100 protein-coding genes, 2 tRNA genes and 1 riboswitch are annotated in these 115,343 nt (G+C 72.6%); of the genes, 59 read left to right on the top strand and 43 right to left on the bottom strand.

Translation table 11 applies throughout. The annotated features are described in order from the left end of the window. Nucleotides 1–29 precede the first annotated feature (29 nt). The 5 genes from sigE (at nt 30) to ACGF5U_RS08500 (ending at nt 5,308) form a co-directional block, all read left to right on the top strand. Entirely contained in the window at nt 30–824 is a 795-nt protein-coding gene (gene sigE / locus ACGF5U_RS08520; RefSeq protein WP_392712488.1) for an RNA polymerase sigma factor SigE, read from the top strand. Beyond that, a complete protein-coding gene (locus ACGF5U_RS08515; protein WP_392712490.1) occupies nt 821–1,903 on the top strand; it encodes an anti-sigma factor family protein in 1,083 nt (360 codons plus the stop codon). The genes sigE and ACGF5U_RS08515 overlap by 4 nt, the downstream gene beginning before the upstream one ends. 133 nt (nt 1,904–2,036) lie before the next feature. Next, nucleotides 2,037–3,791 carry a trypsin-like peptidase domain-containing protein gene (locus ACGF5U_RS08510; protein WP_392712491.1) on the top strand — a complete coding sequence of 585 codons (1,755 nt, stop codon included), beginning with the start codon at nt 2,037–2,039 and terminating at the stop codon, nt 3,789–3,791. A gap of 178 nt (nt 3,792–3,969) precedes the next feature. After that, the gene (locus tag ACGF5U_RS08505; RefSeq protein ID WP_392712492.1) at nt 3,970–4,434 is read left to right on the top strand and encodes a sec-independent translocase; all 465 of its coding nucleotides are present in this window, start codon (nt 3,970–3,972) and stop codon (nt 4,432–4,434) included. Between the two features lie 208 nt (nt 4,435–4,642). Continuing rightward, on the top strand, nt 4,643–5,308 hold the full coding sequence (locus tag ACGF5U_RS08500) for a hypothetical protein (RefSeq protein WP_392712493.1): 666 nt from the start codon (nt 4,643–4,645) through the stop codon (nt 5,306–5,308). A 161-nt stretch (nt 5,309–5,469) separates the two neighbouring features. Here the strand turns inward: ACGF5U_RS08500 and ACGF5U_RS08495 are convergent, their stop codons facing one another. From ACGF5U_RS08495 to ACGF5U_RS08485, 3 genes are read right to left on the bottom strand one after another with little or no spacing between them, the layout of a single operon-like run. Next, on the bottom strand, nt 5,470–6,603 hold the full coding sequence (locus ACGF5U_RS08495; protein ID WP_392712495.1) for an Mrp/NBP35 family ATP-binding protein: 1,134 nt from the start codon (nt 6,601–6,603) through the stop codon (nt 5,470–5,472). 43 nt (nt 6,604–6,646) lie between these two features. Further along, on the bottom strand, nt 6,647–7,255 hold the full coding sequence (locus ACGF5U_RS08490; protein WP_392712497.1) for a DUF1003 domain-containing protein: 609 nt from the start codon (nt 7,253–7,255) through the stop codon (nt 6,647–6,649). Next, complete coding sequence (locus tag ACGF5U_RS08485) at nt 7,245–8,525, bottom strand: magnesium transporter MgtE N-terminal domain-containing protein (protein ID WP_392712499.1); 1,281 nt, start codon at nt 8,523–8,525, stop codon at nt 7,245–7,247. The genes ACGF5U_RS08490 and ACGF5U_RS08485 overlap by 11 nt, the downstream gene beginning before the upstream one ends. 174 nt (nt 8,526–8,699) lie before the next feature. On the opposite strand from ACGF5U_RS08485, the gene ACGF5U_RS08480 reads away from it, so the two are divergent. Continuing rightward, nucleotides 8,700–9,464 (top strand): hypothetical protein, encoded by a 765-nt coding sequence (locus ACGF5U_RS08480; RefSeq protein ID WP_392712501.1) that lies wholly within the window; start codon nt 8,700–8,702, stop codon nt 9,462–9,464. 58 nt (nt 9,465–9,522) lie between these two features. On the opposite strand, the gene ACGF5U_RS08475 is transcribed toward ACGF5U_RS08480, so the two are convergent. Continuing rightward, the gene (locus ACGF5U_RS08475; protein WP_392712503.1) at nt 9,523–10,044 is read right to left on the bottom strand and encodes a hypothetical protein; all 522 of its coding nucleotides are present in this window, start codon (nt 10,042–10,044) and stop codon (nt 9,523–9,525) included. Between the two features lie 70 nt (nt 10,045–10,114). Beyond that, on the bottom strand, nt 10,115–11,239 hold the full coding sequence (locus ACGF5U_RS08470) for a magnesium and cobalt transport protein CorA (RefSeq protein ID WP_392712505.1): 1,125 nt from the start codon (nt 11,237–11,239) through the stop codon (nt 10,115–10,117). A 519-nt stretch (nt 11,240–11,758) separates the two neighbouring features. Here ACGF5U_RS08470 and ACGF5U_RS08465 point away from each other — a divergent pair. The 4 genes from ACGF5U_RS08465 (at nt 11,759) to ACGF5U_RS08450 (ending at nt 15,028) form a co-directional block, all read left to right on the top strand. After that, nucleotides 11,759–12,355: a suppressor of fused domain protein gene (locus tag ACGF5U_RS08465; protein ID WP_392712507.1), complete on the top strand. Its 597-nt coding sequence runs from the start codon at nt 11,759–11,761 to the stop codon at nt 12,353–12,355. Nucleotides 12,356–12,513: 158 nt separating this feature from the next. Beyond that, nucleotides 12,514–13,152, top strand: coding sequence for a DUF6758 family protein (locus tag ACGF5U_RS08460; RefSeq protein ID WP_392712509.1), 639 nt, complete (start codon nt 12,514–12,516; stop codon nt 13,150–13,152). A 255-nt stretch (nt 13,153–13,407) separates the two neighbouring features. Next, nucleotides 13,408–14,268, top strand: coding sequence for a PHP domain-containing protein (locus ACGF5U_RS08455; RefSeq protein WP_392712511.1), 861 nt, complete (start codon nt 13,408–13,410; stop codon nt 14,266–14,268). 154 nt (nt 14,269–14,422) lie between these two features. Further along, nucleotides 14,423–15,028: a MarC family protein gene (locus tag ACGF5U_RS08450; RefSeq protein ID WP_392712513.1), complete on the top strand. Its 606-nt coding sequence runs from the start codon at nt 14,423–14,425 to the stop codon at nt 15,026–15,028. Nucleotides 15,029–15,305: 277 nt separating this feature from the next. Here ACGF5U_RS08450 and ACGF5U_RS08445 read toward each other — a convergent pair whose 3' ends face one another. Further along, nucleotides 15,306–15,458, bottom strand: a complete 153-nt coding sequence (locus tag ACGF5U_RS08445; protein WP_392712515.1) for a hypothetical protein — start codon at nt 15,456–15,458, stop codon at nt 15,306–15,308. A 202-nt stretch (nt 15,459–15,660) separates the two neighbouring features. Here ACGF5U_RS08445 and ACGF5U_RS08440 point away from each other — a divergent pair, with 202 nt between their 5' ends. Next, nucleotides 15,661–16,581, top strand: coding sequence for an NYN domain-containing protein (locus tag ACGF5U_RS08440; RefSeq protein ID WP_392712517.1), 921 nt, complete (start codon nt 15,661–15,663; stop codon nt 16,579–16,581). Here the strand turns inward: ACGF5U_RS08440 and ACGF5U_RS08435 are convergent. Both ACGF5U_RS08435 and ACGF5U_RS08430 read right to left on the bottom strand, forming a co-directional pair. Beyond that, nucleotides 16,566–17,489 (bottom strand): alpha/beta fold hydrolase, encoded by a 924-nt coding sequence (locus ACGF5U_RS08435; protein WP_392712519.1) that lies wholly within the window; start codon nt 17,487–17,489, stop codon nt 16,566–16,568. The genes ACGF5U_RS08440 and ACGF5U_RS08435 overlap by 16 nt on opposite strands. Before the next feature lie 94 nt (nt 17,490–17,583). Continuing rightward, complete coding sequence (locus tag ACGF5U_RS08430; protein WP_392712521.1) at nt 17,584–19,755, bottom strand: DEAD/DEAH box helicase; 2,172 nt, start codon at nt 19,753–19,755, stop codon at nt 17,584–17,586. Between the two features lie 468 nt (nt 19,756–20,223). On the opposite strand from ACGF5U_RS08430, the gene ACGF5U_RS08425 reads away from it, so the two are divergent. Beyond that, on the top strand, nt 20,224–20,967 hold the full coding sequence (locus ACGF5U_RS08425; RefSeq protein ID WP_392712523.1) for a ferritin-like fold-containing protein: 744 nt from the start codon (nt 20,224–20,226) through the stop codon (nt 20,965–20,967). Between the two features lie 82 nt (nt 20,968–21,049). Here the strand turns inward: ACGF5U_RS08425 and ACGF5U_RS08420 are convergent, their stop codons facing one another. From ACGF5U_RS08420 to ACGF5U_RS08405, 4 genes are all read right to left on the bottom strand, one after another. Continuing rightward, complete coding sequence (locus tag ACGF5U_RS08420; protein WP_392712525.1) at nt 21,050–21,319, bottom strand: hypothetical protein; 270 nt, start codon at nt 21,317–21,319, stop codon at nt 21,050–21,052. 311 nt (nt 21,320–21,630) lie between these two features. Further along, nucleotides 21,631–21,858, bottom strand: coding sequence for a DUF3107 domain-containing protein (locus tag ACGF5U_RS08415; protein WP_392712527.1), 228 nt, complete (start codon nt 21,856–21,858; stop codon nt 21,631–21,633). A 178-nt stretch (nt 21,859–22,036) separates the two neighbouring features. Beyond that, the gene (locus ACGF5U_RS08410) at nt 22,037–22,678 is read right to left on the bottom strand and encodes a TetR/AcrR family transcriptional regulator (protein ID WP_392712529.1); all 642 of its coding nucleotides are present in this window, start codon (nt 22,676–22,678) and stop codon (nt 22,037–22,039) included. A gap of 520 nt (nt 22,679–23,198) precedes the next feature. Continuing rightward, nucleotides 23,199–23,441 carry a hypothetical protein gene (locus ACGF5U_RS08405; protein ID WP_392712531.1) on the bottom strand — a complete coding sequence of 81 codons (243 nt, stop codon included), beginning with the start codon at nt 23,439–23,441 and terminating at the stop codon, nt 23,199–23,201. A 142-nt stretch (nt 23,442–23,583) separates the two neighbouring features. Here ACGF5U_RS08405 and ACGF5U_RS08400 point away from each other — a divergent pair, with 142 nt between their 5' ends. The 7 genes from ACGF5U_RS08400 (at nt 23,584) to moeZ (ending at nt 32,605) form a co-directional block, all read left to right on the top strand. Next, nucleotides 23,584–24,603, top strand: a complete 1,020-nt coding sequence (locus tag ACGF5U_RS08400; RefSeq protein ID WP_392712533.1) for an alpha/beta fold hydrolase — start codon at nt 23,584–23,586, stop codon at nt 24,601–24,603. A gap of 8 nt (nt 24,604–24,611) precedes the next feature. Continuing rightward, nucleotides 24,612–26,159: a DUF3152 domain-containing protein gene (locus tag ACGF5U_RS08395; RefSeq protein ID WP_392712535.1), complete on the top strand. Its 1,548-nt coding sequence runs from the start codon at nt 24,612–24,614 to the stop codon at nt 26,157–26,159. A 206-nt stretch (nt 26,160–26,365) separates the two neighbouring features. Further along, nucleotides 26,366–28,216, top strand: coding sequence for a DUF3492 domain-containing protein (locus ACGF5U_RS08390; RefSeq protein WP_392712537.1), 1,851 nt, complete (start codon nt 26,366–26,368; stop codon nt 28,214–28,216). Next, on the top strand, nt 28,209–29,510 hold the full coding sequence (locus ACGF5U_RS08385) for a hypothetical protein (RefSeq protein ID WP_392712539.1): 1,302 nt from the start codon (nt 28,209–28,211) through the stop codon (nt 29,508–29,510). The genes ACGF5U_RS08390 and ACGF5U_RS08385 overlap by 8 nt, the downstream gene beginning before the upstream one ends. 131 nt (nt 29,511–29,641) lie before the next feature. Then, entirely contained in the window at nt 29,642–30,601 is a 960-nt protein-coding gene (locus ACGF5U_RS08380) for an NAD-dependent epimerase/dehydratase family protein (protein WP_392712541.1), read from the top strand. After that, nucleotides 30,589–31,341: a spherulation-specific family 4 protein gene (locus ACGF5U_RS08375; protein WP_392712543.1), complete on the top strand. Its 753-nt coding sequence runs from the start codon at nt 30,589–30,591 to the stop codon at nt 31,339–31,341. Before ACGF5U_RS08380 ends, ACGF5U_RS08375 begins: the two co-directional genes overlap by 13 nt. Before the next feature lie 85 nt (nt 31,342–31,426). Further along, a complete protein-coding gene (moeZ, locus tag ACGF5U_RS08370; protein WP_392712545.1) occupies nt 31,427–32,605 on the top strand; it encodes an adenylyltransferase/sulfurtransferase MoeZ in 1,179 nt (392 codons plus the stop codon). 94 nt (nt 32,606–32,699) lie between these two features. Here the strand turns inward: moeZ and ACGF5U_RS08365 are convergent, their stop codons facing one another. The 6 genes from ACGF5U_RS08365 to ACGF5U_RS08340 form a co-directional block, all read right to left on the bottom strand. Further along, a complete protein-coding gene (locus ACGF5U_RS08365) occupies nt 32,700–34,313 on the bottom strand; it encodes an alpha/beta hydrolase (RefSeq protein ID WP_392712547.1) in 1,614 nt (537 codons plus the stop codon). A 100-nt stretch (nt 34,314–34,413) separates the two neighbouring features. Next, nucleotides 34,414–36,051, bottom strand: coding sequence for an alpha/beta hydrolase (locus tag ACGF5U_RS08360; RefSeq protein ID WP_392712549.1), 1,638 nt, complete (start codon nt 36,049–36,051; stop codon nt 34,414–34,416). 230 nt (nt 36,052–36,281) lie between these two features. Then, nucleotides 36,282–38,267: an ABC transporter permease gene (locus ACGF5U_RS08355; RefSeq protein WP_392712665.1), complete on the bottom strand. Its 1,986-nt coding sequence runs from the start codon at nt 38,265–38,267 to the stop codon at nt 36,282–36,284. Nucleotides 38,268–38,371: 104 nt separating this feature from the next. Further along, entirely contained in the window at nt 38,372–39,145 is a 774-nt protein-coding gene (gene modA, locus ACGF5U_RS08350) for a molybdate ABC transporter substrate-binding protein (RefSeq protein WP_392712551.1), read from the bottom strand. Nucleotides 39,146–39,311: 166 nt separating this feature from the next. Further along, nucleotides 39,312–39,707: a molybdopterin-binding protein gene (locus ACGF5U_RS08345; RefSeq protein ID WP_392712553.1), complete on the bottom strand. Its 396-nt coding sequence runs from the start codon at nt 39,705–39,707 to the stop codon at nt 39,312–39,314. Nucleotides 39,708–39,842: 135 nt separating this feature from the next. Further along, nucleotides 39,843–42,737: a lysylphosphatidylglycerol synthase domain-containing protein gene (locus tag ACGF5U_RS08340; protein ID WP_392712555.1), complete on the bottom strand. Its 2,895-nt coding sequence runs from the start codon at nt 42,735–42,737 to the stop codon at nt 39,843–39,845. 134 nt (nt 42,738–42,871) lie between these two features. Here ACGF5U_RS08340 and ACGF5U_RS08335 point away from each other — a divergent pair, with 134 nt between their 5' ends. From ACGF5U_RS08335 to nudC, 5 genes are all read left to right on the top strand, one after another. Then, complete coding sequence (locus ACGF5U_RS08335) at nt 42,872–43,267, top strand: MGMT family protein (RefSeq protein WP_392712557.1); 396 nt, start codon at nt 42,872–42,874, stop codon at nt 43,265–43,267. 167 nt (nt 43,268–43,434) lie between these two features. Next, nucleotides 43,435–47,088 (top strand): UvrD-helicase domain-containing protein, encoded by a 3,654-nt coding sequence (locus ACGF5U_RS08330; protein WP_392712559.1) that lies wholly within the window; start codon nt 43,435–43,437, stop codon nt 47,086–47,088. A gap of 354 nt (nt 47,089–47,442) precedes the next feature. Then, complete coding sequence (locus ACGF5U_RS08325) at nt 47,443–51,048, top strand: UvrD-helicase domain-containing protein (protein ID WP_392712561.1); 3,606 nt, start codon at nt 47,443–47,445, stop codon at nt 51,046–51,048. A 10-nt stretch (nt 51,049–51,058) separates the two neighbouring features. Continuing rightward, complete coding sequence (locus ACGF5U_RS08320) at nt 51,059–52,465, top strand: dipeptidase (protein ID WP_392712563.1); 1,407 nt, start codon at nt 51,059–51,061, stop codon at nt 52,463–52,465. A 55-nt stretch (nt 52,466–52,520) separates the two neighbouring features. Then, entirely contained in the window at nt 52,521–53,468 is a 948-nt protein-coding gene (gene nudC / locus ACGF5U_RS08315; RefSeq protein ID WP_392818347.1) for an NAD(+) diphosphatase, read from the top strand. A gap of 168 nt (nt 53,469–53,636) precedes the next feature. On the opposite strand, the gene ACGF5U_RS08310 is transcribed toward nudC, so the two are convergent. Beyond that, entirely contained in the window at nt 53,637–53,894 is a 258-nt protein-coding gene (locus ACGF5U_RS08310) for a mycoredoxin (RefSeq protein ID WP_392712566.1), read from the bottom strand. Nucleotides 53,895–54,046: 152 nt separating this feature from the next. Between ACGF5U_RS08310 and ACGF5U_RS08305 the strand changes: the two genes are divergently transcribed. From ACGF5U_RS08305 to ACGF5U_RS08285, 5 genes are all read left to right on the top strand, one after another. Next, nucleotides 54,047–56,233, top strand: coding sequence for an ATP-dependent DNA helicase UvrD2 (locus ACGF5U_RS08305; protein WP_392712568.1), 2,187 nt, complete (start codon nt 54,047–54,049; stop codon nt 56,231–56,233). Between the two features lie 168 nt (nt 56,234–56,401). Next, nucleotides 56,402–56,743: a hypothetical protein gene (locus ACGF5U_RS08300; protein ID WP_392712570.1), complete on the top strand. Its 342-nt coding sequence runs from the start codon at nt 56,402–56,404 to the stop codon at nt 56,741–56,743. A gap of 169 nt (nt 56,744–56,912) precedes the next feature. Beyond that, nucleotides 56,913–57,281: a WhiB family transcriptional regulator gene (locus ACGF5U_RS08295; protein ID WP_392712572.1), complete on the top strand. Its 369-nt coding sequence runs from the start codon at nt 56,913–56,915 to the stop codon at nt 57,279–57,281. Next, nucleotides 57,278–57,604 (top strand): hypothetical protein, encoded by a 327-nt coding sequence (locus tag ACGF5U_RS08290; RefSeq protein WP_392712574.1) that lies wholly within the window; start codon nt 57,278–57,280, stop codon nt 57,602–57,604. The genes ACGF5U_RS08295 and ACGF5U_RS08290 overlap by 4 nt, the downstream gene beginning before the upstream one ends. Nucleotides 57,605–57,728: 124 nt before the next feature. After that, nucleotides 57,729–57,926: a hypothetical protein gene (locus tag ACGF5U_RS08285; RefSeq protein WP_392712576.1), complete on the top strand. Its 198-nt coding sequence runs from the start codon at nt 57,729–57,731 to the stop codon at nt 57,924–57,926. A 121-nt stretch (nt 57,927–58,047) separates the two neighbouring features. Here ACGF5U_RS08285 and ACGF5U_RS08280 read toward each other — a convergent pair whose 3' ends face one another. Together ACGF5U_RS08280 and ACGF5U_RS08275 are read right to left on the bottom strand one after the other, a co-directional pair. Beyond that, complete coding sequence (locus ACGF5U_RS08280) at nt 58,048–59,418, bottom strand: ABC1 kinase family protein (protein ID WP_392712578.1); 1,371 nt, start codon at nt 59,416–59,418, stop codon at nt 58,048–58,050. Nucleotides 59,419–59,482: 64 nt separating this feature from the next. Next, entirely contained in the window at nt 59,483–60,622 is a 1,140-nt protein-coding gene (locus ACGF5U_RS08275) for a ThiF family adenylyltransferase (protein WP_392712579.1), read from the bottom strand. Nucleotides 60,623–60,890: 268 nt separating this feature from the next. Here ACGF5U_RS08275 and ACGF5U_RS08270 point away from each other — a divergent pair, with 268 nt between their 5' ends. From ACGF5U_RS08270 to ACGF5U_RS08255, 4 genes are all read left to right on the top strand, one after another. Beyond that, nucleotides 60,891–61,481: a M48 family metallopeptidase gene (locus ACGF5U_RS08270; protein ID WP_392712581.1), complete on the top strand. Its 591-nt coding sequence runs from the start codon at nt 60,891–60,893 to the stop codon at nt 61,479–61,481. Between the two features lie 108 nt (nt 61,482–61,589). Continuing rightward, a complete protein-coding gene (locus tag ACGF5U_RS08265; RefSeq protein WP_392712583.1) occupies nt 61,590–63,299 on the top strand; it encodes a TerD family protein in 1,710 nt (569 codons plus the stop codon). A 14-nt stretch (nt 63,300–63,313) separates the two neighbouring features. Further along, nucleotides 63,314–63,994, top strand: coding sequence for an AIM24 family protein (locus ACGF5U_RS08260; RefSeq protein ID WP_392712584.1), 681 nt, complete (start codon nt 63,314–63,316; stop codon nt 63,992–63,994). A 19-nt stretch (nt 63,995–64,013) separates the two neighbouring features. Beyond that, nucleotides 64,014–64,769 carry an AIM24 family protein gene (locus ACGF5U_RS08255; protein ID WP_392712585.1) on the top strand — a complete coding sequence of 252 codons (756 nt, stop codon included), beginning with the start codon at nt 64,014–64,016 and terminating at the stop codon, nt 64,767–64,769. 191 nt (nt 64,770–64,960) lie between these two features. Here ACGF5U_RS08255 and ACGF5U_RS08250 read toward each other — a convergent pair whose 3' ends face one another. After that, nucleotides 64,961–65,485, bottom strand: a complete 525-nt coding sequence (locus ACGF5U_RS08250; protein WP_392712586.1) for an NUDIX hydrolase — start codon at nt 65,483–65,485, stop codon at nt 64,961–64,963. Next, on the bottom strand, nt 65,482–66,873 hold the full coding sequence (locus ACGF5U_RS08245; protein ID WP_392712587.1) for a zinc-dependent metalloprotease: 1,392 nt from the start codon (nt 66,871–66,873) through the stop codon (nt 65,482–65,484). The genes ACGF5U_RS08250 and ACGF5U_RS08245 overlap by 4 nt, the downstream gene beginning before the upstream one ends. 189 nt (nt 66,874–67,062) lie before the next feature. Here ACGF5U_RS08245 and ACGF5U_RS08240 point away from each other — a divergent pair, with 189 nt between their 5' ends. The 4 genes from ACGF5U_RS08240 (at nt 67,063) to ACGF5U_RS08225 (ending at nt 70,425) form a co-directional block, all read left to right on the top strand. Further along, entirely contained in the window at nt 67,063–68,172 is a 1,110-nt protein-coding gene (locus tag ACGF5U_RS08240) for an SDR family oxidoreductase (protein ID WP_392712589.1), read from the top strand. 126 nt (nt 68,173–68,298) lie between these two features. Then, entirely contained in the window at nt 68,299–68,757 is a 459-nt protein-coding gene (locus ACGF5U_RS08235) for a molybdenum cofactor biosynthesis protein MoaE (RefSeq protein ID WP_392712590.1), read from the top strand. 288 nt (nt 68,758–69,045) lie between these two features. Beyond that, nucleotides 69,046–69,216, top strand: coding sequence for a hypothetical protein (locus ACGF5U_RS08230; RefSeq protein WP_392712592.1), 171 nt, complete (start codon nt 69,046–69,048; stop codon nt 69,214–69,216). Between the two features lie 120 nt (nt 69,217–69,336). Then, a complete protein-coding gene (locus ACGF5U_RS08225) occupies nt 69,337–70,425 on the top strand; it encodes a PDZ domain-containing protein (RefSeq protein ID WP_392712594.1) in 1,089 nt (362 codons plus the stop codon). Nucleotides 70,426–70,768: 343 nt separating this feature from the next. On the opposite strand, the gene ACGF5U_RS08220 is transcribed toward ACGF5U_RS08225, so the two are convergent. Continuing rightward, nucleotides 70,769–71,335, bottom strand: a complete 567-nt coding sequence (locus tag ACGF5U_RS08220; protein ID WP_392712596.1) for a PPA1309 family protein — start codon at nt 71,333–71,335, stop codon at nt 70,769–70,771. Between the two features lie 206 nt (nt 71,336–71,541). Between ACGF5U_RS08220 and ACGF5U_RS08215 the strand changes: the two genes are divergently transcribed. The 4 genes from ACGF5U_RS08215 to ACGF5U_RS08200 all read left to right on the top strand — a co-directional run bounded on the left by ACGF5U_RS08215 (nt 71,542) and on the right by ACGF5U_RS08200 (nt 77,229). Further along, entirely contained in the window at nt 71,542–74,529 is a 2,988-nt protein-coding gene (locus ACGF5U_RS08215) for a UPF0182 family protein (RefSeq protein ID WP_392712597.1), read from the top strand. A 203-nt stretch (nt 74,530–74,732) separates the two neighbouring features. After that, nucleotides 74,733–74,806 (top strand) — tRNA-Met (locus tag ACGF5U_RS08210). 206 nt (nt 74,807–75,012) lie between these two features. Further along, nucleotides 75,013–77,106 (top strand): sel1 repeat family protein, encoded by a 2,094-nt coding sequence (locus ACGF5U_RS08205; RefSeq protein WP_392712598.1) that lies wholly within the window; start codon nt 75,013–75,015, stop codon nt 77,104–77,106. A 49-nt stretch (nt 77,107–77,155) separates the two neighbouring features. Beyond that, nucleotides 77,156–77,229, top strand: a tRNA-Met gene (locus ACGF5U_RS08200). Between the two features lie 217 nt (nt 77,230–77,446). On the opposite strand, the gene ACGF5U_RS08195 is transcribed toward ACGF5U_RS08200, so the two are convergent. Continuing rightward, complete coding sequence (locus ACGF5U_RS08195; RefSeq protein WP_392712599.1) at nt 77,447–77,866, bottom strand: Fur family transcriptional regulator; 420 nt, start codon at nt 77,864–77,866, stop codon at nt 77,447–77,449. Nucleotides 77,867–78,008: 142 nt separating this feature from the next. Between ACGF5U_RS08195 and ACGF5U_RS08190 the strand changes: the two genes are divergently transcribed. Then, nucleotides 78,009–79,460 (top strand): catalase, encoded by a 1,452-nt coding sequence (locus ACGF5U_RS08190; protein ID WP_392712600.1) that lies wholly within the window; start codon nt 78,009–78,011, stop codon nt 79,458–79,460. Nucleotides 79,461–79,539: 79 nt separating this feature from the next. On the opposite strand, the gene ACGF5U_RS08185 is transcribed toward ACGF5U_RS08190, so the two are convergent. Together ACGF5U_RS08185 and hisN are read right to left on the bottom strand one after the other, a co-directional pair. Beyond that, nucleotides 79,540–79,941 (bottom strand): cyclic nucleotide-binding/CBS domain-containing protein, encoded by a 402-nt coding sequence (locus tag ACGF5U_RS08185; RefSeq protein WP_392712601.1) that lies wholly within the window; start codon nt 79,939–79,941, stop codon nt 79,540–79,542. A gap of 251 nt (nt 79,942–80,192) precedes the next feature. Then, a complete protein-coding gene (gene hisN / locus ACGF5U_RS08180) occupies nt 80,193–80,987 on the bottom strand; it encodes a histidinol-phosphatase (RefSeq protein ID WP_392712602.1) in 795 nt (264 codons plus the stop codon). Nucleotides 80,988–81,093: 106 nt separating this feature from the next. On the opposite strand from hisN, the gene ACGF5U_RS08175 reads away from it, so the two are divergent. Further along, the gene (locus tag ACGF5U_RS08175) at nt 81,094–81,954 is read left to right on the top strand and encodes a TetR/AcrR family transcriptional regulator (protein WP_392712604.1); all 861 of its coding nucleotides are present in this window, start codon (nt 81,094–81,096) and stop codon (nt 81,952–81,954) included. On the opposite strand, the gene ACGF5U_RS08170 is transcribed toward ACGF5U_RS08175, so the two are convergent. The 4 genes from ACGF5U_RS08170 to ACGF5U_RS08155 form a co-directional block, all read right to left on the bottom strand. Further along, on the bottom strand, nt 81,920–82,243 hold the full coding sequence (locus ACGF5U_RS08170; RefSeq protein WP_392712606.1) for a DMT family transporter: 324 nt from the start codon (nt 82,241–82,243) through the stop codon (nt 81,920–81,922). The two genes, ACGF5U_RS08175 and ACGF5U_RS08170, sit on opposite strands and share 35 nt — an antisense overlap. A gap of 111 nt (nt 82,244–82,354) precedes the next feature. Further along, nucleotides 82,355–83,365, bottom strand: coding sequence for a ribosome small subunit-dependent GTPase A (gene rsgA / locus ACGF5U_RS08165; protein WP_392712608.1), 1,011 nt, complete (start codon nt 83,363–83,365; stop codon nt 82,355–82,357). Nucleotides 83,366–83,369: 4 nt separating this feature from the next. Then, nucleotides 83,370–84,725 carry a 3-phosphoshikimate 1-carboxyvinyltransferase gene (aroA, locus tag ACGF5U_RS08160; protein WP_392712609.1) on the bottom strand — a complete coding sequence of 452 codons (1,356 nt, stop codon included), beginning with the start codon at nt 84,723–84,725 and terminating at the stop codon, nt 83,370–83,372. 28 nt (nt 84,726–84,753) lie between these two features. Further along, nucleotides 84,754–85,455, bottom strand: a complete 702-nt coding sequence (locus ACGF5U_RS08155) for a M50 family metallopeptidase (RefSeq protein ID WP_392712611.1) — start codon at nt 85,453–85,455, stop codon at nt 84,754–84,756. A gap of 50 nt (nt 85,456–85,505) precedes the next feature. On the opposite strand from ACGF5U_RS08155, the gene ACGF5U_RS08150 reads away from it, so the two are divergent. From ACGF5U_RS08150 to def, 8 genes are all read left to right on the top strand, one after another. Further along, the gene (locus tag ACGF5U_RS08150; RefSeq protein WP_392712667.1) at nt 85,506–86,321 is read left to right on the top strand and encodes an SOS response-associated peptidase; all 816 of its coding nucleotides are present in this window, start codon (nt 85,506–85,508) and stop codon (nt 86,319–86,321) included. 102 nt (nt 86,322–86,423) lie between these two features. Then, the gene (locus ACGF5U_RS08145) at nt 86,424–87,062 is read left to right on the top strand and encodes an alpha/beta family hydrolase (RefSeq protein ID WP_392712613.1); all 639 of its coding nucleotides are present in this window, start codon (nt 86,424–86,426) and stop codon (nt 87,060–87,062) included. Nucleotides 87,063–87,374: 312 nt separating this feature from the next. Continuing rightward, nucleotides 87,375–88,031, top strand: coding sequence for a sigma-70 family RNA polymerase sigma factor (locus ACGF5U_RS08140; protein WP_392712669.1), 657 nt, complete (start codon nt 87,375–87,377; stop codon nt 88,029–88,031). Further along, entirely contained in the window at nt 88,028–88,330 is a 303-nt protein-coding gene (rsrA, locus tag ACGF5U_RS08135) for a mycothiol system anti-sigma-R factor (RefSeq protein ID WP_392712614.1), read from the top strand. Before ACGF5U_RS08140 ends, rsrA begins: the two co-directional genes overlap by 4 nt. Nucleotides 88,331–88,599: 269 nt before the next feature. Beyond that, nucleotides 88,600–90,156 (top strand): HD-GYP domain-containing protein, encoded by a 1,557-nt coding sequence (locus ACGF5U_RS08130; RefSeq protein ID WP_392712616.1) that lies wholly within the window; start codon nt 88,600–88,602, stop codon nt 90,154–90,156. Continuing rightward, nucleotides 90,153–91,403 carry an HD-GYP domain-containing protein gene (locus tag ACGF5U_RS08125; RefSeq protein ID WP_392712617.1) on the top strand — a complete coding sequence of 417 codons (1,251 nt, stop codon included), beginning with the start codon at nt 90,153–90,155 and terminating at the stop codon, nt 91,401–91,403. The genes ACGF5U_RS08130 and ACGF5U_RS08125 overlap by 4 nt, the downstream gene beginning before the upstream one ends. Nucleotides 91,404–91,500: 97 nt before the next feature. Then, on the top strand, nt 91,501–92,481 hold the full coding sequence (locus ACGF5U_RS08120; protein ID WP_392712671.1) for a tetratricopeptide repeat protein: 981 nt from the start codon (nt 91,501–91,503) through the stop codon (nt 92,479–92,481). An 86-nt stretch (nt 92,482–92,567) separates the two neighbouring features. Beyond that, nucleotides 92,568–93,218 carry a peptide deformylase gene (gene def / locus ACGF5U_RS08115; RefSeq protein ID WP_392712618.1) on the top strand — a complete coding sequence of 217 codons (651 nt, stop codon included), beginning with the start codon at nt 92,568–92,570 and terminating at the stop codon, nt 93,216–93,218. Here def and ACGF5U_RS08110 read toward each other — a convergent pair. The 6 genes from ACGF5U_RS08110 to ACGF5U_RS08085 form a co-directional block, all read right to left on the bottom strand. Next, complete coding sequence (locus ACGF5U_RS08110; protein WP_392818364.1) at nt 93,194–93,505, bottom strand: DUF2809 domain-containing protein; 312 nt, start codon at nt 93,503–93,505, stop codon at nt 93,194–93,196. The genes def and ACGF5U_RS08110 overlap by 25 nt on opposite strands. Before the next feature lie 92 nt (nt 93,506–93,597). Next, nucleotides 93,598–94,620: a ribonucleotide-diphosphate reductase subunit beta gene (locus tag ACGF5U_RS08105; RefSeq protein WP_392712620.1), complete on the bottom strand. Its 1,023-nt coding sequence runs from the start codon at nt 94,618–94,620 to the stop codon at nt 93,598–93,600. Then, nucleotides 94,620–96,977 carry a ribonucleoside-diphosphate reductase subunit alpha gene (locus ACGF5U_RS08100; RefSeq protein ID WP_392712621.1) on the bottom strand — a complete coding sequence of 786 codons (2,358 nt, stop codon included), beginning with the start codon at nt 96,975–96,977 and terminating at the stop codon, nt 94,620–94,622. The genes ACGF5U_RS08105 and ACGF5U_RS08100 overlap by 1 nt, the downstream gene beginning before the upstream one ends. Nucleotides 96,978–97,136: 159 nt before the next feature. Next, nucleotides 97,137–97,214, bottom strand: a riboswitch (cobalamin riboswitch). A 172-nt stretch (nt 97,215–97,386) separates the two neighbouring features. Further along, complete coding sequence (mctP, locus tag ACGF5U_RS08095) at nt 97,387–99,012, bottom strand: monocarboxylate uptake permease MctP (RefSeq protein WP_392711269.1); 1,626 nt, start codon at nt 99,010–99,012, stop codon at nt 97,387–97,389. After that, nucleotides 99,009–99,272: a DUF3311 domain-containing protein gene (locus ACGF5U_RS08090; RefSeq protein ID WP_392711268.1), complete on the bottom strand. Its 264-nt coding sequence runs from the start codon at nt 99,270–99,272 to the stop codon at nt 99,009–99,011. Before ACGF5U_RS08090 ends, mctP begins: the two co-directional genes overlap by 4 nt. Nucleotides 99,273–99,623: 351 nt before the next feature. Beyond that, complete coding sequence (locus ACGF5U_RS08085; RefSeq protein WP_392711316.1) at nt 99,624–100,388, bottom strand: GntR family transcriptional regulator; 765 nt, start codon at nt 100,386–100,388, stop codon at nt 99,624–99,626. A 294-nt stretch (nt 100,389–100,682) separates the two neighbouring features. Between ACGF5U_RS08085 and ACGF5U_RS08080 the strand changes: the two genes are divergently transcribed. From ACGF5U_RS08080 to ACGF5U_RS08065, 4 genes are all read left to right on the top strand, one after another. Next, the gene (locus tag ACGF5U_RS08080) at nt 100,683–101,966 is read left to right on the top strand and encodes an extracellular solute-binding protein (protein WP_392711267.1); all 1,284 of its coding nucleotides are present in this window, start codon (nt 100,683–100,685) and stop codon (nt 101,964–101,966) included. Nucleotides 101,967–102,173: 207 nt separating this feature from the next. Next, nucleotides 102,174–103,199, top strand: coding sequence for a carbohydrate ABC transporter permease (locus ACGF5U_RS08075; RefSeq protein ID WP_392711266.1), 1,026 nt, complete (start codon nt 102,174–102,176; stop codon nt 103,197–103,199). A 68-nt stretch (nt 103,200–103,267) separates the two neighbouring features. Next, nucleotides 103,268–104,101, top strand: a complete 834-nt coding sequence (locus ACGF5U_RS08070) for a carbohydrate ABC transporter permease (protein WP_392711314.1) — start codon at nt 103,268–103,270, stop codon at nt 104,099–104,101. A gap of 8 nt (nt 104,102–104,109) precedes the next feature. Beyond that, nucleotides 104,110–105,633: a glycoside hydrolase family 3 protein gene (locus tag ACGF5U_RS08065; protein ID WP_392711265.1), complete on the top strand. Its 1,524-nt coding sequence runs from the start codon at nt 104,110–104,112 to the stop codon at nt 105,631–105,633. Between the two features lie 61 nt (nt 105,634–105,694). Here ACGF5U_RS08065 and nagB read toward each other — a convergent pair whose 3' ends face one another. Continuing rightward, entirely contained in the window at nt 105,695–106,480 is a 786-nt protein-coding gene (nagB, locus tag ACGF5U_RS08060; RefSeq protein WP_392711264.1) for a glucosamine-6-phosphate deaminase, read from the bottom strand. A gap of 340 nt (nt 106,481–106,820) precedes the next feature. Here nagB and ACGF5U_RS08055 point away from each other — a divergent pair, with 340 nt between their 5' ends. Next, the gene (locus ACGF5U_RS08055; protein WP_392711263.1) at nt 106,821–107,867 is read left to right on the top strand and encodes an SIS domain-containing protein; all 1,047 of its coding nucleotides are present in this window, start codon (nt 106,821–106,823) and stop codon (nt 107,865–107,867) included. 4 nt (nt 107,868–107,871) lie between these two features. Here the strand turns inward: ACGF5U_RS08055 and ACGF5U_RS08050 are convergent, their stop codons facing one another. After that, entirely contained in the window at nt 107,872–108,621 is a 750-nt protein-coding gene (locus ACGF5U_RS08050) for an SDR family oxidoreductase (protein WP_392711261.1), read from the bottom strand. Nucleotides 108,622–108,698: 77 nt separating this feature from the next. Between ACGF5U_RS08050 and ACGF5U_RS08045 the strand changes: the two genes are divergently transcribed. Next, nucleotides 108,699–109,289: a TetR/AcrR family transcriptional regulator gene (locus ACGF5U_RS08045; protein ID WP_392711259.1), complete on the top strand. Its 591-nt coding sequence runs from the start codon at nt 108,699–108,701 to the stop codon at nt 109,287–109,289. Between the two features lie 481 nt (nt 109,290–109,770). After that, entirely contained in the window at nt 109,771–111,240 is a 1,470-nt protein-coding gene (locus tag ACGF5U_RS08040) for a sensor histidine kinase (protein ID WP_392711312.1), read from the top strand. Nucleotides 111,241–111,430: 190 nt separating this feature from the next. On the opposite strand, the gene ACGF5U_RS08035 is transcribed toward ACGF5U_RS08040, so the two are convergent. Further along, nucleotides 111,431–111,688, bottom strand: a complete 258-nt coding sequence (locus tag ACGF5U_RS08035; RefSeq protein ID WP_003953983.1) for a WhiB family transcriptional regulator — start codon at nt 111,686–111,688, stop codon at nt 111,431–111,433. A gap of 317 nt (nt 111,689–112,005) precedes the next feature. Beyond that, the gene (locus ACGF5U_RS08030; RefSeq protein WP_392711257.1) at nt 112,006–112,974 is read right to left on the bottom strand and encodes a diacylglycerol/lipid kinase family protein; all 969 of its coding nucleotides are present in this window, start codon (nt 112,972–112,974) and stop codon (nt 112,006–112,008) included. 80 nt (nt 112,975–113,054) lie between these two features. Between ACGF5U_RS08030 and ACGF5U_RS08025 the strand changes: the two genes are divergently transcribed. Next, nucleotides 113,055–113,471, top strand: coding sequence for a hypothetical protein (locus ACGF5U_RS08025; protein WP_392711255.1), 417 nt, complete (start codon nt 113,055–113,057; stop codon nt 113,469–113,471). A 435-nt stretch (nt 113,472–113,906) separates the two neighbouring features. Here the strand turns inward: ACGF5U_RS08025 and ACGF5U_RS08020 are convergent, their stop codons facing one another. Together ACGF5U_RS08020 and ACGF5U_RS08015 are read right to left on the bottom strand one after the other, a co-directional pair. Further along, nucleotides 113,907–114,866: an RNA polymerase sigma factor SigF gene (locus tag ACGF5U_RS08020; RefSeq protein WP_392711254.1), complete on the bottom strand. Its 960-nt coding sequence runs from the start codon at nt 114,864–114,866 to the stop codon at nt 113,907–113,909. Beyond that, a complete protein-coding gene (locus tag ACGF5U_RS08015; RefSeq protein ID WP_018845530.1) occupies nt 114,863–115,276 on the bottom strand; it encodes an anti-sigma regulatory factor in 414 nt (137 codons plus the stop codon). Before ACGF5U_RS08015 ends, ACGF5U_RS08020 begins: the two co-directional genes overlap by 4 nt. Between the last annotated feature and the right edge of the window lie 67 nt (nt 115,277–115,343).

The raw sequence follows: 115,343 nt of genomic DNA, 5'->3' as shown, positions 1-115,343 counted from the left end.
CTTATCCGGAGCTAACGGGCGAGGTGGCTATGGTAGGGGCTCCACTGGACACCACCAGAGCCGACAGGGGAGGTGCGGCTGCGCCTGTGGATCGGGGAGGAGTGCTGCGGCGCTTTCTCAGGTCGGCGGGTGAGCCGAAATCCGTGACCGACATCGCTGACACCCGTGCCGCCGACACCGCACCCACCACCGCGACCTTCGCATCGGATGCGGAATCGCAGGCCTGGGCTCCGCCCTCGTGGGAGGAGATCGTCAGCACACACAGTGGCCGGGTCTACCGTCTCGCCTACCGTCTGACCGGTAACCAGCACGACGCCGAGGACCTGACCCAGGAGGTCTTCGTCCGGGTCTTCCGCTCCCTGTCGACGTACACGCCCGGTACGTTCGAGGGCTGGCTGCACCGGATCACCACGAACCTCTTCCTCGACATGGTGCGCCGCAAGCAGCGCATCCGGTTCGACGCGCTCGGCGACGACGCCGCGGAGCGGCTGCCCAGCCGTGAGCCGTCCCCGCAGCAGGTCTTCCACGACACCCACTTCGACGCGGACGTCCAGCAGGCGCTGGACACCCTCGCGCCCGAGTTCCGCGCCGCCGTCGTGCTCTGCGACATCGAGGGCCTGTCGTACGAGGAGATCGCCGCGACCCTCGGCGTCAAGCTCGGCACCGTGCGCAGCCGTATCCACCGCGGGCGGTCCCATCTGCGCAAGGCGCTCAAGCACCGTTCCCCCGAGGCACGGGCCGGACAGCGCCCGGTCGAAGAGCGGAGCGCGGCCGCCGATCAGCGCACGTTCGTCGCCGTGGGCGGGGAGGGCGGACCCGCGTGAGTGGCACCAGTCCGACCCCCGCGGAACAGCATCTGGGGGACCGGCTCGCCGCCCTGGTGGACGGTGAGCTCGGCCACGATGCCCGGGAGCGGGTCCTCGCCCATCTCGCCACCTGCGCCAAGTGCAAGGCCGAAGCCGACGCCCAGCGCCGGGTGAAGAGCGTGTTCGCCCAGTCCGCCCCGCCGCCCCCCTCCGAGGGGCTGCTCGCACGCCTCCAGGGGTTGCCCGGGGGTCCTTCGAGGGACGGCGACGGCGACGGCCTCTTCGGATCGGGTTCCGGCTTCGGATCCGGGTCCGGCCTGGGATCCGGGTCCGGCCTGGGCGCCGGACGGTTCACCGACGGCGTCTTCGGAGTGAGGACGGACGGCTTCGGCTACGTGCCCGCCGACGGCCCGCACGGCACGCGCGGCGGCGGTCCGCTGTTCCCCGGCGGCCCGGGGTCCGGCTTCCGGATCCACGAGCCCGCACCGCACGGCACGCCGCCCCGAGGCCCCGCCCGCCGGGACGCCGGACCCTACGGCGACCACCGCCACGAGGTGGGCCGCCCCGACGGGGACCGCTCGCCGTGGCGCGGCCGCAGATTCGCGTTCGCCGCGGCGAGCGCCGTGTCGTTCGCCGCCATCGCCCTCGGAGGCGCCCTGCCGACGACGGCCACGATGGACACCAGGGGAGAGGGCTCCGGCAACAACGTCACACCGGTGCGGGCGCCCGGCCAGGCGTCCGCCGGTACCGGCGACACCAACCGCCGGCGCGGCGGCACCGCCACCGGGGCGCAGACCGCCGGGGCGGCCACCGGTTCTCCCGAGCGGCCCGCGGCCACCCTGCCCGGTGTGCCCGTCCAGGCCCGGCAGCCCGCGCCGCCGATGCTCTCGGCCACGCCCCTGACGGGGGTGAACGGCCTGGGGCTGTTCACCAGGGGCGGACTCCACGGCACCGGCGTCCCGGCGCACAGCCCGCTGATACGCCCCGTGGGCCTCGGCCAGGCCATCCACCTCGCCGACGCCGGAGGACCCGCCACGGGGCCGGTGGCCGCCACACCGAGCCGGCCGCCGCGGCGACCCGCGCCCCCGACTCCGTAGCGACCGGCGCGGGCGCGCCGCGCACAACCGGACGCCGGCCGGCGACCCCCCTGCGCTCCGGCCGGCGGACCTGGTTGAATCCATCCGCATACGCGCCTTGAGGCGGCGCCGACCGGTAAGCAGCGGGGAGAGCATGGACGACGGTAAGCCCACCGGGTCGAAGCCGAAGTGGTGGAGCCGGCCCGCACGGCCGGACGCGGTCAGCGACGACACCACGGCCGTCATGTCCGTGCAGGAAACGGGCGCCGAGGGCCCCGTGCGGCCGCAGCCGCTGCACGAGCCGGACGAGTACGGCACCCCGCCGTACGGTGAGCCCGGCCCGTGGGCGCCCGCCCCGCCCGTACAGCGTCCGGTGGCCGCTCAGCCGGCTCCCGGGGCCCCGGCCGCCCAGGAGCCCGGCGCGCCCGCGCCGTCGCCGCAGCCGCCCGCGTACGGCACTCCGCACGTCCCGCAGACCGTCCCGCCCGCCCACCAGGCCACCCCGCAGCACCAGGCGGCCCCGGCGGCCACCTCGCAGCAGGCGGCGCACTCGGAGCAGCGGCCGCCGCACCCGCATCCGCGGCCTGAGCACCACCAGCCCCACCCGCACCCGCAGCAGCCCGAGCCGTACCCGGCGCACCCGCAGGCCCAGCCGCAGGCGCACCCGGAGCCACGGCAGCCCGCGGCCTCGCCGTGGCTCACCTACGACCCCTGGGCCGGCCCCGGCGCGCGGCAGCCGCTCACCCACCCCGGGCACCCCGGCGGTGGGTACGGCGATCCCCCGGGCGGTCCCCGCCGCAAGGAGCGGCGCGGTGCGGTGCTCGTCGGCGCCCTGGCGTTCGCGCTGGTCACCGGCGTACTCGGGGGTGGTGTCGGCGCCTACATCGAGCGGCACGGCGGTCTCACCACCGTGGAGCTGCCGCAGGCCGCCAAGGAGAACGGCGACCGCGCCCCGGACAGTGTCGCGGGGATCGCCGCGAGCGCCCTGCCCAGCGTCGTCACGCTCCATGTCAGCGGCGGCGGGGAACAGGGCACCGGCACCGGCTTCGTCCTCGACACCCAGGGCCACATCCTCACCAACCACCATGTGGTCGACGCGGCCGGGCGCTCGGGCGACATCACCGTCACGTTCAGCGGCGGCGAGACCGCCCGGGCGAAGCTCGTCGGCTCCGACAGCGGCTACGACCTCGCCGTCGTCCGGGTCACCGGCGTCTCCAACCTGACCCCGCTGCCGCTCGGCAACTCGGACAACGTCCGTGTCGGCGACCCGGTCGTGGCCATCGGCGCCCCGTTCGACCTCCAGAACACGGTCACGGCGGGCATCATCAGCGCCAAGGAGCGCCCCATCACGGCGGGCGGCGAGAAGGGCGACGGCAGCGACATCAGCTATGTCGACGCCCTCCAGACGGACGCGCCGATAAACCCCGGCAATTCGGGCGGTCCGCTGGTCGACTCCAAGGCCCGGGTCATCGGCATCAACAGCGCCATCCGCGCCGCCGACAACGGCGCCGGGCTCGACGGCGGGCAGTCGGGTTCCATCGGGCTCGGCTTCGCCATCCCCATCAACCAGGGCAAGCGCGTCGCCGAGGAGCTCATCAACACCGGCCGGGCGACGCACCCGGTCATCGGCGTCAGCCTCGACATGAAGTTCAGCGGCGACGGCGCCCGGGTCGGCGACAAGGCGCAGGACGGCGGCCCGGCCGTCACACCGAACGGCCCGGCCGCCACCGCCGGGATCCGGCCCGGCGACGTCATCACCAGGGTCGACGGCCACCGGGTGCACAGCGGTGAGGAGCTGATCGTGAAGATCCGCGCCCACCGGCCCGGCGACCGGCTGCGGCTGACGGTGGAACGCGACGGCAAGGAGCAGCTCAAGACGCTGACGCTCGGTTCGTCGACCGACGGCTGAGCGCCGCGCCGGCGGCCGTGCGCCGCGCCGACGCCTGAGCGCCCGCCGACGGCGGGAAACGGCACCTTCCGGTCGTCCGCGCGTCACCGGCAGGTATCACCCCGACAGTTCGGACGGGTACCGTGGAACGGGCCCCGGACCCTGGGAACCGGACAGGACCCCGAGAAGGAGCAGCAAGGTGTTTAGTGACATAGGCGCACTGGAGCTGGTGGTGCTGGTGATCCTTGCCGTGCTCATCTTCGGCCCCGACAAGCTGCCGAAGGTCATTCAGGACGCGAGCCGCTTCATCCGCAGGGTCAGGGCGTTCTCGGAGAGCGCGAAGCAGGACATCCGCAGCGAACTGGGCCCGGAGTTCAAGGACTTCGAGTTCGAGGACCTGAACCCGAAGACCTTCATCCGCAAGCAGCTCGCGGAGAACGACGAGCTCAAGGAGCTGAAGGAGCTGCGGAGCAGCTTCGACCTCAAGAAGGAGATCAACGAGGTCGCGGACGCGGTCAACGGCCGCGAGCCGGACGCCTCGGCCGCTCCGGCCGCCGCCGTGCCCACGGCGGGCAGCGGTTCGTCCGGCACCCCGGACCTGCTGAAGAAGCAGGACAGGCCGGCCTCGGTCGAGCGTCCGCCGTTCGACGCCGACGCCACCTGATCGACCCCGCGCCGCCCGTGCGACGCGGGGTCGCGGTGCGCCCCGGCGGGCGCTTCGCCGAACACCGTCGCGGGCGGCTGAACATCCGCCCGATCACCTGTTGATCATTCGGCCCACACGCCTCCTGAGCACCGGACTTACAGAAGAGCCGGTGCCGGGTGGCTATTCTCTCCATCTGTCCGAACGGATCGAGGAGGCGGCCGGGCAGATGGAGACGACGAGTCGGGTGGGGGCGCAGAGCGCTCCCGGCCCCACAGCCACACCGGAAGGGGTGCCCGCGGCCCGGCGCACTGTCGACGGCTATCTGCGGGCGTCCTTCCCCTGGTACGGGCTGGACGAGGCGTTCACGGGTCCGCGCTGGCTGATGCAGGTCGGCACGGCGGCCGACGGCACCGTCCAGCACGGTTCGACCGGTCACGGCGACGAGCCGTCGATACGGCCCGACGGCGCGGGCGCGGACCGCATCCGCTTCACGGCCGTGGTCACGGTGGCCGCGAGTCCGGTGCGCCGCACGGGCGACGGTACGGGCGTGCTGGACGCCACCTCGGTGTCGTCGGCCGCCTGGCTGGCCGGCTCAGGCCTCCTGGCGTACACATGGCCGGCCCAGCTGGACCACACCCTGCGCAACGAGTGGCTGGACCAGCAGACGGAGACCGCGTTCGAACTCGCCGACGATCTGGACGGACCGGCCTGGTCGACGCTGTCGCTGCCGGTCGACGGGGTGCCCAGGCCGTTCCACTACCGCGAGTCCGAGTTCGGCTGGGTGCTGGCCGGCACGACCCCAGGCGGGGTGCACCTCGGCGCGTACGGGCGGGGGATGAGCGCGTACGGGCTGGGCTTCTCCGTGGTCACGGACCTGTCCGCGTACACGTAGACCGCCGTCCCGCTGTGGGCACACGTCCTGCGGACGGTGGGCACAGCGGGACCCCGCCCGCCGGGCACCGCCCCCGCTCGAACGGCGCCCGCGCGTCCCGAAAGGCCACGACCCGCAAGCCGGGTCCCGAAGACCAGGACCCGCAGGCCGGGACCGGCAGGCTAGAACTTGTTCCTGGGCGTGATCCCCAGGCTCATGCCGGAGAGCCCGCGCTGACGGCCGCCGAGCTTGCCCGCGATCGAGCGCAGCGCCGCACCCGCCGGGGACTCCGGGTCGGTCAGGACGACGGGCTTGCCCTCGTCGCCGCCCTCGCGCAGCCGTACGTCGATCGGGATGGAGCCGAGCACCGGAACCGTGGCGCCCGTCGTGCGCGTCAGGCCGTCGGCGACCCGCTGGCCGCCGCCCGTGCCGAACACGTCGACCATCTCGTCGCAGTGGGGGCACGGCAGCCCCGCCATGTTCTCGACGACACCGACGATCTTCTGGTGCGTCTGGACGGCGATCGAGCCGGCACGCTCGGCGACCTCGGCCGCCGCCTGCTGCGGCGTCGTGACGACGAGGATCTCCGCGTTCGGCACGAGCTGCGCGACCGAGATCGCGATGTCGCCGGTGCCCGGGGGCAGGTCCATCAGCAGCACGTCCAGGTCGCCCCAGTACACATCGGCGAGGAACTGCTGGAGCGCGCGGTGCAGCATCGGGCCGCGCCACACCACCGGCGTGTTGCCCGGCGTGAACATGCCGATGGAGATGACCTTCACGCCGTTCGCCGACGGCGGCATGATCATGTTCTCGACCTGGGTCGGATGTCCGTCGGCGCCCAGCATGCGCGGCACGCTGTGGCCGTAGATGTCGGCGTCCACGACACCGACCTTCAGCCCGTCGGCGGCCATCGCGGCGGCCAGGTTCACGGTCACCGACGACTTGCCGACGCCGCCCTTGCCGGACGCCACCGCGTACACCCGGGTCAGCGAGCCCGGCTTGGCGAAGGGCACCTCGCGCTCGGCGGTCGTGCCGCGCAGCGCGGCGGCCAGCTCCTTGCGCTGCTCGTCGCTCATCACGTCGAGCGTGACCTCGACACCGGTGACGCCGTCGACCCGGGCGACCGCCTCGCGGACGTTCTTGGTGATCGTCTCGCGCATGGGGCAGCCGGACACCGTCAGGTAGACGGTGACGGCCACCACGCCGTCCGCGCCGATCTCGACCGATTTCACCATGCCGAGTTCGGTGATCGGTCGGTTGATCTCGGGGTCGTTCACCGTCGCCAGTGCTTCGCGCACCGCGTCTTCCGTCGTCATACGCACGATGGTACGGCGCCGACCAGTGCCCCCGGAAAGCCCGTCAGCGGTCGCCTTCGTCACTCCGCGCCGACCCGGAGGGCGGGAATACCGCGCCCCGCTCCGCCAGCTCCCGGGCGAGGTCCTCCAGCTCGGAGCGGATCCAGTCGCGCGTGGCGACCTCGCCGAGGCCCATGCGCAGCGCGGCGATCTCCCGGGTCAGGTACTCGGTGTCGGCGATCGACCGCTCGTTCTGCGCCCGGTCCTGCTCCAGGTTGACCCGGTCCCGGTCGTCCTGCCGGTTCTGCGCGAGCAGGATCAGCGGGGCCGCGTAGGAGGCCTGCAGGGACAGCATCAGCGTCAGGAAGATGAACGGGAACGGGTCGAAGCGCAGCGCGTCCGGCGCGGTGGTGTTCCAGATCAGCCAGGTGATGATGAACACCGTCATCCAGACGATGAACCGGCCCGTGCCGAGGAACCGGGCGATCCGCTCGGACATCCGTCCGAACGCCTCCGGGTCGTACTCGGGCAGCAGCCTGGGCCGCCGCACCCGCGGCTGGTCCAGCGGCTGGTCGAGCCGGGTACGGGGAGCGACCCGCTCCCGCGCGGCGGCCCGCTCGCGCTGAGCCGCCCGCTCGCGCGCCCCCCACTCCGGCATGCGTTCAGGAGCCATGCGCGGCCCCCCGCTTCACGTCGGACTCGAAATCGGTCTCGCGCCAGTCCTCGGGCAGCAGGTGGTCCAGCACGTCGTCCACGGTGACCGCCCCCAGCAGCGAACCGCTCTCGTCCACGACCGGCGCCGCGACCAGGTTGTACGCGGCGAGATGGCTGGTCACCGCGCGCAGCGGGGTGTCCGGGGCGAGCGGCTCCAGATCGCTGTCGACCACCGCCGAGATCAGGGTGAACGGCGGGTCGCGCAGCAGCCGCTGGAAGTGCACCGTGCCCAGGAACTTGCCGGTCGGCGTCTCGTCGGGCGGCCGGCACACGTACACCTGGGCGGCGAGCGCCGGGGACAGGTCCTGCTGCCGTACGCGGGCCAGCGCGTCCGCGACCGTCGCGTCGGGGCGCAGCACGATCGGCTCGGTGGTCATCAGACCGCCGGCGGTCCGCTCCTCGTACGACATCAGCCGCCGTACGTCGGCGGCGTCGTCCGGCCGCATCAGCCGCAGCAGCCGCTCCTTCTCCTCGTCGGGCAGCTCGTTCAGCAGGTCGGCGGCGTCGTCCGGGTCCATCGCCTCCAGCACGTCGGCGGCCCGCTCCGCCTTCAGTTTGCCGAGGATCTCGATCTGGTCGTCCTCGGGCAGCTCCTCCAGCACATCGGCGAGCCGGTCGTCGTGGAGGGCGGCCGCGACCTCGGCACGGCGTTTCGGCGTCAGATGGTGCAGCGCGTTCGCCAGGTCGGCGGGGCGCATCCGCTCGAACGTCGCGACCAGGCTCTCCGCGCCCTGGCCCTCCTCCTCCAGCGAGAACCCGGTCACCGCCGACCACTCGACGGTCAGCGTCTCGCCCCTGCGGCGCAGGGCGCCGCCCCCGCCCCGGCGGACGAACACCTTGTCGATCTCCCAGTCACGGCGGGCCGGGAGCTGCTGGATGGCGACGTCCAGGACGGTGACCTCCTCGCCCCCGTCGACCAGCCGGACGCGCCGGTCGAGGAGCTCGCCGAGGACGAGCCGCTCGGTGGGGCGCTGCTCGAAGCGGCGTACGTTCAGCACCCCGGTCGTGATCACCTGGCCGGACTCGACACCGGTCACGCGGGTCATGGGCAGGAAGATCCGGCGGCGGCTGAGGACCTCGACGACCAGGCCGAGCAGCCGGGGCGGGCGGCGGCCGACGCGCAGCATGGCGACGAGATCGCGCACGCGTCCCACCTGGTCGCCGCTGGGGTCGAAGACGGGGACACCGGCGAGGTGCGACACGAAGATCCGGGGGGCGCCTGCCGCCATGCCGTGCGCCTCCTCCATATCCGGAAGGGACAGGTATTTCCGGTTCAGGCTAGCCCGTCCCGGTCCGGGCCGCCCAGGTGGGGCGTCCGTACGGCTCCCTGCGGACCTGCCTGGTCGGCACGGGTACGCTGCGGTCTGCCAACCCCCCACGGTGATACGAGAGGCAGTGCGCAGGTGACCGCTCTCCCCCCGGCCATGCGTGCCCGCCGGGCCGCCCTTCCCGTCGCGTTCTGCGTGGGACTGACCGCGATCCTGGCCGGCTGCGCCGAGGATCCGGACGAGGGGACGAACGGGGTGGGCAAGCTGTCCGCCACGGAGATCGAGGGCCGGGCCCGTACGGCGGCGGGCGCCGCGAAGGCCGTACGCCTGGCGGGCACCCTGGTCAGCAAGGGCGGCACGTACAAGCTGAACATGCGCCTCAAGGACACGGGCGCGGCCGGCTCGGTCACCACGAAGAACACCACCTTCGAGCTGCTGCGCATCGACGACGCGCTGTACCTCAAGGCGGACGCGGCCTTCTGGCGGCACGCCGAGGACTCCCGCGAGAACGGGCCGCGAGCCGACAGCGAGGCCGCCGACAAGCTGGACGACAAGTACGTCAAGGTGCCGCAGGACGACCCCTCGTACAAGCAGCTGCGCGGCTTCACCCAGATGAAAGTCCTGCTCGGCGGGCTGCTCGAACTGCACGGCGAGGTCGTCAAGGGCGACCGCGACAAGATCGGCGGCATGCGTACGATCAAGGTCGCCGGTGGCCAGCAGGGCGAGGGCGGCACGCTCGACGTGTCCCTGGAGGGCACCCCGTACCCGCTCCAGTTCGCACGGGGCGGGGGCGGCGGGGTGGTGCTCCTGTCCGACTGGGACAAGGACTTCCCGCTGGAGGCCCCCGCGGCGGGCGAGACCGTCGACTACGGCCGCCAGCTGCCCCGTACGAGCGACTGAGCCCGACCCGTCACCTCCCCGTCACGCGTACGGGGCCGCTCCGCCGGGCCGGCGGCCGTCAGGCCCTCTTGCGGCGCTTGAGCAGCAGCCGGGGCAGCGCCGCCGGGATCGGGTGGCGGGTCGTCGCCGGGGTCGCCGGAGGCACCGCCGCGAGCGAGCCGTCCGGCAGGTCGGTCGTCGCCTCGCGCGGCGCCAGCCGCAGCACCCGGCACTCGCGGGCCCACCGCTCCGTCATGGTCTCGGCGTCCGGGGCGTTCAGCCGCTTGCCCTTCAGCTCGGCGGCCGCCGCCTCCCACTCCTCCGAGCCGGGCGCCAGTTCGCCGACCGTCGCGGTCCAGGCGACCACCCGGCCGCCCTTGTCCTTGCTGCGCACGGTGATCTCGGCGACCGCCCCGTCGGCGAGACCGGCCGGCAGCGGCTGCTCCCCCGGCCCGTCGCCGACGACGTGCGCGGCGCCCTCGTGCCATACGTGCCACAGGGCCCGCGCCGGGGCGGAGGCGTCGCCGCGCACCCAGATGAGGCTGGACTTCTTGGTGGCCTCCTCGGTGAGGGCGAGGGGGAGCAGCGCGTCGTGTGTCATGGCCGCAGCTTAACCAGGCCGGTCGGCCCGCGGCCGCCGCGCCGGTCGGGGCACCGGCCGCGGCGCCGGTTCAGAGCCAGCCGTTCCGCTTGAGCGTCCGGTGGATGACGAGACAGACACCGATGATGCCGGTCAGCACCATCGGGTAGCCGTACTTCCACTGGAGCTCCGGCATGTGCTCGAAGTTCATGCCGTACACCCCGCAGACCGCCGTCGGCACGGCGATGATCGCCGCCCAGGAGGTGATCTTGCGCATGTCCTCGTTCTGTGTGACCGTCGCCTGCGCCAGATTGGCCTGCAGGATCGAGTTCAGCAGTTCGTCGAAGCCGACGACCTGCTCCTGTACCCGCGCCAGGTGGTCGGCGACATCCCGGAAGTACTTCTGGATGTCCGGGTCGACCAGCCGCATCGGCCGCTCGCTGAGCAGCTGCATCGGCCGCAGCAGCGGCATGACCGCCCGCTTGAACTCCAGCACCTCACGCTTCAGCTGGTAGATCCGGCCCGTGTCGGTGCCGCGCGTGCCGCCCTTCGCCGGGGGCGAGAACACATCGATCTCGATCTGGTCGATGTCGATCTCCACCGCGTCGGCGACCGCGATATAGCCGTCCACCACATGGTCGGCGATCGCGTGCAGGACGGAGGACGGCCCCTTGACCAGCAGCTCGGGATCGGCCTCCAGCCGGTGGCGCAGATTGCGCAGCGAACCCTGCCCGCCGTGCCGGACGGTGATGACGAAGTCCCGGCCGGTGAAGCACATCACCTCACCGGTCTCGACGACCTCGCTGGTCGCGGTGAGCTCGGCGTGCTCGACGTAGTGGATCGTCTTGAAGACGGTGAAGAGCGTGTCGTCGTACCGCTCCAGCTTCGGCCGCTGGTGCGCGTGCACCGCGTCCTCCACGGCCAGCGGGTGCAGACCGAACTCGGCCGCGATACCGGCGAATTCGGCCTCCGTCGGCTCGTGCAGCCCGATCCAGGCGAAGCCGCCGCCCTCCCGGACCTGCCGCATCGCCTCCCGGGGGGTGAGGGACGCCGTCTCCTTCACCCGGCTGCCGTCGCGGTAGACGGCGCAGTCCACGACGGCGCTCGACGCCGACGGGTCGCGGGTCGCGTCGTAGGAGTTGTACGCGTTGTAGGGCGTGCTGTGCTTGCGCAGGCTCGGCCGGACCGCCGCACGCAGGTCACGAATCATCGACAAGGCAGGCTCCTTCACGGAGGGCCGTCGCCGGCGAGGCGTGGAACTGCCCGGAATGGGGACGTTGCGTTGCGTACGTCCGCAAAGCGGGCGGCACCGCATCTCACGATGACGGCGTTCGCTACAGACAGGCAAAGACGCGGTGCTCTTCCGTCGTGCGCGGCGCCGTTGAGCCGGCGGTGCCATGAGCATCACTGATCAGGGCAGCGGTCCGGTACGGGAACGCCTCGATCCCTGGGGACCGCCGGGACCGGGAAACAGCGGGGCCGCGGAGAACGCGGCGGACCGACTCGGTCAGGCGGAGAGGGAAAGGCGTGAAGCGGAAGAGCGGTTGGTACTGCACGATCGACTTCGATCCACCGCAGCCCCACCTCCTCCGGCCGGTCCCCCGTGGGGGATGACGTGTCGTCGGGACCTGAGAGCGATGCCAGGCACGCTGCCCCGACCAGCGGCCCACACTATCAGCCGACTGAGGGTCAATCTTTTTCTTTGCCCGTTCGATACGCGCTTTATGCTCACCGCATGGGAGAAGTTCTTGCTCTGGTCGAAGCGCGGTTGCGTACGGCGCTCGGCGAGCCCGACGCGCGCGCCGCGGTGACGTTCCTCGGTACCGACCGCGTCGAGGTGCTGCGCTTCACGGACGGCGACCCGGACGGTCCCCTCGTGCGGTACGCGACGCTGGGCATGTCCGCACAGCCGATGAACGACCCCACGGCCGCCCTCGCGGATCCGGTGAAGGGCCCGCGCGCGGAGCTGGTGCTCTCGGTGCGGGCCGGGGTCGCCGACACCGACAAGGTGCTGCGTCCGCTCGCCGTGCTCGCCGCCTCGCCCCAGGTGGAGGGCGTGGTCGTCGCCCCGGGGGCGTCGCTGGACGTGGGTGAACCCCTCTGGCCCGGCGCGCCGTTCACCTCGGTGCTCGTCGCCGAGTCCGGCGGCCTGGTGGCGGATGTGGAGCTGGACGCGCCCATGGACCCGGTGCGGTTCCTGCCGCTGCTGCCCATGACGCCGAACGAGGCCGCGTGGAAGCGGGTGCACGGCGCACAGGCGCTGGAGGAGCGGTGGCTGGCGAACGGCACGGATCTGCGCGATCCGCTGCGCGGCCCGGTGCGCCTGGACTGACGGGGGAAGCCTGGCATGGCCGGGCGGTCCATACCGTGGGCATATCCCACTAAAGCCTCTAATAGTTGACATTTGGATCTTCTCTGGTCCGAGACGCGGCACACCGGACGGGTGATCGTCCTTGACGCGACGACGACAGGGGAGGACCGTTGAACGCTATGAGGGGCGAACCCAGTTGCCCGAAGTGCGGAGGCCGGGTCCGGGCGCCCGGTCTCTTCGCCGACTACTGGCAGTGCGATGCGCATGGCTCGGTCTTCCCGCTGCAGCCCGTCATCCCGCCGAGCGTCGAAGCCCTGGGTGTCGTCGTGCATCGCGCGCAGGTCCCCGTCTGGATGCCCTGGCCCCTGCCCATCGGCTGGCTCTTCACCGGCGTCGCCTACGCGGGCGACGACCGCAGCGGCGGCCGCGCCACCGTCGTCGCCTGCTCGGGCCCCGGCCCGCTCGGCGGCATGGGGGAGCTGCTGCTGATCGCCGAGGAACTGGGCGTCGGCCTCGGCGCGCGGTACGCGGGGATCGACGGCCCCGACCCCGGCCCGCACATGTGCGTGGACAAGCCGCCGCAGGCCAAGGTGCTGGCCGCCGGGCGGCCCACACCGCTGTGGCACGTCAGTGACGCCCCCCACGATCGCGCGGTGTTCGCGGGCGAGGCGCGCGGGCTGTGGCTCTGGGCGATCGTCTGGCCCGAGCAGTCCGGGCTGCTGATGTACGACGAGCTGGTGCTGACGGACCTGCGGGAGGCGGGCGCCGAAGTGGAGCTGCTGCCCTGCGGCGCCCTCACCCCGCGCCTGCTCTCCTGACGCGCACACCCGAGGCCGTGCCCGGTGGCGGCGCCCGGGAGGGGCGCCGGTGGCGGCACCGGGCGGCGGTATCCGGCGGCCGAGCCCGGCGGCGGTGGCCGCGCTCGCGCGGGCGGGCGACCCGCGGATCGACGTTATCCTTGGGTGTCCCCAGCTGTACCAGGCTGTCCCAGCTGCCCTCAGCCGTCCCGGCTGTCCGCAGCCGTCCGCAGCCGTCCCGGCTGTCCCCGTCCGTCCCGAGCCCCGGAGGCACGCGTGCGCATCGACCTGCACACCCACTCCACGGCGTCGGACGGTACGGACACCCCGGCCGAGCTCGTCAGGGGCGCCGCCGCCGCGGGACTCGACGTCGTCGCCCTGACCGACCACGACACCACGCGCGGCCACGCCGAGGCGGCGGCGGCGCTCCCCGAGGGCCTCACCCTCGTCACCGGAGCCGAGCTGTCCTGCCGTATCGACGGCGTCGGCGTCCACATGCTGGCCTACCTCTTCGACGCCGACGAACCCGAGCTGGCGGGCGAACGCGATCTGGTGCGCGACGACCGCGTCCCGCGTGCCCACGCCATGGTCGGCAAGCTCCGGGAGCTCGGCGTGCCGATCACCTGGGAGCGCGTCGCGGTCATCGCCGGGGACGGATCGGTCGGCCGCCCGCACATCGCCGAGGCACTCGTCGAGCTGGGCGTCGTGCCCGATGTCTCCGGTGCCTTCACGCCCCAGTGGCTGGCCGACGGCGGCCGGGCGTACGTCGAGAAGCACGAACTCGACCCGTTCAAGGCGATCCGCCTCGTCAAGGCGGCCGGCGGCGTCACGGTCTTCGCGCACCCCGGCGCCGCCAAGCGCGGCCGCACCGTGCCCGACGCCGTGATCGCCGACCTCGCCGCGTACGGCCTCGACGGGATCGAGGTCGACCACATGGACCACGACGAGCCGACGCGGGCCAGGCTGCGCGGGCTCGCGCGTGAACTGGGCCTGCTGACCACCGGCTCCAGCGACTACCACGGCAGCCGCAAGACCTGCCGGCTCGGCGAGTACACCACCGACCCCGAGATCTACGGCGAGATCACCCGGCGCGCGACCGGCGCGTTCCCGGTTCCCGGTACGGGCGGACGTCCCTGACGGGCCTTCCCGGCCGACCTGGCGGGCGCGCCGCGCGCGTCCGCGCACCGCTCCACCCCGTTCCGTCCCGTACGCCCCGCCGGCGTAGGGGACGCCCTGTACGGAGTCCGTTCCGTACGACTTCCCGCACCACCTCTGCGCAAGGCCCTTCACTGTGTTCGACGCCGCCGTCTTCGGCTCACTCTTCCTGACCCTTTTTGTCATCATGGATCCCCCGGGGGTCACCCCGATCTTCCTCGCCCTGACCTCCGGGCGGCCCGTCAAGGTCCAGCGCCGGATGGCCTGGCAGGCGGTCGCCGTCGCCTTCGGTGTGATCACCGTCTTCGGGATCCTCGGCCAGCAGATCCTGGCCTACCTCCATGTCTCCGTACCGTCGCTGATGATCGCGGGCGGGCTGCTCCTGCTGCTCATCGCGCTCGACCTGCTGACCGGCAAGACCGACGAGCCGAAGCAGACCAAGGACGTCAACGTCGCGCTCGTACCGCTCGGCATGCCGCTGCTCGCCGGGCCGGGTGCGATCGTCTCGGTGATCCTGGCCGTGCAGCACGCGGACGGCCTCGGAGAGCAGGTGTCGGTGTGGGGCGCGATCGCCGCCATGCACGTGGTGCTGTGGCTGACGATGCGCAACTCGCTGCTGATCATCCGGGTGATCAAGGACGGCGGCGTCGTGCTGGTCACGCGGCTGGCCGGGATGATGCTGTCGGCGATCGCCGTGCAGCAGATCATCAACGGAGTGATGCAGACGATCCAGGCCGCGTGAGCGCTCGGCTCCCGGCCGGCCGCTCCCGCCCGGACCGCTCCCGCCCGGAATGCTTCCAACCCGGGCCGCTTCCGCCCCGACCGCTTCCAACCCGGGCCGCTTCCGCCCGGACCGCTTCCGCACGCCGTACTCCGGGCGCGCGGGCGGTGGGCGCCGCACGCACTGCGCCCCCGTACCGATTCCGTCTGCGAAGTCGGTGCGGGGGCGCGGTGTGTCGTCGTCGCCGTCGTCCGCGCGGTGTGCGCGGCGGCGTGCGGTGCCCGGCGTGCCGTCGGCGTTACGAGGCCGTGGTGGCGGCCGGGCGGATGTAGATGCGCTGGCCGATCGAGGCGGCCTGCTGCACGATCCGGTTGACGGAGGCGGCGTCCACGACGGTACTGTCCACGGCGGTGCCGTCGACGTCGTCCAGACGCATGATCTCGAAGCGCATGGCTTCTCCCTTCGTCGAGGTGATCCTCCTGATGGAGAACGTGGTGTCTGTACGAGTGCAACGAACTTGTCCTCGCAAACATTCCCTACGCTAAGGAAATTTTTCGAGTGTCTAACTACTGGCCGGTAGTGCGCTCCGGCGCGGCCCTCCGGCATGGCGCCGTCGCGGACGGCGCCGGACAATGTCGGACAGTGAGGCCGGTATGAACGACGCGGAGAACACCTCGACCGAGCGCACGCTCGCCGAACTCGGCAACCGCCTGGAGCGCACCAATGAACTCCTGACGCGGATGCTGGCCGAGGTCGCCAAGACGCCCTCGACGCACGCCATCTTCGTGGACGCCGGTTACGTGCATGCTTCGGCCGGATTGCTGGTCGCGGGCACCGAGGACCGGCGCTCCTTCGATCTCGACGCGGAAGGGCTGATCGACGCCTTCATCGACACCGCCCGGACGATCTTCGCCGACAGCCGCCTGCTGCGCGTCTACTGGTACGACGGCGCCCGGCGCCGCATCCACACCCCCGAGCAGCAGGTGATCGCCGAACTGCCCGACGTCAAGGTCAGGCTCGGCAACCTCAACGCCAACAACCAGCAGAAGGGCGTCGATTCGCTCATCCGCACCGACCTGGAGTCCCTCGCCCGCCACCGGGCCATCAGCGACGCCGCGCTCGTCGGCGGGGACGAGGACCTGGTGTCGGCGGTCGAAGCCGCACAGGGGTACGGCGCACGGGTCCACCTCTGGGGCATCGAGGCGGCCGATGGCGCCAACCAGGCCGAGCCGCTGCTGTGGGAGGTCGACAGCCGGCGCACCTTCGACCTGGACTTCTGCCGGCCCTACGTCACACGGCGGCCCGTCACGACCTACGAGAACGAGGCCGAGCCGCCGCCGTCGCGGGACGAGGTGCGCTTCCTCGGCGCCCGGATCGCCGAGACCTGGCTCACCGAGCGGGGCGCCGCCGCGATGGCCGAGCTCCTGCCCGGCCACCCCTACCTGCCAGGCCCCGTGGACCAGGACCTGCTGATGGAGGCGGAACGGCTGCTGAGCCGGTCCCTGCGCGGCCACGCCGTACTGCGGCGCGCGCTGCGGGACGGCTTCTGGCAGCAGCTTCAGTCGCGGTTCTGACCCGGGTCGCCGCCCCCGGCCGCTTCCGCCGGGTGCCGGTCCCAGAACGCCGCCACGGCGGCCGACGTCTCCTCCGGGCGGTCCGTGTTCGGCGAGTGCTCGGCCCCCTCCACGACCGTACGGTGCGCCCCGAGGCGCGCGGCCATCGAGTCCAGCAGCGGTACGGGCCAGGTGTCGTCCCGGGCGCCGGAGACGACGTGGAACGGCAGCGGCGGGCGCAGCGCGGCCAGTTCGGCCACCCGGTCCGGTTCGGTGGAGAGCTGCCGTCCCGTCGCGATGAGCTGCGCCGGGTTGTTGCGCAGCCAGCGTCGGCGGAGGTCCTCGCGGTCGGCGGTTCCCCGGCCGCCCTGGGTGTCGTCGGCGTCCTCGGGCGGGTCCAGCGCGCGCATCGCCTCCCACAGGTGGCCCATGTCCATGACGGCGAGCGCGTCGCCGAGCATCTTGATCTTCCTGCGCTGTTCGGGTGCCACCTCGGCGGGCCCCGACGACATCAGGGTCAGCGTGGCGAACGGCGCCGGGTCCGTCAGCACGGCGGCACGGGCGATCTGCCCGCCCAGCGAGTGCCCGAGGACGTGGATCGGGCCGCCGGCGGTCAGGGCTGCCGCCTGCGCCAGCACATCCCGCGCCAACTCCGTCTGGGCGTACGCCTGCTGGTCGGGCGGCCCCTGGGTCTCGTACTGGCCCCGGCCATCGACCGCGACGACCCGGTAGCCCGCGTCGGCGAGCGGTTCCAGCATCGCGATGAAGTCCTCCTTGCTGCCGGTGTACCCGGGCAGGAGGAGCGCGGTGCCCTTCGGCGCCCGGCCGTCGGCCGGTGCCGCGTCGAGTACGGCGAACTCGCCTCGGGCGGTCCGGAGGGCATAGGCGCGGGCGCTGGCGGGCGGGACGAACGTGGGGGGCCGGCTCATGGCACGAGGCTAGCGGGACGGTGGCCCGGGACGGCGACGGCCCCGCCCCCCGGAGAGGGGCGGGGCCGTCGTGACGGTGGTGACGACCCGCGGGTCAGCCCTCGGGCTGGGCCACGGCCTTCTTCGTCGTCCGGCGACGCCGGGGCTTGGCCTCGACGGCCTCGACGGCGTCCATGACCTGGGTGGCCGTGGGGGCCTCGGTGGTGGCGGCGGCCTTGGGGGCGGCTGCCTTGCGCGTACGGCGGCGGGGCTTGGCCTCGGCGGCTTCGACGGAGTCGGCGACCTCGACGGGCGCGTCGGTGGGCGCCTCGACGGGCGTCGCGTCGGCGGTGGCCTTGCGCGTCGCGGCCTTGCGCGTGCGCTTCGGCTTGGCCTCGGTCACGCCTTCGGCGGTGTCCACGGCGTCTGTCGCCTGCGCCGCATCGGCCGCCTTGGGAGCGGCGGCCTTACGGGTGCGCCGACGCGGCTTGGCCTCGGCTTCGGTCACCGCCTCGGTCGCCGCCTCCGCCACGGGTGCCGTCACGGCCTCGGTCTCCGCCGGTGCCTCCGACGTCGCCTGGGACGGGATGGCCTTCCGGGTGCGCCGGCGGGGCTTGGTGACCTCGACGGCCTCGGCGCCTTCGACGGCGTCCATGACCTGGGTGGCCGTGGGGGCCTCGGTGGCGGCGGCGGCCTTGGGGGCGGCTGCCTTGCGCGTACGGCGGCGGGGCTTGGCCTCGACGGCCTCGACGGCCTCGACTGCCTCGGCGGTCTGGGCCGGTGCCTCGACGGCCTGCGGCTCGGCCACCGGGATCGCGGGGGCGGCCTCGGTCACCGCGCCGCCCGACGCGCCCGCGCGGGTGCGGCGACGGCGGCGGGGCGTACGGCGCTCGGCCGACCGGTCGTCATCGCCCGGGGGCGTGACCTCCAGGCCGGAACCGGCCGTTTCGGTGCCGTCCGCCGGAGTCGCGGCGGACGGGTCGAGGGGCGTGCCGCCCCGGGTGCGGCGACGCTGACGCGGCGTACGGGTGCGCGCGGGGCGCTCCTCCGTCTGCGCCGGGCGCTCGGCACGGCGTCCGCGCCCTCCGCGACCGCCGGGCTCGCCCAGGTCCTCCAGCTCCTCCGCGCCCAGACCCGCACGGGTCCGCTCGGCGCGGGGAAGGACGCCCTTGGTGCCGGCCGGGATGTCCAGCTCCTCGAAGAGGTGCGGGGACGTCGAGTAGGTCTCCACCGGGTCGTGGAAGTCCAGTTCGAGGGCCTTGTTGATCAGCTGCCAGCGCGGGATGTCGTCCCAGTCCACCAGAGTGACCGCGGTGCCCTTCGCACCCGCGCGGCCGGTGCGGCCGACGCGGTGGAGGAACGTCTTCTCGTCCTCGGGGGACTGGTAGTTGATGACGTGCGTGACGCCCTCGACGTCGATGCCGCGCGCGGCGACGTCGGTGCAGACCAGCACGTCGACCTTGCCGTTGCGGAACGCGCGCAGCGCCTGCTCACGGGCGCCCTGACCGAGGTCGCCGTGGACGGCGCCGGAGGCGAAGCCGCGCCGCTCCAGCTGCTCGGCGATGTCGGCCGCCGTGCGCTTCGTACGGCAGAAGATCATCGCGAGCCCGCGGCCGTTGGCCTGCAGGATGCGGGAGACCAGCTCCGGCTTGTCCATGGAGTGCGCGCGGTAGACGCGCTGCTTGATGTTGGCGACGGTCGCGCCCTCGTCGTCCGGCGCGGTGGCGCGGATGTGCGTGGGCTGGGACATGTAGCGGCGGGCCAGACCGATCACGGCGCCCGGCATGGTCGCCGAGAACAGCATCGTCTGGCGCTTCGCCGGAAGCATGTTGATGATCTTCTCGACGTCGGGCAGGAAGCCCAGGTCGAGCATCTCGTCGGCCTCGTCCAGGACGAGGGCCCTGACGTGGGACAGGTCCAGCTTCTTCTGGCCCGCCAGGTCGAGGAGCCTGCCCGGGGTGCCGACGATCACGTCGACACCCTTCTTCAGGGCCTCGACCTGCGGTTCGTAGGCGCGGCCGCCGTAGATCGCGAGAACGCGGACGTTACGCACCTTGCCGGCGGTGAGCAGGTCGTTGGTGACCTGCGTGCACAGCTCGCGGGTGGGGACGACGACCAGGGCCTGCGGGGCGTCGGTGAGCTGCTCGGGCTTCGCCCGGCCCGCCTCGACGTCCGCGGGGACGGTGACGCGCTCCAGCAGCGGCAGACCGAAGCCGAGCGTCTTGCCGGTGCCGGTCTTGGCCTGCCCGATGACGTCGGTGCCGGAGAGCGCGACCGGAAGGGTCATCTCCTGGATGGGGAACGGTGACGTGATGCCGACGGCTTCGAGTGCTTCGGCGGTCTCGGGAAGGATCCCGAGCTCTCGGAAAGTCGTAGTCAGGGTGCTGCCTCTTCTGTGAGACGCGGCACGAGGCGAACGCTGGGGGTCTCACCGCGCCTGGAACCGAAGGCCGCGGATCGCGGTCGGGTGGCGCGGGACCACTGCCGTCGCTCGAGCGTCGTACCGCTGAGGGCCCCTCATGTGCGTGGGCGCACGGAGGGCTGTCGGGTCGGAGCCGATCGGGCCACCGACCGGGCATCCTCATTCATGAGACGGCCCACCGAGCAGGTACGAACGAGTTCGCATACTCGACAGGCGCAATATCACTGTACCCCGGATTCGCGCATGTGTGTCGGGGCAATTCATAAGGAGGGGGAGGTCACACTGGATGACCAGGGCCTTCCGGGGACCGGCGAGCGGGCTATTGTGCGCTGCATGGAGACGCCTGACAACGCCACTGCCGCCGAAGAAACGACCGGTGCCACCGGGATCGCCGCCCTCGACTGGGCCGGTGCCTCCGCCGAGCCGCAGTACCGCGCGGCGGTCGTCGACCTGCTCGGTGCCCTCGCCTACGGGGAGCTGGCGGCCTTCGAGCGGCTCGCCGAGGACGCCAAGCTCGCGCCGACGCTGGCCGACAAGGCGGAGCTGGCGAAGATGGCGTCCGCCGAGTTCCACCACTTCGAGCGGCTGCGCGACCGGCTGGCGGCGATCGACACGGAGCCGACCGCCGCGATGGAGCCCTTCGCGAAGGCGCTGGACGACTTCCACCGCCAGACGGCGCCGTCCGACTGGCTGGAGGGCCTCGTCAAGGCGTACGTCGGCGACTCGATCGCCAGCGACTTCTACCGTGAGGTCGCGGTACGGCTCGACTCGGACACGCGCGCGCTGGTGCTGGCCGTCCTCGACGACACCGGCCACGGCAACTTCGCCGTCGAGAAGGTCAGGGCCGCCATCGAGGCCGACCCGAGGGTCGGCGGCCGCCTCGCGCTGTGGGCGCGCAGGCTGATGGGCGAGGCCCTGTCGCAGGCCCAGCGGGTCGTAGCGGAGCGGGACGCCCTGTCGACGATGCTGGTGGGCGGCGTGGCGGACGGCTTCGACCTCGCGGCCGTCGGCGAGATGTTCTCCCGGATCACCAAGGCGCACACCAAGCGGATGGCGGCGCTGGGCCTCGCGGCCTAGATGTACTGCCCGGTGAGGTCGGGGACGCCGGCCTGAGCCAGGCGTTCACCTCGCCCGGTTCCGTGGCGAGCGGCGGCGTGGATCACGCCGCCGCTGATCGGCGCAGGCGGCGGCCCGGCGGGCGGATCAGCAGGGACAGCAGTACGGCACAGACGGCGACGGCGCCGATCAGCGTTCCGAGCGCGAGCCCGGGACCGAGCGCGGCGTGGGTGATCAGGGCGCCGAACAGCGCGGCGAGCGCGCCGGTGATCAGCACCGTGCGACGGGGCGGAAGCCGGTCCCCCAGCCGGTGCACGGCTGCCCAGGACAGTGCGAGTCCGAGCACGACGGAGCCGAGAGCTTCCAGGAACACTGCGGATCACCTCGCGGACGGCGCGACGGGCATATCGGTCGTAGCCCGTACTACCCCCGGGGCGCGCCGGGCAACCCTCCTCGCACCCGCACGCCCCAACCCGCCCGGACCGCGCGTACCACCGGCCGCCGCAGACCCGGCGGGACCCGTCCGGTACGCGGGGGACCCGGCGGTACACGGAGGGGCGGCGCGTCGGGGAGACACGTCCAGGGGACGGAGAACCACCCGGGGAACGGAAGAAGGCCCGGCGGGCTACCCGCCGGGCCTTCTCCGACTGCGTGGATCTTCCTGAGCGTGATCCTCGGGTCCGCTCAGAGCGGGCCGAAGCCCACCCGGCGTGCCGTCGGCTCGCCGATCTCCACATACGCGAGCCGGTCGGCCGGGATCAGGACCTTGCGGCCCTTCTCGTCCGTGAGGCTGAGCAGCTGCGCCTTGCCGGCCAGCGCGTCGGACACCATGCGCTCGACCTCCTCGGCGGACTGCCCGCTCTCCAGAACGATCTCCCGGGGCGCGTGCTGCACGCCGATCTTGACCTCCACGGCTATGTCCCTCCGAACGGTCAGCGTTGCGCGGTCAGCCGCGCCGTACGCAGCACACATTAGCCCGGAGAGAGCACATGCCATGGCCGGGCCGTGCACGCCAGGAGCGAACACCGCCGCCGCCGGAGCCGGAACCGGCCCTACCGGCCCGGCGTCCCCGCCGGCCGCCCCCAGTGGCTCACTGGCCGTCGGTGCCGTGCAGCGGGAAGCCGGCGATGCCGCGCCACGCCAGCGACGTCAGCAGCTCCACCGCCTTGTCGCGGGGGATCGGGGACTCACTCGACAGCCAGTACCGCGCGACCACCTGGGAGACGCCGCCCAGGCCGACGGCCAGCAGCATCGACTCGTCCTTGGACAGCCCGGTGTCCTCGGCGATCACGTCCGAGATGGCCTCGGCGCACTGGAGCGAGACCCGCTCGACGCGCTCGCGCACGGCGGGCTCGTTCGTCAGGTCGGACTCGAAGACCAGACGGAAAGCGCCGCCCTCGTCCTCCACGTACGCGAAGTAGGCGTCCATGGTCGCCGCCACGCGGAGCTTGTTGTCCGTGGTCGAGCCCAGGGCCGTACGGACGGCCTGGAGCAGCGATTCACAGTGCTGGTCCAGCAGGGCCAGGTACAGCTCCAGCTTGCCGGGGAAGTGCTGGTACAGAACGGGCTTGCTGACGCCGGCGCGCTCGGCGATGTCGTCCATCGCGGCCGAGTGGTACCCCTGGGCGACGAAGACCTCCTGGGCCGCGCCCAGGAGCTGGTTGCGTCGGGCTCGGCGCGGCAGGCGTGTGCCCCTTGGGCGCGCCGCCTCTGTCTGCTCGATGGCTGTCACGCCGCCTCCCAAAATCGATCCATGTGCGCTGTGCGCCGCGCCCGCCATCGTACTTTTGGGTAACCCTGCTGTGCGCGGTGCGAGCGCAGAATTTCACGTATCGGACGCCCGTGGTAGCGGGAAATTCAATATTGAACTAGAGGAAACCGACCAAAACGACCAACGGGGCGCCGTCCCGAGGTGCGGGTGGCCCGAACTGCGGGTCCCCGGGCGCGAGTCCCGAGGTACGGGTGGCCCGAAGTGCGGGCCTGCAGGTCCGCGCCCGCAGGGCCGGGCCTCGAAGTCCGTGGGGCCGGACGTGCGGGTCCCGGGGTGCGGGACGCGGCCCTCCGTGCCAGCCGACGCCGACCGGATCGGACCGCCCTGGGCGGGCGGACGCGGCGGACGGGGTGGACGGGGCGGGGCGGGGCGGGGCGGGCGAGCGGCGTACGGAGTGGTCGGCAGGTCGGTCGGGTCGGCGGGTCGGCCGGTCGGGTCGGCCGGGTCGGTCGATCGGTCGTCAGGAGCGGTCGATCGGTCGTCAGGAGCGGTAGTCGTCCTCGTCCAGCGTGACCACGCGGGCCTGCTCGGCGATGTCGGCGTCGTTCGCCGCTTCCCTATTGGTCCCGGTCAGCGGGTCGTCGGCGCGCTGCTGCAGCTCCGTGTGCTGCTCGGCCGCGTCTGCCTCCGGCGTCTCCTCGTCGATGCCGATCGCGACCGCTTCGGCGCCGGTCTCCTCGTCCAGTTCCGTCAGGTTCTCCGGGTCGGTCGGGTCGACGGTCATGGGCTCCCTTTCATGGGCGGTGGCGGGGGCCTGGGCGAAATGCCCTCTCTATAGAGCGTATGAGGTACCCCTTGGCGGCGCTATGCGATCCTGTGACCGCGAACACATCAATCGAGGCGTGATCGTCTCGTAACATTGCCGCATGTCTTCGACCGAGCTGCCCGCGTCCCCCACCGCCGCCGGTGCGGCGGCGCGGGTGAGAGCCGTCCGGGTCGCCGACGGCGAACGGCTGCGCACAGTGGCGCTACCCGGCCTCACGCTGAACATCCGCTACCGCCCCTCGACGGACGCTTCCGGAGAGGCGCCCGGCACGGGTGGCGGGGCGGGGGCCGGAGCGGGGACGGCTACCGGGCGGTCGCCCGCGCTGTACGTGCACGGGCTCGGCGGCTCCTCGCAGAACTGGTCGGCGCTCATGCCGCTCCTGGAGGACCTCCTGGACGGCGAGGCCGTCGACCTGCCCGGCTTCGGGGACTCCCCGCCGCCGGACGACGGCAACTACTCCGTGACCGGACACGCCCGGGCGGTCATCCGCCTGCTGGACGCCTCCGGCCGCGGGCCGGTCCACCTGATCGGCAACTCGCTGGGCGGCTCCGTCGCCACCCGGGTCGCCGCGGTCCGGCCCGACCTCGTCCGTACGCTGACGCTCGTGTCGCCCGCGCTGCCCGAGCTCCGCGCGCAGCGCGGCGCCTGGCCCACCGCGATGCTCGCGGTGCCGGGCGTCGCCTCCCTCTTCGCCCGGCTGACCAGGGACTGGACACCGGAACAGCGGGTGCGGGGCGTCCTCTCCCTCTGTTACGGCGACCCCGGCCGGGTCACCGACGAGGGGCTGCTGGCCGCGGTGGAGGAGATGGAGCGGCGGTTGCAGCTGCCGTACTTCTGGGACGCCATGGCCCGCTCGGCGCGCGGCCTCGTGGACGCCTATACGCTGGGCGGCCAGCACGGGCTGTGGCGGCAGGCGGAGCGGGTGCTCGCGCCGACGCTGCTCGTGTACGGCGCACGGGACCAGCTCGTCTCGTACCGTATGGCGCGCAGGGCCGCGGCCTCGTTCCGCGACTCCCGGCTGCTGACGCTCCCGGAGGCCGGGCACGTGGCCATGATGGAGTATCCCGAGGCGGTCGCCCGGGCCGTACGGGACATGCTCGACGACAACGGCGGGAGCTGATCCGGGGCGTGGGACGACACAGCCGCAAGGGCCCGGCACCGGCGCCGATCCCCGCACCCGCCGCTCCGGCCGGTTCGGGGCGGCGGCGCAGGTCCTCCGAGGCGCCGCCGGAACACCGGCAGCAGCAGCCGCCCTACCCGTCGCCGCCACGGCAGTGGTCGCAGTCGCAGCCGCAGGTGCCTCAGCCGTCGCCGTCGCCCTCGTCCCAGCCCCGGCAGCGGGTCACCTACGAGCCGTTCCCGCCCGAGCAGGTGCACCAGGCCGCCGGGACGCCCCCGTACGGCACGCCCCAGTACCACCCCCCGTACGGCACACCGGTCCGCGGCGGCCACCCCGAACCCGAGCGGTACGGTGACTGGCGCGGGGCGCCGGACCAGGCCCCGCCCGGCCCCGGCACGCAGGCGCGCATCGCCCAGGCGCCCGCCCGCCGGGCGGCACCGCCGCCCACCGCGTACCCGGCCCCGGAAGCATCCGGAGCACCGGAAGCATCCGGAGCACCCGGAGCACCGGGAGGATCGGGAGCACCGGGAGCCTCTGTCGCACCCGGCGTCGCGGGGCGTCCCGGCGCCTCGGGACCCCCTATACCGGGCCCCCGCCGCGAGTTCCTGGACGCCTTCGACGCGGCGTCGGCGCGCATGGCGCCCCCGCCCGGCGGCGGGGAGGGTCCTCCGGAGCGCGACGGGGACGAGGAGCGGGGCGACGCTCCCGGCGCGGCGGGCGCGACCGGCCGTACCGGCAAGGGCCGCACCCTCACCGGTATCGCGGCCGCCGCCGTCACCACCGTCCTCGCCGTCGTCGTCGCCGGACAGGTGGCCGAGCGCGGCGACAGCGGGCCCGCGGCGCAGTCCGCCGGCGAGTCGGGCGCCCGGGACTCCGGCGACGCCGCGTCCCGCTCCGACCGGCGTGTCCTGCCCTCCCGGGCGGCGCCCCCGCCCGCCGCGCCCCAAGCCCCGCCGAGCTACGCGCAGCTGATGGCGCGACAGTTCCCGCTGGACCCGAAGCTGAAGGGGTCCGGCGAGTTCGAGGCCGTGCCGGGCCTCGACAAGGCGCCCGGCAAGGGCCGCAAGGTCCGCTACCGCATCGACGTCGAGAAGGGGCTCGGGCTCGACACGGCGCTCTTCGCCGACGCCGTCCAGCAGACCCTGAACGACGACCGCGGCTGGGCGCACGGCGGCGCCATGACCTTCGAGCGGATCTCCAGCGGCGACCCGGAGTTCGTGATCACCCTGGCCAGCCCCGGCACGACCGGGGTCTGGTGCGCGAAGTCCGGCCTGGACACGACGGTCGACAACGTCTCCTGCGACTCGGCCTCCACCGAACGCGTGATGATCAACGCGTACCGGTGGGCACAGGGCGCCGAGACGTTCGGTCCGAAGGCGATGACCGCGTACCGCCAGATGCTGATCAACCATGAGGTCGGCCACCGGCTCGGCCACAACCATGTGACGTGCCGTACGCCGGGCGCGCTCGCGCCGGTCATGCAGCAGCAGACCAAGTCCCTCGACATCGACGGCATCAAGTGCCGCCCCAACCCCTGGGTGTATCCCGGCGGTTGAGCTGGCCGCAGCCTCACACAGCGTAACCGAATAGGCCTGTAGCGCGACGGAACGCGACCAGTACGGGAAAGTTACGTGCATTCACCCCTTCCGGTGGCGCGATGGACAACCGTCCGTCGCGCCACCCGCATATCCGCTTACGTTCTTCCCGCCGCGAGTCGCCGGACCAACGGCGGCCGCGCACAAGGGAGATCGGGGGTGTACTCGTGCGGATCGGACTGCTCACGGAAGGTGGCTACCCGTATGCGTCGGGTGAGTTCAGGCTCTGGTGCGACCGGCTCGTGCGCGGGCTCGCGCAGCACGAGTTCGACGTCTTCGCGCTGAGCCGCAGCGCCCGGCAGGAGGACGGCGGCAGGCTTCGGCTCCCACCGCAGGTGGTACGCGTGCGGACCGCCCCGCTGTGGGCGCCCGGTGACGCGTTCGGCGACGGCCGGACGTACGGCCGCCGTGACCGCAAGCGCTTCACCACGCACTTCACACAGCTCATGGCGGCCGTCCGCAGCGACACTGCCGGCACTGCCGACGCTGCCGACGCTGCCGAATCAACGGGGGCGGCGCGGTTCGCCGAAGGGCTGTACGGGCTGGCCGAACTCGCCCGCGAACGCGGCGGCCTGACCGGCGCCCTCCGCTCCGAGAGCGCCGTACGCGTCCTCGAAGCCGCCTGCCACACACCTGGCGCACGCCGGGGCGTACAAGGCGCAGGCGTCCCCGACTACCTTGGCTTCGCCGACCGGCTCGAACGCTGCCTGCGCCCGCTCTCACTCGACTGGTACGGCGCGGAGGACGGCCTGGGCGCCGTCGACCTCTGCCACGCCGCATCGGGAGGCGCCGCGGCGCTGCCCGGGCTGCTGGCTAAACGCTTCTTCGGGGTTCCGCTGCTGGTCACCGAGTACGGCGTCCAACTGCGCGCGCACTACCTCGCGGCCGGTGGCACCCCTCTGAGCGGGCCGGTACGCGCCCTGCTCGCCGCGTTCCACGGCTGCCTCGCCACCGAGGTCTACCGCCAGGCCGCCGTCATCACGCCCGGCAACACCCACGCCCGGCGCTGGCAGGAGCGGTGCGGCGCCGACCGCGCCAAGCTGCGCACGGTCTACCCCGGCATGGAGGCTGAACGGTTCGCCAAGGTCGGTGAGGCGGGCGACGAGGGCCGGGGCCAGAGCGGCGACCCGCACAGCCTCGTCTGGGTCGGCCGTGTCGAACCCGCGAAGGACCTCGTCGGACTCCTGCACGCCTTCGCCGAGGTACGCAGGGCCGAGCCCGCCGCCCGGCTGCGGATCGTCGCCGCCCCCGTCCAGGATGCGGAGGCCGCCGCGTACCTCGGGCACTGCCGGGCCCTCGCGGCCCAGCTCTTCCCTGACGAGGCAGCCGACGCGCACGCCGTCGGGGACAACCCCGTCTCCTTCGAGGAGATCGGCGGCCCCGAGGCACCCGACCTCGCCGACGCCTACGCGGCGGGCGCGGTCGTCGTCCTCTCCAGCGTCGTGGAGGGGTTCCCGGTCAGCCTGGTCGAGGCCATGTTCTGCGCCCGTGCCACGGTCTCCACGGACGTCGGCGCGGTCGTCGAGGTCATCGGGGGCACCGGCCTCGTCGTGCCCCCGCGCAATCCGCGGGCGCTCGCCGACGCGTGCGTCGCCCTGTTGCACGACCCGGAGCGTCGCGCACGGCTGGGCGCCGCCGCCCGCGCCCGTGCGCTCGAACTCTTCACCGTCGAGCAGAATCTCGCCGCGTTCCGGGGCATCTACCTGGAACTGATGTCGCTCGCGCCGGTACGGCGCGACACCGAGGCCGTGGGCGCGTACGGGGAGCCGCTGCCGTTCGCCCACCCCGCCGAGGCGTACGTCCCGGGCCACTGGACCGCCGTCCGGCGACGCCCGGCCGTTCCGGCCCCCGCCGCGACCCCGGCGCCCGCGACCCGGGCCGCCGCGCCCGCCTGCGCTCCCGCCGCGCCCGCGACATGGGCGTCCTCCGCCCGGACCAGGACGGCGGCCAGGCCCGTGGTCGTGGGGCTGCCGGTCGGGGCGTCCGCCGGCCCGGGAAAGGGGGACGGCGATGTCTGACGCGCTCACGACGCCGCCCGAAGACGCGGCGGACGCCGGTACCGCCACCTGTCCGGGCGCCTTCACCGGTCCCGCTCCCGCCACCGGTCCCGCTCCCGCCACCGGTCCCGCTCCCGCCACCGGTCCGGCCTCCGCCACCGGTCCGGCCCCCGCTTCCGGTCCCGGTTCCGTGCGGAAGCCGGCCGTCCGGCGCGGGCCCGCCGACCCGGTCAAGGCGCTGCTGCACCGCCACCGCGAGCTGTGCGAACGCGCCGTCGACCCCCTGGAGATCGCCGCGGGCCTGGAGGCGCACGGCGTCACCGACCGCACCGCCGCCCGCTTCCGGCACCGCGACGTCTTCTCACTCGCCGAAGAGCTGTACGCGCGCGTGCCCCACACCGGAGCCGCGCCCACGGCCGTGGCGGAAGCGGCGGCCGCGGGGACCGGCCCGGTGCCGACCGGACAGGCGTCGGCAGGGCGGGCGCCGACCGGGTGGGTGGCGGTCGCGCTCGTGCCCGGCGCCGTCTGCGCCGTCACGGTCGCCGGCCTGTCGGTCGCCGGGGGGCCCGCGCGGTTCGCCGTGGGCGCGGTCGGCGCCGTGGCGCTCGGCGTCGCGCTCCGGCTCTGCCTGCGCGGCGGTCCGCTGCGCACCACCGGCCGCACGAAACCCGGCACGCGCGTGTGGGTCGCGCTGCTCGTCGCGTACGCCGTGTACGGGAACGGCCTGCTCGACCAGGTCCTGCGCGGCGGCCCGGACGCAGGCCCGGCCCCCGAGCTCGGCCCGCTGCTCGGGCTCGCGTTCGCCGTCGCACCCGCCGCCTGGTGCGCGCACCTGTTCGGGACCCGGGCCAGGCGGCGGCTCGCGGACAGCGGGAGCCTGGAGGAGTTCGCGGCCCGGACCCGGCCCCTGCTGCTCGGCACCGTCGCCCTCCACACGGCGGCCGTCGCCGTGCTGCTGGCGCTCGCCGACCTCCCGTCCGGCCCCGGCGGACCGCGGGCCGGGGTCGTCGTACCGGCCACCGCGCTGGGCGCCCTGCTGTTCCTGGCCCGGCTGCTCACCGTGCACGGCCGCGCCCGAGCGGCCTCGGCGGCCCTGCTGGCCGCCTGCGCGGCGGAGGCGTTCGCCGTCGCGTCGGTTTTCGCCGGGCGGCTGCCGGGCTTCGACGCGCTGGCCGCGCCCGTGCACGCCGCCGTCACGGCGTGGGGGCACAGCGCCGTACCGGCCCTCGCGTGCGGGGCGGCCGCGGCGGCCCTGCTCGTCCACGCCATGACCGTACTCACCCGGGCGTCCGCGCACGCCGCCGCCCAGCCGTGACGCCCCCACGAACCCCAGCGACACCCAGCTGACGTCACGAACCCCGACGACCTCAGCGATCCCCTCAAGGAGACAGAAGACATGACCCCCCATTCCCTCGCCACGGCCGTCCGGCACGAAGGGGCCGCGCGATGAGGGTGCTGCTGCTCGGTGCCACAGGGTTCATCGGCCGTTTCGTCGCCGACCGGCTGCTCGCCGACCCGGCCGTGCACCTGACCGCCCTCGGGCGCCGCGACGACTCCGACGTGCGGTTCGACCTCGCCAGCGGCAGTCCCGGCGCGCTCACCCGGTTCCTGGACGCCGTCCACCCCGGTGTCGTCATCAACTGCGCGGGCGCCACCCGTGGCGGGGCCCGCGACCTCACCCGGCACAACACGGTCGCCGTCGCCACCGTCTGCGAGGCGCTGCGGCGCAGCGGCTGCGGGGCGCGCCTGGTCCAGCTGGGCTGCGCGTCCGAATACGGTCCATCGCAGCCGGGCTCGTCGACGGCCGAGGACGCCGTACCCCGCCCCGGCGGCCCCTACGGCGTGTCCAAGCTGGCCGCCACCGAGCTGGTACTCGGCTCCGGCCTGGACGCGGTCGTCCTGCGTGTCTTCTCGCCGGTCGGCCCCGGCACCCCGGCCGGTTCACCGCTCGGCCGGCTCGCCGAGGCGATGCGCCGCGCCATGCAGTCGGGCGACGGCGAGCTGAAGCTCGGCGGCCTGGGCGTGCAGCGCGACTTCGTGGACGTACGGGATGTCGCGCGGGCCGTGCACGCCGCGTCCCTGTCGGCGGCGCAGGGGGTCGTCAACATCGGTACGGGCCGCGCGGTACGGCTCCGTGACGCGGCCGCCGTGCTCTCCAGGGTCGCCGGGTACTCCGGCGCGCTGCACGAGCTGGACGCTCCGGCCGTACGCCCGGTGATCGGTGCCCAGCGCGGTGAGTCGCTGCCCGACCACCTGGTCGCGGCGCCGCACCCGTACCCCGACGGCTGCGGGAGCTGGCAGCAGGCCGATGTGCGGACCGCGCGCGACCGGCTCGGCTGGCGGCCCCGGATCAATCTCGAGGAGTCCCTCGCCGACATCTGGATGGAGGCGGCATGCCGCATCTGACCCGGCCGGACCAGGATCTGTCCGCCGCCGGTGCCGAACAGCTCGGCTTCGGCGTCCCCGGCTACGCCCACCCGCTGGTCGCGCCGGCCGAGTGGGCCGAACTGACCCGGCCGGGCACGCCCGTGCACTGGGCCGTCCTCAACGTGGCGGACGGCCCCGGGACGCGGCCCGACCCGCACTGCCTGGAAGCGGCCGGGAAGCTGCGCCGCGCAGGCGTCCGGGTGCTGGGCCACCTCGATCTGGCGCACGGTTCGCGGCCGTTCGCCGAGGTGGTCGCCGACGCCGACCGCTACCTCGACTGGTACCGGGTGGACGGCTACCTGCTGGACCGCTGTCCCAGGGACCGGGCGGACCTGCCCGCCGTGCGGCGGGTCACGGCGACGCTGGAGGAGCTCCTCGACCACGCGGACGGCGGGCACCTGGTGCTGGGGCACGGGGCGCACCCGTATCCCGGCTACGCCGAGATCGCCGACCAGCTGGTGACCTTCTGCGGGCCGTGGACCGATTACCGCTGGTCACAGGTGGCGGAGTGGACCGCCGACCATCCGCCCGAGCGGTTCGTGCACCTCGTCCACGGGGTGCCGCGCACCCATCTGGAGGAGGCGACACGGATCGCCCGCTGGCAGGGGGCCGGGACGATCTTCTTCACCGACCGGACCGGACAGAACAACCCATTCGAGGCGCTGCCCGGCTACTGGGACGAAATCGTCTCGCAGATCGGACCGGGTGTCTCGGAATGAGAAGGGCCGTGGCAGTGTTACGGGAAGTATCGTCCCCGCCCGCGCGGGGGTAGTCCCGTACTAACATACGACCAACGGAGACCCCGTGTCGCTGCCACCCCTGGTCGAGCCGGCTGCCGAGCTCACCGTAGACGAGGTCCGCAGGTACTCCCGCCACCTGATCATTCCCGACGTCGGGATGGACGGGCAGAAGCGGCTGAAGAACGCCAAGGTGCTGTGCGTGGGCGCCGGCGGCCTCGGGTCGCCCGCCCTGATGTACCTGGCCGCGGCGGGTGTGGGCACGCTGGGCATCGTGGAGTTCGACGAGGTCGACGAGTCGAACCTGCAGCGCCAGATCATCCACAGCCAGTCCGACATCGGCCGGTCCAAGGCGGAGTCCGCCCGGGACAGCGTCCTCGGCATCAACCCGTACGTGAACGTGGTCCTTCACGAGGAGCGGCTCGAGGCCGACAACGTGATGGACATCTTCAGCCAGTACGACCTGATCGTGGACGGCACGGACAACTTCGCCACGCGCTACCTCGTCAACGACGCGTGCGTGCTGCTGAACAAGCCGTACGTCTGGGGCTCGATCTACCGCTTCGACGGTCAGGCGTCCGTCTTCTGGTCCGAGCACGGCCCCTGCTACCGCTGCCTCTACCCGGAGCCCCCGCCGCCGGGCATGGTCCCCTCCTGCGCCGAGGGCGGCGTCCTGGGCGTGCTCTGCGCGTCCATCGGCTCCATCCAGGTCACCGAGGCGATCAAGGTCCTGGCCGGCGTGGGCGACCCGCTGGTCGGCCGGCTGATGATCTACGACGCCCTGGAGATGCAGTACCGCCAGGTCAAGGTCCGCAAGGACCCGAACTGCGCGGTGTGCGGCGAGAACCCGACCGTCACCGAGCTCATCGACTACGAGGCGTTCTGCGGCGTCGTGTCCGAGGAGGCGCAGGAGGCGGCCGCCGGCTCGACCATCACTCCGAAGCAGCTCAAGGAGTGGATCGACGACGGCGAGAACATCGACATCATCGACGTCCGCGAGGTCAACGAGTACGAGATCGTCTCGATCCCCGGCGCCCGGCTGATCCCGAAGAACGAGTTCCTGATGGGCAACGCCCTGCAGGACCTGCCGCAGGACAAGAAGATCGTCTTGCATTGCAAGACGGGTGTCCGCAGTGCGGAAGTCCTCGCGGTGCTGAAGTCCGCGGGCTTCTCGGACGCGGTCCACGTCGGCGGTGGCGTCATCGGCTGGGTCAACCAGATCGAACCGGAGAAGCCGGTCTACTAGTTCCGGTCGGAAGACGAAGGGGCCTGCCCACCTCGTGTGGGCCGGCCCCTTCGCACGTCGGCCGTGCGCCGTCCGTGCCTACGAGCGTCCGTACCTACGAGCAGGTCATGCCGTCCGACGGGACCTTGCCCTCCAGCAGGTAGCCGTCGACCGCCCGCGTCACGCACGCCGACGAGCCGTAGGCGCCATGGCCCTCGCCCTTGTTGGTGATGAGGACGCCGACGCCGTCGCCGAGCCCGTCCGCCATCTTCGGCGCGCCTTCGTACGGGGTCGCGGGGTCACCGGTGGTGCCCACCACCAGGATCGGTCCCGCGCCCGGCGCGCTGACGTCCTGGGTGACGGCCTCGCCCTTCACCGGCCAGTTGCCGCACCAGCCCGCCAGGTCCCAGGCCAGGAACTCGCCGAACACCGGCGATATCCGCCGGAACTCCGGCAGCAGCCCCTTCGCGTCGGCGAGCGTCGGCCGCTCGCTGGTGTCCGCGCACGAGATCGCCCGCTGGGAGTGGCCCTGCGTGCCGTAGCGCCCGCTCTCGTCGCGGTCGTTGTACGAGTCGGCGAGCCCGAGCAGTTCGTCCCCGGTGCCGCTCTCGGCCTCCTCCAGCGCGCTCGTCAGATACGGCCAGCTGCTCTCGGAGTACAGCGGCAGCACGATGCCCGTGAGGGCCAGGCTCTGCGTCAGTTTCCGCCCGCTGCTGGTCGGCAGCGGCTTCCGGTCGAGCCGCTCCAGCAGCCGGGCCACACGCGCGGTGCCCGCCTCCGGGCTCTCGCCGGTGCTCGTGAAGTAGTTGTTCAGGGCCCGCTGGAAGCCGGTCGTCTGGTGGCGGGCGTGCGCCTTCGCGTCGGCCGTCGGGTCGACCACCGCGTCCAGGACGGTCTTGCCGACGTTCTTCGGGAACAGGTGCGCGTAGGTGCTGCCCAGTTGCGTGCCGTACGAGTAGCCGAAGTAGTTGAGCTTGTCGTCGCCGAGCACATGCCGGACGAGGTCCAGGTCCCGCGCGGTGTTCGTCGTGGTGACATGGGGGAGCACCTTGCCGGACCGGCGGGCGCAGCCGGCGCCGAAGTCCGTGGCGTCCTTCAGATAGGCGGCCTCCTCGGCCGCCGTGTCCGGCGTGAGGTCGACCCGCGCCTCGGCCCGCTCCTGCTCGCCGTCGTCCCGGCACACCACGCCGGCGCTCTCCGCGACCCCGCGCGGATCGAAGCCCACCAGGTCGTACCGCTGGTTGATCGCCCGGTACTCGTCGGCCGACGGAGGCAGCGTCTGCACACCGGACGCGCCGGGACCGCCGAAGTTGAACAGCAGGGAGCCGATCCTGCGGTCCCGGTCGCGGGCCTCCTTGCGGATCAGGGCGATCGGGATCGTCTCCCCGTCCGGCTTCGCGTAGTCCAGCGGGACGTCGACGGTCGCGCACCGCCACTGCGAGCCCGGCTGCTCCCCGCCCTCGGGCGCCCGGCACGAACGCCAGTCCGGCTTCTGGCCCGTGAGCGACGCGGGCAGGGCCGGCAGGCCCGCGGAACGGCCGGCCCCCGGGTCCGCGTTCTTCCCGCCGGAACCGCTCGTGGGCCCGCCCGACGCCCCGTCGGCCACGCTGTCGCAGCCCGTGACCACTCCGGTCAGCAGCACCGCCGCCGCGGCCAGAGCCCCGGCCCGTATCTGGCCCGCCCGTACCCGACCGGTCCGTGCCCCATCCGCCCGTACCCGCATGGACATCCGTCCCACCCCAGCCCTTCCCCCGACCGCTTGATCGAATGCCATCGTAGGCGGACCCACCGACAGTCCCGTCCCCGGACGGCGACGACTGCGACGCGAGTCACGGACAGACGGTTCCGGCGGCCGGCGCCCTGCCGTCCAGCAGGTACGCGTTCACCACCCGCTGCACGCAGGCGTCGCCGCTGTTGTACGCGCCGTGGCCCTCGCCCTTGTACGTCACCTCGATGCCGACCCCCTTCCCGAGCGCCGCCGCCATCGCCTTGGCGCCCTCGTACGGGGTCGCCGGGTCGCCGGTGTTGCCGATGACGAGGATCGGCGCCGCACCGGGGGCGCTGACGTCGGGGTGCTCCCACGTGCCCGGCACCGGCCACTCGGAGCAGCCCAGCAGGCCCCAGCCGAGGAAGTCGCCGAACACGGGCGACGCCTCCCGGAACTCGGGGAGTCTCTCCTTCGTCCGCTCCAGCGTGTACCGGTCCTTGTCGTCCACGCAGTTGATGGCGGCGTTGGCGGCCTGGAGGTTGCTGTAGCGGCCCTGCGCGTCACGGCCGTTCATGGAGTCCGCCAGGGCCAGCAGCAGGGCGCCCTGCCCGCCGTCCGCCTCGTCGAGGCCCTGCTCCAGATACGGCCAGTACTCCTTCGAGTACAGCGCCTGGGCGATGCCGTTCATGGCCTGCGACTGGGTGAGCCGGCGCTCCCCGATACCGGCGATCGGCTTCCTGTCCAGCCGCTCCAGCAGGTCCCTGACGAAGCCCTCGATCTCCTGCGGTGTGCTGCCCGGCAGCACGCAGGCGTCGCCCCGGTCGACACAGTCCTCCGCGAAGTGGCGTAGCGCCAGCTGGAACCCCTTGGCCTGCCCCAGCGCGCCTTCCGCACTGTCGCGGGTCGGGTCGACCACGGCGTCGAAGACCGCGCGGCCGACCTTCTCGGGGAACAGGTGCGCGTAGACGCCACCCAGTTCGGTGCCGTAGGAGATGCCGAAGTAGTGCAGCTTGTCGTCGCCGAGCACCTGGCGCATCAGGTCCATGTCCCGGGCGGCGTTGACCGTGCCGACGTGCGGCAGTTCGGCGCCCGACCGCTCCTCGCACGCGTCGGCGTACTTCTTCACGGCGTCCTGGAGCCTCTTCTCCTCCGCCGTGTCGTCGGGCGTCGAGTCCATGGCGTAGAAGGCGTCGAGCTCACGGTCGTCCATGCACTCGACACCGACGCTGCGGCCGACCCCGCGCGGGTCGAAGCTCACCAGGTCGTAGCGGGCGCGGAGCTTCTCGTAGTCAGGGGCGAAGGCGGGCAGACCGGTGAGCCCCGAGCCGCCGGGACCACCGAAGTTGAAGATGAGCGAGCCGATCCTGTCCGACTGGTCGCGGGCCCTGGCACGGATCAGGGCCAGTTCGATGGTGTCCCCGCCCGGGTCGCCGTAGTCGAGCGGGGCGTCCATGAACGAGCACTCCCACTTCGCCCCGCCCGGCAGCGGGGACGGCGCGGTGCCACCGCCCTGCTCGGCGGAGGGCGCGGGGCACGCCGTCCACTCCAGCTTCTGCGTGGCGAAGTCCCGCGCCGCGTCACCGTCCGGGCCGTCGCCCTCGCCGTTCCCGCACCCCGCGGTGAGCAGCAGGGCCGCGGTCGTCACCGTCACGGCGGCGGCACGGCCGGTGGCGCGGGTGCCGGCGCGGGTGCTGGCACGGCCGGTGGCGCGGGTGCTGGCACGGGCGGCGGTTCGCCAGGTGGCGCGGGGGGTCGGCATGCGTCCATGCTGCGCCCGCCACCGCGCGGGCGCCCGCGACGAACGGCCATGCGGGTGGCCGGCGAGTGGTGCCGGGCCGGAGCCGTGGCGGATCCGGCCCGTAGGCCAGTCGGGCGGTTGGGCGGTTGGACGGGCGTGGAGTCGGACGGTCGGGCGGTCGGGCGGGCGTGGAGTCGGACGGTCGGGCGGTCGGGCGGTCGGGCGGTGGGAGGGATGCGCCGGTCGGGCGGTCAGAGGGGTACGACGGTGATCTCCGTCGCCTTCACGCTCGCCCAGACCTCCGCGCCCTCCGCCAGGCCGAGTTCCGCCGCGGCGGCCGGGGTCACCTCGGCGACCACGTCCAGTGCGGCCGGGGCGCCCGACACGAGCACGCGGAGCCTGGCGCCCTGCGCGGTCAGTTCCCGGACAGTGCCCCGCCACACGTTGCGCGGGCTGCCCGACGGACGGCTCCGGTGCAGCGACACGGCCTCGGGCGGGACCACCGCCAGCGCGGGTGCGCCGTCGGCGGGCGCCGGGTCGGCGGCCGTCACCAGCCGGGCACCGCCCTCCAGGTCCAGGCCGCCCTCCCGCGCGGTGCCCGGCCAGGCGTTGCGGCCCAGCATCCGCGCCACCCACGGGGAGCGCGGGTGCCGGGATACCTCGGCGGGCGGGGCGTACTGGACGAGGCGGCCGTCCTCCAGGACGAGCACCCGGTCGGCCAGCGACACCGCCTCGACGGGGTCGTGCGTCACCATCAGGCACACGCCCGGGAACCCGGCCAGGTGGCCGCGCAGCGCGTGCCGAACCCGCGCCCTGGCCGTCTGGTCCAGCGCGGCCAGCGGTTCGTCGAGGAGCAGCAGCCGTGGCCGCGCGGCCAGCGCCCGTGCCAGCGCCACCCGCTGGGCCTGCCCGCCGGACAGCTCGCCCGGCCTGCGGTGGGCGAGATGGCCGACACCGAGCCGGTCCAGCCGGTTCTGCGCCTCCACGCGCGCGTGGGCCCGGGAAACGCCCTGGGCGCGCAGCCCGTACGCGGTATTGGCCAGCGCGGACAGATGAGGGAAGAGGGCGCCGTCCTGCGGCACCCAGGCGATGCCGCGCCGGTGCGGCGGCAGCGCCGCGAGTTCGCTGCCGCCCAGCCGCAGGGAGGTCGCCGTGGCGCGGGGGGTCAGGCCCAGCAGCGCCCGTAGCAGGGTGGTCTTGCCCGCGCCGTTCGGCCCGACGACGGCGACGGTCGTACCGGCGGGCACGTCCAGGTCGAGCGCGGTCGCCCCGGACACCCCGGCGGTCAGCGGCCACAGGTCCCCGCCGTGTCCGCCGCCGTGTCCGTCGGCGCGTCCGCCACCGCGTCCGCCGCCGTTCACCGGGGCCGGTCCGCGCCCGGGGACTCGACCCCCGGTGTCCTGCCCCGGCGCCCGGTCGTCGGTGTCGTGGCCGGGTTCCGGGTCCCGTCCCGTGTCCGGTACCGCGCCGGGCTGCCGTACGGTCGCCGCCCCGCCCAGCCAGCGGCCGCGCAGGGCCGCCAGCACCGTCGTCGCGACCACGAGCAGCAGCAGGGACACCGCCACCGCGCCGTCGGGGTCGTTCTGCAGCAGCAGGTACACCTGGAGCGGCAGCGTCTGCGTCGTGCCGGGCAGATTGCCCGCGAACGTGATCGTCGCCCCGAACTCGCCCAGGGCCCGCGCCCAGCACAGCGCGGCGCCCGCCACCAGACCCGGGCTCACCATCGGCACGGTGACGGTGAAGAACGCGCGCAGCGGGGTGGCGCCCAGGGACGCGGCCGTCTCCTCGTACCGGGGGTGCAGTCCGGCCAGCGCACCCTCCAGGCTGATCACCAGGAACGGCATCGACACGAACGCCGCCGCGACGACGGCACCCGCCGTCGAGAACGGCAGCGTCACACCGAACCAGTCCGCCAGCACCCCGCCCAGCAGCCCGCGCCGCCCGAACCCCTGGAGCAGCGCCACGCCCGCGACGGTCGGCGGCAGCACCATCGGCAGCATCACCAGACACCGCACGAGGGCCTTCCCCCGGAACGGCACCCTGGCCAGCACCCACGCCAGCGGCACGCCCAGGAGCAGCGAGAGGAGCAGCGCCCACACGGACACCACGAGGGACAGCCCGAGCGCCTCGCGCACCTCGGGGGCGGTCAGCCGCTCAGGCAGCGTCGCCCAGGGGGCGTGCACCAGTACCCCGGCGAGCGGCAGCAGCAGGAACACCACGGCGACCAGCGCGGGCAGCACGAGCGCGATCGGCCCACGTGCGCCTGCCCGTGCGCCTGTACGCCCCCAGCCTCGCGTACGTCGTTCCGCGCCCTTGGGCTCGCGGCCCCGCGCAAGGGACGTCATGGCGTGCCGAACCCGGCCGCGCGGAGCAGCTCGCGGGCCTCGTCCGAGCCGAGCCACTTCACGAACCCGGCCGCCGCCCCGGCATGGGCGGACGAGTCGAGGGTCGCCGCAGGATAGGACGCGACGGCGTTCTGCGCGTCCGGCACCGCCACCGCGTCCACGGTGTCCCGCGCGGCCGCCGCGTCGGTGGCGTACACGAGTCCGGCGTCGGCCTCGCCGATTTCCACCTTGCTGAGCACCGCGCGGACGCTGGGTTCCTGGGAGACCGGCCGTACGCGCACGCCGGCCGCGTCGAGGATCTTCTGGCTGTACCGGCCCGCCGGAACCTCGGGTGCGGCCAGCACCACCTTCAGACCGCTCTCGGACAGGTCCTTCAGGCCGGTGATTCCGGCGGGATTGCCCTCGGCGGTGGCGATGGTGAGACGGTTCGTGGCGATGACGACGGGGTCGCCCGTCCGGTCGGCGAGGCCCTCCATGGTCGCGGTGTCCGCGGTGACGAGCGCGTCGGCGGGCACCCCCTGGCGTACCTGGGAGGCCAGTTCCTGGGAGCCGGCGAAGGAGAAGCGGATCGCGGTGCCGGGGTGGGACTTCTCGTACGCGGCCCCGGCCTGTTCGAAGACGTCGGTGAGCGAGGCGGCGGCCAGCACGGTCAGCCGCACCTCATCGCCGCCCCGGCCCGACCCCGGGGGGCTGCCACACGCGGTCAGCGGCATCAGGAGGGCGGCGGCGATCACGGTGCCGCCGAGCCGTCGTCCTGTGCTGCGTCGCATGAGTTCTCCCGGGAGTGCGGACACGTTCGGCCGCTCGGTGGTACGGCCGATTCCTTCGGTCGTTCGGTCGTTCGGCCGATTCTTCGGTCGTCCGTCGTCCGTCGTCCGTCGTCCGTCGTCCGGTCGTCCGGCCGAACGGTCGGTGACTCGCGCGGTCGGCGACCGATCAGACGCGGTCGATATGGACATTGGTCGACTTCACGCGGGCCACCGCCTCCATGCCGACCTCCAGGCCGAGCTCCTCGACGGCCTCACGGGTGAGGAGCGAGACGAGCCGGTGCGGACCTGCCTGGATCTCCACCTGCGCGGCGACATCGCCGAGCTTCACCGCCGTGATGATCCCGGCGAAGGCGTTGCGCGCCGAGGTGTACGGGACGTCGCCCTGCTCGTCGGGCTGCTGGGCCAGCTCGACCGCGAAGGACGCCAGCGCGGGCCCGTCGACCAGCCGCCTGCCCGTCCCGTCCCTGCGGGTGGGCAGCCGCCCGGCGTCGGCCCAGCGGCGGACGGTGTCGGCGCTGACGCCGAGGAGCCGCGCCGCCTGCTGAGTGGTGTAGGACCGCATGTGCGGCAATGTAGGCGCGTCAGGTCCGCAAAGGCAAGCGCATGTGGGCGATCCGCCCGGCATCCGCGACCTGCCTCGTACGAAGGGACGAGCCCCGCCGTCCCGGTCCCTGCCGCAGAGAGGACCAGGCCCGCCCTACAGCGCGCCCTTGCGGGTGAGGAAGTTGAACGAGAACCACCCCGGCAGCACCGGCAGCCACAGCGTCAGCAGCCGGTACAGCAGCACGGCGGGTGTCGCCACCTCCAGCGGGAGCCCCACCGCCACGAGGCCGAACGTCAGCGCACCCTCCACCGCGCCGACACCGCCGGGTGTGGGCGCGGCCGAGCCGAGGGCGTTGCCCGCGAGGAACACCACCGCGAGACTCGCGTAGCTGAGCTGCTGGTTGCCGTCGTCGAACGCCCGGATCGACGCGTCGAGGCACAGCACGAACGTGGCGGTCAGCAGCAGCATCCCGCCGATCCCGGTCGCCAGTTTCACCGGCCGCTGGAGGACGTCCAGCATGCGCGGCACCACGCCCGCGAAGAGCGAGCGCAGCCGCGTCGACACGAACTTGCGCAGGGCCGGGATCGCCGTGACGACCAGCACCAGGACCGCCACCGTCAACAGGCCGGCGATGACCGTCCTGGACGGGGTGAAGTCCTGCGACTTCTCCGTCCCCGTGAGATAGCCGAACGCGAACAGCAGCAGGATGTGCGCGCCGAGCCCGAACAGCTGCGACGCGCCGACGCTCGCCACTGCCAGCCCGGGACGTACGCCCGAACGCTGCAGGAACCGCGTGTTGAGCGCCACACCGCCGACCGCCGCGGGCGCGACGATCTTGACGAACGACCCGGCCACCTGCGCCGCCACCGTCCGCAGGAACGGCACCCGCTCCGGGACGAAGCCCAGCAGGCTCATCGCCGCCGCCACATAGCTCAGTGCCGACAGCAGCACGGCCGCCGCGACCCAGCCCCAGTCCGCCTGGCTGATCGTCGACAGCGGCGTACGGGCGATCTGCGACAGCAGGAAGTACGCGGCGATGGCGCCGGCGATGAGACTGATCAGCGTGCGCGGTCTGATCCGCTCCAGCCGGACCGGCTCGACCGGCGCCTGTGGCCTTATCAGCAGCACCTGCCGACGGATCTGCGCGAGCAGGTCCTCCTCGCGGGCCTCGTCCAGCGCCTCCTCGATCGCCCGCTTCTCGGCCTGCTTCTCCGCCCGTACCGCCTTGCGGTCGGCCTTGCGGTCCACCGCGACGGCCTCGGCCTCGCCGGCGTCCTCCAGCCGCGCCCGCTTGGTGGCCTCGGACGCGGCGAGCACCGCGTCGCGCTCCCGCTGCGACCGCTCACGCGCCAGCTTCCGGAGCGTCGCGCGCGTGGAGCGGCTCAGCGCGATGGGCTGGAGCAGCGGCAGGCAGTCCGCGACCGTGTCGGGACCGAGCACCTCGACGGCGGCGGCCACCGCGCGCTCCGCGCCGACCCGCAGACCCAGGGTGGTGAGCAGCTGCGCGATGTCCATCCGCAGGACCAGCTCACCGGCGGCGATCTCACCGCCCCGCAGATCGGTGACGATCACCTTGCCGGAACGATCCACCAGGAGGGCGTCGCCCGTCAGCCTCCGGTGCGCGATGCGCCGCGACTGGAGGGCCCGCACCTGCTGCCAGGCACCCCGCACGACGTCGTCGGTGATCTCACCGTCGGCCAGCGCGTCGAGGGACCTGCCGCCCAGATGCTCGTACACCAGCATGACGGCGTCCGGGCCGAGCTCGGACGTGGCGATCAGCTTGGGCGCGTTGGCGCCGGCGGCGATCGCGGCGTACGCGAGCAGCGCCTCCTGCTCCAGGGCCTGGCGCAACGACTGGATGGACCGGCGCGTGGTGAAGCCGCGCAGCGTCAGCCGGCGCCACACCCGGTAGAAGAACCCCTGCGCCTGCTGCTCCCGGTCCACCACGGTCACATCGAGGGGGGAGCCCTCCTCCAGGGTGACCAGATAGCGGCGTCCGCGCTCGCCCTCGGCGGCGTCCGGCACGTCCTCGGCGCGCATCGCCGTCACCGGCCTGAAGCCGACGTGGCGCAGCCCGGCCAGCAGCGTCTGACCGGTGGGCCGGACGTTCGGCGACCCGACCGTGTACAGCGTTCCGTACGCGACGGTCCAGCCGATCAGCACGGTCAGGATGATCGAGAACGGCGTGGTGTAACCCGCCACCAGCATCGTGAACGCGTCGAGCAGGAGCACCACCCACAGCACGACGCGCCAGCGCGGCCTGCGGGCCATGCCCACGGCCGACATGTACGCGATGACGGGCGCCAGGTAGCCGTGCACCGGGTCCGTCAGCCCGCCCCCGCTCTGCGGCTGCGTCAGCGCGTCCTGGATGGTCCCGGGCGCCGCCCTGGCGACCCACAGGTCCGTGGCGAGGGTCACCCCGTGCGCCAGTACGGCGGCGAGTACGCCGTCCGCGATCCGCAGGCCGTCCCGTTTGATCAGCCGCTCGATCGCGAACGCGACGGGCACGAGGAGCACCGCGATGCTGGACACCAGACCGGCGACCTTGACGAACACGTCCGGGGCCTGGCCGGTGCCCTTGCTGATGTCCTGTTCGAGACCGGACGTCGTGCCGTGGGCGAAGGCCGCGATGGCGATGACGACGGCGATCGCGAGGATGCCGATCAGCAGCCGCATCAGGTCGGACGGCCGGTGCACGCGCGCGGGGAGCAGCGGTTCGTCACCGGAGACGCTGTCGTGCGCCTCCGGGTCGACGGACCGGGCCGCGGGATCGCCGAAGACACCGTCGGCCGGGATGCCTGCCGGGTCGTGGGACGTGCCGTGGGCCGGGGCGTCGGCGGGGTTGTCGGCCGGGGCGTGGAACAGGTCGTCGGACGCTCGGCCGGACGGGCCGTCGGACGTCCGGTCGGCCGGGTCGTGGGACGGGTCGCCGGACGCTCGGTCGGCCGGGTCGTGGGACGGGTCGTCCGCGTGCTCGGGGGGCGTCACCGGCCGTGCTTCCGGGCGTGCCCCGGTGCCAGGAGTGCCCGCCACGTCAGTCGGCCGCACGTCCTGCCCCTCCGCCTTCTCTGTGTCTTCTTGATCTCGTATCACCAGTCACCGCCCGGAAGATGGTGGCACGAGCGGGCGGCACCGCAGGGCATCAGGGTGCGTGGCACGTGGTGTCGGTGGTGTGGTGCAGGATGGACCGGGTGACTGCTGACGAGTTTCCCGAGGGTCTGCCCGATGGGCTCCCCGGCAGCCTCCCGGAGTACGCCGAGCGGGTGCTGGAGGTCGCCGAGCTGATCCCGCCGGGTCGGGTGATGACGTACGGGGACGTCGCCGAATGGCTCGGCGACGGCGGACCCCGCCAGGTCGGCCGGGTCATGGCGCTCTACGGCGGCGCCGTACCGTGGTGGCGCGTGGTCCGCGCCGACGGCAGGCTCCTGCCCGGCCACGAGTTGCGGGCCATGGACCACTACCGCGCGGAGGGCACCCCGCTGCGCGAGGCCGGGCGCGGCGCCGACGACCACGTGCCGCGCCTCGACATGAGGCGGGCCCGGTGGGACGGCGGGGCGCACACGATGGCTCACAATTGACAGCTTCCGCCATCCGGCGGCGCGGTGGACACTCCGGGGACCGTACGGAGTACGGGGCCGGCTCACGGCATCCTGTCCGTCGCGGGCGTGCACCGGCGTAGCGTCGTCGGGGCGCGGCACACCCCGCTCCCTCACCACCAGCACACCCACCAGGACCGGCGATCCACGTGAGTTCCTCCTCCACCACCCGGCGTACGCCGTACCACGAACAGGTACGGCCGGGGGTCCCGGGCGCCTACCGACTGGTGCGTACCCCGCCGGTTCCGGTCGATCCCCCTCTGCTGGACGCAGCGCAACGCGCGGTGGTTGACCACCCGGGCGGCCCCCTCCTGGTGCTGGCCGGGCCGGGCACCGGCAAGACGACGACGCTGGTCGAAGCGGTCGCGGCACGGATCGCGCGCGGCACCGACCCGGAACGGATCCTCGTCCTCACCTTCAGCCGCAAGGCCGCCGTGGAACTCCGCGACCGGATGACGGCACGCCTGCACGGCGAACGGAGCCCGCAGGCCACCACCTTCCACTCCTTCTGCTACGCGCTCATCCGCGCCCACCAGGACGCCGACCTGTTCGCCGAACCGCTGCGCCTGCTCTCCGGACCCGAGCAGGACGTCGCCGTCCGCGAGCTGCTCGCCGGGCAGCTGGACCTGGAACGCCAGGGCCTGGCCCGGATCCGCTGGCCCGACGAACTGCGGGCCTGCCTGACCACACGCGGCTTCGCCGACGAGGTACGCGCGGTGCTCGCCCGCTCGCGCGAGCTCGGCCTCGGCCCGCGCGCCCTGGGCGCCTTCGCCGAGCGCACCGGCCGCCGCGACTGGTCGGCGGCGGCCGGATTCCTCGCCGAGTACCTGGACGTCCTCGACATGCAGGGCGTCCTCGACTACGCGGAGCTGGTCCACCGGGCCGTCCTGCTCGCCTCCCGGCCGGAGGTCGCCGCACGGCTCACCGAGGGGTACGACGCCGTGTTCGTCGACGAGTACCAGGACACCGACCCGGCGCAGGTCCGGCTGCTGCGGGCGCTGGCCGGACACGGCAGGACCCTGTACGCGTTCGGCGATCCCGACCAGTCGATCTACACGTTCCGGGGCGCCGACGTGAACGGCATCCTCGACTTCCCCGAGACGTTCCGCACGACCGGCGGCGCACCGGCTCCGGTGGCCGTGCTGACCACCTCCCGCCGCTCGTCCGCCGCGCTGCTGTCCGCCACGCGGCTGCTCACCGCCCGGATGCCGCTGACGCGCCTGCCCGCCGCCAAGGTGCGGGCCCACCGGGACCTGGCCGCCGTACGGGACGGCGGGCGCGTCGAGACGTACACCTTCCCGACCGCCTCCACGGAGCTCGACAACATCGCGGACATCCTGCGCCGTGCCCACCTGGAGGAGGGCGTTCCCTGGCACGACATGGCGGTCCTGGTACGCGCGGGCGGCCGCACCCTGCCGAGCGTGCGCCGCGCCCTGACGGCGGCGGGCGTCCCCGTGGAGGTGGACGGCGCCGACGTCGCGCTGCGCCACGAGCCGGCCGTGGCGCCACTGCTGACGGCCCTGCGCGCCACGGCTACGGCCGCGCTCCCGCAGCCCGTGCCGGACACCGCCGATGACGCCGACGTCACCGGTGACGCCCCCGCGGCCGGGGCCGCCGCCGACGGGGCCCACGCCGCCGGTGACGCCCACGCGGCCGACGCCGCCGACGCGGCCCGGGACACCACTGAGCTCACCCCCGGCTCCGAGCCGGACGCCGCCCGCGACCCCGACACGGCAGCAACCGGCCCCGAGCCCGACCCCGACCACGGCCCCGAGCCCGACCACGGCCCCGAGCCCGACCACAGCCCTGGCCCCGACCCCGAATCCGAGCCCGACCCCGAATCCGAGCCCGACCCCGAATCCGAGCCCGACCACGGCGCTGACCCCGACCTCGAGCCCGACTACGGCCCCGAGCCCGACCACGGCGCGTCGTGGCTCGACACCGAGACCGCGCTGACGCTCCTCACCTCGCCCCTCGGCGGGATGGACGCCGCCGACCTGCGGCGCCTGGGGCGTGCCCTGCGCGACGAGGAGCGGGCGGGCGGCAATCCGTTCCCGGCACCCTCCGACGTCCTGCTCGCCCGTGCGCTGGCCGAGCCCGAGCGGCTCGCCGTGCACGACCCGTCCCACGCGCGCGGGGCGCAGCGCCTGGGCGCGCTGCTCCGCGACACCCGCCGCCTCCTGGAGCGCGGCGGCACCGCGGAGGAGGCCCTCTGGCTCCTCTGGGACGGCACCCCCTGGCCCGGCCGTCTGCAGCGCGCGGCGCTGCGGGGCGGCGCCGGCGGCCGCAACGCGGACCGGGACCTGGACGCCGTGTGCGCCCTGTTCGAGACGGCAGCCCGTGCGGAGGAGCGCACCGGCGGGCGCGGCGCGCTCAACTTCCTCGAAGAGCTCGAAGCCCAGGACATCGCCGCCGACACCCTGTCCCGGCGGGCGGTCCGCGCGGACGCCGTCCGCGTCATGACCGCGCACCGCTCCAAGGGCCTCGAATGGGGCCTCGTCGTGGTCGCCGGCGTACAGGAGGGCCTCTGGCCCGATCTGCGGCGCCGCGGCTCCCTCCTGGAAGCGGACCGCATCGGCGGCGACGGGATCGCGGAACCGCTGACACCCGGCGCCCTCCTCGCCGAGGAGCGCCGCCTGTTCTACGTGGCGGCCACCCGGGCTCGCGACCGGCTCGTCGTCACGGCGGTCAAGGCGCCCGCCGACGACGGCGACCAGCCGTCCCGCTTCCTCACCGAGCTGGGCGTCGAACCGAAGGACGTCACCGGCAGGCCCCGCCGCCCCCTCGCGGTCTCCGCGCTGGTCGCCGAGTTGCGGGCGACGACCGTCGACCCCGACGCGTCCCCGGCGCTGCGCGACGCCGCGGCCCGCCGGCTCGCCCGGCTCGCCGCGCTCACCGACGACGAGGGCCAGCCCCTCGTCCCCGCCGCCCACCCGTACCGCTGGTGGGGCCTGTACGACGCGACGCACTCCACCGTGCCCCTCCGCGACCGGGACCGGCCGGTGGCGCTGTCCGGCAGCGCCCTGGACCAGCTGGCCAACACCTGCGCGCTCCAGTGGTTCCTCGGCCGTGAGGTCAAGGCGGACGCCCCCGCCACCGCCGCCCAGGGGTTCGGCAACGTCGTGCACGTCCTCGCCGACGAGGTCGCGTCCGGCCGTACCCCCGCAGACCTCGCCGTGCTCATGGAACGCCTCGACTCGGTGTGGGAGGCGCTCGCGTTCGACGCCCCCTGGAAGTCCGCGCAGGAGAAGGAGCACGCGCGCGTGGCGCTGGAGCGGTTCCTGCGCTGGCACGTGATGGACCGCGGCGGCCGCGCGCCCGCCGCCACCGAGCACGACTTCGACGTCACCCTGGAGGCGGGCGACTACGAGGTGCGGATCCGGGGTTCCATGGACCGCGTCGAGCAGGACGAGCAGGGCCGCGCCTACGTGGTCGACTTCAAGACCGGCAAGCAGACCCCCACCAAGGAGGAGGTCGCCCACCACCCGCAGCTCGCCGTCTACCAGCTCGCCGTACGGGAGGGCGCCGTCGACGACGTCTTCGGCGGCGTCCGCCCGGAACCCGGTGGAGCCGAACTCGTGCACCTGCGCCAGGCCGCCCCCAAGAAGGAGGGCGGCGACGCCCATCCGCGCGTGCAGGCGCAGGAGCCCCTGGAGGGGGAGTGGGTCGGCGACCTCCTGGTGACGGCCGCCGGCCGCGTCCTGGACGAACGGTTCACCCCGAGCACCGGACAGCACTGCGAGAACTGCGCCTTCCGCGCCTCGTGCAGCGCCCGCCCCGAAGGCCGCCACATCGTGGAGTGAACCGGGGGGGGGAACGAACCGGGCGGTGACGCGGGGATCGAACGGGCGGTGCATCACGTGGAGTGGACCGGCCGCGTGGAACGGACCTGCCGCGCGGAGTGGACCGGCCGCGTGGAACGGACCTGCCGCGCGGAGTGGACCGGCGGTGGCCGCGAGCCGCCCACACACCGGCGGTGGCCGCGAGCCGCCCACACACCGGCGGTGAGCCGCCCACACACCGGCCGCGAGCCGCCCACACCGGCCGCGCACCCAGGTCGGCCGAGCCGCCGACGCCGACCGGGAGCCGCACCCGGGTCGGCCGGGAGCCGCCCAGCTCGGCCGGGGCTGTCAGTGGCCCCGGTTAGCCTTCTCCAGGTGACCGCACGCATCACCGACCCCGAGCAGCTCAAGGAGCTCCTCGGCATCCCGTTCACCCCGGAGCAGACGGCCTGCATCACCGCGCCGCCCGCCCCGCAGGTCATCGTGGCCGGAGCCGGCTCGGGCAAGACCACGGTGATGGCCGCCCGGGTGGTCTGGCTGGTCGGTACGGGGCAGGTCGCACCCGAACAGGTCCTCGGGCTCACCTTCACCAACAAGGCGGCGGGCGAACTCGCCGAACGGGTCCGTACCGCCCTCGTCCGCGCCGGTGTCACCGACCCCGACGTCATCGACCCCGACAACCCGCCGGGCGAGCCGCGCATCTCCACGTACCACGCCTTCGCCGGACAGCTCCTCACCGACCACGGCCTGCGCATCGGCCTGGAGCCGACCGCACGGCTCCTCGCCGACGCCACCCGCTACCAGCTCGCCGCGCGCGTCCTCCGCGAGGCCCCGGGACCGTACCCGGCGCTCACCAAGTCGTTCCCGACCCTCGTCAGAGACCTCCTCGCCCTCGACGCCGAGCTCGCCGAGCACCTCGTGGCCCCCGCCGACCTCCGCGCGTACGACACCGGACTGCTCGCCGCCCTGGAGACCGTCCGGCTCGGCAACGCCGACCTGCGGAAGATCCCCGAGGCGGCCGCCGCCCGCCGTGAGCTGCTGGACCTGGTCGTCCGCTACCGGTCCGCCAAACGCGACCGGGACCTGCTCGACTTCGGCGACCAGATCGCCCTGTCCGCCGAGCTCGCGCTCACCCGGCCCGAGGTCGGCACGATCCTGCGCGACGAGTTCCGCGTCGTCCTCCTCGACGAGTACCAGGACACCTCCGTCGCACAGCGGCTGCTGCTCGCCGGGCTCTTCGGGCAGGGCAGCGGGCACCCCGTCACCGCCGTCGGGGACCCCTGCCAGGCCATCTACGGCTGGCGCGGCGCGTCCGTCGCCAACCTGGACGACTTCCCCGAACACTTCCCGTACGCCGACGGGCGCCCCGCCTCCCGCTTCGCGCTCAGCGAGAACCGGCGCAGCGGCGGCCGCCTCCTCGACCTCGCCAACGGCCTCGCCGCGCCGCTGCGCGCCATGCACGCGGGCGTGGAGGCCCTGCGCCCCGCGCCGGGCGCCGAGCGCGACGGCATGGTGCGCGTCGCGCTGCTGCCCACCCAGGCCGAGGAGATCGACTGGCTCGCGGACTCCCTCGCCCACCTCGTCCGCACCGGCAAGGAGCCGGGTGAGATCGCCGTCCTGTGCCGTACGGCGTCCGACTTCCCCGCGATCCAGGCCGCCCTGGTCGCCCGTGACGTGCCGGTCGAGGTCGTCGGCCTGTCCGGGCTGCTGCACCTCCCGGAGGTCGCCGACCTGGTCGCGGTCTGCGAGGTCCTCCAGGACCCGGGGGCCAACGCCTCCCTCGTCCGGCTGCTCACCGGGCCGCGCTGGCGGATCGGCGCCCGGGACCTCGCCCTGCTGGGCCGGCGCGCCCGCCTCCTGGTGCACCGCTCGCGGGACGACGCGGACGCGGACGCGGACCAGCGGCTGGCCGCCGCCGTGGAGGGTGTCGACCCGGCCGAGATCGTCTCGCTCGCCGACGCCCTGGACACGTTCCTCGACACGGGCGGCACCCCGCGCGCGGGCGGTGCCCCCGGCGGCGGCACCAAGGACGACGGGCTGCCGTTCTCGGCCGAGGCACGCGTACGGTTCGCGCGTCTCGCGGCCGAACTGCGCGACCTGCGCCGCTCCCTCGCCGACCCCCTCATGGACGTACTCCACCGCGTCCTCGCCACCACCGGCCTGGAGGTGGAGCTGTCCGCGTCGCCGCAGGCCCTGGCCGCCCGGCGCCGCGAGACCCTGTCGCACTTCCTCGACATAGCCGCCGGATTCGCCTCCCTCGACGGGGAGGCGACCCTCCTCGCCTTCCTCGGCTTCCTCCGCACGGCCGCCCAGTACGAGAAGGGCCTCGACAACGCGCTGCCCGGCGGCGAGAACACCGTCAAGGTGCTCACCGCGCACAAGTCCAAGGGCCTGGAGTGGGACGTCGTCGCCGTGCCCGGCCTGGTGGCCTCGCAGTTCCCCAGCACCCGGTCCCGCGAGGCGTGGACCGCCCAGCCCCAGGTGCTGCCGCACGCCCTGCGCGGCGACGCCGCCACCCTGCCGGCCGTCGACACCTGGGACGCCAGGTCCCTGAAGGCGTTCAAGGACGCCATGAAGGACCACCAGCACACCGAGGAGCTCCGCCTCGGATACGTGACGTTCACCCGCCCGCGCTCCCTGCTGCTCGGGTCCGCCCACTGGTGGGGGCCCACCCAGAAGCGCCGCCGGGGACCGTCCCCGTTCCTCCAGGCGCTGTACGACCACTGCGCGGCGGGACACGGCGAGATCGAGGCATGGGCCGACGAACCCGAGGAGGACGCGGAGAACCCGGCCCTCCTGGCGGCCGCCTCGGACCAGGCGTGGCCGCTGCCCCTGGACGCCACGTCGCTGGCCCGCCGCCGCGCGGCGGCCGACACGGTCCTCGCCTACCTGGAGTCCCCGCCGGAGCCCGCGGGCGGGCACGGTGACGGGGCGGGCGAGCGGGACGACGCCCCATGGCCCGACGACGCCCCGCAGGCCGGGCAGGACCGGGACCCCGCGCGCGACCCGCACGACCCGCGCGACCCGCACGGCCCGGACGACCTGGCCGGTTTCTGGCCCGACGACGAGCCGGACGCCCCGTGGCCCGACGACGAACCGGACGCCCCGTGGCCGGGCGAGGAGGACGCGCCCTGGCACGAGGACAGCCCCGAGAAGCCGCCGCCCGCCCACGACCCGGGCGCCCACCCCGTACCCCACCAGCGGCGGGCCGCCCCCGCGCCGGTCCCCGGTGCTCCGCGTCCCCGGCAGGGCGGTCTCACGCCCGAGGAGGCCAGGGCCGTCACCTCCTGGGACCGCGACCTGGAGGCCCTCACGGGCGAACTGCTCAGGGCCAGGGCCACCACCCGGGACGTGCCGCTGCCGGTGTCGCTGTCCGCGTCGCAGCTGCTGCGTCTCGCCGCCGACCCCGACGGCTTCGCACAGGAGCTGGCCCGCCCCATGCCCCGGCCGCCGCAGCCCGCCGCACGGCGCGGGACCCGGTTCCACGCGTGGGTGGAGGCACGGTTCGAGGACGTGCCGCTGCCGATGCTCGGCCCCGACGAGCTGCCCGGGGGCGAGGTGTTCGCCGACGAACCGGAGATCGCCGACGAGCGGGACCTCGCCGCGCTCAAGGAGGCATTCGAGAACACCCCGTACGCCCACCGCACGCCCCACCGCGTCGAGGCGCCCTTCGAGCTCGTGCTGGCCGGCCGGGTGGTCCGCGGCCGGATCGACGCCGTCTACCGGGACCCGGACACCGGCGCGTACGAGATCGTCGACTGGAAGACCAGCCGTTCGCGCACCGCCGATCCGTTGCAGCTCGCGGTCTACCGGCTCGCCTGGGCCGAACAGCACGGGCTGCCGCCCGACGCGGTCACGGCCGCGTTCGTCTACGTACGCACGGGTGACGTCGTCCGCCCGGAGCCGCTGCCCGGCAGGGCCGAGCTCGAAAGCGTCCTGCTCGGTGAGACGGCAGACGAGACGACCCTCGGCGCCGGATAGGCTCAAGAGTATGAGCGAGACCCCGGACAGCGCCGTCCACACCGTACGTACGTACATAGCCCGGCACCGTGCAGCCTTCCTCGACGATCTCGTGGAGTGGCTGCGCATCCCGTCCGTGTCGGCGCAGCCGGAACACGCCCCGGACGTGCGGCGCAGCGCCGACTGGCTCGCCGCGGCGCTGAAGGGCACGGGTTTCCCGGTCACGGAGGTCTGGGAGACCGAAGGCGCACCGGCGGTGTTCGCCCACTGGCCGTCCGACGATCCGGACGCGCCGACGGTCCTGGTCTACGGCCACCACGACGTACAGCCCGCGGCCCGCGATGACGGCTGGGACACCGAGCCCTTCGAGCCGGTGATCCGGGGAAACCGCCTCCACGCGCGGGGCGCCGCGGACGACAAGGGGCAGGTGTTCTTCCACACACTCGGCGTCCGCGCCCACCTCGCCCTCTCCGGCCGTGAGACGCCCGCCGTCAACCTGAAGCTTCTCGTCGAGGGTGAAGAAGAGTCCGGCTCGCCGCACTTCCGGGAGCTGGTGGAACGCCACCGGGACCGGCTCGCCGCCGACGCCGTGATCGTCTCCGACACCGGCATGTGGTCCGAGACGACCCCCACCGTCTGCACCGGCATGCGCGGGGTCGCCGACTGCGAGATCGAACTGTACGGCCCCGACCAGGACATCCACTCGGGTTCCTTCGGCGGCGCCGTGCCGAACCCGGCGACGGTCGCAGGCCGCCTGGTCGCGGCCCTGCACGACGAGCACGAGCGCGTGACGATCCCCGGCTTCTACGACGGCGTCACGGAGCTGACCGGCGCCGAGCGCGCCCTCATCGCCGAGCTGCCCTTCGACGAGGCGGCCTGGCTGGCCACCGCCAAGTCCCGAAGCACCCTCGGGGAGGCCGGCTACTCCACCCTGGAGCGGGTCTGGGCCCGCCCCACCGCCGAGGTCAACGGCATCGGCGGCGGCTACCAGGGACCCGGGGGCAAGACGATCGTCCCCGCGTCCGCCCAGCTGAAGCTGTCCTTCCGGCTGGTCGCGGGACAGGAACCGGACAAGATCGAGTCGGCCGTACGGGACTGGGTCGCCGCCCGCGTCCCGGCCGGCATCCGCCACGAGATCACCTTCGGCGCGCCGACCCGGCCCTGTCTGACCCCGCTCGACCACCCGGCCCTCCAGGCCGTCGCCCGCTCCATGAGCCGCGCCTTCGACGGCGCGAAGATCCGCTTCACACGCGAGGGCGGGTCGGGACCGGCGGCCGACCTCCAGGACGTCCTGGCCGCACCCGTGCTGTTCCTCGGTGTCTCCGTACCGTCCGACGGCTGGCACGCGCCGAACGAGAAGGTCGAACTGGATCTGCTGCTCAAGGGCGTGGAGACCACCGCCCACCTGTGGGGCGAACTGTCCGCCGCACTCCGTTGAAGACGCTGAAGAGACGCTGAGAGACACCCATGACCCGGGGGAGTTGGAAGCACCAGTGAGCACCATCGGCAACGAGGTCGGCTACCGCCCGATCAGCCTCACCGTCCCGAGCGGTATCGACCGCGCGGCGCACCACCGTCTCGACGAGGCGTGGCTGGCGGCCGCGTGGAGCCACCCGACGACGCGTGTCTTCGTGGTCTCCGGCGGTCAGGTCCTGATCGACGACACGCCGGACGGGCGCACCGAGCTCGTCATGACGCCGGCGTTCGAGGCACCCGTCACCGAGACGCACCGCTACTTCCTCGGTACGGACGCGGACGGCGTGAGCTACTTCGCGCTCCAGAAGGACGCCCTGCCGGGCCGTATGGACCAGTCCGCCCGCCCGGCCGGTCTGCGGGAGGCGGGGCTGCTGCTGTCGCCGCGCGACGCGGGCCTGATGGTCCACGCGGTGGCCCTGGAGAACTGGCAGCGGCTCCACCGCTTCTGCTCCCGCTGCGGCGAACGCACGGTGATCGCGGCCGCGGGGCACATCCGCCGCTGCCCGGCGTGCGGCGCCGAGCACTACCCGCGCACCGACCCCGCGGTGATCATGCTGGTCACGGACGAGGACGACCGGGTACTCCTGGGCCGCCAGGTGCACTGGCCGGAGGGCCGCTTCTCGACGCTCGCCGGTTTCGTGGAGCCGGGCGAGTCGATCGAGCAGGCGGTGATCCGCGAGGTCTTCGAGGAGGCCGGTGTCACGGTCGGCGAGGTCGAGTACATCGCCAGCCAGCCGTGGCCCTTCCCGTCGAGCCTGATGCTGGGCTTCATGGCCCGCGCCACCTCGTCGGAGATCAACGTCGACGGCGACGAGATCGAGGAGGCCCGCTGGTTCTCCCGCGAGGACCTGCGCTCGGCCTTCGAGTCCGGCGAGGTGCTCCCGCCGTTCGGCATCTCGATCGCGGCGCACCTGATCGAGCTCTGGTACGGAAAGCCGCTGCCCAAGCCCGGCACAGCGGCCTGAGAAGGGCCGGCACCACCGGATCTGCCCGAACAACCGGATCGTCCCGAACAACCGGATCATCCGGAACAAGCGGATCGGCCGAAAAGCCGGAACAGCCGGAACAGCCGGAACAGCCGGAACGCCCCCTCGCGCCGATGAGGCGTAAGGGGGCGTTCCGGTCGTCGGGCCTCAGCTGGCCAGGGCCTGCTGCACCTGGGCCAGGCTGGGGTTCGTCATAACGACGTTCTCCCCGCCGGCGTGCGGCGTGACCAGCACGGTCGGGACGGTCTGGTTGCCGTTGTTGGCCTTCTCGACGAACGCGGCCGACTCGGGGTCCTGCTCGATGTTGATCTCGGTGTACGCGATGCCCTCGCGGTCCAGCTGGCTCTTCAGCCGGCGGCAGTAACCGCACCACGTGGTGCTGTACATCGTGACAGTGCCCTGCATCGTCTCGCGCTCCTCGGATTTCCGTCGGGGGTGCCTTCTCGCACCAGCAGAACGTACGTGACGGCCCCGCCATTCCCGTATAAGTACGACCGGCGGCCCCGCCCTGTGGACAGCCGCCGCAGCCGCCCCGGGCGACCTGGCAGCATGGCAGGGTGACAGCAGCAACGCACTCCACTCTCTTCCCGCAGGTCCCCGAGACCGTCGACGCGGTGCTCGACGGGCTCGACCCCGAGCAGCGCGAGGTGGCGACGGCCCTCAGCGGGCCGGTGTGCGTACTGGCCGGCGCCGGCACGGGCAAGACCCGTGCGATCACCCACCGCATCGCGTACGGAGTGAGGTCCGGCATCCTCCAGCCGAGCAGTGTGCTCGCCGTCACCTTCACCAACCGGGCCGCCGGCGAGATGCGCGGACGGCTCAGGCAGCTCGGCGCGAGCGGTGTCCAGGCCAGGACGTTCCACTCCGCGGCCCTGCGGCAGCTCCAGTTCTTCTGGCCGAAAGCCGTCGGTGGCGAGCTGCCCCGGCTGCTGGAGCGCAAGGTCCAGCTGGTCGCCGACGCGGCGGCCCGCTGCCGGCTCCGCCTCGACCGCACCGAGCTGCGGGACACCACCAGCGAGATCGAATGGGCGAAGGTCACCCAGACCGTGCCCGCCGACTACCCCGCCGCCGTCGCCAAGGCCCAGCGCGACGCCCCCCGAGACCCCGCCGAAATCGGCCAGATCTACTCCATGTACGAGCAGCTCAAGCGGGACCGCGGCCATATCGATTTCGAGGACGTGCTGCTCCTCACCGTCGGCATCCTCCAGGACCGGCACGACATCGCGGAGCAGATCCGCCGCCAGTACCAGCACTTCGTCGTGGACGAGTACCAGGACGTCTCCCCGCTCCAGCAGCGTCTGCTGGACCTGTGGCTCGGCGACCGGGACACCCTGTGCGTCGTCGGCGACGCCAGCCAGACGATCTACTCGTTCACCGGTGCCACCCCCGACCACCTGCTGAACTTCCGCACCCGCCATCCGCACGCGACCGTGGTGAAGCTCGTCCGCGACTACCGGTCCACCCCCCAGGTCGTCCACCTCGCCAACGGCCTGCTGAATCAAGCCACGGGCCGGGCGGCCGAACACCGTCTGGCGCTGATCTCCCAGCGCGAGCCCGGCCCTGAGCCCGTCTTCACCGAGTACGGGGACGAACCCACCGAGGCCGAGGGCACCGCCCGCCGTATCCGCGAACTGATCGCCTCCGGCGTCCCGGCCGGCGAGATCGCCGTGCTCTACCGGATCAACGCCCAGTCGGAGGTCTACGAACAGGCCCTCGCCGACGCCGGCGTCCCCTACCAGCTGCGCGGCGCCGAGCGCTTCTTCGAGCGCCAGGAGGTACGGGAGGCCGGCGCGGCCCTGCGCAGCGCAGCCCGCTTCGGCGGCAACGACGCGCTCCTGGACGACGTCGTCGACCTGCCGTCCCAGGTGCGGGCCGTACTGTCCACCAAGGGCTGGACGACCGAGCCCCCCGCGGGATCCGGAGCGGTCCGGGACCGCTGGGAGTCCCTCGCAGCGCTGGTCCGTCTCGCCGAGGACTTCGCCCGCGCCAAGCCCGGCGCGACCCTCGCCGACCTGATCGCCGAGCTGGACGAGCGGGCCGCCGCCCAGCACGCGCCGACCGTCCAGGGCGTCACCCTGGCCTCGCTCCACGCCGCGAAGGGCCTGGAATGGGACGCGGTGTTCCTGGTCGGCCTCACCGATGGCATGGTGCCGATCACCTACGCCAAGACCGACGAGCAGATCGAGGAGGAGCGGCGCCTGCTCTACGTCGGCGTGACCCGCGCCCGGCGCCACCTGTCCCTGTCCTGGGCACTGTCCCGGGCGCCGGGCGGCCGGGCCTCGCGGCGCCCCACCCGGTTCCTCGGCGGCCTGCGGCCCGGTTCCGCCCCGCGCGGCACCCGGGCATCCGGCGGCGCCGGCGGTGTCGAGCGCGGCGGCGGCCCCGCCCCGGAGCGGGCCCGGCGCCGCAGGGGCCCCGTCCGGTGCCGGGTGTGCGGCACGACCCTCACCGCCGCCGGTGAGATGAAACTGATGCGCTGCGAGGACTGCCCCTCCGGCATGGACGGGGCCCTGTACGAGCGGCTGCTCGCCTGGCGCGCCGACCGCGCCCGTTCGCTGGGCCAGCCCGACTACTGCGTGTTCACCGAGAAGACACTCATGGCGATCGCCGAGACGGTGCCGGCCACGGACGGCGAGCTCGCCTCCATCGCGGGGGTCGGCATCCGCAAGCTGAACCGCTTCGGCGCCGATGTCCTCGCCATCTGCGCAGGTCAGGACGGTGCGGACGCCGCAGACGAGGACTGATCGAAACTCGTCGGAAAAATAGTTTGCGCCCGCCCCAGTAGTCCCCATAGGTTCTTAACCACGAACAGCGGCTTCATGGAAGCCCTGTCCTCGTGCTGTACTTATCCGAATACGCGCGGGACCGGTTCCGACCGGTTCCCCCCGAGACGCCGAGAGGAGGCGATTCCAGTGATCAGCATCAACACCAGCTTCGTCAGCACCGCCAAAATGACCGATCGCTCGGTCGTCTCCGCCTGCACTCGCGGCCTCGGCATCTCCGGTTCGGCGTTCATCGGCTCCGGCATTCCCGGTTTCGCGGCCGTGCGTCCGGCGTCCCTCCTGGCGGCTCTCCCCGCCCTGGAGCGCAATGAGCGGCCGGCCAAGGCACTGGAAGCGGGAGTAGCAGCGGCAGAGGCCCAGGCCTATGCCTTTGCGGCGACCGGTGCCGAAACCAAGACGAAGACGCAGCAGCACCAGCACCACACGATGTGGGCCTTCCGCGGGCTCGAACCCTGGAGTGATCCAGCCTGATCCACGATCAGGCCGGCGCCTTCAGGGCCGCGGAACCCCACCCGGGATCCGCGGCCCTTCTGTTTTGCCCGAACGGGCGGAACGGAGCGAAGGGGCCTCGGGACAAGCAGAACCCGGTACCAGCCCACCGGCCAACAGGCCGGACCGACAAGACGAGGAAAAACACACCGTGCAACTCGAAGCGCACGCCCCGTCCGTACCGCCCTCCGAAACGATCCCCCCGCCCGGCCTCACGAAGGACCCCGAGTTGACCGCCCTCACCGCGCTGACCGCGCTCGACGACGCCATCGAGAACCTCGGCGTACCCGTCCCCTGCCGCTCCTACGACCCGGAGGTCTTCTTCGCCGAGTCGCCGGCCGACGTCGAGTACGCCAAGTCCCTCTGCCGCACCTGCCCGCTCATGGCCGCCTGCCTCGAAGGCGCCAAGGAGCGGCGCGAGCCGTGGGGCGTCTGGGGCGGTGAGCTCTTCGTCCAGGGTGTGGTCGTCGCCCGCAAGCGGCCCCGTGGTCGCCCGCGCAAGAACCCGGTCATGGCATGAACGCCGCCGGAACCATCGACCGTCCCCTCACGCACGATCCCAAGAAGCAGGCCCCGATGACCTCTTCCCCGAGCGAGCTCTCCGGCTCCGCCATCCCAGCTTTCACCACCACCGTCGGCGCGAACACCGCGCGTCAGAACAGGACCCGCGAAATGCAACTCATCCCAGAAGCCCTGGCCCGTGCGCATATGCACGAGCGACTGCGACAGGCCGACGCCGAGCGCGCGGGCCTGCGCCTGGTCGCGGCACGGCGTATGCAGCGGCGCGCCGAGCGCGCCTCGATGCGTGCCCGCCGTGCGCTGGCCATGGCCGTCATGCAGTGATGCCGCAGGGCGGTGCCCAGCACTGAACCCACCTGGCGAACAGCCGCGGGGGCCGGTCCGAACGGACCGGCCCCCGCGGTGCGTTGTGCGCGGCAACCGGGCCCGCCGGAGTTATCGTCTCGAGGTGAACGAGCGGACTTCCGACCCCGAGCGGCCGGGATCACAGCGTGTCGTGTGCTCCGGCTGCGGCAAGACGGCCGACGACCTCCCGGTGACCTGGACCTGTTCCGTGGAGAACGGCCAACGGCACTACTTCTGCGACGACTGTGCCCGCGCCCACATCAGGTCCATCGAGAGCAGACTCGACTCCGCCTGGTGGTGACGGCCGGCACCCGGCGATGACGGGCCGACCGCGTCCCACCCCACCGAGTCCCCCGACCGCGTCCCCCCCCGACTGCGCCCCCGACCGGGTCGCACCTGACCGCGTGCCAGCCGACCGTGTGTCATGCCGGCGCGTCCACCGCTTCCGGTTCCGCGTCGATGTCCTCATCCGGCAGGAACCCCGGCAGCCACGCTTCGAGCTCATCCCTCAGCCGCACCGTGCAGTTCAGCTGGCACAGCACTCCGATGGTGCTCAGTGTCACCCGGTGTATCAGCAGATACGACGGCGGCAGATTGAGCCGCTTGCCCAACTGGTACGCGGGGGAGCGGGGGTCCCCGATCCTCGCGGCCTGCGTACGGATCCAGCCCCGGGTGAACGTGAACGCGTCGACCTGCGCCGGCTCGATGATCGGCAGCAGATACTCCAGCACCGCGTCCGGGTCCAGGTCGATGCTGTCCTTGACGAACCCCTCGTCGCGGAGCAGCTCGTACACGGTCTCCGCCTCACCCTCCAGGGTCATCCGCAGACAGGTGCCGATGGTCTCCGGAAGGCCACCCGGAAGCCGGTCCACGGTGCCGAAGTCCAGCACACCCAGCCGGGCCGGTGCCCCGTCCTCGCCCGGCAGCAGCCGGAAGTTCCCCGGGTGCGGATCCGCGTGCAGCAGCCCCGTCCGCGCCGGCCCCGAGAACAGGAACCGCGCCAGCAGCTGCCCCGCCTGGTCGCGCTCCTCCTGCGTACCGTCCGCGATGACGTCCGCCAGCGGTATCCCGTCGATCCACTCGGTCACCAGCACCTGCTCGGACTGGTGCACCACATCCGGCACGACCACATCGGGGTCGTCGGCGAACTCCGCAGCGTGCTCCCGCTGCGAACGGGCCTCCAGACCGTAGTCCAGCTCCTCCGTGACCCGGTCGCGGAGCTCGGTGATCAGCGGCTTGACGTCCATGCCGGGGATGAGCGGGCCGAGCAGCCGGGCGAACCGGCTCAGCTGGGCCAGGTCCGACAGCAGCGCTTCACCCGCCCCCGGGTACTGCACCTTCACCGCGACCTCGCGCCCGTCGTGCCACACCGCACGATGGACCTGCCCGATCGACGCCGCCGCGGCGGGCTTCTCCTCGAACTCCAGGAACGACTGCCGCCAGTCCTCGCCCAGCCGTTCCTCCAGCACCGCGTGCACCGTACGGGTCGGCATCGGCGGCGCCGCTTCCTGCAGTCTGGTCAGCGCCGCCCGGTACGGCCCGGCCACCTCCTCGGGCAGGGCCGACTCGAAGACGGACAGCGCCTGCCCGAACTTCATCGCGCCGCCCTTCAACTCGCCGAGCACCTTGAACAGCTGCTCCGCCGTGCGCTGCTGGAGCTCACGTGCGACGATCTCGGCCGACTTGCCACCGATCCGTTTGCCGAGCCCCCAGGTCGCCCGCCCCGCGAAGCCCAGGGGCAACGCGGCCAACTTGGCGGTGCGGGTTACCGCCTTTCGGGGAAGATCCGACATGCGCCCCTCCAAATCCCAGCCTGCCGTGCCGCGTTCGTCCTCGGCCTGACTCCGGTGACGGCGGTTACCCGGCCATTGTGTCCTGCCCCGTTCCGACGCCGGAGGCGCGCTCCCCCTCGGTGCCGCCCGCGGCCCCGCACGGGCAGTCCCCATGGGGTGAGATCCGCTCGACCGACCAGTCCAGCAGCGGCAACGCCGCCTCCGACCGCGCGCCCGTGCTGGCCGGGAGATCCCCGTCCAGGAACGCCAGCGCGTGTGCGGCCGCCGCACCCGCCACCGCCGACGCGAGCCCCACGTCACAGGCGGGTACCGGATCGCGTCTGCCCGAGCGCCACTGCGCCAGCATCCGCGGCCACGCCGGGTCCCGGTCCGTCCGGCCCAGCTCCAGGCAGCGTGCGCACGCCGTACCCCCGGGCAGCACCAGCGGGCCGACCAGCCCCGTCGCCTCGACCACCCCCGCGTACAGGTGCGGCGTCCCCGTGGCCACCCAGCCGTCGGCGGTCACCGGATCCGGGGCGTACGCCGCGAGCCCGTCACGCGGAGCCACCACGACCAGCGAGAGCCCCGGCTCCCGGCCGCCCGGCACCGTCCCGGCCCGGGGCGGGCGACCGCCGGGCGCCGAGCGGTTCACCAGCTGCCGGGCCGCCGTGTCCCGCCGCTCACCGACCGCCTCCGGGGGCAGCCCGCCCGGTGCCACGTCCCACGGCTCCACGCAGCCGCCGTCCAACACCTCCACCCGGCCGATCCCCGCCGCCGACAGCAGCGCCGCGACGCTCGCGCCCACCCGGCCCGCACCCCGCACCTGCACCCGCATGCCGCCGCGCGCCGTCAGACGCCGTATCGCACCGCCCGGCTCGCGATGCACCACCGAGAGCGACGCCAGGTCGGCGCGCAGCCGGTCCAGCGCGCCGTCCGGTCTCCGTGACGGGGCGGCCGGCGGGTCGCCGGCCGCCCTGTCGTCCAGCAGCCCCGCGTCCGCCAGCCGCGCCAGCAGCGCCTCCAGCCGGCCGTCCGGGAGGCCGAGCGCCCGTGCCTCCTCGCGCAGCAGCGCCAGCCCCCGCGTTCCGTCCACCAGGGACAGCAGGCTGCCCGTCGTGGTGTCCACCGGGCCGACGACCACCGCGTGCGCCGGTGTCGCCCCGAACTGGACGTACTGCAGATTCCGCCAGGCGCGCCGCAGCGCCGGCTTCACCGTCGGATGCATATCCCGCCCCCGTGCTCTCGATCCCCGTCGCGATCCCGCCCCGTCGCGTTCTCGCCCCGCGCGCCGATCTCGACCGTTCCGCTCACCGATCTCGGCCGTCCCGCTCGTGCTCTTTCACCGTCAGAATGCGGTGCGCGGGCGATTCGCGCGGAAAGTTGTCCACAGGGCCGGGGTATTAGTCGTTCAAATGGTGCAGGCTGTGGACGGATGCTGCGCGAACCCTCCCGGAGGCGGGACTTCCCCCGTGGACAGCGGGTAACGTCGAAGCGTGCCCGCCGACCCACAGCGCAGCCCGACCACCAGTCCGATCCGTGGCGCCCAGACCCCCCGCGGACCAGGGACGACCGCGGTCGAGGTGCGCAGGAGTTCACGGCGCAGCAGGACGGTCTCGGCCTACCGCGAGGGCGACCGGACCATCGTCCTGATCCCCGCCCGGATGTCCGAGGCGGAGGAGCGGCGCTGGGTCGACGTCATGCTCGACAAGCTCGCCGCCCAGGAGAGCAAGCGCCTCATCGGCGACTCCGAGCTGGCCGAGCGCGCCGAGCGCCTCTCCGCCCAGTACCTGGAAGGACGGGCGACACCGACATCGGTGCGCTGGGTCACCAACCAGAACACCCGGTGGGGCTCCTGCACGCCCATGGAGGGCAGCATCCGGCTGTCGCACCGGTTGCAGGGCATGCCCGAATACGTCGTCGACTACGTACTGCTGCATGAACTGGCGCACCTTCTGGTGCCCGGTCACGGGCCGAGGTTCTGGCGTCTGCTGGAGGCGTATCCGCGCACGGAGCGGGCGCGCGGGTATCTGGAGGGTGTCGTCGCGGCCGACCGGCTGCCGCACCTGCCGGTCGCCGAGGGGTGAAATTCACCGATCGTGTACCGACTCCGTACCGACTTGGTCGGTTGTCGTCGGCAGCCGTTAGCCTGGCGCGACGCAATCACATGTCGGGATGGGGGACGGTCGTTACGCATGCCCAGGGAATTCCAGCGTGGCCACAAGGCCAAGATCAGTGATCTGACTCCCGGGACGGATCTGTACGTCGGTGTGCAGATCGCGGCTCCCGGGTTGAGCTTCGACATCAGCTGTTTCGGCCTCGACGCCGAAGAGCGGCTCTCCGACGACCGGTATTTCATCTTCTTCAACCAGCCGAAGTCCCCCGAGGAGTCCATCCAGCTGCTCGGCGCGCAGGCCGGGGACACGGAGTCGTTCCGCGTCACCCTCGACCGCGTCCCGGCCAACATCCACAAGCTCTCCTTCACCGCGACGATCGACGGTGCCGGGCAGATGTCCCACGTGGGCCCCGGGTACATCCGTATCGTCGCGGGCGGTGAGGAGGTAGCCCGGTACGCCTTCGACGGTTCGGAGTTCAGCACCGAGCGCGCGGTGATGCTCGGTGACTTCTACCTCAAGGACGTCTGGCGGTTCGCCGCCGTCGGCCAGGGCTTCGACGGCGGACTGGAGGCGCTGCTCAGGAACTTCGGCGGCGAGGTCCTCGAGGAGGAGCAGCCCGCGCAGCCCGCGCCCTCCGCCGCGGCGCCCGCTCCCGCGTTCGCACCGCCGCCCGCCCAGGCCGCCCCGGCCGCCCCCGCGGCACCGGCGCCCGCGTTCGGCGCGCCCACGGTGCCGCAGCAGCCCCAGCCGGCCCCCGCGTTCGGAGCCCCCACGGCCCCTACGCCGGCCCCCACGACCCCCGCGCCGGCCCCCATGGCCCCCGCGCCGGCTCCTGCTCCGGCGCCCGCCCCCGTACAGCAGCCGATGCACGCGGCGCCCACCATGGCCGCCCCGATGGCCCCGGCGGCGCCCACCCCGCCCGTGGCGCCCACCCCGCCGCAGCCGTCGCCGTACGGTCAGCAGCCGGGGTACGGCCAGGTGCCCGGACAGACACCGCCGTACGGGCAGCCTGCCCCGGCCCCCTACGGCCAGCCGCAGTTCGGTCAGCAGCCGCCCCAGGGCATGCCCTACGGAGGGATGCCGCCCGCCGGAACGCCGCACGGCGCGCCCCATGGCGCCCCCCAGGGGCCGGGTCTGGCCGCCGCCCTCCAGAAGTACCGCGAGGCGCCCACCGGGCAGCGCTGGACCTCGCAGAACCCGCAGCTCATGCGTGTCGACCTCGCCATGGGAGAGGTGCCGGTCCTGGCCCGCCAGGGCAGCATGGTGATGTACCAGGGCAAGGTCGAGTTCGGCTACAAGGGCGCCGGCTTCGCGGGCCGGATCGTCGGCAACGCGACCGGCCAGGAGATGCAGCTCATGCGCTGCACCGGCCGGGGCCAGGTCTTCCTGGCCGAGAACGGCGCTCAGCTCCACCCGATCGAGCTGCAGGGCGACGGCATCTGCGTATCCGCCGAGAACGTCCTCGCCTTCGACGAGTCGCTGCACCACGAGGTGCGGCGCATCGAGGGCCACGGCATCCCGGGAGGCGCGCTGTTCACGATGCTGTTCCAGGGCACCGGAACGGTCGTCGTGAAGACCCAGGGCGTGCCGGTCGTCCTGCCCGTCACACCGACCACGTTCGCCGACTGCAACGCCGTCGTCGCCTGGTCGGCCGCGTCCCAGGTGATCCTGTCCAGCCAGGTCAGGCTGCGCCGCAACGCCTACCCGGGCCACAGCGGAGAGACCGTCAACCTCCAGTTCCGGGGAGCCCCCGGCAACTTCATCGTCGTCCAGCCGTACGAGGTCTGAGGGAGCCCGAAGACATGAACCAGCAACTCGCGGGCTTCGCCCCGACCCCGGCCGCCGCCCGGATGGAGAACCACGGCTCGGCCATGCTCAAGGTGGCGATGGCCTCAGGCCAGGACCTCTTCGCCCGCACCGGCTCGGTCGTCGCGTACGAGGGCTTCATCCAGTACGAGCCCAACCCGCCGGCCGTGCGCCAGATCGCCTCCCAGTGGGTGACGGGCGAGGGCGCGCCCCTGATGAAGTGCTCCGGCGACGGACTGCTCTACCTCGCCGACTACGGCGCCGATGTCGTCGTCGTCAACCTGAACAACGACGCGCTGTCCGTCAACGGCACCAATGTGCTGGCCTTCGACGCCCACCTCCAGTGGGGTGTCGAACGGGTCAAGGGCCTCGCCAAGTTCGCCGGGCAGGGCCTGTGGAACGTCCAGATCGCGGGCACCGGCTGGGTCGCCCTCACCTCGCGCGGGACCCCGATCGTGGTCGACTGCGGGCGCGGTGACGACGAGACGTACGTCGACCCCGACGCGCTCGTCGCCTGGTCGCCGTCGCTGAAGGTGAAGGGCAAGCGCAGCTTCAAGGCGTCCTCCCTCATCGGGCGGGGCAGCGGAGAGGCCTACCAGATGGCCTTCTCGGGCCAGGGCATCGTCGTCGTACAGCCGAGCGAGGACAGTACCGACCGCCTGCGGGTCCGGAACTGAGGGGGAGCGAGAACACACCATGCAGAGCCCGCTTTTCAGCTACACGGAACAGCAGAGCCAGGAGCGGTACGTCGTCCAGAACCCGCAGCTCCTGCGGGTCGCCCTCACCGGCCACGACGACGTCCTCGCCCGCAAGGGCGCCATGGTCGCCTACCAGGGCCTGATCGACTTCGACGGCGAGTACCGCACGGACGGCCAGCGGCGCGCCCGCGCCCACACCGGCGAGGGACTCGACCTGATGCGCTGCTCCGGGCAGGGCACGGTCTACTTCGCCAACCTGGCCCAGTACATCCATGTCGTGGACGTGGACCAGGAGGGGCTGACGGTGGACAGCGCCTATGTCCTGGCGCTCGACTCCACCCTCCACACCGAGGTCATCGCCGTGGACAGCCAGTACGGCATCTCCGGCTCCGGCAAGTACCAGCTCAACATCTCCGGCCGGGGCAAGGTCGCGCTGATGACGTCGGGACAGCCGCTGATGATGCAGGTCACGCCGGACAAGTACGTCAACGCCGACGCGGACGCGATCGTGGCCTGGTCCTCCGGGCTGCGCGTCCAGATGCAGGCCCAGACGCACTCGTCGAACGTACGGCGCCGCCGCGGCAGCACCGGTGAGGGCTGGGAGCTCAGCTTCCTGGGCCAGGGCTTCGCGCTGGTCCAGCCCAGCGAGGTGATGCCGCCGCAGAACGCGGCGATCGGGCAGGGCCTCGGCGCCCAGTTCGGCGTCGGGCAGCAGGGTGCCCACGCGCAGAACCAGAACAACGCCTGGAACTAACCACCGGAGGCTGTGAGGGGCGGTCCGCCACGGCGGTCCGCCCCTGACTCCGTTCCGGCACGGGCCGTAGCACGTGCCGTACGGCCTTCGCGGGCCGTAGGGCACCCACAGGGCCCCGCAGGGCTCCCGTAGGGCTCTCGTAGGGCTTCCAGAGGGCCCCCCTTTCCCGGGCCCCCCGCGGGCGCGGCACGTCAGAGGGCGGCGCGGGCCGCCTCCACCAGCCGTACGACCGACGTGTCGGCCACGGCCGCCACCTCGTCGTAACCGAACCAGCGCAGGTCCAGCGACTCGTCGCTGATCGCCGCCACCGCGCCGGACGGGGCGACCGCCACGTACTGCACGTCCAGGTGCCAGTGGCACGGCGCCGGAATCGGGTGCCGGTCCAGCCGCGCGGGACCGCCCGGCAGCAGCGCCAGCCCCGGGATCCCGGACTCCTCCGTCGCCTCGCGCAGCGCCGCCTCGGCCACGGTGGCGTCCCCGGGCTCGCAGTGGCCGCCCATCTGCAGCCACATCCCGAGCTTCCGGTGCAGGGTCAGCAGCACCCGGCCCCGGTCCGGGTCGATCACCAGCGCGCTGGCCGTCAGATGCCCGGCCTCGCACGCCTTCCACATCCCGTCCGGGTGAGCCGCCAGGTGGTCCAGATAGGTCTGCCGCAGCTCTTCCTGACCGTCCTCGTACGCCTTCAGTACGCGGACGGCGTCGTCGTGCAGGCTCACTTGTCGGTGTCGTCCTCGCCCTGGTTCCGGTCGTCCCGCCCGGCCGCTTCCCCGAGCATCTTGTCGATCTCCGAGAAGTCCAGGTGCTCCCGGTGGACGAAGCCGTCCGGATCGTCCAGGTCGGAGGCGGTGGGCAGCATGTCCGGGTGCCCCCACAGGCCGTCCCGCCCGTCGACGCCCCGCGCGTCCGTGAGCGACGCCCACAGCCGCGCGGCGTCCCGCAGCCTGCGCGGCCGCAGCTCCAGACCGATCAGCGTCGCGAACGTCTGCTCGGCCGGGCCACCGGAGGCCCGGCGCCGGCGCAGGGTCTCCCGCAGGGCACCCGACGAGGTGAGCCGGTCCTTCGAGGCCTCGTGCACCACCGCGTCGACCCAGCCCTCGACCAGCGCGAGCGCCGTCTCCAGACGGGCCAGCGCCGCCTTCTGCTCCGGGGTGTCCTCCGGCTGGAACATGCCCTGCTGAAGCGCCTCCTGCAGCTGCTCGGGGTTCGACGGGTCCAGCCGGCCGACGGCGTCCTCCAGCTTCGACGTGTCGACCTTGATCCCGCGCGCGTACCCCTCGACGGCACCGAACAGGTGCGAGCGCAGCCACGGCACATGCGCGAAGAGCCGCTGGTGGGCGGCCTCCCGCAGCGCCAGATACAGCCGCACCTCGTCCTTCGGCACGCCCAGGTCCCTGCCGAACGCCTCCACGTTCAGCGGGAGCAGGGCGGCCTTGCCGGCCGGGCCCAGGGGCAGACCGACATCGGTCGACCCGACCACCTCGCCCGCCAGGACGCCCACGGCCTGGCCGATCTGCTGGCCGAACATCGCGCCGCCCATGGAGCGCATCATCCCGATCAGCGGGCCCGCCATGGCCTGCATCTCCTCGGGCAGCACATCGCCCATGGCGGCGCCGACCCGCTCGGCCACCGGGTCGACCAGCTGCTGCCACGCGGGCAGCGTCGCCTCGACCCACTCCGCGCGGCTCCACGCCACGGCCGTGTTCGCACCGGACGGCAGCGAGGTGACACCGTCCAGCCACAGGTCGGCCAGACGCACGGCCTCCTCGACGGCGGCCCGCTCGGCGGGACCCACACTGGCGTCCTTGGTGCCGTCGGACGTGCCCTGGGCGACCGTCTGGCGGGCGATCTGCTTGGCCATGTCCCAGTTCACGGGACCGCCCTCGTAGCTCAGCATCTGGCCGAGCTGCTGGAAGGCGGCACCCAGGTCGGACGGGTTCAGCGAACCGAACATCGCGGCGAACGGATTGTCGGCGCCGCCCTGGCCGCCGCCCGGCAGACCGCCGAACCCGAACGGGTTGCCACCACCCTGGGGCCGCTTCTTGCCCTCGTCGCCGTCGTCCGGCTCCTCCGGCGGAACGCCGAATCCGAATGGGGTGTCACTCACGGGTTTCCTCGGCTCGTAGGGCCGCCGGCTCCTGCCGACGGCGGTTGCCCGACATCACACCCAGCGTAGACATCCGGGCCGGACTGGGGCTCGGTGCTCCACTGACGCATCGCCTGCGGCAGGATGGACGCCACCTGGTACGCACGCGTCCTTCACGTACGTACTGAAGACAACCGCTGGAGACGCCTGGTGAGTTCCCCAGATCCGCAGGTTCGCGCAGCGCGAAACCGCTCAACCAAGTCCGCCGGACGCGGCCCGGTGGTCGCCGTGACCGGCGCCGCCACCGGAGTCGGTGACCTGCTGACCCGGCGCCTCGCCGCGTCCGACGAGATCAAGCAGGTCATCGCCATCGACGAGCGCCGCGGCGAGGTGCCCGAGGCGCACTGGCACATCCTGGACGTCCGCGACCCCGCCATCGCCGAGAAGCTGCGCGGGGCGGACGTCGTCGTGCACCTCGCGCTCGACCTGGATCTGGAGACCGACCCCGCCGCCCGTACCGCGTACAACGTACGCGGCACCCAGACCGTGCTGACGGCCGCCGCGGCGGCGGGCGTGCGCCGCGTGGTGCTGTGCACCTCCGCCATGGTGTACGGCGCACTGCCCGACAACGACATCCCGCTCTCCGAGGACGCCGAACTGCGTGCCACAGCGGAGGCCACTGGTGTCGGCGACCTGCTGGAGATCGAGCGCCTGGCCCGCCGCGCGCCCCGCGCTCACCCCGGCCTGAACGTCACGGTGGTACGTCCCGCCGTCCTCGTCGGCGGTACCGACACGGCCCTGACCCGCTACTTCGAGTCACCACGGCTGCTGGTCGTCGCCGGATCGCGTCCGACCTGGCAGTTCTGCCATGTCGACGACCTGGTCACGGCCCTGGAGTACGCGGCGCTGGAGAAGGTCGACGGCGAGTTCGCGGTGGGCTGCGACGGCTGGCTGGAGCAGGAGGAGGTCGAGGAGCTCAGCGGCATCCGGCGCATGGAGCTGCCATCGGCGGTCGCCCTGGGCGCGGCGGCCAGGCTCCACCGGATCGGGCTGACCCCGTCTCCCGCCGGAGACCTCGCGTACACCATGCACCCTTGGGTCGTCAGCGTCGGGCGGCTGCACGACGCGGGCTGGCGGCCCCGGTGGACCAACGAGGAGGTCCTGGCGGCGCTGCTGGAGGAGGTGCAGGGCCGCCACACGGTCGCGGGCCGCCGCCTGGGCCGCAAGGACGCCACCGCCGCCGGAGCGGCCGGAGCGACGGTCGCCCTGCTGGGCACGGCCGCGCTGGTACGCCGCGCCCGCAGGCGCCGCGGCCTCTGAACCGCGCCGGGGAGGCGGGTGGGCGGGCCGCGGCGTGGCCGCTGTAGGAGGCTCCAACGCGCGCGTGCGTCCGCCGGGCGAAACCGCTATTCCGCGATGTCGGTGGAGTACGGCACGATGGACGGCATGGCTTCCACGTACGACCACCCCGGCGAGCAGGTGGCCGCCGACCCGATCCGGCTGCTGGCGATCCGCGACACCCCGCTCTCCCTCGACGAGGTCTTCCGCGCCGTCGGCGACGACGCCGCGGGCGGCACCGCCCTCTTCGTGGGCACCGTGCGCAACCACGACGGCGGCGCCGACGTGGACGCGCTCGGGTACTCCAGCCACCCCACCGCCGAGGCCGAGCTGCGCCGCGTGGCCGAGAAGGTCGTCGCGGACTTCCCGGTGCGCGCCCTCGCCGCCGTCCACCGAGTGGGTGATCTGACGGTCGGCGACCTGGCGGTCGTCGTGGCCGTGTCGTGCCCGCACCGGGCGGAGGCCTTCGCGGCCTGCCGCAAGCTGATCGACGACCTCAAGCACGAGGTCCCGATCTGGAAGCACCAGCGGTTCTCAGACGGCGCCGAGGAATGGGTCGGCGCGTAGCGCCTCCTCGGGGGGTGGTGGCCGGGTGACGGGAGGGCGGGTCGGCGCGTAGCGCCGTCCTTGGGGGGTGGTGGCCGGGTGACGGGAGGGCGGGTCGGCGCGTAGCGCCTCCTCGGAGGGGGCTTGCTGAGCGGTCCGGTCCGACAGGGCTTGACCGGCCTTGGCCGGTATGCCTCGCCCCGATTTGCGTAACCGCCGCCCCGGCACCAGCGTTGAGAGCGCGGATGGTTAATCTGCTGATCAGTCAGCCGCGCAGGCTCAAGCGCTCAAGGGGGATGGGAGGTCGCGATGACAGTGCTCGCCTGGTTGCTGATCCCGCTCTTCGCCGCCGTCGGCGCCGCGATATGGGGAGGCTGGGCGTCGCGGAACCGGACCACCGAGGACATAGCCGAGCTCGCCGGCTACGCCCGCTTCCGTGACGCCATGGAGAGGTCCCGTTCCGGCGGCGACCCGGCCTGAGCCCCGCAGCCCGCGCGTACCCCTCCCCACCTGCCGGAACATCCCCGCGATCATCACTTGATCACCCCGTACGGACGGCCCCGGGGGTGCACTGACGGACCCGTCCCGTACTGTCGTTCCATGCCACGCCGCACCGCGACGATGCTCGCCTCCACCCTCGTCCTGATCGCGCTGCTCTGCGCAGGCGTCTTCATCCCGGTGCCCTACTCCGAGATGAGCCCGGGGCCGACGGTCAACACCCTGGCCGACTCCGAGGGGGAGCCGGTTCTCCGCATCTCCGGCCACAAGACGTACCCCACCGCGGGCAATCTGAATATGACCACGGTCAGGGTCACCGGTGCGGACTACAGGATGAACCTCGTCGAGGCCGTCTACGGCTGGCTCGCCCACGACAGCGTCGTGGTGCCGCACGACACGCTCTACCCGGACGGCAAGACGGAGGAGCAGTCCACGCAGGAGAACGCTGAGGAGTTCAGCCAGTCCCAGGAGAGCGCGCGCGTCGCCGCACTCCGGCAGCTGGGCATCCCCGTCTCGTCCTGGGTGATCGTCTCCTCGGTCCAGAAGGACAGCCCCGCCGAGGGCAGGCTGCACGCCGGCGATGTGATCAAGGCCGTGGACGGTACGGCGGTGAAGGAGCCACAGGACGTCGCCAAGATCGTCACCAAGCGCGACCCCGGCGAGGACGTCGTCTTCACGATCGTCCCGGCCAAGGAGGCGGCCGCCGCCGAGAAGGCCGACCGCGTGCCCGCCACCACCCGGCGCGTGACCATCACGACCACGAAGTCCCAGGAGGGCGACCGGGCGATCGTCGGCATCCAGGCCGGAACCGACCACACCTTCCCGTTCACCATCGACATCAAACTGGACGACGTGGGCGGGCCGAGCGCCGGACTGATGTTCTCGCTCGGCATCGTCGACAAGCTGACCCCGGGCAGGCTGACGGGCGGCGAGTTCGTCGCGGGCACCGGCACGATCGACGACGCGGGCAAGGTGGGCCCGATCGGCGGTATCGCGATGAAGCTCGTCGGCGCCCGGAACGCTGGTGCGCGGTACTTCCTCACCCCGGCCGACAACTGCGCGGCGGCGGCCGCGGACACCCCTGACGGGCTCACCCTGATCAAGGTCGAGACCATCGCCGACGCGGTGAAGTCCCTGGACAAGGTCCGCCTGGGTGACACGGCGTCCCTGCCGAGCTGCTCCGCCGGCTGAGCCGGGGGCCGCTGTCTGACCACGGACGCGCCAGAGTCCCCCGGAACCGCCAGAGTCCCCCGGAACCGCCAGAGCCCCCGGAACCGGCCAGAGCCCCCGGAACCGCCAGAGTCCCCCGGAACGCGCCAGAGCCCCCCGGGACGCGCCAGAGCCCCCGGAACCGCCAGAGCCCCCGGAACCGCCAGAGCCTTCGGAACGCCCCAGGCCCCCGGGACGCCGGCCCCCCGGGACGCCCCAGGCCCCCGGGACGCCCCAAGGCGCCAGAGCACGCGCCACCGCCCCGCGACGCGCCGGAGCCCCCGGGTACGGACCCGGAGGCTCTCGCGGGGGGCGGGAAGCGCGCCTACGCCTCGAACGCCTCGAACGTCGCGGCCAGCGCCTCGGCCAGCCCCGGCACCAGGTCGGCGCCGGTGAGGACCTCCGTCGGCGAGTCCTTCTCGCGCAGCCGCAGCGCGGACTCGCGGGCGCCGTCGCGCAGGACGGCCACGGTCATCCGCACCTCCTGGCGGTCCGGGTGCCGGGCGACCCACTTCGCCAGCGCGGCGTCGTCCAGGCCGTCGGGCACGGACGTCTCGGCGGACGGCGGCAGCATCAGCCGCTCCACGGTGAGGGCGCAGCCGACCACCGCGTCCGGCCAGGCGATGGTGCCGAGGAACTCGTCGAGGGGGGCCCCGGCCGGCAGCTCGTCCTGCTCGATCGGGGTGAGCGGGGCGGCGGCCTCGTCGTCGCCGAGGCCCAGCTGAGCGGCCAGATCCGGCTCCTGGGCGCGCAGCCGCGCGGTGTCGACGAGGGCGAAGAGCCGGGCCGGCTGGTCCCAGCCGAGGCCCGAGGCGTACTCGTCGATTTCGAGCACCGCGCGGGTGAGCGGGCTTGCGGCCATCGGAGGGCCGGAGGGAGAAACGTTGGACATGGTCAATATCCTGCCTCTTCTCGACCCGAAGACGGGAACTAGGTAAAGCTTCAGTAAGTTGCATCAGTGGGCTCTACGATCGCTGGGCCTGCTTCGGGTGCGACGAACGCCTCCGGTGCTCCTCGACAGGGGCACGGGGCGCGTGCGGCGCGCACGCTGCTTCACACACGACCGCGAACTTCGAGGGGCGCACGTTGGCTTTCCAGATGCCGGACCGCGGCGGAGGCCCTACCGGGCCACGGATCAGAGTCGGCCGGCCGTCCCGGCGGGCCCGCACCCTGCTCATGACACTGGGCGTACTGGCCGTCCTGGCCATGATCTTCGTGATGTTCGCCGGGTTCTGGACGGACTGGCTGTGGTACCGGTCCGTCAAGTACTCGTCGGTCTTCACCACCACCCTGTCGACCAAGATCGGCATGTTCGCCGTCTTCGGTCTGCTCATGGCGCTCGCCGTCGGCCTGAACATCTGGCTGGCGCACCGGCTGCGGCCGCCGCTCAGCGCGATGTCGCTGGAGCAGCAGAGCCTGGACCGCTACCGGATGGGCGTCGCCCCGTACAAGAAGTGGGTGCTCCTGGCGATCACGGCCCTGGTCGGGCTGATCGCCGGCGCGTCCGCTTCGGGGCAGTGGCGGACCTGGCTGATGTGGGTGAACGGCGTCTCCTTCGGTGAGAAGGACCCGCAGTTCGGCATGGACGTGGCGTTCTACGCCTTCGACCTGCCCTGGTACCGGTTCCTGCTCGGCTTCGGGTTCGCGGCGACCGTGCTGTCGCTGATCGCGGCGGCCCTCACCCACTACCTGTACGGCGGGCTGCGCATCACCAGCCCCGGCGCGCGGGCGACCGCCGCGGCGACGGGCCACCTGTCGGTGCTGCTCGGTGTCTTCGTCTCGCTGAAGGCCGTCGCCTACTGGCTCGACCGGTACGGGCTCGCGGTGAAGTCCAGCGACTTCAAGGCGGCCGGCAACTGGACGGGCCTGCGCTACGTCGACGCGAACGCCTATCTGCCGGCGAAGACGATCCTGTTCTGCATCGCCGTCATCTGCGCCGTGCTGTTCTTCGCGACGCTGTGGCGGCGCACCTGGCAGCTGCCCGTCATCGGCTTCGGTCTGATGGTGCTGTCGGCGATCCTGATCGGCGGCCTGTACCCGGCCATCGTGCAGAAGTTCCAGGTCCAGCCGAACGAGCAGGCCAAGGAAGCGCCGTACATCAAGAAGAACATCGAGGCGACGCGCAAGGCGTACGACATCGACAGGACCTCGCTGGAGAACTACTCCGGCAAGTCCACGGTGAAGGCCAAGGACAAGCTGCGCGCGGACGCGGACACGGCGGCCAGCTACCGCCTGGTGGACCCGAACATCGTCTCGCCCACGTTCCAGCAGCTGGAGCAGAAGCGGAAGTACTACCAGTTCCCGACCACGCTCGATGTCGACCGGTACAAGGGCAAGGACACCGTCATCGGTCTGCGGGAGCTCAACATCAAGGGCATCCCGAAGCGGAACTGGATCAACGACCACTTCACCTACACCCACGGCTACGGCGCGATCATGGCCACCGGTGTGCAGACGGACGCCAACGGATCCCCGGTGTTCACCGAGTCCGGCCTCCCCACATCGGGTCAGACCGTCGGGAAGTACGAGCAGCGGATCTACTACGGCGAGAAGACCGAGCAGTACTCGATCGTCGGCGGCCCGCAGAAGGAGCTCGACTACGAGGAGAACGGCGAGAAGACGACCAGCTTCAAGGAGGACAGCGGAGTCAGCCTCTCCAACGCCTTCAACCGGGCCGCCTACGCCGTCGCCTTCAGTGAGCCGCAGATCCTCTACTCGGGTGCCATCGGCGAGGGCTCCCGGGTCCTCTACAACCGCACGCCCAAGCAGCGTGTGGAGGCCGTCGCGCCGTGGCTGACCATCGACGGCGACGCCTACCCGGCGGTCATCGACGGCCGTATCCAGTGGATCGTCGACGCCTACACGACGACGAACGGCTACCCGTACGCGTCCCGTACGACGCTCGGGGACACCACCGCCGACTCGCTGACGGCGGGCAACCAGACCCGTGCGGTCGTGGCCCAGCAGAACCAGGTCAACTACATCCGCAACTCGGTCAAGGCCACCGTCGACGCGTACGACGGCACGGTGAAGCTGTACCAGTGGGACACCGAGGACCCGGTCCTGAAGACCTGGATGAAGGCGTTCCCCGGCACCGTGCAGCCGAAGGACGCCGTCAAGCCGTCCCTCATGGAGCACCTGCGGTACCCGCAGGACATGTTCAAGGTCCAGCGCGAGCTGCTGACCCGCTACCACGTCAGGGACGCCGCCCAGTTCTACAGCGGCAGTGACGCGTGGCAGGTGCCCCCCGACCCGACCAACAAGGACGGCAACGCGGTCCCGCCGTACTACCTCAGCATGAAGATGCCGGGCGACACCGCCCAGCGGTTCTCGCTCACGACGACGTTCACGCCGAACGGACGCCCCAACCTGGGCGCGTTCATGGCGGTCGACGCCGACGCCACCAGCAAGGAGTACGGCCGTATAAGGCTGTTGAGGGTGACCCAGGACGTGCCGGGCCCCGCGCAGGTGCAGAGCAAGCTCAACGGTCTGCCCTCCGTCGCCCAGTTCGTCCGTGACCTCAAGGGCGCCGACTCCGACATCGAGTACGGCAACCTGCTGACGGTGCCGCTCGACGGCGGGTTCCTGTACGTGGAGCCGGTGTACGCCCAGGGCCGCAACGCGCTCTATCCGCTGCTGAAGAAGGTGGCGGTGTCGTACGTCGACGCGGACCAGCCGGCGGGTGACACGACCAAGGACACCACGGTGTTCGAGAACACCCTGGCCGAGTCGCTCAACGCGGTGTTCGGGGTGGACGGCCAGACGCCGACCACACCGCCGCCGTCCGACCCGACGAAGCCGCCCGCCACCGGTGAGGCGGCGCTGAAGCAGGCCATCGCGGACGCCCAGAAGGCGTTCGCGGACGGTGAGGCCGCGCTGCAGAAGGGTGACTGGACCGCGTACGGCAAGGCGCAGGACGCCCTGGCGGAGGCGCTCCAGCGGGCCGCCGCGGCGGACGCCGAGCGCAAGGCCGCGGACCAGAAGAGCCCGGACGGCAAGCCCGCCGACGGTAAACCGGCCGAGGGCAAGCCCGCCGAGGACAAGCCCGCCGACGGCGAGCCAGCCGACGGGTCGGCTACCGAGTAGGACGGCCGGAACGACGGTCGAGCCCGGAGCCCGGTGACCGCCGGGCTCCAGGCTCGACCCCCCGCCCGCCTGCTCGTTCCTGCGTCGCACGCCGCCCGTACCCCGCCCGTACCCCGGCCGTACCCCGCCCGTACCCCGGCCGGGCCCCGGAGGTCACCGGCACGGAGTCCCCCTCGCACCGTGATACGGTGTGAACACAACGGCGCGGGGTGGAGCAGCTCGGTAGCTCGCTGGGCTCATAACCCAGAGGTCGCAGGTTCAAATCCTGTCCCCGCTACTGAAAGCAGGGCCCGGATCCTTAAAGGATCCGGGCCCTTGCCATGCGCGCGGGCCGATCGACCGTCGGTTCAAGCGCCGCCCGGGGGAGGGGAGTTGCCGCGAGACGTGTTTGACTTGTCTCTCTGTGGGCATGTCGACAAAACGCTGAAGTGACCTCACTGGCTGCGGTATACCAGGTGTACGCGGGTTGCGGGTGGTGCGACGATGGGAATCATGGGGGACAGGGCAACTCTTTTGGAGACAGGGCGGTTTGTGCGGCGGCACGACGGAATGGCCGCAGATGCGATCGACCACACCGACGCCGTGCCCGAGGGCACGGTCCCGGGCGGCGCCGCGATGGACTGCGCGGACGCCGCCGACATCGTCGAGATCGAGGCACGGCACCGCCGCGCCGCCGACAGCGGGGACACCGCGTCGATGAGCGTGCTCGGCGCGCTGATGCTGCGCCGGGGCGACCTCGACGGCGCCGAACCCTATCTGCGGGCCGCCACCGCCGACGGCGACCGTGCCGCGGCCAACAACCTCGGCGTCCTGCTGCACCAGCGCGGCTACCCGGACGAGGCCGCGGGCTGGTGGCGTATCGCCGCCGTCGCGGGTTCCGCCGCCGCCGCGCACGCCCTTGGCCGTCACCACCGCGAGCGCGGCGACGAACCGGCCGCCGAGTACTGGCTGCGGCAGTCCGCCGAACAGGGCCACGCCCTGGGGGCCTACGCCCTCGCCGACCTGCTGGAGCACCGGGCCGACGCGGGCGCCGAACGCTGGCTGCGCGTCGCCGCCGAGCAGGGGCACCGGGAGGCCGCCTACCGGCTCGCCCGCGCCCTGGAACAGCGCGCCGACCGTGCCGCCAAGGCCGACCAGTGCGCCCCCGGCGCTCCCGGCACCGGCGCCCGGAGCGGCTCCGGCTCCGTGGACGCCGTGGTCACCACGGAGGGCACGGAGAGCACCGGGGCGGCGAAGGCCGCCAGGACCGGCGACGGCGGCACGGGCGCGAGCAGGACGGGCGCCGGTGACAACGCCGGCACCGCTGGGACTCACGGCACCGCTGGGACTCACCGCACCGGGGGCACCCACGGCGCCGCGGGCAACGCCGGTGCCGAGAGTGCCGAGCAGTGGTACCGCCAGGCCGCCGCGCGCGGCCACCGGCGTGCGGCCCTGCACCTCGGGGCCATCCTGGAGAAGCGCGGCGAGCTCAAGGAGGCCGGCCGCTGGTACCTGACGTCTGCCAAGGACGGCGAGCCGCGCGCCGCGTGCGCGCTCGGGTTCCTGCTGCGCGACGCCGGTGACGAGGAGAGCGCCGCCGTGTGGTGGCTGCGCGCCGCCCAGGACGGCGACGGCAACGCCGCCAACGCGCTCGGCGCCCTGCACGCCGCGCGCGGCGAGCACCAGACCGCCGAGCGCTGGTACCGGGCGGCCACAGACGCGGGCGACGTGAACGGCGCGTACAACCTCGGTCTGCTGTACGCCGCGCAGAACCGCATCGCACAGGCCGACCAGTGGTACCGCCGCGCCGCCTACGCCGGCCACCGCGAGGCGGCCAACGCCCTGGCCGTGCTGCTGCTCCAGAGCGGCGACCCGCACGGCGCCGAGCCCTGGTTCTCCAAGGCCGCCGAGGCGGGCAGCGTCGACGCCGCGTTCAACCTCGGCATCCTGTACGCGGGCCGCGACGACGACCGCACGGCGCTGGGCTGGTACGAGCGGGCCGCAGCCGCCGGCCACACCGAGGCCGCCCTCCAGGTCGGCATCGCCCTGCTCCGTGACGGCGACGAGCAGGCGGCCGAGCGCCATCTGCGCTGCGCGGCTGGCGGAGGCAGCGCGGAGGCCGCGTTCCGGCTCGCCGCCCTGCTCGACGCGCGCCAGCCGCCGCCCGGCCCGCCCGCGCTCGGCCGCCCCCAGGCGGCCAAGACCGAGTGCGAGGAGTGGTACGAGAGGGCGGCCGAGCAGGGCCACCGCCGCGCCCAAGTGCGCGTCGGCATGCTCGCGGCCGCGCGCGGGGACGTCACCGAGGCGGCCCGCTGGTACCGCGAGGCCGCCGAGGCGGGCAGCCGCAACGGCGCCTTCAACCTGGGCCTGCTCCTCGCCCGCGACGGCAACGAGCGGGAGGCGTCGTTCTGGTGGACGCGCGCCGCCCGCGCCGGGCACGGCCGCGCCGCACTGCGCCTCGCGCTGCTGGCCGCGCGCCGGGGCGAGCTGGCCGAGGGGCGGCGCTGGTGCGCCCGCGCCGTGGAGCTCGGCCCCGCCGAGGTCGCGGAGCGGGCGGCCCGGCTGAGCGAGGCCCTGCACCAGGAACTCACCGCCTAGGTCTTGATTTGCGCTGGTGAGCACGGTCGCGTAAGGTTGTGTTCACCGACGCGGGGTGGAGCAGCTCGGTAGCTCGCTGGGCTCATAACCCAGAGGTCGCAGGTTCAAATCCTGTCCCCGCTACTGAAGACGAAGGCCCGGATCCATGAGGATCCGGGCCTTCGTCGTGTCGTATGCCGAGGCCGCTCAGCTCTCGCGCGGCCGGGCGTACGCCGTCGCGCACGGGTGTAGGTCCCTGGCGCACGCCTCCGGCCCCGGGGACGCGTGAGGCCCCCGGCACGACTCGTACCGGGGGCCTCACGCAGCGCTCACGCGGTGGCCGGGCAGTGGCGCGTACCGCTCAGGCGGTCGCCGCGCAGCTGGGGCACGTGCCGCGGTAGGTGACCTCCACGTCGGAGATCGTGAAGCCGAAGCGCTCCGAGGCCGGCAGGTCCGCCAGTGGGTCGCCCGCCGGGTGCACGTCACGGATCGCGCCGCACCGCGCGCACACCAGGTGCTGGTGCGGACGGTGGGCGTTCGGGTCGTACCGCTTGGCGCGGCGGTCCGTGGAGACTTCGAGGATCTCGCCCAGGCTCACCAGCTCGCCCAGCGTGTTGTAGACGGTCGCCCGGGAGATCTCGGGGAGTCGTTCGGCCGCGCGGGCGTGGACCTCGTCGGCGGTCAGATGGACATGGTCCCCGTCGAGGACCTCGGCCACGACGCGACGCTGCGCGGTCATCCGCCAGCCGCGGCCGCGCAGGCGTTCCAACAGGTCACTCATGCAGCCAGCCTAACAGGGAGGGGACTCAGTCCCGAACGGGTGTGGCTTTGGATGGGGGCTTGACTTAGACATTGTCCATTGTAGGATCGGGAGCGGCTTTAGCCAAGGGACAGGACTTGCAGGAATTACGCAGGAGGCGCACGTGACGCAGGGACCGCTCACCACGGAGGCCGGCGCGCCGGTCTCCGACAACCAGAACAGCGAGACCGCGGGCGTCGGTGGTCCGGTTCTGGTGCAGGACCAGCTGCTGCTCGAGAAGCTCGCGCACTTCAACCGCGAGCGCATTCCGGAGCGGGTCGTGCACGCGCGTGGCGCCGGTGCGTACGGCACCTTCACGGTGACCGCCGACGTCACTCGGTACACCCGCGCGAAGTTCCTCTCCGAGGTCGGCAAGCAGACCGAGACGTTCCTTCGCTTCTCCACGGTCGCGGGCAACCTCGGTGCCGCCGACGCCGTGCGGGACCCGCGCGGGTTCGCGCTGAAGTTCTACACCGAAGAGGGCAACTACGACCTCGTCGGCAACAACACCCCGGTGTTCTTCATCAAGGACGCCATCAAGTTCCCGGACTTCATCCACACGCAGAAGCGCGACCCGTACACCGGCTCGCAGGAGGCCGACAACGTGTGGGACTTCTGGGGTCTCTCCCCGGAGTCGACGCACCAGGTCACCTGGCTCTTCGGCGACCGCGGCATCCCGGCCAGCTACCGCCACATGAACGGGTACGGCTCGCACACGTACCAGTGGAACAACGAGGCGGGCGAGGTCTTCTGGGTCAAGTACCACTTCAAGACCGACCAGGGGATCAAGAACCTCACCCAGGACGAGGCCAACAGGCTCGCCGGTGAGGACCCGGACTCGCACCAGCGCGACCTGCGCGAGTCGATCGAGCGCGGCGACTTCCCGACCTGGACCGTGCAGGTGCAGATCATGCCGGCGGCCGACGCGGCCACGTACCGCTTCAACCCGTTCGACCTCACCAAGGTGTGGCCGCACGCGGACTACCCGCCGATCGAGATCGGCAAGCTGGAGCTCAACCGCAACCCGGAGAACATCTTCGCCGAGGTCGAGCAGTCGATCTTCAGCCCCGCCCACTTCGTGCCGGGCATCGGCCCGTCGCCGGACAAGATGCTCCAGGGCCGTCTCTTCGCGTACGGCGACGCCCACCGCTACCGCGTCGGCATCAACGCCGACCACCTGCCGGTGAACCGTCCGCACGCCACCGAGGCGCGGACCAACAGCCGGGACGGCTTCCTGTACGACGGCCGCCACAAGGGCGCGAAGAACTACGAGCCCAACAGCTTCGGCGGTCCGCACCAGATCGACCGCCCGCTGTGGCAGCCCGTCCCGCTCACCGGTGCCACCGGCGAGGCGGCGGCTCCCACGCACGCCGAGGACAACGACTTCGTCCAGGCGGGCAACCTCTACCGGCTGATGTCGGAGGACGAGAAGAGCCGTCTGATCGACAACCTGGCGGGCTTCATCGCCAAGGTGTCGCGTGACGACATCGCCGAGCGTGCCATCAACAACTTCCGTCAGGCCGACGGAGACTACGGCAAGCGGCTGGAGGCCGCGGTCCAGGCCCTGCGCGGCTGAACAGCACTGGATCGCTTGTCGTAGGGAAGGCCGGCCCCCGTGGAGGGGCCGGCCTTCCCGTGTACCCGGTGCCGGTTTCTCAGCCGGCGAGGGTGGCCGTGCGCCGTCGCACCGGCGCCCAGCAGCGGATGATGTCGCGTACGGAGACGACACCGACGGGGCCGTCGCCGTCGAGGACGACGAGGTGCCGGAAGCCGCCGTGCGTCATGGCCTCCGCCGCCTCGTCCAGGGTCCAGCCGGGTGCCGCGAAGACGACGTCCGTGGTGGTGTGGGCGCCCGCCGTCTCCCGGTCGGGGTCCTGGCCCGCGCCGAGCGAGTTGAGGATGTCGCGTTCGGTGAGGATGCCGAGGCTGTTGGTGTCGTGATCCAGGACGACGGCCGCGCCGACACGTCGTGCGGACATCAGTGAGGCTGCCTGACGGAGGGTGTGGGCGGGACCGATGGTGAGGACCACGGTGCTCATGGCGTCACGGACGAGCATGGGTGGGGCCACCTCCTTGGTGGTGAATCCTTCAACAAGAGCGGATTCACAAGCGCACAAGCGGGGGGATTCTCAGAGTGACAGCCTTCCGTGGACACAACAAGGGGGCGCGCACCCGTGCACGCCCCCATGACCCCTCCGGGTGACGGACCGCGGACCGCGGATCGCCGAGCCGTCGCCTCCGGTCGGCAGCGCGGTCGCCGTCGGCCAGCGGTCCAGTCGCCTCCGGCCAGCGGTCCAGTCGCCTCCGGTCAGGGGTTCAGGTACCCCAGCAGCTCCTCGTGCAGCAGGCCGTTCGACGCCGCCGCGTTTCCGCTGTGCGGGCCCGGCCTGCCGTCGAGGCCGGTGAACGTACCGCCCGCCTCCTGCACCACGATCGCGTTCGCCGCCATGTCCCACATCGACAGCTCCGGCTCCGCGCAGATGTCCACGGCCCCCTCGGCCACCATCATGTACGGCCAGAAGTCGCCGTAGGCCCGGGTCCGCCAGCACGCGCGCGTGAGGTCCATGAACCCCTCAAGCCGGCCCTGCTCCTCCCAGCCGCTCAGCGACGAGTACGCGAACGACGCGTCCGACAGCTTCGACACCCGCGACACATGGATCCGGGACGCCGAGGTCAGGCTGCGGCCGGTGTACGCGCCCAGCCCCTTCGCCGCCCACCAGCGGCGGCCCAGCGCCGGCGCCGACACCACGCCCACCACCGGCTGGTAGCCCCCCTCGACGGCCTCCATCAGCGAGATCAGCGTGGCCCACACGGGCACGCCGCGCACGTAGTTCTTCGTCCCGTCGATCGGGTCGATCACCCAGCGGCGCGGACCCGTGCCCTCCAGGCCGTACTCCTCGCCGAGGATCGCGTCGCGCGGCCGCGCCCGCTGGAGGTGACCGCGGATCAGCTCCTCGGCGGCCCGGTCGGCCTCGCTGACCGGGGTCATGTCCGGTTTGGTCTCGACCTTCAGGTCCAGCGCCTTGAACCGGTCCATCGTCGCGGCGTCGGCGGCGTCCGCGAGGACATGGGCGAGACGCAGATCATCGTGGTAGTCGGCCATGGTCCCGACTCTATCCCGGTGCCGAGGGACGGCCGGTGACGGCTCTTGACAGTGCGGGTCGCCGCGTCAACCCTGAGCGCAGAGCCGCCTGGCCTGGGAGGCGACGATGCCCACCGCGCGAGAAGCCCTGCTCGACGCCGCCCTCGCGGCACTCGGCGACCTGCCCTGGACGGCGGTCCGCATGGTCGATGTCGCGGCCGCCGCCGGGGTGTCGCGCCAGACCCTCTACAACGAGTTCGGCAGCAAGGACGGGCTCGCCCGCGCACTCGTGCGCCGCGAGGCCGACACCTGCCTGCGCGGCGTCGACCGCGCCCTCGCCGGGCAGGCCGCGGCCCACCGTCCGGGGGCCGGACCCCCGGACGCCGGTGACCGGCTGGTCGCCGTCGCCGAGTGGCTCGTCGGCGCGGCCCGCGCGCGGCCGCTGCTGCGGGCCCTGCTCACCGGGTGCTGGGGCGACGGGATGCCCGAGCCGCCACCCGCCAGGGGCCACCGCGTGTCGGCCGGCGCCCGTGTGCCGGGCCGGACGCCGGGCCGGGTGCCGGGGCCCGCCCGCGCGCCTCTCGGCCCGCCCGCGCAGCGCCGCGCCGACACGGGCGTGCCCGGCCCGGGTGAACTACTGGCGGCCGTACGCGACCGTTCGGCGGCCGCGCTGGAACGGCACGAGGCGCAACGGGCGCGGGAGGCGCACGAGGCGCCGGGGACCTACGAGGCGCACGAGGCACCGGCTACCTACGAGGCACACGAGGCGCGGGAGGCGTACGAGGCACCGGAGGCGCACCAGGCGCGCGAGGTGTCCGGGGGACAGGAGACACCGGAGGCGCCGGAGGCACACGATCCCTGGGGGCGGCGGTGCGAGCTGGCCGTACGGATCGCCCTCAGCTATGTCGTCGCACCCGGGCCCGGCGGGGTCGGCCCGCTCGTCCGTACCGTGATCAGTGCGACGAGCCCGACAGCTGGAGGCCGATGACACCGATGATCACCAGCGAGATGGAGACGATCTTCAGCGTGGAGACGAGGTCGCCGAGGAAGACCATTCCGTAGATCGCGGTACCCGCCGCGCCGATCCCGGTCCACACCGCGTAAGCGGGACCCACGTCCAGCTTCCGCAGCGACAGCGTCAGCAGACCGAAGCTGCCCAGCGCGAACGCGGCGAACGCGACCGTCGGCCAGAGCCGGGTGAAACCGTGACTGAGCTTCAGGCAGACCGCGAAACCGGTCTCCAGCAGACCGGCGACCACCACCAGCAGCCACGCCATCGTCAGTGCCTCCCCCGCAGGTCGGTGACTGCTCCGTCGTCTCGCCCGGTGCGATCTCGCTCGGTGCGATTATGCCCTTACCAGGTCGCCCCGCCCGCAAACTCGGACGAATCAGTCGCCCTCGCGTCGCTCCCGCGTCGAGAGCAGCCGCCGCAGCGAGTACAGCCGCGCGGGGTCGGCGTGGCCTTCGGCCACCCAGGCGTCCAGCGCGCAGTCCGGTTCGTCGTGACCGCAGGCGCGCGGGCACTTCTCCGTACCCGGCTCCAGGTCGGGGAAGGCGTGGATGACCCGGGAGGGATCGACGTGGTGCAGGCCGAAGGAGCGCACGCCGGGCGTGTCGACGACCCAGCCGTCGGCGCCCTCCAGCGGCAGCGCGAGCGCCGACGTGGTGGTGTGCCGGCCGCGCCCCGTGACCGCGTTGACCAGACCGGTGACGCGCCGCCGCTCCTCCGGCACGAGCGCGTTCACCAGCGTCGTCTTGCCGACGCCCGAGTGCCCGACGAACGCCGTCGTGCGGCCGCCCAGATACTCGCGGACCCGGTCCGCCGCGTGCCCGTCGTACAGCTCGTCACGGCTCGTCACCACGTACGGGATGTCCAGCGCGCCGTACAGCTCCAGCAGCTTCTCCGGCGGCGCCAGGTCCGACTTGGTGAGGACGAGCAGCGGTTCGAGGCCGCCGTCGAACGCCGCGACCAGACAGCGGTCGATCAGCCGGGGGCGCGGCTCCGGGTCGGCCAGCGCGGTCACGATGGCCAGCTGGTCGGCGTTGGCGACGACGACCCGCTCGTACGGGTCGTCGTCGTCGGCCGTGCGGCGCAGCACCGATGCCCTCGGCTCGATCCGGACGATCCTGGCCAGGGTGTCCTTCTTGCCGGTCAGATCGCCGACCAGCGAGACCCGGTCCCCGACGACGGCGGCCTTGCGGCCGAGCTCCCGCGCCTTCATCGCCATGACCTGACGGTCGTCGACAAGGCAGGTCAGCCGGCCCCGGTCCACGGTGAGGACCATGCCCTCGGCCGCGTCCTCGTGCTTGGGCCGGATGTTCGTACGCGGCCGGTTGCCCTTGCGGTTGGGGCGGACGCGGATGTCGTCCTCGTCGGGGTTCTTGCCGTATCGGCGCATGTCGTCAGGCCTCGAGCATTCCAGTCCACATCTGCGGGAAGTCCGGCAGGGTCTTGGCGGTCGTCGCCACGTTCTCGATCAGTACCCCGTCGACGGCGAGAGCGATGATCGAACCGGCCGTCGCCATCCGGTGGTCGTCGTACGTGTGGAAGACACCGCCGTGCAGCGGGCGCGGCCGGATGTGCAGCCCGTCCGCCGTCTCCGTGACGTCGCCGCCGAGCTCGTTGATCTCCTTGGTGAGCGCCGCCAGCCGGTCCGTCTCGTGCAGCCGCAGATGCGCCACACCGCGCAGCGTGGACGGCGAGTCGGCGAGTGCCGCGACCGCCGCGATGCCCGGCGTCAGCTCGCCGACCTCGCTCAGGTCCACGTCGATGCCGTGGATCGCACCCGTCCCGGTGAAGGTCAGCCCCTGCTCGGTGAGCTCACAGGAACCACCCATCTCGGTGAAGATCTCCCGCAGCGCGTCACCGGGCTGGGTGGTCCGCTCCGGCCAGTCCGGGATCGTGACCCGGCCGCCGGTCACCAGCGCGGCGGCGAGGAACGGCTGGGCGTTCGACAGGTCGGGCTCGATGGTCAGATCGCGGCCGAGCAGCGCCGAGTGCGACACCCGCCACACGTTCGGCTCGCCGCCGGTCTCCGGCTCGTCCACCTGCGCGCCGACCGAGCGCAGCATGTCGACGGTCATCCGGATGTGCGGCATGGACGGCAGCCGGGCACCGGTGTGCCGTACCTCCACGCCCTGGTTGAAGCGCGGTCCCGACAGCAGCAGGGCGCTGACGAACTGGGACGAGGACGACGCGTCGATCTCGACCGTGCCACCGTCCAGGGCGCCGCTGCCGTGCACCGTCATCGGCAGCGCCCCGCGCCCGCCGTCGTCGATCCGGGCGCCCAGCGCGCGCAGCGCGTCGATCACACCGTGCAGGGGCCGCTCGTGGGAGCGGGGGTCGCCGTCGAACCGCACAGGGCCGTCGACGAGCGTGGCGACGGGCGGCAGGAAGCGCATGACCGTTCCGGCGTTGCCGACGTCGATCGCGGCGGGGCCGTGCAGCCCGGCCGGGATCACCCGCCACGCCTCGCCCGTGCTGTCCGGATCGCCGGCGTCCGGGTCGCCCGCGACGGACGAGTTGGAGGAGACTGTCTCCTCGATGCCGACACCGAGGGTGCGCAGGGCCTCCGCCATCAGCAGGGTGTCCCGGGAGCGCAGCGGCCGCCGGAGCCAGCCCGGTTCGGACGCCAGCGCGGCGAGCACCAGCGCGCGATTCGTGACCGACTTCGATCCGGGCACGGTGACGGTCGCATCGACGGCGCCGCTCGCTTGCGGGGCGGGCCAGAGATCAAGGTGCGCGGGGGTATCGGTCATGCCCCTCACTCTAGTAGGGCCCAGCCGGTCACAGACCGAGCAGCCAGCGCCCGCCACCGATCAGGGAACAGAGCGAGACAGCATGGAACAGAAACAGCCACAGCGCCGCCGGGGCGTGCGTCAGCCGTGACAGCTGGTCCGCGTCCGAGTCCGGCGCCCCGCCGTGCCGCCGCTTCGCCTGGAGCTCGAACACCGGTCGTACGCCGCCCAGCAGCAGGAACCACACGGCGCTGTACGCGAACGCGGACTGCACCTCCGGCTCGGTCAGCCAGGACACCAGCAGGAACGCCGCGCCCGTCAGCACGACCGTGAGCGCCCCGTACACATTGCGGATCATCACGAGCATGGCCAGCAGCAACGCGGTCGCCACCCACAGCAGCAGCGTGATCCGGTGCGCGGCGAGCAGCCAGGCGCCGCCGAGACCGAGGAGCGACGGCGCGGTGTAGCCGGCGGCCGCCGTGAGGATCATGCCGAGCCCGGTCGGCCGGCCCCGGCTGACCGTCAGACCGCTGGTGTCCGAATGCAGCCGTATCCCGTCGAGGCGGCGGCCGGTGAGCAGCGCCACGAGCCCGTGGCCACCCTCGTGGGCGATGGTGATCGCGTTGCGCGCCACCCGCCACAGCGGGCGGGGCACGGTCACCGCCAGCGCGGCCACCGCCGTCGCGACGACGAGCCACAGCTCGGGGGCGGGCTGGGTCGTGAGGACCTCGGAGACGTCGGTGCTGGCCATTTCTCGGACGGCTCCTTGAGGGAAGGGGGATCATGGCAATGTTGGCAAGTATGTGCGGACGTTACGCGGCGAGTCGAAAGCCCGAGGACCTCGCGGGCATCTTCCAGGTCGAGAAGTGGGAGCCGAAGGAGGTTCTGGAACCCGACTGGAACGTGGCCCCCACCAAAGAGGTGTACGCCGTACTCGACCGCCCTCTGAAGGACGCGGACTCTCCGCGCCCGGTTCGCCAGCTGCGCGTACTGAAGTGGGGCCTCGTGCCGTCCTGGGCGAAGACGCCCGAGGGCGCCGCCCGCATGATCAACGCCCGTGCGGAGACCGTGCACGAGAAGCCCGCGTTCCGCCGCGCCTTCGCCGCGCGCCGCTGCGTCCTCCCCGCCGACGGCTACTACGAGTGGGTCACCGGCGCCGCCGAGCGCGAGCTGGAGGTCGAGGGTAAGAAGAAGCGGGCACGGAAGCAGCCCTACTTCGTCACCCCGGCCGACGGTTCCGTCTTCGCGATGGCCGGCCTGTACGAGTTCTGGCGCGACCCCACGCTGCCGCCTGACCACCCCGCGGCCTGGTGGGCCACCTGCTCGGTGATCACCACCGACGCCGAGTCCGGGCCGCTCGGCGTGGCCCCGGCCGACGGCCCGCGCTCCCTGGCCGACATCCACCCGCGCATGCCGCTCATGCTGACGCCCGACCGGTGGGACGCGTGGCTGGACCCGGCCCGCACGGACCCGGACGAGCTGCGCTCGCTGCTGGCGCCGCCGCCCGGGGGCCTGATGCGGGCGTACCCGGTCACCACCGCCGTCAGCAACGTCCGCAACAACGGGCCCGAGCTGCTGGAAGAGCTCGCCGGTCCCGAGGTCGGCACCCTGTTCTGACCCGCGCGTCCGTGGCCGCCGGCTCGGCCCGCCGGGCACGGCCCGCGCGTGTCGGGCCGTCCGCGCCCCGCGCGGTGCCGCCCGGCGAGCGAGGATGGTGGGGTGACCCAGACCGAGATCGTTCCCACGGGCGCCGGCGACGCCCGCGTCACCTGGTACGGGGCCGGGCCCGGCGCCTGGCTCGTCCTCGCGCTCGGCCACGGCGCCGGCGGCGGCGTCGAGGCGCGGGACCTGCGGGCGCTCGCCGCCGCCCTGCCCGCCGGGGGAGTCACCGTCGCCCTCGTCGAGCAGCCCTGGCGGGTGGCCGGCAAGAAGCTCGCGCCCGCGCCGAAACGGCTGGACGAGGCATGGCGCGACATCTGGCCCGCCCTGCGCGCGGCCGGCCCGCCCGTGGTGGCGGGCGGGCGCAGCGCCGGCGCCCGCGTGGCCTGCCGCACGGCCCGCGAGCTCGGCGCCCGTGCCGTGCTCGCCCTGTCGTTCCCGCTGCACCCGCCGGGCAGGCCCGAGCGCTCCCGCGCGGACGAGCTGCTCGGCACGGGCGTCCCGACGCTCGTCGTCCAGGGCGGCAACGACCCCTTCGGCACGCCCGCGGAGTTCCCGGCGGGCGACCACGAGCTTGTCGAGGTGGCCTGGGCGGACCACGGCTTCGCCGTACCGAAGCGGGCGTCGGTCACCCAGGACGAGGCGCTCGGGACGATCACCGACGGCGTCGCGAAGTGGCTGGGCGCCCTGCGGGAATGATGCGCGGCCGGCCCGTTGTTGTGTGGTGCGTCGGTGGAGAACCGAACCGCGCCCGTGGCGAGTCCCGTGGTGAGCCCCCTGGTCGGCCGGGCGCGGATCAGAGTGCCAGGAGAGGGAGTCCGTCGTATGGGTTCGACCATCTGCCCGAACCGGTCCCGCGCGAATCAGCTGGACTGGACGGTGCTGCCCGCACCCGCGACCACCCCCGACCCGGCCGTGGGCGCGCAGAATAGGAAGGGACGGTCACCGGAAGGTCGACTATTCTCCGATTCGAGCGGGTCCGGACCCGGATTCGCCACGGCGCTGGAGGAGGTGGGTCCGGTCACTGGGACCGACACGGGGACCGACGACGGCCCCGAGGAGACGGACGGCGAGCGCACCGCGCGCTTCGAGCGGGACGCCCTCGGTTATCTCGACCAGATGTACTCGGCGGCGCTGCGCATGACGCGCAATCCCGCGGACGCCGAGGACCTGGTGCAGGAGACGTACGCCAAGGCGTACGGGTCGTTCCACCAGTTCCGTGAGGGCACGAACCTCAAGGCGTGGCTGTACCGGATTCTCACGAACACGTTCATCAACTCGTACCGGAAGAAGCAGCGTGAGCCGCAGCGCAGCGCCGCCGAGGAGATCGAGGACTGGCAGCTCGCACGTGCCGAGTCGCACATGTCGACCGGTCTTCGCTCGGCCGAGTCGCAGGCGCTTGACCACCTGCCCGACTCCGACGTGAAGGAAGCGCTCCAGGCGATCCCCGAGGAGTTCCGCATCGCCGTGTACCTGGCGGATGTCGAGGGGTTTGCCTACAAGGAGATCGCGGACATCATGGGTACACCCATCGGCACGGTGATGTCCCGACTGCACCGTGGGCGCCGCCAACTGCGCGGCATGCTCGAGGACTACGCCCGGGAGCGAGGGCTGGTTCCCGCGGGCGCCGGAGAGCCGTCGAACGACCGGAAAGGCTCGGGATCATGAGCTGCGGAGAGCCGCACGAGACTGACTGCTCAGAGGTCCTGGATCATCTCTACGAGTTTCTCGACCGGGAGATGCCCGACAGCGACTGCACCAAGTTCGAGGTGCACTTCGAGGAGTGCTCGCCGTGCCTGGAGAAGTACGGGCTCGAACAGGCCGTGAAGAAGCTGGTCAAGCGGTGCTGCGGGCATGACGACGTGCCGACGGACCTGCGGGCCAAGGTCATGGGCCGCATCGAGCTGATCCGCTCGGGGGAGTCCCTGCCGGAGGCGGACGTGACCGCCGCCGCACCGCAGGAGTGACTCCCGCACCTCAGGGGTGACCGCCCGCACCACCAGGACGCGGTACGAGACGGGCGCCGTACGAGACAGCGCCGTACGAGACAGCGCCGTACGAGACAGGGGCGCGCCGCGAACACCGCGGCGCGCCCCTCGTCCGTGTGCGGCGCGGCCCCTACACCTCCTCCGGGCCCCCATCACCCGAAGGTGCTAATCCGGTCCGACCACCCGCCGCCCGCGTATCAACTGATTAGCCTGGCGCTCGGTTCGGCCGATCGGGGAGGCGGGAAACGGTGGCGGGCATTCCGGCAGCGGCACGCGCGTACATCGCGGGTGCCGTGCTGTGCGCCGCCGCGGGCGCCGCGCCCGCCCTGGACCCCGGAGCCGATGTCCCGTGGGGCACCGTCGCGCTCCTCACCGGGCTCTACGCCTGCTGCGAGTGGCCGGGCCGCCGGCCGGCCGCCGGGCGCGTCCCCGTCGGCACCGGCTCCTTCCACCCGGTCCTGCTCGCCGCGGCGCTGCTGCTGCCCCCGGCGGCCGCCGGCCTCGTCGCCGTGCCCGGCGCCCTGGCCGCGCGCGTCGAGCAGCGGCCCGCGGCGCCGCGCCGCCTCTGGCGCGCCGCACAGCTCGTGATCGCCGTCCACGCCGCCTCGCAGGCCGCGCTGCTGCTCGGCGGGCCCGTCGCGCTGGGCGGCGGCGGGTACGGGCTGCCGACCCCCGACTTCCCGTACGTGCTGCTGCCGGCGGGCGCCGCCGCGCTCGTCCTCGGCCTGGTCCTCGCCGCACTCGACGGCGGCATCCGCGCCACCGCCGACCGCGTGCCCGCACGCACCGCCTGGCGCGGGCTGCTCGCCAGGTCCCTGCCGTCGCACGCCGTCCACGGGCTGGTCGCGCTGATGATGGCGGTGCTGTGGCGCGGCCCTTACGGGTGGCCCGCCGCGCTGTTCGTCCTGCTGCCCATGGCCATCTCGGCCTGGGTGTTCGCCCAGTACCACCGCGAGCGCGCCGCCCACCAGGCGACGATCCGGGCGCTCGTCCAGGCCGTCGACCTGAAGGACACCTATACGCGCGGCCACAGCGAACGGGTCGGGCGTGCCTCCGTGCTGATCGCCGGGGAGCTCGGCATGGACGAGGCGCGGCGGGAGACCCTGCGGTTCGCCGGGATGCTCCACGACGTCGGCAAGCTCGGCGTGCCGACCCGCGTCCTGCGCAAGAACGGGCCGCTGACCCCGCAGGAGCGGCGGGTGATCGAACTGCACCCGGAGTACGGCCACGAGATGGTGCGCGGCATCGGCTTCCTGGACGAGGCGCGCTCCGCGATCCTCCACCACCACGAACGGCTCGACGGCAGCGGCTACCCGTACGGGCTGCGCGGGACGCAGATCCCCGAGTTCGCCCGCGTGGTCGCGGTCGCCGACGCGTTCGACGCGATGACCTCGACCCGCTCCTACAGCCGCGCCCGGCCGGTCGCGGTGGCGCTCGCGGAACTGGACCGGTGCGCGGGCACCCACTTCGACCCGGTGATGGTGGCGGCTCTCACCCGCGCCCTGGCCCGGCACGGCTGGCAGACCGGCGTCACCGCCGACGACCCGCACGACGCCCAAGACCCGCATGCCCCGGTGCCCCCGCCCGCACCAGCACCCACACCCGCCCCCGCCCCAGCGCCCCCGCCCGCACCGGCACCCACACCCACACCCGCCCCCGCCCCAGCGCCCCCGCCCGCACCGGCGCCCACGTCCCCGCCCGCACCCGCCCCGGTGCCTCCGTCCGCACCGGTGCCCACGCCGGACCCGCGCCGGAGGCGAAACGTGCCGCCCGCGCGGGGCGAGGGACCGGGGGACGGCAGGTGACCGTGCGTACCGCAGGCGCCGTCGTCGCGGTGCACGCCGCCGCCCTCGCCGTCACCGCGGGAGGGCTCGGCTGGACGCTGTGGCACGGCGTCGCCCAGCCCGCGCACGCCCTGGCCTTCGGGGTGCTCATCGCGCTCGGCGAGCTCGCCCGCCGGGGCGCCCTGCCCCATGAGCGCGAGCCCGCGCCGCTCGGCGCCGCAGGGGCCCTGGCGTACGCCCTGCTCGGCGAGTCCGGCGGGCGGCCCACCGACCACGGCGTACCGCAGGTCGTCGCCGTCGTCGTGGCGGGCGCCCTCGTCGCAGCCGTACCGCACATCGCGCGCGGGCGCGGCCCCGGCCTCGACCACCTGGCCCGCCGCGTGCTGACGGCGGCGTTCGCGGCCGTCTGCTTCCAGCCGCTCTACAACTCCGGCGAGCTCCTCGACCGCACCGGCCACGGCCCCTCCTACGCGCTGTTCCTGCTCCTCCTGCTCGTGCTGACCGCCCTGTGCGACGCCGTGCTCGCCGCGCTGCTCCTGCACGCCCGCACGGGCTACCCCTACGGCCCGCTCCTGCGGGACGAACTGCGCGCCCTGATCGGCATCGGGTCCGCGGTGTGCGCCACGGGCGCCGTGATCGCCCTCGCGGTCGCCGTCGCCGGACTGTGGGCACTGCCCGTCTTCTGCGTGCCGCTGCTGCTCACCCAGCTCGCCTTCCGCCGGTACGCCGCCGTCCGCACCACCTACCGCCAGACCATCGCCTCACTGGCCCGCGCCACCGAGGTCGCCGGGTACACCCCGCCCGGCCACGCCCACCGGGTCGCCGCGCTCAGCCGGGCCGTCGGCCGGGAGCTCGGCCTCTCCGGCGAGGACCTGACCGTCCTGGAGTACGCGGCGCTCATGCACGACATCGGCCAGCTGTCCCTGGTGGACCCCGTACCGGAGGGTGCCACCGCCCGCCTCCCGGCCGCCGAGCAGCGCCGTATCGCCCTCCTCGGGGGAGCCGTGGTCCGGCAGACCGGCGTCCCGTCGGCCGTCGCCGTCGTCGTGGAGCGGCAGGCCGACCCGTACCGCGAACAGCCGCTGGCCGCCCGGATCGTCCGCGCCGTCAACGCGTACGACGACCTCTCCGGGGAAACCGCACAGGGAGCGCTCGGCGCACTCGAACAACTGCGCCTCGGTACGGCCCGCGACTACCACCCGGCGGTCGTGGAATCCCTCGCCAGAGTCCTCGCCCGGGGCGGCGTCGCGGGGCCTGTGCCGGGGTAACCCATGGGTAATGAGCGGGCGCGCGACCGGGCATGGTTGGATGCGAAGAAGAGGGTGTCCGGGGGCAGTGACCTTCAGCGACCGGCAGGCGGGAATCGTGAGGATCTTCGGGAAGGTACGGCATAGGCCCTCCGCCTCGTGGCGGCAGGCCACCGACCGCGCGTTCACGCTGATCGGGGACGGGCGGTACGAGGACGCGGGCGCGCTGCTGACGCGCGCGGCGGACCTGGAGCCCTGGCTCTCGGAGTCCTGGTTCAACCTGGCGCTGCTGCACAAGTTCCGGCACGACTGGGAGCAGGCGCGCACCGCGGGCCTGCGGGCCGTCGCGCTGCTCGACAAGGAGACCGGGGCGCCCGACTGGTGGAACGTCGGCATCGCCGCCACCGCGCTCCAGGACTGGCCGCTGGCCCGCCGCGCCTGGCAGGCGTACGGGCTGCGGGTCCCGGGCGCCGCCGCCTCGGGCGGGGAGCCGGCCGGCATGGAGCTGGGCAGCGCCGCCGTACGGCTGTCGCCGGAGGGCGAGGCCGAGGTGGTGTGGGGCCGCAGGCTCGACCCGGCCCGGATGGAGGTGCTGTCCATCCCGCTGCCGTCGTCCGGGCGCCGCTGGGGTGAGGTCGTCCTCCACGACGGGGTGCCGAACGGCGAGCGGACGACGTCCGCCGGGTACAGCTTCCCCGTGTTCGACGAGATCGAGCTCTGGGCGCCGTCGCCCGTACCGACCTGGGTGGTCCTCCTCGAGGCGGCCACCGAGGCCGACCGGGACGCCCTGGAACAGCTCGCCGCCGACGCCGGGTTCGCCGCAGAGGACTGGTCGTCGTCGGTGCGGCTGCTGTGCCGGGCCTGCTCCGAGTCCCGCATGCCCAGCGCCGAGGGCGAGGGCGAGCACCTCGACCCGCACGACCACAGCGAACCGGGCCACCCCGGGCCGCTCGGCCACCGCACGGCCGGTGAGCTGTGGGTGCCGGAGCGGGAATGCGGCATCGCCGCGCCCGCCGGCCTGGTGCGGGGCCTCCTGGACGGCTGGGTGGCCGACAGCCCGGACAGCCGGGAGTGGCGCGACCTGGAAGAAGTCTGCTAGCCCTGTCACCGGCGGCCCGTAGGCTGTACGGGCACATCGAGGGCGGACTCGCCCGCATTGGGGACTCAGGAAGGCGCAGAGCGGACATGGCGCAGCAGGAGACGGACCAGCAGGTGAACGACGGGGTCACCGTGGACGCGGACGGGTTCGTCGTGGACACGGAGAACTGCGAGGAGCGCGAGCGGGCCCACCGCGAGCGCGGCACGTCCCGTCCGATCACGGTCGTCGGCAACCCGGTGCTGCACAAGGAGTGCCAGGACGTCACGGAGTTCGACGACAAGCTCGCCCAGCTCATCGACGACATGTTCGCCAGCCAGCGGACCGCCGAGGGCGTCGGCCTGGCCGCCAACCAGATCGGCGTCGATCTGAAGGTCTTCGTCTACGACTGCCCGGACGACGAGGGCGTACGGCACACCGGTGTCGTGGTCAACCCGGTCCTCCAGGAGCTCCCGGCCGACCGCCGGATCCTCGACGACTCCAACGAGGGCTGCCTGTCCGTCCCGACGGCGTACGCCTCCCTCGCCCGCCCCGACTACGCCGAGGTGCACGGGCAGGACGCCAAGGGCAACCCGATCAAGGTGCGCGGCACCGGCTACTTCGCGCGCTGCCTCCAGCACGAGACGGACCACCTGTACGGCTACCTGTACATCGACCGGCTGTCGAAGCGGGACCGCAAGGACGCCCTGCGCCAGATGGCCGAGGGCACCCCGCGCTACGAGACCGTCCCCAACGACTGACGCGGCGCCGCCGCGCGGAGCACCGCCCAGCCCACCGCCGCCCCGGCCACGTACCAGAACAGGTCGGGCGCGTTGAACGACGTACCGAGCACGAGCCGGGCCGGCGTGCCGACGACGGGGTCCGCGGCCAGCCGCGCGGGCACCCCGGTCAGCTGGAACAGCTCCACCGCCCAGCTGACCGCCAGCGCGGTCCCGGCTGCCGCCGACGGCCGCAGCCGGGGCGCGACCAGCACCACCAGCGCCAGGATCAGGACCGTGTACAGCGCGTCCCCGGCGCACTCGGCGATGCCGGCCGGGACGACGCCCGGCGCCGCGGACCTGATCCCCAGGCCCGCGGCGACGATGAGCGGGGCGGCCGCGAGGGCCGCCCCCCGTCTGTTCAGAAGTCCTCGTCGAGGTCGACCGAGCCCTCCACGGCCACCTGGTACGCGGAGGGGCGGCGCTCGAAGAAGTTGGTCAGCTCCTGGACGCCCTGCAGCTCCATGAACGAGAACGGGTTCTCCGAGCCGTACACCGGGGCGAAGCCGAGCCGCGTCAGGCGCTGGTCGGCGACGCACTCCAGGTAGGCGCGCATCGACTCGGTGTTCATCCCCGGCAGGCCGTCGCCGCACAGGTCCCGGCCGAACTGCAGCTCCGCCTCCACCGCCTCCCTCAGCATGTCCGTGACCTGCTGGCGGAGCTCGTCGTCGAAGAGGTCCGGCTCCTCCTTGCGGACGGTGTCCACGACCTCGAACGCGAAGTTCATGTGCATCGTCTCGTCACGGAACACCCAGTTGGTGCCGGTGGCGAGGCCGTGCAGCAGACCGCGCGAGCGGAACCAGTAGACGTACGCGAACGCGCCGTAGAAGAACAGCCCCTCGATGCAGGCGGCGAAGCAGATCAGGTTCAGCAGGAAACGGCGGCGGTCGGCCTTCGTCTCCAGGCGCTCGATCTTCTCGACCGAGTCCATCCAGCGGAAGCAGAACTGCGCCTTCTCCCGGATGGACGGGATGTTCTCGACGGCGGCGAACGCGGCCGCGCGGTCGTCCGGGTCGGGCAGGTAGGTGTCGAGCAGCGTCAGATAGAACTGGACGTGCACGGCCTCCTCGAACAGCTGACGCGACAGGTACAGCCGCGCCTCCGGCGAGTTGATGTGCTTGTACAGCGTCAGGACCAGGTTGTTCGCCACGATCGAGTCGCCCGTCGCGAAGAACGCGACCAGCCGGCCGATCATGTGCTGCTCGCCGGGCGTCAGCTTGGCGAGGTCCGCGACGTCCGAGTGGAGGTCGACCTCCTCCACCGTCCAGGTGTTCTTGATGGCGTCCCGGTAGCGCTCGTAGAAGTCCGGGTAGCGCATGGGACGCAGGGTCAGTTCGAAGCCCGGGTCGAGCAGGTTCTTCGGTGCGTCGGTCGGGGTGGACATCACTGGCAGGCCTCGCAGGACTCGGGGTTTTCCAGGGAGCAGGCGACCGCGTCCGGGTCGGAGGCCGGGGTCGTCTGCTGGACGGGGATCGGGGTCGCGGACGCGGCGCGGGCGATGCGGGTCGCCGGGCGCGAACGCAGGTAGTACGTCGTCTTCAGGCCCTGCTTCCAGGCGTACGCGTACATGGAGGACAGCTTGCCGATGGTCGGCGTCTCCAGGAACAGGTTCAGCGACTGCGACTGGTCGAGGAACGGCGTGCGGGCCGCCGCCATGTCGATCAGACCGCGCTGCGGGATCTCCCACGCCGTCCGGTACAGCTCGCGGACCTCGGCCGGCACCCAGGTGAAGCCCTGCACCGAGCCGTTGGACTCGCGCAGCGCCTCGCGGGTCTGCGCGTCCCACACGCCGAGCCGCTTCAGCTCGGCCACCAGGTAGGAGTTGACCTGGAGGAACTCACCGGACAGGGTCTCGCGCTTGAACAGGTTGGAGACCTGCGGCTCGATGCACTCGTACACACCGGCGATGGACGCGATCGTCGCGGTCGGCGCGATGGCGAGGAGCAGCGAGTTGCGCATGCCGACGGAGGCGACGCGCTCGCGCAGCGCCGCCCACCGCTCGGGCCAGTTCAGCTCCACGTCGTAGTGGTCGGGGTGCAGGACGCCCCGCGCGGCGCGGGTCTTGTCCCAGGCGGGCAGGGGGCCGTTCCTTTCCGCCAGGTCGCAGGACGCCTCGTAAGCGGCGAGCATGATCCGCTCGGCGATACGCGTCGACAGGGCACGCGCGTCGGGCGAGTCGAACGGCAGCCCCAGCTGGAAGAAGACGTCCTGGAGGCCCATCGCGCCCAGGCCCACGGGACGCCACTTGGCGTTGGACCGGCCGGCCTGCTCGGTCGGGTAGAAGTTGATGTCGACCACCCGGTCGAGGAACGTCACGGCGGTGCGGACGGTCTCGTCCAGCCGCTCCCAGTCGATGTCCCCGCCGCTGACGAACGCGCCCAGGTTGACCGAACCCAGGTTGCAGACGGCCGTCTCGCCGTCGTCCGTGACCTCCAGGATCTCGGTGCACAGGTTCGACGAGTGGACGGTGTGGCCGGGCTCCGCCGTCTGGTTGGCGGTGCGGTTGGAGGCGTCCTTGAACGTCATCCAGCCGTTGCCGGTCTGTGCGAGGGTACGCATCATCCTGCCGTACAGGTCCCGCGCGGGCATGGTCTTGCGGGCCAGGCCCTTCGCCTCGGCGGCCCGGTACGCGGCGTCGAACTCGTCGCCCCACAGGTCGACCAGCTCCGGCACGTCCGCCGGCGAGAACAGCGACCACTCGGCGTCGGCGTTGACGCGGCGCATGAACTCGTCCGGGATCCAGTGCGCCAGGTTCAGGTTGTGCGTACGCCGCTGGTCCTCGCCGGTGTTGTCGCGCAGCTCCAGGAACTCCTCGATGTCCGCGTGCCAGGTCTCCAGGTAGACCGCGGCGGCGCCCTTGCGGCGGCCGCCCTGGTTCACGGCGGCGACCGACGCGTCGAGGGTCTTGAGGAACGGCACGATGCCGTTGGAGTGGCCGTTGGTGCCGCGGATCAGCGAACCCCGGGCGCGGATCCGCGAGTAGGACAGCCCGATGCCGCCCGCGTGCTTCGACAGCCGCGCCACCTGGTGGTAGCGGTCGTAGATGGAGTCCAGCTCGTCCTGCGGCGAGTCCAGCAGGTAGCAGGAGGACATCTGCGGATGGCGGGTGCCGGAGTTGAACAGGGTGGGCGACGACGGCAGGTAGTCGAGCCGGCTCATCAGCGTGTACAGCGCCGCCACCTCGTCCAGCGCCCGCACCGAGTCGTCCTCGGCGAGCCCGCAGGCCACGCGCAGCATGAAGTGCTGGGGAGTCTCGATCACCTTGCGGGTGATCGGATGCCGCAGGAGGTAGCGCGAGTAGAGCGTCCGCAGCCCGAAGTAGCCGAACCGGTCGTCGGCGTCGAGGTCGACGGCCGCGTCGAGCCGGTCCGCGTGCAGGCGGACGAAGTCGGCCGTGCGGTCCGCGATCAGGCCCTCCCGGTGCCCCACCTCCACCGAAGCCGAGAACGCCACCGCGCCCTGCCCCGCCGCCTCTTCGGCGATGGTCCGGGTCAGCAGCCGGGCGGCGAGCCGCGAGTACGCGGGGTCCTCGGCGATCAGACCGGCGGCGGCCTCGGTGGCCAGCTCCCGCAGCTCGGCCGCGTCCGACCCGGCGTGCCGGCCGCGCAGCGCGGCGGCGGCGACCCGCCCCGGGTCGGTGTCGGGGAGATCGGCGGTGAGGTCGGTCAGGGTCCGCAGCAGCGCGGTCCCGGGCGCGTCGGCTTCGGTGACTGAGGCCGGATCCGCAGGCGCGATGGTCACGTGGGGGCTCTCCCTCGCTCGGCTCGGGGCCCGGCGGGCGGCGCGGGGGAGCGGTGGCCGCCCTGGCAGGGGCGTGCGTGACCGCGTCCACCGGCCCAACTCCGCGAGGCCCGGACGTCTTCGGCACCCGGGCCGGATGGTCCGGGCGCGCCGTCGGCAGGTCGTCGGACTCGTAGGTACGCGAAAGCACACCGATCACACCGTTGCGGGACAGTTCCGGATTCGCACCGGATTCCCCTGCGGCGACAGCGAGCATGAGCATACATGTGGGGGGCGCCCGTTGAGGCACCCCCCAGATGTTGTGTCAGAGTGTCAGGACGTACACCGGAGGCGACGCCGCCCCACGGCGACGGCAGCGGGTCGCCGCGCCCCCGGAGGCGCGGCGACCCGCTGCACGGCGGACGCCCGTTCAGTGCCCGGCGGCGCCCACCTTCGGCAGGTCGGCCCGCACGCCCGGGTCGCCGGCGTCGGCCGTGTAGTCCGACGGCGACGTCTCGTCCACGCCCTCCGGCGCCTTCAGGGCCCGCAGGACGAACGTCAGGACGACGGTGACGATCACATTGAGGACGAACGCGGTCAGACCGATGTAGCCGATCTCGCCGATGCCCGGGATCTCGGCCGACGAACCGCCGAAGTGCTTCTGCGTCGGGCTGGCCACGCCGTACGCGCTGAGCGTGCCGTACAGCATGCCGACCGCCCAGCCGCCCAGCAGCGCCCAGCGGTGGAACCAGCGGGTGAACAGACCGCCGACCAGCGCGGGGAACGTCTGCAGGATCCAGATGCCGCCCAGCAGCTGGAAGTTGATGGCCACCGTCTTGTCCATGGTGAGGACGAAGGCGAGCGCGCCCACCTTCACCAGCAGCGACACCACCTTGGAGACCTTGGTCTCCTGCTCGGGCGTGGCGTCCGGCTTCAGGAAGTCCCGGTAGATGTTGCGGGTGAAGAGATTGGCCGCGGCGATCGACATGATCGCCGCCGGCACCAGCGCGCCGATCCCGATGGCCGCGAACGCCACGCCCGCGAACCAGTCGGGGAACATGTTCTCGAACAGCTGCGGAATGGCGAGCTGGCCGTTCTGCACCTTCACCCCGGCGGCGATCGCCATGAACCCGAGGAACGCCAGCAGACCCAGCATCAGCGAGTACAGCGGCAGGATCGTGGTGTTGCGGCGGATGACGTCACGGCTGCGCGAGGAGAGCGTCGCCGTGATGGAGTGCGGGTACATGAAGAGCGCCAGCGCCGACCCGAACGCCAGCGTGGCGTAGCCCCATTGGCCCAGCTCGCCCGGGACGAGCGCGCCGCGCGGCTTGTCGGTCGCCGGGTTGATCTGCGCGTACGCCTCGCCCGCCTTGCTGAAGATCTCGTCGAAGCCGCCCAGCTTGATGGGGATGTAGATGATCGCCACGGCGATGACGATGTAGATGAGCGTGTCCTTGACGAACGCGATGAGCGCCGGGGCCCGCAGGCCCGACGAGTACGTGTACGCCGCGAGGACACCGAAGGCGATCAGCAGCGGCAGGTCCTTGATGAACCAGTGCGTGCTCTCGCCACCGCCGACGCCCATCACGTCGAGGACGGCCTGGATGCCGACGAGCTGCAGCGCGATGTACGGCATGGTGGCCAGGATGCCGGTGACGGCGACCGCCAGGGACAGCCCCTTCGAGCCGAAGCGGCCGCGCACGAAGTCGGAGGTGGTGACGTAGCCGTGCTTGTGCGACACCGACCACAGCCGCGGCAGGAAGGTGAAGATCAGCGGGTACACGAGGATCGTGTAGGGGACGGCGAAGAAGCCCGCCGCGCCCGCCGCGTAGATCGCCGCCGGGACGGCGACGAACGTGTACGCCGTGTACAGGTCGCCGCCGAGCAGGAACCAGGTCACCCAGGTGCCGAACGAACGGCCGCCGAGGCCCCATTCGTCGAGGCTGTTCTCGTTCTCCGCCCTGCGCCAGCGGGAGGCCATGAAGCCCATGACCGTCACGGCGACGAAGAAGAAGATGAAGACGCCGAGCGCGACGCCGTTCACGCCGTCCTTCACCGGGACGCACCCCCCTTGCGGGACCGCTGGTCACGCTGCCAGAGCTTGTAGGCGACCATGGTCAGCCCGGTCGAGACGACGACCCAGAGCATCTGGTACCAGTAGAAGAACGGGATGCCGATGAACTTCGGCTCGATGCGGGTGTACGAACTCACCCAGAGCATCGCGACGAACGGTGCGACCAGACAGAGCGCGACCACCACCCGGACTGGGGTGACGACCGGTTCTCGTGCGTGCTGCTCCTGTTGCTCCTGTGACATACGGTGACTCCGTCCCCTCGCTGATCACACTGACCACGTTGATCACACGCGTAATGGGCAGGAAATCTAGGGGAGTCGTACGCCGTGCGGAACCCCTGTCCGCATAACGGCCGCCGTTGTCTTCCCGATGACGCCCCGGCGCCGGACCCCCGGCGCCGGGCCGGCAAGGCCCGTCGCGTTCGGGGGTGTGGCTGCCCGTCGGGTTCGGGGGTCCTTCGCGTTCGGGGGTGTGGCCGGGGGTCAGCCGTTGGGGCGCTGCGGCCTCGCCACGCTGTGTTTTTCCGGGGGGCGACCCCCGGGCCCCCGGCAGCGGGCCTGTCGGCCCGTCGCTTCCGGGGGCGTGGCCGACTGTCAGCCGTTGGGGCGCTGCAGCCTCGCCACGAACTTGTAGCGGTCGCCGCGGTAGACGGAACGGACCCACTCCACCGGTTCGCCGTTCTCGTCCAGCGAGTGGCGCGAGAGCATCAGCATCGGCAGGCCCACGTCCGTACCGAGCAGACCGGCTTCGCGGGGCGAGGCGAGCGATGTCTCGATGGTCTCCTCGGCCTCGGCGAGCCGGACGCCGTACACCTCCGCCAGCGCGGTGTAGAGGGACGTGTACTTCACGAGGGACCGGCGCAGCGCGGGGAAGCGCTTGGCCGACAGGTGCGTCGTCTCGATGGCCATCGGCTCGCCGCTGGCCAGCCGCAGGCGCTCGATGCGCAGGACCCGGCCGCCCGGTGCGATGTCGAGCAGCCCGGCGAGGGTGTCGTCGGCCGTCACGTACCCGATGTCCAGCAGCTGCGAGGTGGGTTCGAGGCCCTGCGCGCGCATGTCCTCGGTGTACGAGGTGAGCTGGAGCGCCTGCGACACCTTGGGCTTGGCGACGAAGGTGCCCTTGCCCTGGATGCGCTCCAGGCGGCCCTCCACGACCAGCTCCTGCAACGCCTGCCGCACGGTGGTGCGCGAGGTGTCGAACTCCGCGGCGAGCGTCCGCTCCGGCGGGACCGGCGTGCCGGGCGGCATCGTCTCGGTCATCTCCAGCAGGTGACGCTTGAGCCGGTAGTACTTCGGCACGCGAGCCGTCCGGGTCGCCGCCCCGTTCTCGGTCTCCGTACCGCCACTGTCCGTGGCCATGGCCTGCCTTCCCGACTCCTGTGCTGCTGCCGTCACCGGCTCCTCCGTCTGTCGCGGCTCACATGGTGGCACGGACCGGTCACGGGTCGTCGCCCCTCCTCAGGTGTCGGTCCGATAACGGACACGACAGCCCTTCTTATACACCCTTGACACCCCTAAAGGTCTAGGCCAAGCTCCGGGTACTGGTCTAAACCATTAAAGACCAGGTCCCAGCCCCACGAGCACTACTCGTCGTATGTCGTCGTATGTCATCGCGTTGGGCGGGGGGTTGCAGGCATCCCTGAGGAGGGTGGCGTGAAGCGCAAGCTCATCGCGGCGATCGGCGTCGCGGGCATGATGGTCGGTATCTCCGCGTGTGGCTCGGACACCGGCAAGGAGACCGACGACGCCGGCGGCAACAAGACTCTCACCGTCTGGGTGATGGACGGCTCCGCTCCTGACGCCTGGATCAAGGAAGTCAACAAGGAGTTCGAGGCCAAGCACAAGGGCGTCAAGGTCAAGGTCGAGATCCAGCAGTGGAACGGCATCCAGGAGAAGGTCACCACGGCCCTGTCCGAGGACGCCCCGCCGGACGTCCTTGAACTCGGCAACACCCAGACCGCCGGCTACGCGGTCACCGGCGGCCTCGCCGACCTGACGGAGGACAAGGCCAAGCTCGGCGCCGACGGCTGGAACAAGGGCATGCTCGCCTCGAACGAGCTGGACGGCAAGCTGTACTCCGCCCCCTGGTACGCGGCCAACCGCGTCGTCGTCTACGACAAGGCCGTCTACGCCAAGGCCGGCGTGACCCCGCCGAAGACCCGCGCCGAGTGGATCGACGGCCTCAAGAAGATCAAGGCGTCGGACTCCAAGGTCCAGCCCATCTACCTGCCCGGCCAGAGCTGGTACGTCTACGCCGGTCTCGTCTGGGACGAGGGCGGCGACCTCGCCGTCAAGGACGGCGACAAGTGGAAGGGCAGCCTGTCCTCTCCCGAGGCCGCCGCCGCGATGAACTTCTACAAGGAGCTGCAGTCGTACTCGACCGCTCCGAAGGACAAGGACGAGGCGACTCCGCAGCAGTCCACCGACGTCGTCCCCAAGGGTGGCGTCGCGTCCTGGATCGGTCTCGGCTGGGAGGCCGGCGGCGCGATCGAGGCCATGAAGAAGGCAGGCAAGACCGCCGACTTCGGCTACTTCCCGATCCCGGGCAAGACCGCCGACAAGCCGGGCTCCGTCTTCTTCGGCGGCTCGAACCTCGCCGTCGCCGAGCGCTCCAAGAACAAGGACCTCGCCAAGGAGTGGCTGGCCCTCGCCGCGGGCAAGGAGCACATGGCCAAGTACGCCGAGGCGACCGCCGGCGCGCTGCTGCCGAACAACGACGCCGCGCAGTTCAAGCCGGAGGCGGGCTCCTTCGCCGAGGCGATGGCGCAGGCCGCGCCCGTCGGCCGGATCACCCCGGTCACCCCGGGCTGGGCGAACGTCGAGACCGCGCCCAACCCGATCAAGGACTACATGACCAAGGTCCTGAAGGGTGAGGACCCGAAGTCGGCCGGCGAGGCCGCCGACAAGGTCATCGCCGAGCGGATCAACCAGCAGTAGTCACGCACCGTGACCCGGTGGGGCGGCCGGCCCCCAGGGCGTGTCCGGACACTTCCGGAGCCCGCCTCCCCACCGGGCCATCGCAGTACCCGCAGCGGCACCCGGCGCGGTACCCACGCGCCGTACCCATCGCAGTGAACGGCGGCCCGCCTCCCCGGGGCCGCGGCCCGTCGGGCACGGGAGCCCCAGAACCGCGAGGAAGAAACCATGACCGTGGACTCCCAGGGAGCGGCGACGTCCGCTCCTCAGGACGCGCCCGGGAGGGCGGCGAACACCCAGGACCGGACGCCGCCGGACCCACCGGGCTCGCAGGAAGTCCTTCAGCCTCCTCGCGGCAGGCGCTCCCTGCCCGGCGGGCTGCTGCCGTACCTGCTGGTCGCGCCCGCCGTGCTCGCCATGGCGGCGCTGCTGATCTATCCGCTGGTCCGCAATGTGATCCTCTCCTTCCAGCAGGTCAACCGGAAGGAACTGATCACCCGGACCTCCGAGTGGATCGGCTTCCGGAACTACACCGAGCTGCTGGGCGATCCGGACTTCTGGACCGTCGTGGTCCGCAGCCTTGTCTTCACGGCGGCCAACGTCGTCCTGATCATGGGCATCGGCACCCTGATCGGTCTGCTGCTCAACCGGCTGGGCAAGAGGATGCGGCTGCTGCTGTCGCTCGCCCTGATGCTGGCCTGGGCGATGCCGATCGTGGCGTCCGTCACCGTCTTCCGCTGGCTGTTCGACGAGCAGTTCGGCGTCGTCAACTGGCTGATGCGCGTCCTCGGCTTCGAGGGCTACGAGCAGCACAACTGGTTCGAGACCGGCTTGTCCACCCTCGTGATCGTCATGATCCTGCTGGTCTGGGGCTCGATCCCGTTCGTCGCGCTCAACATGTACGCGGCTCTCACCACCGTCGGCAGCGAGCTGTACGAGGCCGCCAAGATGGACGGCGCGAACGGCTGGCGCACGTTCTGGTCCGTGGTCTTCCCCAACCTCAAGCCGTTCTTCCTGATCACCACGTTCCTGGAGATCATCTGGATCTTCAAGGCGTTCGCCCAGGTGTACGCCATGAACCTCGGCGGCCCCGACCGCGGCTCCGAGACCCTGCCCGTCTTCGCCTACATCGAGGGCCAGGGCCAGTTCCACTACGGCGTCGCCGCCGCCATCTCCGTACTGACGATCGTGATGCTGATCGCCGCCATGTCCTTCTACTTCCGACTGATCCTGAAGCAGGAGGAGGAGCAGTGAGCACCGCCACCGGCACCACCACCCCGTCCACGGCGTCCGCGGCCGCGCCGGCGCGCCCCGCGCAGCGACTGCGCCGCAAGCCGGTCACGCCCGGAGCCGTCGTCAGGAACCTGACCGCGCTGGTCCTCGCCCTGCTGTTCGTCTTCCCCGTGTACTGGATGTTCAGCTCGTCGCTGAAGCCGCAGTCGGAGATCCTCACCAAGGACCCGGTCTTCCTCTTCGCGCCGACGTTCGAGAACTACCCGACGGCCACGGGCGTCGACCTTTTCTGGACGTACGTCGCCAACAGCCTCACCGTCACCGTCGGTGCCGTGCTGCTCGCGCTGATCGTCGCCCTGGGGGCGAGCTTCGCCATCGCCCGGATGAGGTTCCGCGGCCGCAAGGGGCTGGTCCTCGGCATCATGATCGCCCAGATGGCCCCCTGGGAGGTCATGGTCATCGTGATGTACATGATCGCCCGCGACGGCGACATGCTGAACAGCATCCCGCTGCTGACCGCCATCTACTTCGTCATGGTCCTCCCCTTCACCATCTGGACCCTGCGCGGCTTCATCGCCGCCGTCCCGGTGGAACTGGAGGAGGCCGCACAGATCGACGGCTGCACCCGGGGCCAGGCATTCCGCAAGGTGATCTTCCCGCTGCTCGCGCCCGGTCTGATGTCGACCTCGCTCTTCGGCTTCATCACGGCCTGGAACGAGTTCGCCATGGTCCTGATCCTCAACAAGGACAAGGGGGCCCAGACCCTGCCGCTCTGGCTGACCCAGTTCCAGACCGCCTTCGGCAGCGACTGGGGCGCCACCATGGCCGCCTCCACCCTGTTCGCCCTCCCCGTGCTCATCGTCTTCCTCTTCCTCCAGCGACGGGCCGTCGGCGGCATGACCGCCGGCGCAGTGAAGGGATAACGCGCCCCATGACGACACTCGTACGCGGCTCGTCCGGCACCCTCACCCGCGACGCCCTCACCGTCCTCCAGCCCGGCTTCACCGGCACCAGCGCCCCCGACTGGCTGCTGCGCCGCATCGGCGAGGGGCTCTGCTCTGTCGGGCTGTTCGGCCGCAACATCGCCTCGCCCGAGCAGCTGGCCGCGCTCACCGCGCAGCTGCGGGCCGAGCACCCCGACGTCCTGGTCGCCATCGACGAGGAGGGCGGTGACGTCACCCGGCTGGAGGTCCGCACCGGCTCCTCCTTCCCCGGCAACCTCGCGCTCGGCTGGGTCGACGACACCGGCCTGACCCGCGCCGTCGCCCATGAACTGGGCCGCCGGCTCGCCGCCTGCGGCGTGGACTTCAACTGGGCGCCGTCCGCCGACGTCAACTCCGACCCGGACAACCCGGTGATCGGCGTACGGTCCTTCGGCGCCGACCCGGAGCTGACCGCGCGGCACACGGTGGCGTACATCGAGGGCCTGCAGTCCGCCGGTGTCGCCGCGTGTGTGAAGCACTTCCCCGGACATGGCGACACGAACGTGGACTCGCACCACGCGATGCCCCGAATCGATGTGGACCTGGACACACTGCACGCCCGTGAGCTGGTGCCTTTCCGCGCGGCCATCGCGGCGGGTTCCAAATCGGTGATGAGCGCGCATATCCTGCTGCCCGCGCTCGACCCCGTCTCCCCGGCGACCCTGAGCCCGCGGATCCTCACCGGTCTGCTGCGCCAGGAGCTGGGCTACGAGGGCCTGATCGTCACCGATGGCATGGAGATGCAGGCCATCGCGTCGACGTACGGCATCGAGCGCGGCTCCGTCCTCGCGATCGCGGCGGGCGCCGACGCCATCTGCGTCGGCGGCGGCCTGGCGGACGAGGAGACCGTACTGCGGCTGCGCGACGCGCTGGTCGAAGCGGTACGGACCGGCGAACTGCCCGAGGAGCGGCTGGCCGACGCGGCGGCGCGAGTGCGCGCCCTGGCGTCCTGGACCAGGTCGCACCGGGTCAGGGGGGCTGAGACGGAGCCGGGCGCGGCTGTGCAGGAGGGGACCGCGCCCGGCACCGACATCGGACTGGTGGCGGCCCGCCGCGCACTGAAGGTCACGGTGGGGGAGACGCCCTACGCCCCGATGACGAGCGCACCGCATGTCGCGGTCCTCGCTCCCGTCGCGAACATCGCCGTCGGCGACGAGACCCCCTGGGGTGTCGCCGCGGAGCTGGAGCGACTGCTGCCCGGCACCGGTACGGGCACCTACGACGCCGGCGCCGCCGCGGCCGATGTGCTGCGGGACGCCGGGGACCGCCGGATCGTCGCCGTGGTGCGCGACGCCCACCGTCACGCCTGGATGAGGGAGGCGCTCGACGGGCTGCTCGCGGCTCGGCCCGACACGGTCGTGGTCGAGATGGGGCTGAACCAGGCCCCGCCGCGTGGGGCGCTGCACATCGCGACGCACGGTGCGGCACGGGTCTGCGGCACGGCGGCGGCCGAGGTCGTCGCCGGGGCGTAGGCGCGCACGACGAAGGGGGCCGGGCGCTTCGGACAGCGCCCGGCCCCCTTCGCGTACCGTCCTACAGGCCCTGCCAGGCGGGCTTGTTCGCGTAGGTGTGGCGGAAGTAGTCGGCGAGCTTCAGCTTGGACGCGGCGGCCTCGTCCACGACCACCGTGGCGTGCGGGTGCAGCTGGAGCGCGGAGGCCGGGACGACGGCGGCGACCGGGCCCTCGACCGTCTGCGCCACGGCCTCGGCCTTGCCTTCGCCGGTGGCCAGGAGGACCAGGTGGCGGGCCTCCAGGATGGTGCCGATGCCCTGGGTGATGACGTGGTGGGGCACCTGGTCGATGTCGCCGTCGAAGAACCGCGCGTTGTCGACGCGGGTCTGGTGGGTGAGGGTCTTGATCCGGGTGCGCGAGGCGAGCGAGGAGCACGGCTCGTTGAAGCCGATGTGGCCGTCCGTCCCGATCCCGAGGATCTGCAGGTCCACACCGCCGGCGTCGGCCAGCGCCTGGTCGTACGCCTCGCAGGCCGCCTGTACGTCATCGGCCGAGCCGTCGGGGCCCAGGAACGCGTCGGCGCCCAGACCGAGCGGTTCCACGACCTGGCGGAGCACGGTGGAGCGGTACGACTCGGGGTGCCCGGCCGGCAGCCCGACGTACTCGTCCAGCTGGGCGATCCGGGCGCGCGACGCGTCGACGGCGCCCGCGCGGACCTTGGCGGTCAGCGCGTCGTAGATGGGCAGCGGAGTAGAGCCGGTGGCCACGCCGAGCAGAGCGTCGGGCTTGCGGCGCAGCAGGGCGGCGATGCCCTCCGCGATGAGTTCCCCGCCTGCCTTGGCGTCCTGGACGATGACAACTTCCACGCTGGGCCTGCCGATCTGAGGAGTGGTGGTCTCATGTGGTATAGACCAATCTAGCAGAGTCGGGCTCCCCCGGGGCGGGCACGCGCACGCACGCCCCCGGTCCCAGGGGCCCACCGGGCGGCCGGGCGGCCGGGGGCGGTCGGGTGGGTGAACGGCAGGGGGGCGGCCGGGGCCGACAGGCCAGCGGGGCGGCCGGGGCCGACAGGCCAGCAGGGCGGCCGGGGCGCCGGGTGAGCGGTCGGGCAGCGGGGCGGCCGGGGCGCCGGGTGAGCGGTCGGGCAGCGGGGCGGCCGGGTCCGTACGGATGGCGGGGCCACTCGATCCCTGGTCGACTGGGAGCATGACCGACGAGCCGGGCCGGATCATGTCCGGAGAGATGGCGGAGCAGCCCGCCGTGCTGCGGCGCGTCCTGGAGCAGGGCGCCCCCGTGATCCGCGCGGTCGCCGAGGCCGTCGCCGCCCGCAGGCCGCGCTTCGTCCTGCTCACCGCGCGCGGCACGTCCGACAACGCCGCGCTGTACGCCAAGTACCTGCTGGAGATCCGCGCCGGCCTGCCGTGCGGTCTCACCTCCATGTCGACCACGACCGCGTACGGGGCGAAGCCCGACCTCGCCGACGTCCTCGTCGTCACCGTCAGCCAGTCGGGCGGCTCCCCGGACCTCGTCGCCTCCACCCGGGCGGCCCGGGACGCCGGGGCGGTCACCGTCGCCGTGACCAACAACCCGGACTCGCCGCTCGCCGCCGTGTCCGAGCACCACGTCGACATCCTGGCGGGCCCCGAGAAGGCACTGCCGGCGACCAAGACGTACACCGCGTCCCTGCTGTCGCTCTATCTGTTCGTGGAGGGCCTGCGCGGCGGCGACGGCGCCGCGGCCCGTCCCGTGCCCGAGCTGGCGGAGCGGATCCTGGGGCGCCGCGACGAGGTCCGGACGCTCGCCGCCCGCTACCGCTTCGCCGAGCGGATGGTGATCACGTCCCGGGGCTACGGCTACCCCACCGCGAAGGAGGCGGCGCTGAAGCTGATGGAGACGAGCTACATCCCGGCGCTCTCGTACTCCGGCGCCGACCTGCTGCACGGCCCCCTCGCCATGGTCGACAACATCTCGCCCGTCATCGCGGTCGTCACCGAGGGCCGGGGCGGCACCGCGCTCCAGCCGGTCCTGGACCGGCTGCGCGGCCGGGGCGCCGACCTGTTCGTGGTCGGGCCCCGCGCCCAGGTGGAGGCGGCGTCGGCGGGTTTCGTGCTCCCCGTGGACGGCCTCCCCGAGGAACTCCAGCCGATCCTGGAGATCCTGCCGCTGCAACTGCTGGCGTACGAGATCACCATCGCCAGGGGCCAGGACCCGGACGCGCCGCGCGCCCTGGCCAAGGTGACGGAGACCCGGTAGCCCGCTACTGGAGCGAACCGCCCGTCGCGTCGATCCAGTGGCCGGTCACCCAGCGGCCGTCGTCCGAGGCGAGGAACGCCACGACGCCCGCGATGTCAGAGGTCGTACCGACCCGGCCGAGGGCCGACAGGGCCGCGGCCCCCGTCCAGGCCTCCTCGCTGTCGTGGAGCCAGGCGTTCATCTCGGTGTCGATGATGCCGGGGGCCACCGCGTTCACGGTGATGCCCCGGGGGCCGACGACCTTGGACAGGTAGCGGGTGAAGACGTCGAGCGCGCTCTTGCTCATCGCGTACGCGATCAGCTCGGGCATCACCGCCGCGTGCGACAGGCCGGTGGAGATGTTGATGATCCGGCCGCCGTCGCGCATGCGCTCCGCGCCGAGCTGGGTCAGGAAGAACGGCGCCTTCGTGTTGACGGCGAAGATCCGGTCGTAGGCGGCCTCGTCGACTTCGGCGAAGTGCGGGGTGCCCGCGATGCCGGCGTTGTTGACCAGGATGTCGAGCCCGTCGGCGTGCCGGTCGAACTCCGCCCACAGGGCCGCCGCGTCGCCGGGTACGCCGAGCTCCTGGCCGATCGCGAAGGCGGAGCCGCCCTCGGCCTCGATCGCCATGACGGTCTCCTTGGCGGCGGTCTCGTTGCTGCCGTAGTGCACGGCGACCCGTGCGCCCTCGCGGCCCAGCCGCTCGGCGATGCCCCGTCCGATGCCCCGGCTTCCGCCGGTGACCAGTGCCGTCCTGCCCGTGAGCGTGCCCATGGCGACGCCCCTTTCTGTAGCGGTCGTTACAGAAGTGACCGTACCAGATTCTCTAGTGGTCGCTATAAAATGTGGGCATGGCGACGAGACAGCGCGGCAGGCCCCGCTCCTTCGACCGCGAGGCGGCCCTGGAAAGCGCCACCGCGGCGTTCTGGGAGCACGGTTACGAAACGACGTCGGTGGCCGATCTGACACGGGCGATGGGGATCGGCGCCCCGAGCATGTACGCCGCCTTCGGCGACAAGCGCGCCCTCTTCGAGGAGGTCGTGAGCCGGTACGTGGAGACGTACGGCGCCTTCTCGCGCCGCGCCCTCGACGAGGAGCCCACCGCCCGCGAGGGCGTCGCCCGGATGCTGCGGGAGGCGGCGGGGGAGTACACCGACCCGGCGCACCCGCGCGGCTGTCTGGTGATCTCGGCGGCGCTCAACTGCGCGACCCCGGACGTGGTGGCCTCGCTACGGGACAGGCGCAACGCCACTCTGGCCGTCATCGAGGCCCGGGTCGCCGCCGATGCCGCCGCCGGCCTGCTTCCGGCCGGTGCCGACACCAGGGCCCTGGCCCGGTTCGCCGGCGCCGTCCTTCAGGGCATGTCCCAGCAGGCCCGCGACGGTGCGACGAGGGAGGAGCTGGAGGCGGTGGCGGACGCCGCGATGCGCGCGTGGCCCTGAGCGGGCGTGCGGCCTTGAGCGTGCGCGGGGCCGCGAGGGGCGTGCGGCCCTGGGGGGGCGCAGGGCCCTCCGGGCCCGTGTGGTTCCGGCGGGCCGAAAACACCTGCGGGCCGACGGGTCCCGCAAACACCCGCGGGCCGACGGGGCCCCGAAAACACCCGCGGGCCGCGGCGCCGCGACGGGACCCTCAACCCGTCCGGCACCGCAGCCCGGAGTTGCAACGGCCGTCGGGTGTGCGGTCCCACGGCCGTGATGAGGCCCGACGCAGTCAGGGCAGAGAGCGTCGGTGCCTCGGTCCCACCCTCCTGTGCGGGGAGGGTGGAAGTCTGTCAGTGCTTTACCACGCCATTGTGGACTAGACCATTCTGGTCTGTCCATCCATGTGAGTGGGCGAATTCCTGGTCCATCCTCCACCACGAACGGGTAAAGCACCAGGTTCAACCGCACACGGACGCACGGGTACGCTCGCAACGTGCCCTCCATGAACGACCTCGTACGCCAGCACACCGCTCTGAGTGAGTCCGACCTCGAGTGGCTCCACCTGCTGGTCTCGGAGTGGCAGCTGCTCTCCGACCTCTCCTTCGCCGACCTCGTCCTGTGGGTGCCCACCCTCGACGGCACGCGCTACGTCTCCGTCGCGCAGATGCGCCCCAACACCGGCCCCACCTCCTACCAGGACGACATGGTCGGCCACCTCGTGCCGCGAGGCCGCCGCCCGCTGCTCGACGCCGCCCTGGACGAGGGCCGGATCGTGCGCGAGGGCGATCCCGAGTGGCGTGAGGAGGTCCCCGTACGGGTCGAGTCCATCCCCGTGCGCCGCGAGGGCCGGGTCCTCGGCGTCATCGCCCGCAACACCAACCTGCTCACCGTCCGAACCCCCTCCCGGCTGGAGCTCACCTACCTCCAGTCCGCCTCCGACCTGGCCCAGATGATCGCCGCGGGCACCTTCCCGTTCCCCGGCCAGCAGGTCGACATGGACGCGTCGCCGCGCGCCGGCGACGGCCTGATCAGGCTCGACGCCGACGGCGTCGTCCAGTACGCCTCGCCGAACGCCCTCTCCGCGTACCACAGGCTCGGGCTCTCCGCCGACCTCGTCGGCCAGCACCTCGGCCAGATCACCGCCGACCTCGCCCCGTCCAGGGGGCCCGTGGACGAGGCCATCGTCAAGCTCGCCAGCGGGTACGCGCCACGCGAGACGGAGGTCGAGGGCAACGGCGGCGTCATCCAGCTGCGCGCCATCCCGCTCAAGCCGAAGGGCCCCCGGATCGGTTCGCTCGTACTGCTGCGTGACGTCACCGAACTGCGCCGCCGCGAACGCGAGTTGATCACCAAGGACGCCACGATCCGGGAGATCCACCACCGGGTGAAGAACAACCTCCAGACGGTCGCCGCCCTGCTGCGGCTGCAGGCCCGCCGGATGGATTCGGACCGCGGCCGGGAGGCGCTGAACGAGGCGGTGCGGCGCGTCGGCTCGATCGCCATCGTGCACGAGACGCTCTCGCAGAACCTGGACGAGCGCGTCGAGTTCGACGAGATCGCCGACCGGGTGATCTCGATGGTGGCGGAGATCTCGCCCGGCAGGGTCACCTGCCGTCGCCACGGCAGGTTCGGCATCCTCGACGCCGAGGTCGCGACCCCGCTGTCGATGGTCCTGACCGAGATCCTGCAGAACGCCCTGGAACACGCCTTCGCCCCAGGCGAGCTGGGTACCGTCGAGGTCACCGCGGTCCGTGGCGACTCCCGTGTGGTCGACGCCCGGCTGCTGATCACCGTTCAGGACGACGGCCGCGGCCTGCCCGAGGGGTTCGACCCGCAGCGGGCCGGCAACCTCGGCCTGCAGATCGTACGGACGCTGGTGGAGGGCGAGTTGGGCGGTACGTTCGACATGCAGCCGGCCCCCGGGCGCGGCACCCGCGTGGTGCTGGACATCCCGGTACGCCCCCAGAAATAGCGCCCCGGGCGGGGGCGCCCCCAGCGGCCCCCGGAAGCAGCGCCGCCGGACGCCGGCGAGACGGTCGCGCTGCCGACGAGGCGGCGCCGCGCACAGCAGCGAGCCCCGGACCGTAGGGAAACGGTCCGGGGCTCGAACGCTGTGGGTTCTACTGCTGCGCGCTGCTACTCGGGAGGCGCGGTGGCGTTGCTCAGGCGCTGGCGTTGCGCGCCCGGTTGCGAGCGGCGCGGCGCTTCATCGCGCGACGCTCGTCCTCGCTGAGGCCACCCCAGACGCCGGAGTCCTGACCGGACTCGAGCGCCCACTGCAGGCACTGCTCCATCACGGGGCAGCGACGGCAGACAGCCTTGGCTTCCTCGATCTGCAGCAGCGCAGGACCAGTGTTGCCGATGGGGAAGAACAGCTCGGGGTCTTCCTCACGACAAACGGCGTTGTGACGCCAGTCCATGGCTGCTACCTCTCCTTGGTGTTGCATGCAAGTTGCTTGTGAATGTGAACGCTTTCACGAATCCCCCCACAAGTGAAGGCCCGACGGCCAGATGCACTGGTGTGGTCCTGGAATGAGGAGGGATTCTGGCTCTCGCTGGAGGCCGGTTCTGCGGGCCGTCCCGATCGCCATGTAGAGACTCGCAAACCTCGGCGACGGATACAACCCCTTCCGGAAAGTTTTTTTTGATTCCTCGGTGTCGGCTAGGTCACAGCCGTACTTCTATGGGGTGGACCCCAGCCCATACGTTCGAGATAAAGGACCAAGGGCCCTTCCACTCACACAATCACACCCAGTGCACGGCGAACGCCTGTGAACGTCACGCTCGTACGCAGCCCCAGGTGGTCGCCGTCCATCTGGAAGGGGAGGGGCACCTTCGAATGCAAGGTGAAGTCCTCCAGATCGTGCAACGAGACCGCGTGCTTGCCGTGCGGTCCGCGCTCCGGGCTCGATGTCAGCAGCTGGGTCGCGTACCGCGCGACCGAGGGCGTCGAGAGCCGGCTCAGAGCGAGCAGGTCGAGCGCGGTGTCGAAGGACGCCTCCGGCGACGCGTACACCGGACGGTTCCCCAGATACGTCCAGGGAGCCGTGTTGCAGATTATCGACAGGACGAGATCGTGGACCGGGTCGTGCCCCGGGCGCTCCAGCGTGATCATGCCGTGCCGGCGGTGCGGCTCCTCCAGGAGCTGACGGACGACCTGCCGCAGATACAGCGCGTGCGTCGATCTCTTGCCGCGCTCCCGCTGCTGCTCGACCCGCCCGATGACGCCGGCGTCGAATCCGAAACCCGCGCAGAACGTGAACCAGCGGGCCGGCACCGCCTCGTCCTCGGTGCCGGGCGTCCCGCCCGCGAGTCCCAGGCCGACGGTCCGCACACTGCTCCGGCTCAGCGCGTCCAGGATCGCCCCGGTGGCCTCGACGGCGTCGTTCGGCAGACCGAGGGCGCGGGCGAAGACGTTCGTCGAGCCGCCCGGCACCACCGCGAGCCGGGGCAGCCGGTCCGGATCGGGCCCGTGGTGCAGCAGCCCGTTGACGACCTCGTTGACGGTGCCGTCCCCGCCGAGGGCCACGACCAGGTCGATGTCGTCGGAGTCGGCGGCCCGCCGCCCGACGTCCCGCGCGTGCCCCCGGTACTCCGTGGTCACCACGTCGAGCTTCATCTCGCTGGCCAGCGCGTGGATCAGTACGTCACGCGTGCGGGCACTCGTGGTGGTGGCTGCCGGGTTGACCACGAGAAGTGCGCGCATGCCCGCCAGGTTACCTACCGCGCGGTACCCCGCCCAGGGCAGGCCCGTCCGGTCGGAGGCCCTGCGGCTACCCTGCTGGGGTGAGCAGCACCGACCAGAACCCCACGTCCACGCCCCGCCCCGCCCGTGTGACGGCCGCGGCCGCCGTCGCAGGTGTGGAGGCGCTGGCCCTGTTCGCCGGCGGCGTCTACGTCATGGTGAGTACCCTCACGGGCAACCCCGACGACGCCACCCAGGCCGTGACGGGCGGCGTCACGCTCCTCGCGCTCGGCCTGATCCCGCTGATCGCCGCCCGAGGGCTGCTGCGCTGCCGCAGCTGGAGCCGGGGCCCGGCCATCATCACCCACATCATGGCGCTGCCGGTCGCCTGGACGCTGCTCAACGCGAAGACGGCGGCGATCCCGGCGGGCATCGCGCTGGCGGTCACGGCGGTCACGGGCCTGGCCCTGCTGCTCCACCCCGCCACCACGAAGGCCCTGGGCATCCACCGCGGCTGACCCCGCCATGGCCCCCGGCTGCCCCCTCGCCACCGCCCTGGCAAGCCCTCGCCACGGCCCCGGCTGGACCCGGCCACGGCCCCGGCTGGACCCGCCACGGGCCCCGCCGAGCCTCGCCACGGCTCTGCCTGACCTCTCGCCGTGGCCCTGGTAAACCGTCGCCACCGCCCTGGCGGAGTGCCGCGCCCCCGGCAGAGTGCCCGTCCCAGGGGAGTGCCCGCCCGAGGGGAGTGCCCGCCGGAGGGGAGTGCCCGCCGGAGGGGAGTGCCCGCCCGAAGGGAGTGCCCCCGTGCCCCCGGGCGGAGTGCCTGCCCAGAGAGTGCCCCCATGCCCCGGGCGGAGTGCCCGTCCCAGGGGAGTGCCCCCGTGCCCCGGCGGAACTCCCCGCGCCCCGGGGAGTGAGCCCCGCGGCCGCGCGCCCGGGAAGCGCGCCGCCTACTCCTCGACCAGGAGCTTCTCGCGGAGCTGCGCCAGCGTGCGGGCCAGCAGCCGCGAGACGTGCATCTGCGAGATGCCGACCTCCTGCGCGATCTGCGACTGGGTCATGTTGCCGAAGAACCGCAGCAGCAGGATCCGCTTCTCTCGCGGCGGCAGGTCCTCCAGCAGCGGCTTCAGCGACTCCCGGTACTCGACGCCCTCCAGCGCCTCGTCCTCCGCGCCCAGCGTGTCGGCCACCGCGGGGGACTCGTCGTCCGTGTCCGGGACGTCCAGCGAGAGCGTCGAGTACGCGTTGGCGGACTCCAGCCCCTCCAGGACCTCCTCCTCCGAGATGCCGAGCCGCTCCGCCAGCTCGTGCACGGTCGGTGACCGGCCGTGCTGCTGGGAGAGCTCCGCGGTCGCGGTGGTCAGCGACAGCCGCAGCTCCTGGAGGCGGCGCGGTACCCGCACCGCCCACCCCTTGTCGCGGAAGTGCCGCTTGATCTCGCCCACCACGGTGGGCGTCGCGTACGTCGAGAACTCGACACCGCGCTCGGGGTCGAAGCGGTCCACGGACTTGATGAGACCGATCGTGGCGACCTGCGTCAGGTCGTCCAGCGGCTCACCCCGGTTGCGGAACCGGCGCGCCAGGTGCTCGACGAGCGGCAGATGCATCCGTACCAGCTGGTTGCGGAGCTCCGCCCGCTCGGGTGAGCCGTCGGGCAGCTCGCGCAGGGTGATGAACATCGCCCGCGCGCCGCTGCGGTCCTGCGGATCGTGCTGGTGCTGGTGCCTGTTCTGCTCGTGTTCGCTCATCTGGGCCGCCCGCTCTGCCTGCGCCTGCTCCGACGTCTCCACCAGACCGTCCACCGGGTGCGGCCGCGCCTGCTGTTCCGGGATGCCCGGGATGCCATCCGCCGCGCTCAGCGCCCGTGGGCCGCGCTCCTCGTTCCGCACCGGACCGTCCCCGTCCCTCACGCCGGCCCGGGTCCCGCGCCGCGCTGTTTGTACAGGCTGATCGAGACCGTCCGGTCGTCGGCGACGGACGAGTCCACCTTGCCCGCCAGGGCGGACAGCACCGTCCAGGCGAAGGTGTCGCGCTCCGGAGCGCGGCCGTCGGTCGTGGGCGCCGAGACCGTGACCTCAAGCGAGTCGTCGACGAGCCGGAACACACAGCTGAGCACCGAGCCTGGCACGGCTTGCTGCAACAGGATCGCGCAGGCCTCGTCGACCGCGATGCGCAGGTCCTCGATCTCGTCGAGGGTGAAGTCCAAACGCGCCGCCAGGCCGGCCGTGGCCGTACGCAGCACGGACAGGTAGGCACCCGCAGCGGGCAGCCGGACTTCCACGAAGTCCTGGGTCCCGGGCTCGCCTGCGATCTGGGACACCCTCACCTCCAAGGTGGCACAAGCTCTTTCGGGGCCCGGGGAAGGGAGATCCGACCCCGGAGCCGTG

It is taken from the genome of Streptomyces sp. NPDC047886 (assembly GCF_043204435.1).
Lineage (GTDB): Bacteria > Actinomycetota > Actinomycetes > Streptomycetales > Streptomycetaceae > Streptomyces.
This window is presented reverse-complemented; position numbering and strand designations above follow the sequence as displayed.

Bases quoted from the DNA above. Each gene is read 5' to 3' on its own strand.
- sigE (WP_392712488.1), top strand. From the start codon at position 30: ATGGTAGGGGCTCCACTGGACACCACCAGAGCCGACAGGGGAGGTGCG.
- ACGF5U_RS08510 (WP_392712491.1), top strand. From the start codon at position 2,037: ATGGACGACGGTAAGCCCACCGGGTCGAAGCCGAAGTGGTGGAGCCGG.
- ACGF5U_RS08500 (WP_392712493.1), top strand. From the start codon at position 4,643: ATGGAGACGACGAGTCGGGTGGGGGCGCAGAGCGCTCCCGGCCCCACA.
- ACGF5U_RS08495 (WP_392712495.1), bottom strand. From the start codon at position 6,603: ATGACGACGGAAGACGCGGTGCGCGAAGCACTGGCGACGGTGAACGAC.
- ACGF5U_RS08490 (WP_392712497.1), bottom strand. From the start codon at position 7,255: ATGGCTCCTGAACGCATGCCGGAGTGGGGGGCGCGCGAGCGGGCGGCT.
- ACGF5U_RS08485 (WP_392712499.1), bottom strand. From the start codon at position 8,525: ATGGCGGCAGGCGCCCCCCGGATCTTCGTGTCGCACCTCGCCGGTGTC.
- ACGF5U_RS08475 (WP_392712503.1), bottom strand. From the start codon at position 10,044: ATGACACACGACGCGCTGCTCCCCCTCGCCCTCACCGAGGAGGCCACC.
- ACGF5U_RS08465 (WP_392712507.1), top strand. From the start codon at position 11,759: ATGGGAGAAGTTCTTGCTCTGGTCGAAGCGCGGTTGCGTACGGCGCTC.
- ACGF5U_RS08460 (WP_392712509.1), top strand. From the start codon at position 12,514: ATGAGGGGCGAACCCAGTTGCCCGAAGTGCGGAGGCCGGGTCCGGGCG.
- ACGF5U_RS08445 (WP_392712515.1), bottom strand. From the start codon at position 15,458: ATGCGCTTCGAGATCATGCGTCTGGACGACGTCGACGGCACCGCCGTG.
- ACGF5U_RS08440 (WP_392712517.1), top strand. From the start codon at position 15,661: ATGAACGACGCGGAGAACACCTCGACCGAGCGCACGCTCGCCGAACTC.
- ACGF5U_RS08435 (WP_392712519.1), bottom strand. From the start codon at position 17,489: ATGAGCCGGCCCCCCACGTTCGTCCCGCCCGCCAGCGCCCGCGCCTAT.
- ACGF5U_RS08430 (WP_392712521.1), bottom strand. From the start codon at position 19,755: ATGACCCTTCCGGTCGCGCTCTCCGGCACCGACGTCATCGGGCAGGCC.
- ACGF5U_RS08425 (WP_392712523.1), top strand. From the start codon at position 20,224: ATGGAGACGCCTGACAACGCCACTGCCGCCGAAGAAACGACCGGTGCC.
- ACGF5U_RS08405 (WP_392712531.1), bottom strand. From the start codon at position 23,441: ATGACCGTCGACCCGACCGACCCGGAGAACCTGACGGAACTGGACGAG.
- ACGF5U_RS08400 (WP_392712533.1), top strand. From the start codon at position 23,584: ATGTCTTCGACCGAGCTGCCCGCGTCCCCCACCGCCGCCGGTGCGGCG.
- ACGF5U_RS08385 (WP_392712539.1), top strand. From the start codon at position 28,209: ATGTCTGACGCGCTCACGACGCCGCCCGAAGACGCGGCGGACGCCGGT.
- ACGF5U_RS08380 (WP_392712541.1), top strand. From the start codon at position 29,642: ATGAGGGTGCTGCTGCTCGGTGCCACAGGGTTCATCGGCCGTTTCGTC.
- ACGF5U_RS08375 (WP_392712543.1), top strand. From the start codon at position 30,589: ATGCCGCATCTGACCCGGCCGGACCAGGATCTGTCCGCCGCCGGTGCC.
- ACGF5U_RS08365 (WP_392712547.1), bottom strand. From the start codon at position 34,313: ATGTCCATGCGGGTACGGGCGGATGGGGCACGGACCGGTCGGGTACGG.
- ACGF5U_RS08360 (WP_392712549.1), bottom strand. From the start codon at position 36,051: ATGCCGACCCCCCGCGCCACCTGGCGAACCGCCGCCCGTGCCAGCACC.
- modA (WP_392712551.1), bottom strand. From the start codon at position 39,145: ATGCGACGCAGCACAGGACGACGGCTCGGCGGCACCGTGATCGCCGCC.
- ACGF5U_RS08345 (WP_392712553.1), bottom strand. From the start codon at position 39,707: ATGCGGTCCTACACCACTCAGCAGGCGGCGCGGCTCCTCGGCGTCAGC.
- ACGF5U_RS08335 (WP_392712557.1), top strand. From the start codon at position 42,872: ATGGACCGGGTGACTGCTGACGAGTTTCCCGAGGGTCTGCCCGATGGG.
- ACGF5U_RS08320 (WP_392712563.1), top strand. From the start codon at position 51,059: ATGAGCGAGACCCCGGACAGCGCCGTCCACACCGTACGTACGTACATA.
- ACGF5U_RS08310 (WP_392712566.1), bottom strand. From the start codon at position 53,894: ATGCAGGGCACTGTCACGATGTACAGCACCACGTGGTGCGGTTACTGC.
- ACGF5U_RS08290 (WP_392712574.1), top strand. From the start codon at position 57,278: ATGAACGCCGCCGGAACCATCGACCGTCCCCTCACGCACGATCCCAAG.
- ACGF5U_RS08280 (WP_392712578.1), bottom strand. From the start codon at position 59,418: ATGTCGGATCTTCCCCGAAAGGCGGTAACCCGCACCGCCAAGTTGGCC.
- ACGF5U_RS08275 (WP_392712579.1), bottom strand. From the start codon at position 60,622: ATGCATCCGACGGTGAAGCCGGCGCTGCGGCGCGCCTGGCGGAATCTG.
- ACGF5U_RS08265 (WP_392712583.1), top strand. From the start codon at position 61,590: ATGCCCAGGGAATTCCAGCGTGGCCACAAGGCCAAGATCAGTGATCTG.
- ACGF5U_RS08260 (WP_392712584.1), top strand. From the start codon at position 63,314: ATGAACCAGCAACTCGCGGGCTTCGCCCCGACCCCGGCCGCCGCCCGG.
- ACGF5U_RS08255 (WP_392712585.1), top strand. From the start codon at position 64,014: ATGCAGAGCCCGCTTTTCAGCTACACGGAACAGCAGAGCCAGGAGCGG.
- ACGF5U_RS08235 (WP_392712590.1), top strand. From the start codon at position 68,299: ATGGCTTCCACGTACGACCACCCCGGCGAGCAGGTGGCCGCCGACCCG.
- ACGF5U_RS08230 (WP_392712592.1), top strand. From the start codon at position 69,046: ATGACAGTGCTCGCCTGGTTGCTGATCCCGCTCTTCGCCGCCGTCGGC.
- ACGF5U_RS08225 (WP_392712594.1), top strand. From the start codon at position 69,337: ATGCCACGCCGCACCGCGACGATGCTCGCCTCCACCCTCGTCCTGATC.
- ACGF5U_RS08220 (WP_392712596.1), bottom strand. From the start codon at position 71,335: ATGTCCAACGTTTCTCCCTCCGGCCCTCCGATGGCCGCAAGCCCGCTC.
- ACGF5U_RS08215 (WP_392712597.1), top strand. From the start codon at position 71,542: ATGCCGGACCGCGGCGGAGGCCCTACCGGGCCACGGATCAGAGTCGGC.
- ACGF5U_RS08205 (WP_392712598.1), top strand. From the start codon at position 75,013: ATGGGAATCATGGGGGACAGGGCAACTCTTTTGGAGACAGGGCGGTTT.
- ACGF5U_RS08195 (WP_392712599.1), bottom strand. From the start codon at position 77,866: ATGAGTGACCTGTTGGAACGCCTGCGCGGCCGCGGCTGGCGGATGACC.
- ACGF5U_RS08185 (WP_392712601.1), bottom strand. From the start codon at position 79,941: ATGCTCGTCCGTGACGCCATGAGCACCGTGGTCCTCACCATCGGTCCC.
- hisN (WP_392712602.1), bottom strand. From the start codon at position 80,987: ATGGCCGACTACCACGATGATCTGCGTCTCGCCCATGTCCTCGCGGAC.
- ACGF5U_RS08175 (WP_392712604.1), top strand. From the start codon at position 81,094: ATGCCCACCGCGCGAGAAGCCCTGCTCGACGCCGCCCTCGCGGCACTC.
- ACGF5U_RS08170 (WP_392712606.1), bottom strand. From the start codon at position 82,243: ATGGCGTGGCTGCTGGTGGTGGTCGCCGGTCTGCTGGAGACCGGTTTC.
- rsgA (WP_392712608.1), bottom strand. From the start codon at position 83,365: ATGCGCCGATACGGCAAGAACCCCGACGAGGACGACATCCGCGTCCGC.
- aroA (WP_392712609.1), bottom strand. From the start codon at position 84,725: ATGACCGATACCCCCGCGCACCTTGATCTCTGGCCCGCCCCGCAAGCG.
- ACGF5U_RS08155 (WP_392712611.1), bottom strand. From the start codon at position 85,455: ATGGCCAGCACCGACGTCTCCGAGGTCCTCACGACCCAGCCCGCCCCC.
- ACGF5U_RS08150 (WP_392712667.1), top strand. From the start codon at position 85,506: ATGTGCGGACGTTACGCGGCGAGTCGAAAGCCCGAGGACCTCGCGGGC.
- rsrA (WP_392712614.1), top strand. From the start codon at position 88,028: ATGAGCTGCGGAGAGCCGCACGAGACTGACTGCTCAGAGGTCCTGGAT.
- def (WP_392712618.1), top strand. From the start codon at position 92,568: ATGGCGCAGCAGGAGACGGACCAGCAGGTGAACGACGGGGTCACCGTG.
- ACGF5U_RS08105 (WP_392712620.1), bottom strand. From the start codon at position 94,620: ATGTCCACCCCGACCGACGCACCGAAGAACCTGCTCGACCCGGGCTTC.
- ACGF5U_RS08090 (WP_392711268.1), bottom strand. From the start codon at position 99,272: ATGTCACAGGAGCAACAGGAGCAGCACGCACGAGAACCGGTCGTCACC.
- ACGF5U_RS08085 (WP_392711316.1), bottom strand. From the start codon at position 100,388: ATGGCCACGGACAGTGGCGGTACGGAGACCGAGAACGGGGCGGCGACC.
- ACGF5U_RS08075 (WP_392711266.1), top strand. From the start codon at position 102,174: ATGACCGTGGACTCCCAGGGAGCGGCGACGTCCGCTCCTCAGGACGCG.
- ACGF5U_RS08065 (WP_392711265.1), top strand. From the start codon at position 104,110: ATGACGACACTCGTACGCGGCTCGTCCGGCACCCTCACCCGCGACGCC.
- ACGF5U_RS08055 (WP_392711263.1), top strand. From the start codon at position 106,821: ATGACCGACGAGCCGGGCCGGATCATGTCCGGAGAGATGGCGGAGCAG.
- ACGF5U_RS08050 (WP_392711261.1), bottom strand. From the start codon at position 108,621: ATGGGCACGCTCACGGGCAGGACGGCACTGGTCACCGGCGGAAGCCGG.
- ACGF5U_RS08045 (WP_392711259.1), top strand. From the start codon at position 108,699: ATGGCGACGAGACAGCGCGGCAGGCCCCGCTCCTTCGACCGCGAGGCG.
- ACGF5U_RS08040 (WP_392711312.1), top strand. From the start codon at position 109,771: ATGAACGACCTCGTACGCCAGCACACCGCTCTGAGTGAGTCCGACCTC.
- ACGF5U_RS08035 (WP_003953983.1), bottom strand. From the start codon at position 111,688: ATGGACTGGCGTCACAACGCCGTTTGTCGTGAGGAAGACCCCGAGCTG.
- ACGF5U_RS08030 (WP_392711257.1), bottom strand. From the start codon at position 112,974: ATGCGCGCACTTCTCGTGGTCAACCCGGCAGCCACCACCACGAGTGCC.